Genomic DNA, 115,343 nt, shown 5'->3' on the forward strand with positions numbered 1-115,343 from the left:
GTTCAACTAGTTCATCATTAGACCGTTCATTTTTATTTAAAGAAAATCCTAGGTCTGGGTACAACTGTGACTCCACACCAATGTTTGAAAGCATTTCTTGCGATATACTTTCCCGCACAGTAACTAATTCGCAACGATTTAATACTTTTCGCACCAACCATTCTACTCTAAACCCCTTAAATGGGCCAAAGGAGTTCGGCATCACGTAGATCGGTTTTCTGAATGATTGAGCCAGTAGGATATGAAAAAGTAAATAATAAATAGTATAAGAATCAGTTAGCTTCCCACTGGAATGAATAAATCCACCGCCTTTTACGAAACAAGCCTCACTTTCCTTAATCGTATTTAGTGTCTGTTTGCTTTTTTTAGATAAAAATGGGTATAAAATAGCTCTTGTGATTTTTGGGAATATTAATAGACTTCTTATCAGATCAAATAGAGCCACAGAACCCCACTTTAAAAGTAGGTTAAAATTGTAATTATTATTTTTATTAGTCTTAAATTTTCTACCAGGATGTTTCAAAATTGGGTTGAGCACTTTAATCCCTATTGATTGGGATTGTTCAGTTAAAGATTCTTTCTCAGCTAACATATAAAATTCTCCATCTAACCCGGACCTCTTAGCTACTTCTATAGTTTGCCAAATAAGTGCTTGATCACCTCGGTTCAAGTCATTATTTGCTGGAAGAATTACGATTTTATTCATCTATTTAGACCCCGCCTTATTAATTTTGGTTATGATGCCGCTATATATCTTTAATACATTTTCAATATAGAAATTTTTTATTCTATTTTTATTTTCCATTGCCATTTTCTCGCTTAATTGCTGATCATTCATTATAGCTCTGATATTTTTTGAATATCCATTTACATCTTCTGGACTTACTAAGTACCCACCTTTACCATTGTCGATTAGGTCTGAATTCCCTCTTATATCGGAACCCACTACAGGTAACCCTGTGACCATAGCCTCCATTAGGGATAAAGAAAGACCTTCCCTATAAGATGGGAAAGCAAATAAATCAGAAGCCTTACAAATCTCATCTATATCATTACGATAACCCATTAGGATTAATTGTTCTTCTATACCTAATTCTTGGGCCAATTCTTTCAATTGGCTCTCCAAGGTCCCTTGTCCGCAAATTAAGTATTTAATATTGCTATTTTTTATCTTCGCTATTGCTTTAATAATTACTTCATGATTTTTGTTTTTATTTAGCTCACCGACGGAGAGTATTATATAGCTATCTTCTTCAACTCCTATTTCAGCTTTCTTTTCGTTCTTATCGACTTTTATTTCATTAAACCTTTTATTATCTAGACCAACACCTGGTATATATTCAATAATATTGGCCTTAAACTTTTTTGCTCTTTTATAATCCTCTTTATTTATTGTAAGTAGTATATCAGTATATCTTGAGAGCCATTTTTCAACAGGGTAATATATCAACCAATTCAAAAGTGGCGCCCCTTTATAAAAATGGAACCCATGTGCTGTATAAATAACATTAGTATTTTTTTTCCTAGCATCTTTTGCAGCTAGACGGGTCAAAGTTCCACCAACAGGTGTATGACAATGAATAATATCAAATTCATTAGAGTCAATAATATCTTTTAGTTTTTTATATGTTTTAAAATTATTAAATTTAATTGGAGACCTCTCAAAAGGTAGGTCATAATAATTATCGCAATAAGGTATGACACAGTCTGCTTTATTTTCATAATCGTTCTGTGCACAAACAGATGTCTCATACCCATTCTCCTTATACCATTTTAAAAAAGGAATATGGAATACCATGATATGAGCTTTTACAACAGTAGCAACAAACAATACTTTTTTCTTTTCCATTTTCATTTCTCCGTTAATCTTATAGATGTTTCAAAATCATAAATTGTATATCTATTTTTGTATTCATCTATTTGCTTGTCATATACCAAGTCACCAAATACCTTCTTTACTGTGTTAACCCTGATTAGTCTTAGGAATAAATTAAAAAGTCTAGTCATCCTCATTTTGGTCCCATGTAATTCTGCTATCATTTTGACCATTTCTGATGTACATACATAGTCAGCATTCTGAGGGAAGAACAAACCAGATTTAGAATCGTCTATTATTAGTCGTAAAAATTCACATAGATTACCAATGTAAATCATACTACGCTTATTCTCCACATTTGGAAATATTGGAAGTGTTCGGGCGAGATTTCCTAATCTTGCATAGTTGCCTTTACAACCTTTACCATAAATCATTGGTGGACGAATAATGGCTGTCTTAAATTCATTACTCCCTAAGGGGTTTATTAATTCCTCTGCTTGTAGTTTAGATTTGCCATAATTACTTTTAGGTTTAAGTGAGGAGTTTATATCAATTACACCACTTTCAATTCCATAAACACTCATGGAACTAAGGAATATAAACTGCTTAACCCCTTCCACTTTGGCCTTGTATGCAACTTCATATGCCAGATCACGATTTACTTTATAATAAATATCAGCATTTTCTTTTGTTTCCTTTATATGTGCTATCCCCGCAACATGAAACACCACATCATACTCCGAAAAGTTCTTTTTCTTCCATGAATCATCCCTTAAACTTATTAAGTCTACAGAATATTGTTCAGGATATTTTCTAAGCCATTTCTCAAGACTTTTCCCAACATAACTGTTCTTTCCCGTTATCAATATTTTTTTCATTTCGAAACGCTCTCCTTAGTCCTTGCAACTTCCTTCTTAACTCCAGTTCCACCTTCAACAACACCGTCACTTTTAACAACACTTACAATCGTTCCAAAGAAACACTTAACATCCATCCAAAAACTAATCTTCTCAACATACTCCCCATCCAACTTCGCTTTCACTTCAATAGGAAGCTCATCTCTACCATTAATCTGTGCCCAACCAGTTAATCCAGGTGGTACATCATTAGCACCATACTTATCCCGTTCAGCAATCAGATCATACTGATTCCATAGTGCTGGTCTAGGCCCTATAATACTCATCTGTCCAATAAAAATGTTCCAAATCTGAGGAAACTCATCAAGTGAGGTCTTTCTTAGAAACTTACCTACCTTTGTAATGTACTGTTCTGGATTCTCTAATAAATGAGTTGGAGTGTCCTTAGGCGTATCTATTCTCATAGTACGAAACTTTAAGATATTGAAATGTGTCTTGTTGATACCAATACGCTTTTGCTTAAATAGAACCGGGCCTTTTGATTCAAGCTTAATAGCAATAATTAGAATTAAAAAAATCGGTGATAAGACTATGAGTCCAATTAAAGATAGAATGACATCTATCAATCTCTTTACCTTCAAATACATATCTCTATACACTCCTTGATAAGTTATTTAGTAAGTTAGGACTTAATTGGAAACCATCTACCTTTCCAACCAACTACTAACCCACTAAATTTAAATCTACTTCTAATACCCACCTAGTAATACCTATTCAATCTACCAAGCAAATACGAAATAGATATTCACTCCATAATTACTCTAAACCGAGATTCTTACTATTATATATACCATTCAATCAATCTATAATTAACACTAAAACGTTTCAACCCCTTATCCCGCAAGGTTTCTAGCGTTCAATCTAACTATGATAGTCATTTCCCCTTCACCATTCAATCCTAAAAAACAAGAAGGGGTCTCCTACAATTAAGGATCCCCACCATCATCTCCCCCAATCCCTCTTCCTCTTCAACTTCCTCTCCATGCACACTACAATCAACATGCCCATCACTATATGCAATCTCCCCACCAACCGGACAAACTTCAGAACCAATCTGTGTCAAATACCGACCAAATAGAACTTCACTATGCTCAACATCTTCCAAAGTCAAATGATTCCTATACCCATTTTCAAACTCCACCCGATTAGCAGCACAAACATCTGGCTCTGTTCTCTCCTTAATACCACCTAAAGAAATCACCGCAATCGAAAAAACGATCCCCAGTATCACAATCACAGCTAATAACTCCACAAGAGTAAAACCTCTCTGGTCTCTAATAAACCTTAAGTTCTTCATTACTCTTCACTCCCAACATTGATCTATTCACCAATGCTGTTCCAACAAAGAAGTCACTCAAACCCCTGCCACGCAAAGAGCAGAAACTAGAACTCAGAACCGTTACTAATTCTCAACCTTCGCCCCATCAAGCACACCCTTCAAATATTCCATCACCTGTGGTTTTAAATCCTCTCGCTCAAGCGCAAACTCCAACGTAGCCTTTATAAACCCAAACTTATCCCCAACATCATACCGTTCTCCATCAAACTCACATCCAACAACCATTTGCAATTCATTCAACTTCTTTATCGCATCTGTCAACTGAATTTCCCCACCTGCACCAGGTGCAAGATTCTCTAATATAGAGAAAATCTCAGGTCTTAATATATAACGCCCCATAATCGCGTAATTAGATGGTGCCACTTCTAACTTAGGTTTTTCAACCAAATCATCAATACTGAAAACTCCATGATCTATCTCACCATTATTAATCGAAATTACCCCATATTTAGAAACCTCTTCGTCCGGAACTTGTTGAACTCCAATAACTGATGAATTGTATCTCTCATAAACATCTATTAGTTGCTTAAGACAAGGCTTTTCAGGAGAATGCACAATATCATCCCCAAGCAACACTGCAAACGGCTCATCCCCAATAAACCGGCTCGCACACGAAATCGCATGACCCAATCCAAGAGGTTCTTTTTGACGAATGTAATGAATGTTTGCCAGTTTAGAAATCCCTTGAACTTCTTCTAGTTGATCAAACTTACCCTTCTTAGCCAAAGTCTCTTCCAATTCATACGATTTATCAAAATGATCTTCTATTGCTCTTTTACCTCTGCCTGTAACAATAATAATATCTTCTATTCCTGAAGCTACTGCTTCTTCGATAATATATTGAATAGTAGGTTTATCTACTATCGGCAGCATTTCTTTAGGTTGGGCCTTAGTAGCTGGTAAAAATCTCGTTCCTAACCCAGCTGCTGGAATGATTGCTTTTCTTACTTTCTGCATAGTATCCACCTCTTAATTAGGATTTTTCATTAAAAGATTTTCTTGTTTATTAGCTAACTCCAAAACATATCCACATAGATACTCCTGATCGAAACTAAAATAATTCTCAATCAAGTTATAAACCTTGCTATAATCAACCTCAACCGACTTCCCAATAAAAATCTTAGGAAAAACAGCTTTCCCATGAACCTCATTCTCCCCAAGAAGTTCCTCATACATTTTCTCCCCAGGTCGAATCCCAGAAAACTTCAACCCGATTTCTTCTATTGAATATCCTGACAACTGAATAAGATTTTTGGCTAAATCAACAATCTTTACAGGCTCCCCCATATCAAGTACGAAGATTTCACCGCCACGTGCTAGTGCTCCAGCTTGCATAACCAATCTTGAAGCTTCAGGGATTGTCATAAAATATCGAGTCATATCGGGATGAGTAACTGTAACGGGCCCACCGGCTTGTATCTGCTTTTTAAATAATGGAATAACACTTCCTCGACTTCCTAAAACATTCCCGAACCTTACAGCTACAAAGTTTGTTTGACTTTCTTTATCAAGGTGCTGGATGACCATTTCAGCAATGCGCTTTGTTGAACCCATTACATTTGTTGGGTTAACTGCTTTGTCAGATGAGACTAGCACAAATGTCTTTACTCCAAACATATCCGAAGCCTCTGCAACATTCTTAGTACCAATTACATTGTTTTTTACAGCTTCTCTCGGATTGTATTCCATTAAGGGAACATGTTTATGAGCTGCAGCGTGATAAACAACATCAGGTTTATGCTGTTCCATTACTTCAATGATTCTGTAACGGTCTTGTACATCAGCAATAATTGGAACGATTTCAAACTCATTCTGATACATGTTTTTAAGTTCCATATCAATCGAATAAATGGAGTTTTCCCCGTGACCCAGAAGCAATAGTTTCTTGGGCTTGAACTTACTAACTTGTCTGCAAATCTCAGACCCTATTGATCCTCCAGCTCCTGTAACTAATACAGTATTACCTGTAATTTTCTTCGAAATCGCCTGGATATCTAATTCCACAGGTTCGCGGCCGAGGAGATCCTCAACTTTTACATCTCTAAACTCATTGACTGACACTTTACCCGTCATTAAATCCTCGATTTTAGGGATAATTTGAGTTTTAGCATTCGTTTTGCTGCACTCTTCGAAAATAACTTTTAAATCTTTTTTGTTAAGCGAGGGAATTGCAATGACAATATTCTCGATTTTATATTTCTCTACAATCGTTTTAATAGATTCTGTCTTGCCTTCAACCGGAATACCCATTATGTGAAGGTTAAATTTTTTTGGATCATCGTCTGCAAAGGCCACCGGATACAGGTCGTTATCACTGTTATTCAATAACTGGCGTGCAACCATGGTTCCAGCTGCACCCGCTCCAATAATGAGTGTTCTCTTCTTATTTAATGCCTTTCCAATTAACCGATGTCTGACCATTCGCCATGAGAAGCGTGATCCTCCAATTAAAAGCACATGCAGCATCCAAGTTATGAAATACACTCGTACATAGATATGTCCATAAACTAGTGATTGAATAAGTGCTGCTGTAACAATAGAAAGCGTGACTGCCTTAACGATTCCAACTAACTCACCAACACTTGCATACTGCCATGCTTTTTTATATAGGTGGTAGAAATGAGCAAAGATATGATGGCTGATTAATAGTGTGATTGAACTGAAGAGCAAGATTGGCATGGTGAAGATGCTTAAGTATGGATGAAGGATGAAATACCCTAGATAAATAGCCGTTAGTACAATTAACGAATCGATTCCGACTAGCATGGCGATTCTTTTTTTGTATGTCATAATGACATGTTCCTCCTTTCGGTCGTTTGTTTTTCTTCTTTTTGTAATTCTTTTAATCGATCTTCGATTGTTTCTTTTAACAGTCTTTCAATCTCTAAAATTTGCTTATCCGTAGCATGACGTTTGATATAACGAACAGTTTTCACGATGTTTTTAGGGAAAGCATCCAGTTTCACTTTGATAGCTTCCTTTCTAAAAGAGACCTAGTATCTTTTTTCGTTGGATTCGTTCTGGACTTTCTTTGTAGATTGATTGTCCTTTAACTAGCGATTCAGCATTTTCAAGGAAGTAGTATTGGCTTCCTCTCCCGTATTCTTTTTTCAAGACGTTCAGGGCTTGACTCCACTTAAAACTTCGATTTGATGTGTTATGGGCGTCAGAAGCGATGAAATGGGTGAGATTCGCTTCAATTAGCTGGTGCGAGAACTTTTTGATCTTTTTTCCAAACTCTCCTGTTAAACTTGCAGCTGTAATTTGTGAGCAGGCACCTTTTTTGATTAGGTTATAAAGAATAGTAGGATGCTCGATGATTTCTGCATTTCTCTCAGGGTGTGCAATGATTGGCGTTAAGCCTTTCATTTGTAAGTCGAACAGCATTTGTTCTGCATACCTTGGCACGTGATTGGATGGAAATTCTATTAGTATGTAGGTTGCTTGGTTGAGCGGAAGAATGAGATTTGAATCATAATCTTGAAGAATCTCTCCATACATTCTGACTTCCTGCCCTGGCAAAATAGTTAGTGGGATATTTGCTTGATCCAGTGCATCTCTTAGCACTTCGATCCCTTTAGTAACTGTAGCCTTGTTATTTTCATAGCGTCCATTCTGGTGATGGGGTGTTGCTATGATTTTTTTGATTCCCTCGTTATATGCTGCTTTGGCCATTTCAAGGCTTTCATTCAAATCGGCTGCTCCATCATCCACTCCGGGCAGTATGTGGCAGTGTATATCAATCAATTTCCCTCACTCTTTCTTTTGTTACTTTCGAATCATTTTTTGTCATGAATTTGAATAAATGTTACTGATTTCCATGGAAAAAGCACAAAGAAAAGGGGGATCCTTGTCCATGAGACTTATTTCCCGCCGTAGTAGTAGTAGTATGAACTCTCGCTAGCTTTCTTTCCGTTAAGCACGACACCTAATAACTTGCTTTTAGCTGCTTCAAGTGCTTCTTTTGCTTTCAGCGCCATTTCTCTTTCAGTTTTACCGCTTGAGACAACCAGTAATGATCCTTCCGTTTCATTTGCTAGAATCTGCGCATCTGTTACGGCCATTACTGGTGGTGAGTCAAAGATGATTAAGTCATAAATCCCGTAAGCATTTTCTAGCAGCTGCTTCATTGATTTTGAAGACAATAGCTCCGCAGGATTTGGCGGAATCGGACCGCTTGACAGCAAGTCCAAGTTTTCTACTTCAGTTAGATTAACAGCCTGTTCTAATGACATCTGTCTTAAAAGCACATTCGTTAACCCTCGGAAATTCTCCGTTTTGAACGTATAATGCATTGTAGGCTTTCTTAAATCAGCATCTATTAAAAGAACTTTTTTTCCCTGTTGGGCGAATACAACCGCAACATTTGCTGCTGTTGTTGATTTCCCTTCACCTGGTCCAGTTGATGTTACTAACAATGATCGTACTTCTTGATCAACCGATGAGAACTGGATATTGGTTCTTACTGTACGGTATTGTTCTGATATAGGTGATTTTGGTTTATTAACAGTAATTAAACTTCGATTATTCACTTTAAATAATTTGCTACCTTTACGCGCCATAGTTTTCACCTCTTGCTCTAGCGGTTTTGGATGGCTTCACTTGTTTTTCTTCTAATTCATCGTCACGGTCCATTAAAGCAATAGATCCTAAGACTGGAAGCTCAAGAAGCTTTTCAATTTCCTGCTCGTCTTTAATCGTGTTATCCAGATATTCCAGTAAAAAGGCAAGTCCGACACCTGACATTAAGCCGACAACAAATGCAATTGCCATGTTTAAAACTGGTTTTGGTTTGATTGGTGAAATCTGCTCTCCGATGTCCGCTTTTGAAAGGATGCTGACATTGTCTACTTTCATGATGTTTTTAATTTCTGATTGAAACGTTGCAGCGACCGTGTTTGCAATTAGTGCCGCTTTTTCAGCTTTTTCATCCTGTACAGTAATCAGGACAACTTGTGAATCTTTTTCGCTGCCTACTGTAATTTTTTCATTTAATGCTCCAGTGCTTTCCTTTAGATCCAATTCACTTTTCACTTTGTCCAAGATAGCTGGGCTTTTAATAATCACGTTGTATGTATTTATTAATTGCAGGTTAGTTTGGATTTGGTTTGGGTTGAATTGCTGCTGATCGGCCTGAGATTGGTTGACTAGGATTTGGGTAGAAGTTTGGTAAATAGGTGTGATAAAGAAGTAACTGACAACTCCGCTCGTCATTGTTGCGATGGCTGTGATGATAAGAATGAGACCAAGACGCTTCTTTAGCGTGGTGAACAGTTCTTTTAGACTAATGGTTTCCTCCATTGTGACCTCCATAGGTTGAATTTCTCACTAACATATATCGTTAAATTTCTTTAGAAACATATCAAAAAGATATGAAACTATATTTTTATATAAATCAATAACTCCTATTATACAAACTAAGTTGACAAAAGACACGCTTTTTACAACAAATTTACACAAAAAAAGAGCGTCAAATTTCGACACTCTTCGCGGTATTGCTGGGTTTTCTTACATCATATTCAATAAAATGGTGATTCCGGCGCCGAATGTAGCAGCTACAAACGGAATGGAAAAATAAAATGCTTTTTTGTTCCATTCTTTTTTTGCATCTATTTCTTCTGGCGTTAACCATGTTCGTTTCATTCAAAAACTCCTTCGTTTTTTAGTAACTGGCTGACTTAGTACCCAGTACCTTAGCCCCTGTAGTTTTGCGTCAATGCCTTTCAGCAGCTTTGCCTTTTTCTAAACGAGCTTTAGTAAGTGGTATGATCTTGTTGTGTTACTTAAATTATCGAACACTTATAGAATGAAATTAATAGGTCTTTATACCTAATAAACCACAAAACCCGCAATTTTCGACAAATTGCGGGTTTTGCGCGCGAATTGCGCGGATTTTATGCTGTATATAATTTTTTCATTTGAAGGATAAGGTCCTCCACCATTTCTTTTGTTGTAATCGTCGATGATTGCTCGCCTTTTTGCTGAGCATTGACTAAAAGCTTCAAAAAATCTTCATGATTGATTTGATTTTCTTTCATCGTACCTTTTACCCTTTCATTTTACATTTTTATACAATTACGATTATGAGGATATTATAATGCTAGATTAACAGAAGTTCAACAACTATTTACATCTTTCGATATAATTATTCTTTTATGTCCCCGAATTGTGACAACTCTAAACCTATCTGACGAAATTTCCCTTTCCGTTTTATCCTGTGTTCATTATCAGTTATAATGAAAGAATTGACTACTAAAAGCACAAGCGCCTGTTTAGCTCAGATACACAGATTTGTTCAGGACGATGGAGCTGAGCATAGAAGCGCAATATATATACTTTCTAATCACTTTATAAAGGAGCGGTGTGCCATGCTTCAGCATGAACTGGATAAAGAGTTGATTGTGCATGCTGGTGAAGAGCTGCAGGATCAGCTTTCGCCTGAGTTAGAAGACGATCGCAATCTTGTTAAAAAAGGGCTGATGCTGTATCGGCAGGGCAGCGTGTACAACATTAAAATAGATGGACACACAGTGAGTGCCAATGTGCAGGATGTGACACCTATTCGGGTTGTGCTTGAGCTTGATTTCTTCACAATGAGCTCATGTTCTTGTCCTGCAGCTTTTCCCTGCCGTCATGTAGTGGCATCTTTTCTCTATTTATATGCAAGCGTCGAACGAGTCGGTACATATTTGGACGCCTGGAATGCCAAGACGCAGCAGGCGATTCTTGCCCAGCTGAAGCCTGCCAGTCAGATGATCCCGCCTGTGAGCTGGAAGGATGATTCGCTTTCAAGCTGGCTGTCGTTTTTTGAGTTTGAATACAAGCGGTGGGCTCAGAATCGGCCGCGCAACATTCAGCAAATTCAGAGCTTGTACAACCATTACTATCCCGTGCTGAAGAAGAAGGCTCCCAAAGATGCGGACCTCAGACGGTTTTATATCATCCATGCAACCCTGGCGACATTGTTCTACATGCTTCGTCTACTTAATGAGACGAAACCAAATGATCATTTGTTACACCATGTTTATCATTCTTATTTTGAAGAGTGTATTGAGTCGATTACATACGAACTTCGGGAGATGCGGAAGTTCGCGTTGCCTTTCTCTCTCGATTCTCTTTTTGAGGAGAGCATCGAGGTTTTTCATCAGCTGCTTGATGTCAGCAGTTATTTGCAGTTTGAACGGATCAGTCTTTACCGTGCCATATGGATTGGTCTGCTCAATCGGAAGAAGTGGATCGAGAATGAGGTTAACTGGCTGAATGAGCAATTGAGAGAACGGGATGTTCCTGAATACCAGCTTGCTTTGATTCATATGGATTTTCTGCAGGGTGATGATGATGCATTGTTTGAAAAGATGAAAGTGTTTAATGATGGAGCGTTTCCGATTTTGTACGATTGGGTCGGCGATCTTGTTTCCCGGAAAAATTGGAAGCGGGCTTCGAAGTGGTTTACGTATCTGCTTGTGAAATCGGATGCTTTTTTAAACAGTGACATTCCATATGAAGAGAAGCGCCGTTCGGTTCGTTTTTTCCTTGATATGCTTTCTGAGTATTCTAATCAGACCAAGGATGAGCGGCTGTATGAAAATGCCTGCCGCAACCTGCTTCCTTTCAGCTATGCGGAGTATCATCATTTTCTAGTAAACAAGAAGCAATTCAAAACGTGGGCAGAGCTGCATTTGCTGCTTGGGTTTGAATTGTATGAGATTGACCGCGATTTGTTAAAGATGATAGAGAAGGAAAGTCCTGAGGCGCTGCTGACGATCTATCACCATGCGATACGCCAGGAGATCGCTTTGCGGACGAGAAGCAACTATAAGCTTGCCGTGCGATATTTGAAGAAGGCCCGCACTTTATATAAGAAGATAAAGAATGAGACACAATTTGACATCTATCTTGAAAAGCTTTCACATGAGCACCGGCGCCTGCGTGCTTTTCAAGAGGAGCTGAAGAGAGGAAAGTTGATTCATGCTGAATGATTTGAAGATCTCCGTCCATACGGAACAAATCGAGAATTTTCACTTTTACGTATGGTGCACGACGAAGGATGAGAAAACGCTCGGAACGAATCATATGCGGCGCTACTTGTTCACATGGCATGAATCCTCTTTCTTTGGATCGCTGCTTGAAGATGTGAGCTACATTGGAGTTCCATCTGTTCTTCTGTCTCCGTGGATGATGGTTGAGCTGATCGGAAAAGATACGACGAATTCGCTGGCTGATATTGAGTACAGCGGCGATGCTGTCCCGCTGATTGATGCAGCTGAGGCGATATATGACTGTATCGTGAACGGCGAGTTTATGCCTGATTTTGAGCGGTGGAAAAGTGGTTCCTTTGGATGGCGTGATACTGCCGGTGAGCTTGAAGGGTTTACGGCGGATTGGCTGTCTGCAGCTGTGGGCGATTTGATTGAGAGGAATTCGGATTTGAAGCTTGCTTGGAGTGACATTGTGGAAGCATATGCCGCTACTGAGAAGTTTGAAGGTCATTTCTTGGATGAGCGTGACTGGCTGGAGAAGATCGGCTTCTTAATTGATGATGCTCCGTTTACGATTGGGCTGCGGTTAAATGAGCCTGACTATGATGGCGACGATTGGAAGCTTGAGCTGTTTTTGCGGGACCGCAAAAATCCGGATTCGTTTCACCTTTTTCAGGGACTGAAGGATTTGCCGACTCCATGGCGCGGTTATATGGACCGGATTGAACGCGAGCAGCAGCGCTTTGAGGAAATCGTGCCGTGGCTGTCTTTTCAAAATGGCAACACGCATATTACCGAAGATGAGGCGTGGCTCTTTTTAACAAGTGCGAGTGAAACGTTCGTCAACACCGGTGTTGAGATTCTCCTGCCTTCATGGTGGCAGGTAGTCCGTGATTCCAAAGTGATGCTGAAGGCGAAGATGTCCTCGGCCCCGCGCGGACAATCCTTTGTCGGCATGAATTCGCTGATTGATTTCAACTGGCGTTTTGCGACGAATGGCGTGGAGATGAGTGAGGAAGAGTTCATGGGCATGGTCAATGATAACCGCCGTCTTGTGAATTTTAAAGGTCAATGGATTAAGTTAGATCCAGCTTTTATTAAGCATGTGCAGTCGATTTTGAAAAAAGCCGAAAAAGAAGGCCTGCACTTTTCTGATATTTTGCAACAGGAGCTGGCTGATGCACGTGATAGTGATGATGAGGTGCTTGATTCGCGTACGTTTGCGAATATTCATATTGAGCTTAGCCGTCAGATGAAGTCGATGCTCCGTCAGCTGACGGAGATCACGGATATTCCTAAGTACGATGTTCCTTCGACGTTTCACGGCGATTTGCGTCCTTATCAGCAGCAAGGGGTTGACTGGCTGCTGTTTCTGCGGAAGTTCCATTTTGGCGCTTGTTTAGCGGACGATATGGGGCTCGGCAAAACGATACAGATGATTGCTTATTTCACCTATGTAATAGCGCACGAAAAGCGTGAGACGCCGTTCCTAATTATTGCGCCAACTTCGGTTCTAGGTAACTGGCAGAAGGAAATTGAGAAGTTTGCTCCTGGTTTGAAGGTTCATCTTCATTACGGTCCAAATCGGGCTAAAGGGGAAGATTTTCATGTATCGCTGGCCGATACGGATATTGTTTTGACGTCATACGGCCTATCTCACGCGGATCATGAAGAGATTGCTTCCGTTACGTGGAGCGCGATTTGTTTGGATGAAGCTCAGAACATTAAAAATGCGCACACGAAGCAGTCCAGGGCGATACGGAAGTTGAAGGGACAGCATCATATCGCCCTGACTGGAACGCCGATGGAGAATCGATTAACGGAATTATGGTCAATTTTTGATTTTATCAATACTGGATTTCTTGGCAGTCTGCATAGTTTCCATAAGCGATTTGTGCTTCCGATTGAGAAGGATCGGGATCCCGCCATTATCGGAAACCTGCAGCAGCTGATTAAGCCGTTCCTGCTGCGCCGGACGAAGCGAGATGAACAGGTTGCGCTGAATCTGCCTGAGAAGCAGGAGCAGAAAGAGTATATCCCGCTTACTGTTGAGCAGGCTTCACTTTACGAACAGTTGGTTAAGGATACCTTTGATCAGGTTTCACAGCTTGCGGGTATGCAGCGGAAGGCCCTGATTCTGAAGATGCTAGGGAAGCTGAAGCAGATCTGTAATCACCCTGCGCTATATTTGAAAGAGGAACGTGCGGCGTCTGTGACGACGCGCTCTCATAAAATTGAGAAGCTGCTTGAGCTTGTAACGGCGATACGCGAACAGGATGAAAGCTGTCTGATTTTCACGCAGTATATCGGCATGGGTGAGATGATTCAATCCCTGCTCGAGCGTGAGTTCGGTGAGAAAGTCTTGTTCTTAAACGGCAGTGTGGCAAAAGCGGCGCGTGACAAGATGGTGGAGCAGTTCCAGAATAAAGAGTATTCGATTTTGATCTTGTCACTGAAGGCTGGTGGAACCGGATTAAACTTAACCGCTGCGAACCACGTCGTTCACTATGACCGCTGGTGGAACCCAGCTGTTGAGAACCAGGCAACAGATCGCGCATATCGCATCGGTCAAAACCGATTTGTCCATGTTCATAAGCTGATTACGACCGGTACAATCGAAGAAAAAATCGATGGCATGCTGGATAAAAAGCAATCCCTGAACGATGAAATCATCCAAAGCGAGAGCTGGATCACAGAGCTGTCCACAGACGAACTGGAAGAGCTCTTCACCCTCTCCATGAGCTAGGAGGCGCGCGACATGAGCAAGAAAAAAGAAAACGTGAAGAAAGAAACAATGAGTGCAGAGTGGAAGAAGCTGTATGAGTTGATTGGCAAGAAGGTTGGGAAATAGGTTTTTTTGATGGGGCCAGTCCAGGGTTGGGCTGGTTTTTTTATGTGCAGTTGGGTATTTAGGCGGTTGGGTATTGCTGTTGGTATGGAGATTCTGTCCGGAAGTTGGTTTACTTGCCAAAATGGGGGTTTTACTTTCCGGAATGGCTCTTTTACTAGCGAAAACCGGACAAATACTTGCCTGTTTGGAGGAAATACTTTCTTTTTTCCATGAACCTCCTAATTGGACACAAAAAAATCAACCATATTTAAGGCTGATTCCTCTCATGTAATTTGAAAATCTTGATTTCGTGCTCAGCTGATTTTTGCTTCAAGAATTTGAGTTCCATGCGCTGGTATGACATTTCTTGAGAAGCGCCACATCTCTAGTCTCGCTTTTTGCTTCGTTATCATCGACCTTGCCTTCTAATATGGCCAGTTCTTTAAGGAGCGTGTTATCTCTGCTCTCACTTTTTACTTATACAATCTCAAGAAAAAACCAGCCGGAGAATTCCGGCCAGTTAAGTGAGGAAGTGGGGAGTTCCTTGATTCTTTTTCTGTGAGGGGTTTCTGAGGATTTTGTTATTTTTCCGTTACTGCGAGTTCACGGGTTTTTCCGCCCATGAAGCGAACGGAGTCTGCGACGACTTCTGTGACGTAGACGCGTCTGCCTTCTGAGTTTTCGTAGTTGCGGGTCTGGATGCGGCCGGATACGCCTACGATTGAACCTTTGCGGCAATAGTTGGCTGTGTTTTCTGCCGTTTTTCTCCACAAGGTGCAGTTGACGAAGTCTGTGTCCATATCACCCGCTGCGTTTTTAAAAGAGCGGCTCACTGCCAGTGTGATGTTGGCGACAGGCGCTCCTTCAGCTGTATAGCGCATTTCAGGATCCTTTGTTAACCGTCCGACCAGCGTAACCGAATTTATCACCTAATTCCTCCTCTCTTTAGCTTACAAGGCTATTGTAGCGGGTATTTGGAATTAGGGAAAATCTTGAAAATGGGATTTTCATGCTGTAAAAAGTGATTTTCCCAACAGGATTTTTGTTTTTTCTAAGAGAATTTAGCAGGATTCACTCTGTATGCTGCTATTTTCTATGTAGGTGAAATAAATAGGATTGCTGTTCATGGCCAGAAAAAGTGATGCTTTGGAGAATAGCTTGAAATGCTTGTGATGCGATGAGTTCATTTTGAATGGGTGCTTCTTCATACCGCTTGGTTTCGTCCGTCCATAGGAATGATTGAATGGACATTTCATTTTTCTGTAAATCAAAAAGAATTCGTACGATTTGCAGCTTGTCTTTTGTTTCATATAATATTTCTACTGATGCTTCCCTGTGCACGTGGAAGTGGTAATACTTCGTTTTGCCCGCAACAATCTCCCCTACTTTTAATAATAATGGCTTGTCTTCTAAACTTTCTCTTACCATATCGCCTGTTGTCTGCAGATCTTTAACCGAAATTGTTTTTAACTTAATCGTCTCCATTGATCAGCCTCATTTCTTAAAGTTTGCTATTTTACCATAGCAAATTTACGACTTTGTGAAAAACAGCATATATAGGCATCTTTACTTATTTTTTGTCATATTTTGTATTAATCCTTCTCTTTCCTCTTTTTCCCTCTTATTTTCAATGATTTAATTGATTCCTTCTGCTCATCCCTCGATTTGGTCCCCCGCTCTTCCTGTATGGTATAATGTAACAATAACTACACAGGAACGATAAACTGGACCAAGGAGGGTATTTATGAAAACGTTTAGACTCGTAGGGCTGACTATTGAAGTGCAGGGTGAAAATGGTGCTCGTTTAGAAGAAATCCCCTTATCGGGCGGACTGATCATCAACAAAGAAGACGGGGAAAATCACTGGATGATTGAGGCTCTTTTAACAGAGGAGCACCGCTCATACTTTGAATCGCTCTCTCAGCAGAAACAAGAACTGCCTCTTTATGTGACGATTTCCAAGAAAACCAACAAACCCGCCGAGATCAAGGCGAAGATTAAATCCATCATGGTCCTGGAAGAACATATATCTGTCTTATTTGAAGGACGCATGCTTGCGCGAAAAGCAAAGCACGAGCCTGAAAAATTGCTTGAGGACCTGCTGACAAAAGGTCTGGAGGGTGATGACTTAAAGCAGGCCTTCACACAAAAACTAAATGAACAAAGAGAATTAAACGTGAAAAAGTCCGCTCAAACGTGAGCGGACTTTTTTCTTTACTTGTTTTCGTCTTCCATTTCTTTTTCCATGTCATGTTCCATTTCGTTCTCATCTTCCATGTTGTTCTCATCATCCTGCATGTCTTCTTCCATATCCTGCTCCATATCCTTTTCGGTTTCGTCCTCTGCAGGAGGTGTCTCATCGTTCGGCACTTCTTCTTCCATATTGTTATCTTCCGGCGGTGCAGGATCCTGATCATCCGCACAGCCCGCAATCAGCATAGCTGCCAGTAATGTACCTGAAATTTTAAGTAACCATTTCGTGTTCATGATTTTGCCCCTTTCTGGATTGGACCTTGGATCTGTTTGGTCGTGGTTAGGGTGTCCAGAAATTGTGGGTTTATACTTAGTAAAGTTTTTTGGAGGAAAAGTTATATTTTATAGTACAAAAAAGGTATCTGCTCATTTCATTGTCAGTGCGAAATAGTGGCTTTTTCTAATTGCACTTGGCTATTTAGTCTTTTCTTTTTCCCGGGATTACTTGTCAGAATACCTCTATTTCTAGCGAGAACCGATAAATACTTTCCGGCTAGCCGCAATACTTACTTTTTACAATATACCTCTTAGAAACCAGCAACAAAAAAACGACCCCAAAAAGGATCGCCTCCAAAACCTATTCTTTCTTCTCACCCAAAGCAAACATCAATTCTGTTTCACACACAACTTCACCATTTACTGTAGCAACGCCTTTGCCCTTGCCAAGTGAGCCGCGCAGACGGATGATTTCAACTTCTAGGCGGAGCTGGTCGCCTGGTGTTACTTGCTTTTTGAAGCGGCAGTTGTCGATGCCTGCGAAGAAGGCCAGGCGGCCGCGGTTTTCTTCTTTGATCAGCATGGCAACAGCGCCTACTTGAGCGAGGGCTTCAACGATTAGGACGCCAGGCATGACTGGGTATTCCGGGAAATGGCCGTTGAAGAATTCTTCGTTTGCCGTTACGTTTTTTAGTCCGATTGCACGCTTGCCTTCGTCTACTTCAAGGATTTTATCGATGAGCAGGAACGGATAGCGGTGCGGGATGATTTCTTTGATTTGATTGATGTCTAACATTTTAGTACCTCCTCCTAGTACAACCTATTAGTTCTATTATACACAAAAAGGAGGGCTTAGCCCTCCTTATTTTTCGGATTCTTTTTCCACCAGGTCAAAGACGTGCTGCCATGTTTGTTTATCGAAGACATCTGCCGGCTTTCCATCACCGAGTACACCGTAGCCAATCATCGCACCGCAGATTGCCGCAATGGCCATGAAAAAAAGCAATAAAACAATACGCAGCCAAATTGGAATAAGCCTGATTCTAATTTTTTGCCTGCTGGTTTCATTTGTTTTTTCTGTTTTTTCCACTTCTTCACGAGACTGTTCGTTTGTACTCACTGTAAAAACCCCTTCGTTTATCTCACACTATTGATTAGCCCGAGCATTTGATCGCCCATGGTGATTGATTTTGAGTTTAGTTGATAAGACCGCTGAGCTACCATCAGCTCGGTCATTTCTTTTGAAAGATCCACGTTTGACATTTCAAGTGCACCTGGCTGAACGCTAATTTGATCGCGATTTAAAAATGCGATGGTTCCGTTTGGTGCGTTCTCACTTAAAGCGTACCGATTTCCGCCCTGTTTTTCAAGCATAGATTGCTGATTTACTCCAACAATTCCTAATTGGACAGACTGATTGCCCGGAACTGCGGTTAATCTGCCGTCTGCGGTTACCTTCATATTTTCAAACGTATCATCAAAGAAAATCGGGTTTTGATTTTCATCAAGAACAGAATGGCCTTCAGCCGTGACAAGCTGCAGCTGCCCATTTTCGGCAGGGTTCAAGTAAAGAGCGCCATCACGTGTATACTGCACATCACCGCCTGCTTCTACTTGAAGAAATTGGCCAGGCTTTGTCAGGGCAATGTCCAGCTCCCGATCCGTTACCTTGATGCTGCCTTGGGTATAGACAGTTTGTCCTGTAAGCATCGCTCCAACTCCAGGCCGAACGCCAAGAGCCGTGGATCGTCCTGCAGGATCATCATTCAGTCCTGCATTATTGACTTGCTGATTAAGGAGCTCCGAGAATCCTGTTTGAGTACGTTTGTAGCCTTGTGTATCAATATTTGCCATGTTATTTCCGATCATATCCAGCTGTTTTTGCAGCTGACCTAAGGTATTAGTAGCCGTGATCATTGAACGAAGCATGCTCTTCCTCCTCTTATCTTACTCTGCCGATTTCATTCACGGCTTTGTCCATACTTCTATCGTAAGCCTGCAGCACTTTCTGGTTTGCTTCAAAAGCGCGGTAGGCTGTCATCATTTCTGTATAGCTTTTTGAAACGTCCACATTTGAACCTTCCACGTAGCCCTGTTTCAACTGGTACGAAATATCAGGATTGCCTACGGCAGTCTGCAATTCTTCATCCGAACGGAAAAGGCCATTTCCTTCTTTGATCAGCGTTCTTGTATCACCTGCAAAGACAATTTCAATTTGAGCCTGTACAGCTCCGTCCACTCTAACCGTTCCGTCAGGTGTGATTTCAAATTGATCAGAAGCAAGTGAAATCGGCTGGCCATTCGTTCCAAGGACAGGATTCCCTGCAAGGGTGAGCTCACCGTTTTCATTTCTTGTAAACTGCCCATTACGTGTGTAGCGCACTTCATTCGCTTGAGTCTGCACAGCAAAGAGCAAAGCCCCTTTCGCATTCGTCTCTGCGTTGTATGGAACCAGCTCTTCTACTAGGGCAACATCGCTTGAGAGACCTGTTTCACGGAGGTCACCTTGAGTAAATTGAGGAATCATTTCCTGAAGGTACACGCCGGTATTAAGAGTGCCGACAGTCGGGGAAGCAGGAGCTGGAACCTTACTGCTTTCAACTCTTTGCAGCAGCATCTCCGGAAACGCCTTAAGTGAGGCCTGATCCGATTTATATCCCGGTGTATTCGCATTGGCTATGTTATTTGACAGCATTTCTGTTCTTCGCTGCTGGGCAAGCATCCCTGCAGTCGCTGTATAAAAACCTCGTAGCATTCTTTCACCTCATAAGAGAGCACTCTCTCTTTTTTCGACAATATTTTCTATTTTCATTATATCTGACTATTGGGAACAGCACAGTTTAATTTTGTAAATTTTATTAAAAAATCGAAGGTACACTCTTAAAATCGGCTGGATTCTCGAAAGGTTTATAGAAAGAAAAAAACACCAGTCCAAAACTGATGTTTTTTCCATATTATTATCCAAACTTGCGTCTATTAAGGCGATCGACGTTATCAAGCATGATGCCTGTGCCGATTGCTACACAGTCCATTGGGTTTTCTGCGATTAAGACAGGAACCTTTAATTCTTCTGCCATTAACTGATCAAGGCCGTTCAGGAGGGCTCCGCCGCCTGTTAAGATAATGCCGCGGTCAATGATGTCCGCAGAAAGTTCAGGTGGAGTGCGCTCGAGTACGCTTTTTGCAGTTTGAACGATGAGGGCTACTGATTCACGCAGTGCGCCTTCTACTTCTTCAGAATTAACGGTAATGGTACGAGGCAGGCCTGATACCATGTCTCTGCCGCGAATGGCGATTTCTTCGTTGCGTGCGCCTGGGAACACTGTCGCTACTTGCACTTTAATATCCTCAGCCGTACGTTCACCAATTAAGAGCTTGTACTCTTTTTTGATGTAATTCAGGATCTCCATATCGAACTTGTCCCCAGCCATCTTAATAGAAGAGGCAGTGACAATATCACCCATTGAAAGGACTGCAACATCTGTCGTTCCACCGCCAATATCTACTACCATATTTCCGCTTGGCTGAAAAATGTCCATGCCGGCGCCAATTGCAGCGACCTTTGGTTCTTCTTCAAGATAAACGTGTTTTCCGCCGCTTTTTTCAGCAGCTTCTCTAATAGCTTTTTGCTCAACAGAGGTGATATTCGTCGGACAGCAGATGAGCATCCGCGGTTTCGTCAATAATCCCTTTACATTCAGTTTGTTGATGAAATGCTTGAGCATTGCTTCTGTTACTTCAAAATCAGCGATGACTCCGTCTTTTAAAGGACGAATCGCAACAATATTCCCAGGAGTACGTCCTACCATTCTTCTTGCTTCTTCTCCAACAGCAAGAACCTTGCCCGTGTTCTTATTAAGTGCAACTACAGATGGCTCGTTTAAAACGATGCCTTTACCTTTTACGTGAATTAGTACATTTGCAGTACCAAGGTCAATTCCTATATCCCTTGCAAACATTCTTTCCATATCCTCCTTGCAATCTGATCCCAGCAATTCCTACTTTGTGCCCTAATTTCATATTGTATCATAAATTACTAAAAAAAGTATGAAATTGTAAAATTTCATGTTGGGATTTGTCGAATCATAGAAAAGCGGAGCCGACTGTTCAGCCCCGACAGACAGATAAGAATCCGGCAGTGAAGGCGATTTTTGCCTTTGCTGACGGATTTGTTCTGGCCGAGGGGCTAGGAGGCGGAGCTGGACAATAGAAAAGCGGAATCGCCCGTTTACCTCCGACAGACAGATAAGGATCAGCCAGTGAAGGCGCTTTTTGCCTTTGCTGACGGATTTGTTCTGGCCGAGGGGCTAGGAGGAGGAGCTAGACACCAAGATATGCGGAACCGATCGGTCAGATCGAGGAGTCAATCCCGAATTGATGGGGTTTTCAATTTAATTGGAGGGGTTTTGGAGTTAATTCATAGGGTTTCTGAATTAATTCATGGGGTTTCCAAATTAATTGGAGGATTTCGTTATGGCCGAGGGGGCAGGAGGCGGAGCTGGACAGTTCAGCCCAGGCACAACAGATAAGGATCCGCCAGTAAAGGCGCGTTTTGCCCATACTTGCGGATCCTTATCTGGCCGCTCTGCCTGAGCGTTGGTGCTAGACAGAACATTTAATTCTTTCTTATCTCTCAAAAAAGACATTTACCTTCTTTATTTTACTGGTTCTTCTTGAAGGATATCCTCCTTCCGATACTTAAGCTTCGTCGCTTCCCCGCCTCTTAAATGGCGTATCGATTTATGATAATCAAGGATTTCTTTCACTTCATTCGCAAGCTCTGGATTGATTTCAGGCAGTCTTTCAGTCAAATCTTTATGGACAGTACTTTTAGAAACGCCAAATTCCTTCGCAATCACGCGAACAGTTTTCCTCGTCTCCACGATATACTTTCCAATCTTGATAGTACGTTCTTTGATGTAATCGTGCACACCACTCGACCTCCCTAAAATGGATGTGAGAAGTGTGAAATGAGACTCGCATACTTAGTTACAGCAGCCATTTTCCGCTTAGCTGAATGTATAATAGCACCATTGCTGCGTTTACGAAAAATATTCACGATCCCTCACCTCATACACTCTCTTTGTTAGGTTTGTAACATTTTATTAGCTTGGGTGAAGATATATGCTAAAAAGTCAAGAGGGACAAGGGATTTGTGCGAATTTTTTTATAAAATGGCGGAATCACACTTAAAAGACATGCTGTGGTAAACTAAATTTTAGGAGGTGAATCAAATATGGAACAACTTTTATTAAAATTCATGGATCAAATGAACACCCAGTTTGATAAGGTTCATCACAGATTAGATCGGCTTGACGAAAAGATGGATAAGCTGGAAAATCGCATGGATAAGCTCGAAAATCGCATGGATACCCTCGAACTCAGCATGGATAAACTCGAAAACCGTATGGACAAGCTTGAAACAAGAATGGATCGCATGGAAACAAGAACTGAGAGTCTTGAAAGCGGGCAGAAGCAACACCGGGGAGAAACGGCTTATCAGTACGAAATGCTGCAAGGCAGCATCGGAAATGTCACGATCGAGCTTAGAAGCGGATTTAAGCAGCTTTCCAAAGTTACTGCCGAAAATAGAGATGTTCTTGAACTTGTTCAAAAGCGCATCAGTTAAACATTCCCACTAGAATATATGCCGCTTGATTTTTACTCCCTCAGATATTTCCCAAGAAATTTGTCGATATTCGGTAAGAAAAGCGGAATCGCCCGTTTAGCTCCGACAGACAGATAAGCATCCGACAGAAAAGGCGCTTTTTGCCTTTACTGGCGGATTCGTTCTGGCCGAGGAGTTGGGCGATGGAGCTAGACATCGAAGCACAAAATTTTATACTTTCTTATCTCTCAAAAAAAATAGTCTATCCCTATTGGATAGACAATCTATATTGTGATGCTTATTAAGCGCTTTTTGTGCTGTCTGCAGCTTGAGATTGGTTTTCTTCAGAATTGCCTTTCTCTTTGCCTTCTTTACCAGCATCTTCTTTTTCTTTGTCTTCTTCAGCACCTTTTTCGTCTTCAGTGCCTTTTTCAGCGTCTTCTTTTTCTTCTGCAGTGCCCTTTTCTTCTTCAGCACCTTTTTCATCTTCTTTAGCTGGCTCTTCTTCTTTAGCCGGCTCTTCTTCTTTAACAGGCGCTTCTTTTTCAACATTCACGTCGTTTAATGAAGTAAGAGGTTTGTCCATGAAGTCTAATGGATTCACTGCCGTGCCGTCTTTGCGGATTTCAAAGTGAACATGTACGCCATCTTCTTCTTGGATCAGGCTTTGTCCAGCTTGTCCGATGATTTCGTTTTGCTCAACTTCGTCACCAGCTGCAACTAACATAGTTGCTAGAGATTGGTAAACAGTTGTTACACCATCTGCGTGCTCGATTTCAATGACATTTCCAAGTAATGGATCTTTTTCAGCTTTCGTAACAGTTCCGCTTAGTGAAGCTGCAACTTCGAATTCCTGACCATCTTCTCTTGCCAAGTCAATTCCTTTGCTAGGCTCGTACGTATTATTATAGGAAACGAGTGCTGCTTCTTGCTCTGCTGCTGATGCATCTTTTTCATAGAACTTGCGGATAACAGATACTGCGTCTGAATCAGCTGCAGGCATTGCGAAGTTTTCTACAGCTGAGTTCACTTCTTGCGTTGGCTCATCTTGATAAGATGTTCCTTGGTCAATCGGATCATTTGCTGAATCTCCATTGCCTAAACCCTGATACCATAACACGGCTGTCAAAATCAATGCTGCACTTACTAAGTAGATTGCTGGGAATACCCAACGCTTTCTGAAGAATTGTTGCATTTTCGAGTTTTGAGAAGTACGTTTAGTTTCTTCCTCTCTCATTCTATCATCACCTCAGCAATCATTCTGAACAAAATTCTGAAAATATATACACCTCTATCAAAAAAAGTTAAAAACTTATTTTCTGCTTCCCTTTATAAAATTATGTATGGATTCTAAAAAATTCATTTCAGTCATGGTATACTATGTTCCATCAGCAACCTGAAGGAGTACGATCATGAAGAAATCTTTCTCTAAATGGATGCTGACTCTGGCACCCATTCTTTATATGATTCTCATCTGGATTCTATCAAGCATGCCGGCAGATGCGATTATCAATACCCCTTTTTCATTTGACCGCTTAATGAAGGAATCGCTTCACTTGATTGAATTCGGCATTCTCTATTGGCTGATTGCCCTGGCGTTTGCTGCTCATCAAAGCTGGACCGTGAAAGCAAGTATTCTTGCAGCCGGGGTATCTATTTTATATGGGGCAACAGATGAAATTCATCAATACTTTGTTCCGTACCGTTCTGCTACAGTGATTGATTTAGTGAAGGATACGATTGGTGTACTTGTGTCTTTCTATATGATGAAGGTTACGTATTTCAAAAAGCGTCCTTCGTTTATTACGTCTATTTTTCAAAAGTTAAATGATGCGGAGTGATCAGCTATGAGTTTACCTATTCGAAAAGCCGTGATCGGCGACCTACCTGCCATCGTAGAGATTTACAACTCAACAATTGAAAGCAGAGCCGTAACTGCAGACTTAACTCCTGTTACCGTTGCAGAACGTGAAGGATGGTTTCATCAGCACACAGATCAGCGTCCGCTTTGGGTCATGGAGGACGGCGATCAGATTGTCGCCTGGCTGAGCTTTGAATCCTTCTACGGCAGAGCTGCCTATCAATATACAGCAGAGGTCAGCATTTACATTGATCAAAACGTACGCGGCAAAGGAATCGGCACCACGTTCATGCAGTCGGCGATTGATGCTTGCCCGCAGCTTAGGATTAAAACGCTTCTCGGCTTTGTTTTCGGCCATAATGAAGCCAGCCTGCGCCTCTTCAAACGCTTCGGCTTTGAGCAGTGGGCTAACATGCCCCGTGTTGCTGAACTTGACGGGATTGAACGTGATTTGGTGATTGTGGGGAAGAGAGTAGTAGAATAAAGAAATAACGAGCTTGGGCGACTTCAAGCTCGTTTTTGTGTTGAATTACATTTTAGTACGTCACCCGATTCTCGCTAGTAAAAAAGGCATTCCGACAAATAAAAGTCCCCTTTTAGAAAGTAAGAACGAGTGACCCGGAATCTCAAGGTTCAAATTAAAGTCAGATACCATCATGATCAAAAGATAAAACCTAATTAGCCAAGTGCAAGTAGAAAGAGCCTTTATTTAGCTCAGAAATAAAGGTTACGATTCGGAAAGAAGTTTGAGTCAGGTCTGCCGATACAATTTAGGAGGTATCTAGAAAAAAGAAAGTATTGTCTCCAAACCGGCAAGTATTTCCCCGATTCTCGCTAGTAAAAAAGGCATTCCGGCAAGTAAAAGTCCCGTTTATGAAAGTAAGAACAAATGACCTGGAATCTCAAGGTCCAAATTAAAGTCAGATGCCATCATGATTATAAGATAAAACCTAATTAGCCAAGTGCAAGTAGAAAAAGCCTTTATTCAGTGCAGAAATAAAGGTTACGAGCCGGAAAAAAGTTTGAGTCAGGTCTCTCAATACAATATAGGTGGTATCAGAAAAAAAGAAAGTATTGTTTCCAAACCAGCAAGCAATACTTTCCAAAACGTCATTCTTACTGTCGAAAATCAGGAAAATACTTTCCAATTTGAAAGAAATACTTCACTTTTTCCAAGTACCTCCTAAAAAAGGACAAAAAAAAGGACAAAAAAAAGCGCAGGCAAAAATCCCCTGCGCTCCCCTTTTAATTCCGTGCCGTAAACTGCGTAACAAACGGTTCGACATTCGCCACTTGTGCTCCCTGGTAATAGTAGCTGACGATGTCTTTGTATTTTTTTCCGTCCTGGGCCATGAAGTTGGCTCCGTATTGGCTCATGCCGACGCCGTGGCCAAAGCCTTTTGTGGTGATGAGAACTTGATCGCCTTTAAGCTGCCAGGTGAAATCGCTTGAGCGAAGGCCCAGCTTTTCACGGATTTCTCGGCCGTTCAGTTTTTTGCCGTTGATGTCAACTTGGGCTACTCGTTTGCCTGAGGTTCGTTCAATGACTTTGCCTACTTCACCGTCTGAATCGAGTGTTACTCCAAGTTTTTTCTCGAAATCGCTCACTTTTATGGCGATTCGGTCATAGTATTTTGGTGATTTTTCGTCCCATGGACTTTCAACGCTCTTTAAATAAGGCAGGGATGCTGCCCAATATTCCTCTGAGTTTTCGGTGTAGCCGTTGCTGGTGGAGAAAAAGGAGGCTTCAATTGGTTTGTTTTCATATGTTAAGATTTGACCTTGTGTAGTGGCGACTGCATTGTACACCTTTTTGATTTTCCAATCATAGTCCTTGCCCCACTGCTTTTTCAGTTCGGCATCACTTTTAAACACCTGATGAGCCGTTGTGTCACTGACGACTGCACCATTTGGGACACTTATCGTTTGTTCACTCATTAATTGTTTTACGATATAAGTCCGGGCTGCCAGTGCCTGGGCTTTCAGCGCTTCGTCTTCAAAATCTGCAGGCATCTCTGAGGCAACAACACCGATGACGTATTCTTCTAATGGAATGTTTTCGATTTTTTCTGAACCGCTGCGGTACACGGGTACATCAATGATTGATTTGGCCAGCATGACTTGTTCATCCTTTTTGGCTTGAAGGTCTTCTGATAGCTCACCCTTGGTCTGATTCATAAAAGGGGCGACTAACAGGGTTGGGATCATTAATATGATGAGAAATAATCCGGCAAGAACTAAAAGTATTGGTTTCAAAGATTTCATCTAAGAGCCTCCATATCCGATATGTCGTTTACCGTCTCTACTCAATACTATGGAGGTGGACAACCATTTATGACTGAAAAACTCTTTAATCTGAAGAATTCCCTTTTGCTTCCACTGTCTATTTCTACATTTTCTGCCGATTTCCTTCGACAATTTGCACGTGTTTTGAATAAGCTGAAAGGAGTTTAACCAGAATAATTCCTGCTAATGCTCCTGTCAGGTCATAAATCATATCAACAATCCTGCCGCTTCGCATTGTATACAGCTGGAGGAACTCTGATGATGCAGCGAGGATCAAGGAGCAAACAATCGCTGTACGCATTCTGTACATGAACGTCATGACGATCGTAAAAATAAAAAAGAAAAGGGCGTGCCCAAATTTCACTAAGAGATAAAACTTACTATATATAGCTATATCGTGATAGATGAGCAAGTCGGAAAAATCGGGCTTTTTCTGTATGCTCAAGCCAACATCGTTTCCTGCCAGCAGAGCAGGCAAGTTATCCGTAAACGAAAACAATGAAAACAAGACGATGAACAACGAGGCTGTGATGAATTTCATAAAATCCTCCTTTGCATTCATCGTTGTCATTCCCTGTTTAGTTTATGCAAAAAATATGGTTATTGGTGTATAAATCATCGCAGAAATAGCAACACTAATAAAGTATTTTTCTTTTCAAAAAACAAAAAAAGAAGCTGGAATCCGAGGACTCCAACTTCTTTAGATGTACGTATTTTATGCGTTCATGTCGCTTACAGCCTGCTCGGATTTAACAGTGCTCTCTTCAGTGATGCGTTCGATATCAGCACCGATTCCAGCAAGTTTGCCGTGGAAGTCAACGTATCCGCGGTCAACGTGCTTAAGCTCTGTTACACGAGTGTAGCCGTCTGCAACTAAACCTGCAAGAACAAGTGCTGCTCCAGCGCGCAAGTCTGTTGCTGCCACTTCTGCACCTTGCATATTAACTGGACCATTGATGATAACTGAACGGCCCTCAATTTTAATATCCCCATTCATGCGGCGGAATTCTTCCACGTGCATGAAGCGGTTTTCGAAAACAGTTTCCGTGATCATGGAAGTGCCTTCAGCTCTCAGCAGCAATGCCATCATTTGAGATTGCATGTCTGTCGGGAAGCCAGGATGTGGCATTGTTTTGATGTCGATGGATTTCAGTTTTTCTGGTCCGATGACACGAAGTCCGTCTTCTTCTTCAGAAATTTGAACGCCCATTTCTTCCATTTTTGCGATCAAAGAAGTCAAGTGTTCCGGTACAGCACCGCGAACCAATACATTTCCGCCTGTAATAGCTGCTGCAACCATAAAAGTTCCAGCTTCAATGCGGTCAGGAATGATATGATGCTTAACGCCTTTAAGTGTTTCTACACCTTCAATGCGAATTGTGCCTGTTCCGGCTCCGCGTACTTTGCCGCCCATTGCATTAATGTAATTGGCAAGGTCAACGATTTCCGGTTCTTTTGCTACGTTCTCTAAGATAGTCGTGCCTTCTGCAAGAGCTGCAGCCATGATAATATTTTCAGTTGCTCCAACGCTTGGGAAATCTAAATAGATTTTTGCCCCGCGCAGTCTTCCAGAGACTTCAGCGTCGATAAATCCGTTCCCAACTTTGATAGTAGCTCCCATTGCTTCGAAGCCTTTTAAATGTTGATCAATTGGACGTGATCCAATCGCACAGCCGCCTGGCAATGCCACTCGTGCACGGCCATTTCTGGCAAGTAATGGACCCATAACTAAAACAGAAGCACGCATTTTGCGTACATATTCGAAAGGAGCTTCCATATTTAGCTCTTTAGATGCATCTACAAACACTTGGTTATTTTCAAAGTGTACTTCTGCACCTAAATGGCGCAGCACTTCATTGATTGTATACACATCGGAGAGCGTAGGCACATCACAAATTATGCTTTTTTGTTCACTGGCTAATAAAGATGCAGCGATTACTGGTAAAACGGCATTTTTAGCACCTTCTACTTTAACAGTACCGTTTAACTTACGACCGCCGCGGACGATGATTTTTTCCAAGGTCTTCCCCTCCGCGTCCCAATTTCTATATATTAATATTCAGACGTTATGATTGGTGTTCCTACTGTAACGCTAGTATTACCGCCCAATCCTGCGCCTCTGAGCGCAATTTGAATATTCATGCTGCCTTCATCTGTTGGAATCAGCTGATCCCAATCTGACGTACGTGCGGATACTGAGATGAACGATTCTTCTTTAAGCTGTTCAACTGGCACCGCGTTAAATTGTTTAAGCAAACCATTGACTTCCAATTGCAAAACACTACTCATCTTATCATCAAGCTGTCCATTTACACAAGTGAAAATTGTAGGATTTTCATGAAAAATGTCGAAACTATGAGCTTGCGCATACTCATATAGCTGCGTCCAATTTTTCCCTGAACCTTCCCCGCTGAGCTCATACAAGATATACGATTGTTTTTGGCCGTTTGTGTCGGTTGACTGAATTTGAAGCTTTTCTGTAAATCCCGTCTTTTCGTTAAAAAAGATTCCCGATGCTTTATGTAGCTTGCCATCCGCACGTTCATTCGACCACTTATAATGACGAAATTGAGTTTGTAAAAGTTTCGTTAATTCTTCAAAAGATTGTTCCTCAGCGGAAATCATTTTTTTGGAATACATCGACCACTTTTTTACATCAATCCCCTGTGCTTCCATGCCTTCTACAATCGTTCCAATTTCAGCTTCTTTCTTGTCCGACCCAATAGCTTGGGCAACAACCGTACCTGTAAGAAATAATAAAAAGATAATAATTGCCAGACTGACTTTCTTCATCGTAACCCACGTCCTCTCCTTAGTAACATTGTTACCGTTTGAGAAGGGCGTATACGTGGAAAAAGTCGTCATTGTTAGACAAGCTCATGCTGTCCTGTGGTAATCTGTAGGTCATATTCCCCTGTTCTTTATTAGTTAAACGTACAAATAAGAAAAGCGGAAGCGCCTTGGTCAGATCCGACAAACAGATAAGGGTCCGACAGAAAAGGTGCTTTTTGCCTTTACTGGCGGAGCCGTTCTGGCCGAGGAGCTAGGCGCTGTAGCTGGACACAGATGCGCAAAACAATTTATTATTCCTTTAAAAAAGCAGATGCCTTTTGCTGACTGAAAAGTTCGTTAAAATAAAAAAGGCAGCTGGCGGGACCATATTAAATAATCAAGAAAAAAGTTGCTTACAGCGCCTGAGATGGCGATCGTCAGCAGGATCAGCAGCGCACGCGCTTGCATGACTTTTCCTTTTTTCATGGCTTTTTCAATATGCAGCGCCTGCAGTGCCCACCAAGTAACCGGAATGAATACAAGATGTGACAAAAGGCCAAGCAATGCTTGCTGATTAAAATCAAGCATAGGTTTAACAACTCCTATATGCAGCTATTCTTAGAGCAAGCATAGCACTTTTTACGACAAACAAAAAAAGAAGAGGCTTTTACACCTCTTCTATTATATAAAATTTTGCACTCACATTGATGGATTTTTTGTAAAGATTAGTGGCAAATTTATGAAATATTCAAATTCAGAAAATCAAATGCCGCTCCAGGGAAAATTCCAAGCAGAACGGTTGCAATCATGCAGATGACCGTCACGATTAAAAGCGGTGCACTCCATTTAAACGGCTCCTCGGTTTCTTTTTTCCTGAAAAAGACCTGGGTGAGGATGCCGAAGTAATAAAAGTACGAGACAACAGTTGTCGCAATCATAATTGAAGCAAGAACGATGTGCGGCGTGCTGTTTGTGAATGCATTCATGAAAATCGTGATTTTCCCGATAAAGCCTGCCGTTCCTGGAAGTCCGGCAAGCGATAAGATGAAGATAGAGACGGCGATTGCCGCAAGCGGAGAACGGTGATACAAGCCCGCAAAGGCTGTAACATCTTCTGTACCTGTTTTTCTTCCTACTGCCTGCACAATCGCAAAAGCGCCAAGATTCATGATGACGTATGATAATAAGTAGAACCAGATGGCGTCAAAGTAAAAGTAGCCGCCGAATGACACGAACCCGACAAGCACATAGCCGGCATGTGCAATGGATGAATAGGCAAGCAGACGTTTGATGTTCTTCTGCCTTAAGGCGACCGTATTCCCTACAATCATCGTGATCGCAGCTAAAATGGCAATAAAGCCTTGATAGACAACCAGTATCGACTGCATGCCATCTTCATCTGGAATGTTGCCGAAGACAGACAAGCACAACCTTAGGATGATAATAAACCCGGCTGTTTTAGAAACAGCGCTCAGAAAAGCTGTGACAGGTGTCGGCGCTCCCTCGTACACATCCGGTGCCCACATGTGAAAAGGGACCGTTGCGATTTTAAACGATAATCCGACAAAAACAAGCAGAAACGAAATTCCTGCCATGTAGAGATAGCCTGACTCTGTTAAGGCGTTCAGCTGCGGTATCATTTCTGTCAGGCTTGTCGTACCCGTCAGACCGTAAATATAGCTCATCCCGAATAGCGTAATGGCCGTTGAGATCCCGCCATTAATCACATATTTTAAAGCTGATTCGTTTGATTTTAGATTTTTTTTGCGCAAGCCCGCCAGTATATAGGAAGAAATGGACAGCAGCTCAAGGCCGACAAATAAAGTAATTAAATCCCGGCTTGATGCCATCATCATCGCTCCAAGAAGCGCAGCGAGCAGCAAGTAATAAAATTCTCCCCGCTCCTTTAATCCTTCGCGCGGTTCATAGTCTATGGACAGCAAGAAAATAAGCGCTGCTCCAAGCAGTAAAATGAATTTGAACGCTTTTGCAAAGGAATCCAGGACAAAAGTATCATAAAGTATCACTGTATCTTTTGCGCCAATCATGAAAGCAAGACTTACTATGGCGCCGGCAATGCCGGCAAAGCCAATCCATCCGAGCCATTTTCGACTGTTTCCTTCTTTCATGAAAAGATCCATAATCGACAGCAGCAGCGCCGTCCCGAGGATGATGAACTCCGGTGTCATGACACTCCATTTATAGCTGAGCAAGGTTTCCATATCCATTGTTCATCACCCCCCTATCCCTTTCATGATGGTTTCGATTGTCAGCTGCAGCGGAACGGAAAGTCCATTCGGATAGACGCCAATCAAAATAATGAAGAACAGCAATACGGTTACCGGAATAATCTCGTACCACTTCATATCAAAGTGCGTATGCTCTGATTTTTTTTCGGCTCCAAAGGTAATCGATAGGACAGCTCTCAATAGATAAGCGGCGGTCAAAATGATGCCGATTGTTCCGATTGCCCCAAGCTCCGGATGCTGATCGAAAACCCCCATGAACGCCGTCAATTCACTGATGAAACCGGACATGCCGGGCAAACCAAGCGATGCCATTGCCCCTGCCAGCAAAAATCCCGCAGCGAGCGGCATGGCTTTCGCTAAGCCTGAAAGCTGATCCAGCTGTGTTGTTTGCGTTCGTTCCAGCAGCACTCCCACTAAGAAAAACAACAGAGCAGAGATCAGTCCGTGTGAAACAACCTGGAAAATCGCCCCCTGTATACCCGCTTCGTTTAAAGCGCCAAGTCCGATGAGCACAATCCCCATATGCGAAATACTTGAGTAAGCAAGCACCATTCTCAACTCATTCTGGATGAGCGCCAGAAACGCTCCGTACAGAAGATTTACAAGCCCAAGCACGATTAAGATCGTACTTAGCTTTGAAAACTCGTTCGGGAATAAGCCAAGTCCAAATTTTATTAAACCGAATGCTCCAATTTTCAAAAGAATGCCAGAATGCAGCATCACAATTGGCGGCGGCGCCTGAACATGCACCCTCAGCATCCACGTATGCAGCGGGAAAATCGGAAGCTTCACTCCAAATGCCGCGATGAGGGCAATCAGCAATCCAAGCTTAAAATCGTCTGAGATTGGCCCGATCAGCTGAACGTCCGGAGTATTCAGCAATTGGCCAAGCAAATCGATATTTGTTGTCCCTGTTTTTGAAAAGAGCAGAATGATTACAATCAGCAGGATCGCTGACCCAAATCCGTTATACAGCAAAAATTGATACGCTGCTTTTTCGCGGGCCATGAATCCCCATTTTCCGATGAGAAAGAACATCGGAATCAGCGTGATTTCAAAGAAGATGAAGAAAAGAATGAGATTCTGGGCCATGAAGACGCCGAGCATGCCGACTTCTAGAAGGAGCAGCAGTATAAAATAGCTTTTCCAGTTCTTTTTAATGGAAACAGAGGCCGCTGCAGCTAAAGCCGCGAGAATCGATGTGAGCAGCACCATAATCAGCGAAAATCCATCAAGTGCAAGCTCATAATCTACCGTAAACACGCCTGGCTGCATGTCGCTGTATTGGCCAAACGCAATCCATTTTTGTTTTTCGGTAAATCGCGCAAGGTCGCTGCCGAGCTGATATTGCGCAAACACAATGCCTGATAAAAGGACGGCAGGCAGAGTCGCCAGGAATCCGACCAGTTTTAGCGGGGTTTCCTGATCTTTATTCATAAAAGCAAGAACGATGATGCCAAGAACAGGTGAGAAAACCAGGGCCGTAAGCAAAATAGATGTCATAAAAAGTTCCCCCCTGTCACTGCATATAGAACGAGTAAGATAGCGAGTCCGACAAAGGCCACGGTTCCATACATCTGCACTTGGCCGTTCTGCATTTTCGAACCGAAGGCGCCGGCTGAGCGGACAATACCCGCTGCACCTTTTACAGCACCCTCAACCAGGAATTTTTCGAGATACTTGCAAAAAACGCTGATTGTATTCGTAAGCCAGATCACTGTCATTCCATATAACTCATCAATGAAATATTTATTCTTAAGCACCGAATGAAGCATTGGCACCCGCGACCTTATTTTCTCAGCTGAGATCGATTGTTTGCTGTACATCATGTAAGCAAGCAAGATGCCAAGCAAAGAGACGGCGGTTGCTGCGACCATAATCCATAGCGGCCCTTCAATATGGCCGTGGCCAAGCTGCGGCGATCCTTCCGTCAGCCAATCACCAAGAAACGTACCGAACCAAGGAGTGTTGCTGTAGCCTGAGAAAATGGCGAGAACGGCAAGGATGCTCATTGGAATCAGCATATTGGACGGTGATTCTTTTACACTTGAAAGCTCTGTTTTCGGCCTCCCCGTGAATATAAGGAAGAAGAGCCTGAACATATAAAAAGCAGTGAAAAAGGCGGCGATGAGTGCCAGCCAGAAAAGGGCAGGATTTCCATGTGTCCATGCTGCTATCAGAATTTCATCTTTACTGAAAAATCCTGAGAAGAGCGGGACTCCGCTTATGGCCAGCGTGCCGATCAGAAACAGCGGACCCGTGAACTTCAGTTTTTTCCACAAGCCGCCCATCTGATCGATGTTTTGTGTATGAACAGCGTGAATCACACTGCCCGCCGCTAGAAACAGCAGGGCTTTAAAAAAGGCGTGTGTCATTAAATGAAAAACACCCGCGACATAGCCTGCGGAACCAAGTGCCAGCATCATGTAGCCAAGCTGACTGACAGTCGAATAAGCAAGCACTCGTTTGATGTCTTTTTGCACAAGGCCGATGCTTGCAGCGAAAATAGCCGTGAAGGCTCCAATAGTAGCTACTACAAGGAGGGCCGTTTCACTGGCGGCAAATAGCGGATACATGAGAGCAACTAAATAAACACCGGCCGCAACCATTGTTGCCGCATGGATGAGGGCGGAGACGGGCGTCGGACCTTCCATCGCATCCGGCAGCCAGGAATGAAGCGGAAATTGACCTGATTTTCCAATTGCCCCGATGAAAATCAAGAGGCTGATCAGGGTAATCATATCAAGCGGGACTTTGCCATCTGCCACACTCGCAAAAATCTGATCATATTCAAAGCTTCCTACCTGCCAAAAGAGGAGGAGCATCCCGATGAACAGACCGACATCCCCGATCCGTGTCATGATAAAGGCTTTTTTTGCAGCTGCCTTCGCTTCTTCTTTATAAAAATAGAAACCAATCAATAAGAAGGATCCGACTCCGACGAGTTCCCAGAAGATATAGAGCTGAAGCAGGTTTGTCGTCATGACAAGCCCGAGCATGCTGAAGGTGAATAAACCTAGATACGCATAAAAAACAGGAAAGCGCCGGTCTCCATGCATATATCCTTTTGAATAAATATGTACAGCTAAGCTTACAAGCGAAACGATCACCAGCATCAAGGCATTTAATTGATTGATTTCAAAACCCGCTGTCAGGTCAAAATCGCCAATTGTGAGCCACACGGTTTCCGCTTTATAGGTTGGCTGTGTAAACCGTTCGAACAATACAGCGAGCGAGCCCGCAAATGCAAAAAGCATAAGAGCGCTTCCGACAAAGGCACTGCCCTCCCTCAGGCGTTTGCCGAACAGAAGCAGCACGAGGAATGAGACAAGCGGGAACAGCGGGATCGTCCAGGCATATGGCATCATTGTATTCAATCCCCTTCTTGTTTAGAGGTTTTAGTGCTTCATAGTATTATAGTCATCAATATTGACGGATCTCCGGTTGCGGTACAGGGCAAACAGGATGGCAAGTCCAACGGCTGCTTCTGCTGCTGCGATCGTGATCGTAAAGAGTGAAAAAACCTGTCCGGTTATATCAGGAACGACGCCGTATTTGCTGAAGGCAACCAAATTTATGTTGGCAGCATTCAGCATCAGCTCGATTGAAATAAGCACGATGACCGTATTTCGTTTCGTCAAAGCTCCGTATAAGCCGATGCAAAAAAGGATCAGTGCGAGAACAAGAAAGGCGGATAATGGAATCGAGCTCATTTTTTGTCCTCCTCATTCTCATCTTTTTTCGCCAGAATGATCGCTCCAACGAGGGCAACAAGCAAAAGAACCGATGTGAGCTCAAACGGAATGACGAAATGCGAATAAAGGGAAATTCCGATTTGCTCTGTATTTTTTACATGCAGATTGGCAGTCGGCTCACCGAGCTTGAGATCATAGATTCCAAGATACATAACGAGCGCAAACGCAGCGATTCCAATAAACGTGATGAGCTTTCTTCCTGTGCCCGCTGCGGACTGCTCCTCGTCCTCATGACGCGTGAGCATAATCCCAAACAGCATGATGATCGTGATCGCACCCGAGTAGATTAAGATTTGGACAGCTGCGACAAATTCGGCGGAGAGAAGAACATATAATCCGGCAATACTCACGAAAGTAAACACCAGCGATACGACCATATGAACCACTTTTGCCACATTCAGCATGAGAATGCCGCCCCCGATTGCCACCATGGCGAGTCCGATAAAGGCTACATACTCTCCGGTTATACTCACACCTTATTCTCCTCCCTGATGTTCTCATCATTTTCATCCAGCCATTCGAGATTTTTAAAAAGCTGATCGCGGCTGTACTCCGCAAGCTCAAAGTTATTCGTCATCACGATGGCTTCTGTCGGGCAAACTTCCGTGCAAAGATCGCATAAGATGCAAATTTCAAAGTTAATATCATACGTATCAATGATTTTCCCTTTTTTCGCCGGATCAGGATGCTTCTTCCCTGTCAGCTCAATGCAATCTGTCGGGCAGATATTCGCACATTGATTGCAGACAATGCACTTTTCCGGATAAAACTTCTGAATGCCGCGGAACCTGTCAGGCAGCGCCAGGGCATCGTTCGGATAATCATACGTCACTTTTTTCTTCGTCAAGTTGTTCAGGGTATACGTTAAACCTTTTGCCAAGCCTCGCATGCTCTCACCCCTTTAATTTGTGAAGACTGGGCCGCTGTGCCGGGTTTTGGCCGGGCTGCGGCGGGTATTTTCCGCTTTTACTTGCCGATACTGGTTAAATACTTTCCGGAATGCCTTTCTTACTTGCGGGTATTCCGGATTTACTTTCTTTTTTCCAGCTGTCTCCTATTTAAAGAAAATCTCCTTCACAATCGCCGTGATAAAAATGTTCGCGAGTGCGACCGGAAGCAGCACTTTCCATCCGAATTCCATCAGCTGATCGGCGCGGATCCGCGGGAATGTGACGCGGAACCAGATGAGGATGAAGATCACTACACTGAATTTGAGACCGAACCAGATTGCGCCTGGGATAAAGTCAAGAAACGCAACCGGATGCCATCCGCCTAAAAAGAGAACGGTTGTTAAGGATGCCATCGCGAAGAAGTACACATATTCCGAAAGCATGAAGAATGCCCAGCGGAAGCCGGAGTACTCGACATGATAACCGGCAACGAGCTCTGACTCTGCTTCAGGCAAGTCAAACGGTGTTCTGTTCAGCTCTGCCACCGAGGCAATGAGGAAAATGAGAAATCCAATCGGTTGAAGAAAGATAAACCAGACGTCCTCTTGAGCATCTACTATCGTATTTAAATTCAGGCTTCCTGATAACAGGACAACCCCGATCACCGACATAACAAGCGGAATCTCATAGGAAATCATTTGAGCTGCAGCACGCATACCGCCAAGCAGCGAGTATTTGTTATTTGAAGCCCAGCCTCCTGTTACAATGCCTATCGTTGTTAAGCCTGATATGGCAATGTAGAACAGCAGACCGACTCCAAGATCAGCAAACTGAAAGGCATCAGTAAACGGAATCGTTGATAGTACGATGAATGCCGGAGCAAAGGCGATGACAGGAGCGAGAATAAACAGCGGCCTGTCAGCAAGCTTCGGAATCGTGTCTTCTTTTATCAGAAGCTTTAAAACGTCTGCCACCGTCTGCAGCAGCCCCCATCTGCCCCCAACCTGGTTGGGGCCGATGCGCCCCTGCATGAAACCCATGACCTTGCGCTCTGCCAGGATGCCATATGTGACGAAGCCGAGGACGACGAACAGGAATGCTGTTGCAAGCCCAAAGAAGATCGCAAAGTTGCCTATGCCCGGCGATGATTGAAGCAGGCCCTCCACCATTAGCCGTCCACCTCCCCAAGTACGATGTCAATGGCACCGAGAATGGTAATGAGATTTGACATGTTTTCTCCTTCCAAAAGCTTTGGCAGGATCTGCAGATTGTAAAAGGACGGACGCCTGAATTTCAGACGGTACGGCTCTTTTTTTCCTTCACTTGCAATATAGCAGCCGATTTCACCGCGCGGAGATTCAATCCGAACATACGCCTCTCCTTTAGGTGCTTTAATGATTTTCGGCACTTTTGCGATGATCGGTCCATCAGCCGGGAATTGTTCTACTGCCTGCTCTAAGATTTTCAAGGATTCCTCGATTTCTTCCATTCGGCATTCGTAGCGGGCAAAGGCATCCCCCTTTGTCCGGACAGGCACGTCAAAATCAAACCGGTCGTAAATCGAGTAGGGTTCATCCTTTCGAAGATCCCATTTCACGCCTGTGCAGCGCAGATTTGCCCCGCTTAAGGAGTAAGCAAGCGCCTCTTCTTTCGTGTAGATGCCTACTCCTTTTACACGGTTTAAAAAGATTTCATTTCCGGACACGAGATCATGATAGCCTTTCAGCTGTTCTCTCATATAAGGGATGAATTCGGCTACCTTTTGGGTCCAGCCCTCCGGCGCATCCCATTTCACGCCGCCGACCCTCATATAATTGAAAGTCAGCCTCGCGCCCGAAAGCTCCGTCAGCAAATTGATAATCATTTCCCGCTCGCGGAAAGCATATAAAAATGGACTGACTGCCCCAATATCAAGCAAATAGGTGCCCCACCAGACAAGGTGGCTTGCGACTCGTCCAAGCTCCATCGCAATCACCCTTAAATACTCTCCCCGCTCCGGCACCTGAATGCCTGTCATCGTTTCCACTGCATGACAGATGACATAATTGTTCGTCATCGCAGACAGATAATCCATGCGGTCTGTATAAGGAATGATTTGTGTGTATTGCAGGTTTTCCGCAAGCTTTTCGGTGCCTCTATGTAAATAGCCGATAACCGGTGTAGCTTCTTTAATGATTTCTCCGTCAATCTTGATCACAAGCCGGAACACGCCATGTGTACTCGGGTGCTGCGGTCCGACATTCAGGAGCATTTCTTCTGTCCGTATCAAAAGCTACACCTCCACATCATAGGGTTCATAATCTTTGCGAAGAGGATGGCCGACCCAGTCATCCGGCATCATAATTCTCGTTAAATTCGGGTGGCCGGAAAAGTGAATGCCAAGCAAATCAAATGCTTCGCGCTCAGGCCAGTCCGCGCCTTTCCAAAGCGGCTCAAGGGAATCAATTTCAGGCTTGTCGCGGTCAAGCTTTACTTTCAGGACAACTGTATGGCGGTGGACATAGGAAAAAAGATAAACGTACATTTCCATATGCGTTTGAAAATCGGTGCCATGAAGTTCAGAAACGTAATCAAATGCCAATTCTTCATGTTCTTTCAGAAGCTTGGCAATGGCAAGATAGGATTCTCTTTTTGCAACAAGTGTCGGGACATCTTTGGACAGCCTATTAATATAGTATTCTTCCAAAACGTCTTTACCGAGCTGCTCCCCGATCACTTTTACATACTTATTTAAAATGGGCTCATTAGGTGAAGGTTCTTCTTGTTGAGGCTGCTCATCTGGAGTAAGTTTTTTTGCTTTAGCTGCGGCAGCGGCTTTTGCTTTTGCAGCTGCGATGGCCTTTGCCTTCTCTTTAGCCAATTCATCATCGGAAAGATTTTCACGGGAAGCTTTTGCTTTTGCGGCGGCTGCCGCTTTTGCTTTGGCAACAGCGTCTGCTTTTTGCTTGGCTAAATCATCTGCAGGTGCACCTTCTGTTTTTGCTTTTTGCTTTGCGAGAGCTGCGGCCTTTGCTTTTGCTGCTGCCACTGCTTTTTGTTTCGCAAGGGCGAGGTCATCTGTAGATTCGTTTTCGGCCCCTTCTGCTTGTTTAGCTTTCTGTTTTGCGAGGGCTGCTGCTTTCGCTTTTGCTGCTGCCACTGCTTTTTGTTTCGCAAGGGCGAGATCGTCTGCTGATTCGTTTCCGGCCCCCTCTGCTTGCTTGGCTTTCTGTTTTGCGAGGGCTGCGGCTTTTGCTTTTGCGGCGGCTGCCGCTTTCTGTTTCGCGAGAGCTGCCTCATCAGCCGGTTCCGCTGTTTCCTTGGCCTTTTGCTTTGCCAGTGCAGCGGCTTTCGCTTTTGCTGCAGCTGCCGCTTTTTGCTTCGCAAGGCTTGCGTCATCGATTGTTTCATTCGCTTTCGCTTCCTGTGCTTTTTGTTTCGCTAATGCCGCTGCCTTTGCCTTTGCAGCAGCTGCCGCCTTTTGTTTTGCAAGATCGCCGCTGTCTGAAGGCAGGTTTTCTTGCTTAGCCTGCTTTTCAGCGAGCTTTTTCAGAGCTGCTTCCTTCGCTTTTTGAGCGGCTTCCCGCTTCAGCTGCTGGAGGTCTTTCTCATCGCTCATGGATTATTTCACTCCCTGTTTTCGCCTCATAACGGATTTTTTCTTTCAGCTTGTTAATTCCGTAGATGAGGGCAGCAGGATTAGGAGGACAGCCCGGGATGTACACATCAACCGGCACGATCTGGTCGACTCCTTTTACAACGGCGTATGATTTAATATAGGGACCGCCAGCTGTTGCGCAAGAGCCCATGGCAATCACCCATTTAGGTTCAGGCATTTGATCATAGAGACGCTTTAGGACCGGAGCCATTTTTTTCGTCACAGTCCCCGAAACGATCATGACATCGGACTGGCGCGGTGATGTCCGGAAAAAAGATCCGAATCGGTCCAGGTCATAGTGGGACGAGCCGACACCCATCATTTCGATTGCACAGCAGGCAAGTCCGAACGTGAGCGGCCAGAGGGAATTGCTTCTCGCCCATCCCTTCAGCTCTTCAAGCGTTGTTAAAAAGACGCTGCGCTTCAGTTCTTCCATTTCATCATGTGGAATATTCGTTACATTTAAGTCCATTTCAGCACCTTCTTCTTCCATGCGTAGACTAGCCCGATCACGAGCATGATGACAAAAATGAGCATCTCAATGAGGGCAAACACGCCTAACTTCTCATATGCGACTGCCCATGGATATAAAAACACCGTTTCTACGTCAAAAATAACAAACATGAGGCCAAACATATAATAGCGGACATTAAACTGCACGCGTGAATCATGGTATGGATCAATTCCGCTTTCGTATGTGGTTGCTTTAGCTTCGCTTGGTGCACTGGGCCTCAAAATCCGGCCGATTCCAAGCGCAACAACAGGAAGCAAAATGCCAAGGAGCAGGAAAACAACAACGATTAAGTAATTATTCAAATATACGTTTAGTGATTCCATCCATTTCCCCCGTTATGTTAAAAATAGTAGAACTTTCAAAATATTATAAATGTAACCGCTAACATTATAACATCATTATCCAATTTGTGTATAGATAACGAAATGCTGAACCGACTGGTTAGCCCCGACAGGCAGATAAGAATTCACCGGAAAAGTCCGGTTTTGACTTTTTCGGGGAATTTGTTCTGACCGAGGGGCTAGGAGGTGAAGCTGGACACCACGAAAATGCAGGACCGCTCTTTCTGCACCAGAATTGAACACCAGTACTTTTTCCAAATTCCACCTCCCTTGTAGCTTTAATGTAAGCTGCTCTATTAAAGTCTTCAGGATGATATACTTGCTAATGAACAAACGACGAGAGGTGACAGAATGCTAGAATCTTATAATCATCAAATTGAAACAGATTATGGCAGGAATTTGCCTGTCTTTGAAAATGAAGAATTGGCCAAAGTGTATTACTATGAACAACGGAAAGAGAACTTGTCTCTTTTAGAAGATATATATGCAGAACTCGGCTTAACATTAAACTATTCTTTAAAAAGTTTAATCCAGCTGGAAGAAGTGTACTTTTCATTTTTTCAGGAAAATAAGTTCCGTGACTTTCAGCTGTCCATTGCGGACTTGGAAGAATGCATGAGCATTTATTTTGGTGAAGTCGTCACGATTCACTTAGATGGGGCTTCCTGGATGGTCAAAGAGTATTCGTTTACTGAAGGCGCCTACGTGATGGGACTGCAGTGCGGACGTTCAACGACTTATTTTTCGAACCTGTTTGAAGATCATTACATGACTGCGAAGGATGCATCTGAACAGAAGATTTACAATTTGTATAAGCGTTATGAGAAAAAAAGTAAAAAATGATGGAAAAGCAGCTGGAGAGTTCTCCAGCTGTTTTCTTTTTATAATTGAATTGTAACTCTCCGCTTTTCCACATTCGACTGAATCGCCGCTTCATTCACTGCCGTCAGCAGCAAAGCATCTTCATTCGAAATATATGGTGTTTTGCCAGACTGGATGGCGTCTGCCCATTGCTCCATTGGAATTGGCAGCTCTTCTGGAAGCTGCTCGATCACATGTGTGCCTTCGCCATTTCTGAGTTCCACTTTTCCATCCTGAATCAGCAGACAGCCTTCGGTTCCGTACAATTCAAGATAAAACGGACTTCCATGTGAAACGAATGAGGTTTCGAGCACTCCAGTTACGCCGTTCTCATAAGAAACGAGGACAGAAGCCTGATCTTCGACTTCCTTTGAATAAACGTAATCAAAATGAGCGGATACTTCTTTAGGTTTTCCTGCAAGACGGTTAAGCAAGTAAATCGGATGTGCGCCTAAATCGATAAGAGCGCCTCCGCCGCATTGTTCGGCATTGTAAAAGTGCGCCGGCAGCCATCCTTCAGGGTTTTCCGCAGAAGGGACTGAACCGTTATGAGCAACACGGCATCTTGCCATTTTGAGTTCTCCGATTTTCCCCTCTTTCAGTGCTTGTTCAGCATAAAGGTAATAATCCGTGCTCAGTCTTGGCATCGAGACGACAAGGGTCACTCCCGCTTTCTGGACAGCTTCAAAGATCTCTTTGCAATCCGCTGCTGTTAATGCCAGTACTTTTTCTGTGAAAACGTGTTTTCCATGCTGTGCTGCTTTTATGATGACATCCTTGTGCATGTTAGTCGGTGTATCCACTACCACCCCTTCAATGGCAGGATTGCTCAGAACTTTCTCAAGCTCAGGCTCAAATGGAACATTCAGTTCATTGGCCCATTGCTGCCCTCTTTCTTTGTCTTCATCCCATACTTGCGTAATGTTCAACTTAGAACTGTTATGTATATCTCTTTCATAATCAACGGCATGAACGTGCCATTTGCTTAACATTGCAACTGAAATCATTTTGTTCCCTCCCGGAAGTTTTTCACACATATAGTAATTTCCTTTTCGAACACCTGATTTCCTTTTCTATTTTTGGAGAAAATTTTAATTAGAGAGGTTTTTTCTTTGGATAAAAGAGGGAATATGCTTGTTATCATCCTAAGGAGGAAAAAGAATGAAGCTGCATAACGGTTCTCTATACTGGCCTAAAACGGTTAATGACATTCAGGCATACCCTGAACTTCATGATACAATCACATGCGATGTCCTCATCGTTGGAGGCGGCATGTCAGGTGCTTTGTGCGCCCATACCCTTTCAAAATATGATTTAAATACAATAGTAGTCGAAAAAAGGACCGTCGGCAGCGGCAGTTCAAGTGCCAATACGGGGTTGCTGCAGTTTTCAAATGACATGATGCTGCATGAATTCATCAAAAGAATGGGCGAAGAGCAAGCGGTCCGTTTTTATAAAATGTGCTTAAAAGCGGTAGATGAGCTCGAACTTGCAGCTAAAAGCCTGCCCAAGGAAGTCGATTTCATCAGAAGAAAAAGCTTGTACTATGCAAGCACCTCCGGCGACAAATCAAAACTGAAAAAAGAGTTTAAAGCTCTATCTAAGCACGGTTTTCCTGCAGAGTTTTTGAAAAAAGATGAAATCAAAGAGCGATTCGGATTTGAAAAGCCGGCTGCTCTTTTGACAGATGGCGATGCTGAAGTAAATCCATATAAATTCATTCAAGCTTTAATGGAAGACGCTCATCACAAGGGTGTGCGTATTTTTGAGAACACCGAAATTGAAGAGACGGACAGAGATGATGAATACGTCTATTTTCAATCCCCGCATGGGAGAATTGCCGCTAAGAAAGTCATTTATTCGACCGGCTATGAGACCATTCCTTTTGCGAAAAAACTGGGTGCAGAAGTGAACCGAACATATGCGATTGTGACAACGCCAGTGAAGTTTCTTGATCATTGGGAAGACCGGAGCCTGATTTGGGAAACGAAACGTCCCTATTTCTATATGAGAACAACGGTTGACGGCAGAATTGTAGCCGGAGGCCTGGATGAAGAAAAAATGGAAGCTCCAAGCAGCGAGGATATCATCCGCGAATGCGGTCAGCGGCTCTTGGATAAAATCAAAGAGCATTATCCGAGCTATGAAATGGAAGTGGATTCCGTATGGGGCGCAAGCTTTGGCGAATCAGACGACGGACTGCCTTTCATCGGAAAGCATCCAAAGAAAGACAACGTCTATTACTGTCTTGGCTTTGGCGGAAATGGAACCGTCTATTCCATGCTTGGCGCTGAAATCTTGAAGGATCTGATTCTTTATGACTCTCACCCTGATGCGGAGATTGTTAAGTTGGACAGATAATGGGAGCACTCGCATTAGTGCTGCCATTTTTAACGGTTCAACTCATAAAAAGTGGCGTCACTTGCCTTAGTGCTGCCACTTTTGGCGGAGCAAGGTCGCCAAAAAAGAGCTGTTAAATTTATTAACAGCTCCTTTTTTCATGCAAAAAAAACAGCACCGCCATCAGGCAATGCTGTTCTATTTATTTCTTCTTTTCATCATAGTATTGAACGGGATACATGGAGCCTTCTGAGACCATGTTATTATCATCAATATCTTGAGGATCTGGATGACCCGCTTTGTCAACCGGGAATGAATCAATGTTTTTGCGCGCAAAATATGGAATCTTGTTCTTGGCGCTATTCACGAATCCTGTTACCTTTTGACGGTTAGACTTATCCTTTAATAGATAGGATGTCACTCCGACTCCGACTGTTGATAAGGCAATACCTGAAATTAATGTTTTCTGTCTCATACAAGTTGCTCCTTTCGTCTGGCAATTTGTTGCTTACTTTTAATTACCCGCTCTCATCATACACAAAACATAAAATTTTATTGCTTCGTGCTTTGTTGAATTTTATCCGCACTTTGAGCTGTTTCATTCATAAAGCTTGCGATTTTCTTATTGTCATCGTTAAGTGTTTCAATTGTGGCACTCATCTCTTCCATGCTTGCTGATGCTTCTTCGATGATGGCGGCAAGTTCGTTTGTAGATTTTTCGACACTGATTGTATTAGCTTCAACATCTTGTGCAATAGCTTCAAACCCGCTAAAGCTCTGGGTGATATTCTTCAATTTCTCCTTCAATTGATTGAAGCTTGCACTTACCTCTTTTGTAAACTGAACGCTGTTAGATAAGTTCGTGCTGCTTACGGTCATTTTCTCTTCGGCCTCTGCACTTGTTTGATTGACTTGCTTTAGATTCTCAGTGATTTTCTTCGTTGTGTCATTCGTCAGTTCGGCAAGCTTGCGGATTTCCTGAGCGACAACAGAAAATCCTTTTCCGGCTTCTCCCGCTCTTGCAGCTTCAATCGATGCGTTTAAGGCAAGCAAGTTTGTTTGCTCCGTGATTTGCCTGATGTTATTTGTGAATTGATTGGTTTCTTCTATTTTTAAATTAAGAAGCTTGAAGGTCTCATTTAATGCGACTACCACCTCTTGCAAGTGATCCATTTGGTCCGAAAGCTGACCGGCCTTGTCTCCGCTTTTGTCAGCTATGTCGCTTGCCTGCTTGGAATCTTGATTCAATCGTGATGATAGTTCACTCAGTTCTTTTATAGAAAGCATATTATTATGTGCGTTTTCGGCAATCTCGCTGATTTGTTCGCTTTGAATCTGGCTTCCGGCTGATACCTCATTTATGGCAATCGTCATTTCTGCTTGCGCTCTTGCATTTTGCTGCACACGGTCATTCACTTTTGAAATGTGATCCGCTATGCTGCCTACTTCCCTTTCAAGGTTTTGTTTTTGCTCTTCTTTCATTTTCGCATCGGCCTCTGCACCTGCAATGAAGTCCTGAAGCTGTTTAAATTGCTTATTGTTTAAGCGGATTAAAACACCAAGAAGCACGCCGGCCAAGACATATGTGATCATGATCGCCCCAATGCTGTCCATAATAATTGCTTGTTCCTTAGAGGGGACAAGTGCATTCACTATTAGTCCGATAAATCCAGCTATATAACCGATGGCAAACACAAACGGATGGTATTGAACCGCTGAAAAGATGGCCAAAAACAGCATAATGGCAACCAATGAAAGATTTGCCCCTGTTATAAAGATCGACACTGTAGTAGCACTATAGATCATAACAACGCTGAAATACGGAAATAAGAATTCTTTCTTTAGAATGAAGTGGAAAAGCACATAAAACAAAAGGAGTAAAATAAGTTCAGTTAAATAGACAGGACTTTGTTCGTATTGTTTTGTCATAAGGACATAAATAAAAGCCAGAAGAGCGGATGTTCCAAATGTAAAAAGCATCAGCTTGTTCTTGCTCTTCAAATCTTCATATTTCACTTTTTCTAAAGCTGTCATAATTTCTCCCCTATAATCAAGATCTTTTATTTTTTATATCGACAGCGCTTTCACTTTATTTATATCTCCAAAAAAATAAACGCTGCACCAAAGATGCAAGCGTTCAGATGTTACCTTTTCTTCTTATTGCGGCTGTAAATATCAAACCATACGGCAAGGACCAGGATGCTTCCTTTTACAATTAGCTGCCAGTACGCATCGATGTTCATGATGCTCATGCCGTTATCCAGACTTGCCATTACCAGAGCTCCGATGATTGCGCCTGGAATGGTGCCGATTCCGCCCATTAGACTCGTTCCGCCGATGACACAGGCTGCAATCGCATCTAGCTCATACATGTTCCCCGCCCCAACTGTTGCCGCATTTACGCGAGCTGTAAGAATAAGACCTGCAATGGCGGCAAGTGTATTCCCGAGAACGAAGACAAGCAGAATTCTCCTTTTCATGTTAATGCCGGACAGAACTGCTGCCTCCGGATTGCCCCCAATCGCATAGACCTGTCTGCCAAACACGGTCTTTTTTGCAATAAAGTGAAACACGACTGCCAGCAAAATCACGGTGATAAATGGAATGGGAATGCCCTGATATTGGTTCATCAAGTAAACGAACGTAAAGATCAGCAATCCAAACCCAACAGATGTAATAAGTGTCCAATTCATGGAGAGAACTTCAAATCCGTACTTAATTCTCGCATTGCGCTGTCTGATTAAAAAGAAGACGGCAAGAATAAAGGCGATGGCGCCAATCACAAGCCCAACTGCAGGAGGCACATACCCCTGACCGATAAATTTCAGCTCAGGAGAAAGCGGGGCGACTGTCATACTGCCGGTAATCCCCGTTAAAATTCCGCGGAAGATCAGCATGCCTCCAAGAGTGACGATAAAAGCAGGCACCGCCCTGTAGGCAATCCACCAGCCCTGCCATAAGCCGATCAGTGCTCCTAATAAAACCGTTGCGATGATGACCGGCACCGTATCCCAGCCAAGCCACACATTCAGGATCGCAGCAACTCCCCCTGTCAATCCGACAAGCGAGCCTACAGAGAGGTCAATTTGACCCGATACGATGATCAGGACCATGCCGATTGCTAAAATGGAGGTAACAGACATTTGCAAAAAGAGATTGGATAAGTTCCTTGGTGTTAAAAAGGTATCGTTTAATACAGAAAATAAGATCCAGATAACGATTAATGCCCCAATCATGGAATATGCGCGGATATCAATGGTAAAAAGACTGATCTTTTTTTCTTTAATCGGTGTTTGCTGTTTATTGATATTCAGGTTCGTATTCATCCTGCAAGTCCTCCTGTCGCTGCTCTCATGATCTTTTCCTGTGTCGCCTCTTCCGCCTGAAATTCCCCTGTGAACCTTCCTTCAGACATAACCAAAATCCGGTGACTCATACCCAGCACCTCAGGCAGTTCGGACGAAATCATAATGATGGCCACGCCCTCTTTCACAAGCTCGTTCATAATGTTGTAGATTTCAAGCTTTGCTCCTACATCAATTCCCCTTGTCGGTTCATCCAGTATCAGCACCTTCGGCTTTGTCATCAGCCACTTTCCGATAACCACCTTTTGCTGATTTCCTCCGCTCAGTGTGCCGACAACCGTTTCAACCGAAGGAGCTTTTATCCTTAGCTGCTTCAGATACTGATTTCCGCTGTGAATCTCTTCATTCTGATTGATCATGCCGTACGATGAGATGCGCCTCAGGCTTGGCAGAGTCACGTTATTTTGAATATCCATGTTTAAAACGAGGCCGAATTTCTTGCGGTCCTCCGAGACGAGTGCCAGGCCGTTTTCGATTGCATGCTTGACTGATTTATTTTTTGCAGCTTTGCCGTCTATCTCAATCGTCCCTTGAGATAAGCCTGCATATGCCCCGAATAAACTCATGACAAGCTCTGTTCTGCCCGATCCCATCAAACCGGCAATGCCGAGGATTTCTCCTTTTCTGACTTGGAAGGAAACAGAATCGATCACTTTTTTGCCTGGCAATTCCGGATGATAGACACTGTAATCATCCACCTTCAGCATCGTTTCTTTAGGATTCGCGATCATGCGGGGATACCGGTCTTTAATCTCACGTCCAACCATGTACGCAATCACTTTATCCTCAGTCATGTTTTCCGCTCTTTGAGAAGTTACGGTTTTTCCGTCCCGCAAAACCGTGATGGTATCTGCGATTTCAAACACCTCTCCCAGTTTGTGAGAAATATAGATGCACGTGACTCCGCGCTCTTTAAATTCTTTCAAAATAGCGAGCAGGATCTTAACCTCCTGCTCCGTAAGAGCGGCAGTCGGTTCATCCAGAATGAGTATTTTTGCATTTTTGGAGAGAGCTTTGGCGATTTCGACCAGCTGCTGCTGGCCTATGCCGAGGGTTCCGGTAATCGTATCTGGGCTGACACCCTTTAAGCCAACCTCCGCCAGCCATTTTTCACACACCTGGATCATCTTATTCTGATCAATGATGCCGAACGTTGCAGGTTCATTCCCGAGAATTAAGTTTTCAGCTACCGTCATTTGTCTGACCAGAGCAAGCTCCTGATAAATAATTGAGATGCCGGCTTTTTCTGCATCCTTGATCGTTTTAAAGGACTGCTCCACTCCTTCAACAGAGATCGAACCTGTATATGTTCCGGCTGGGTAAAGACCGCTCAGCACCTTCATTAAAGTCGATTTGCCTGCACCATTTTCACCGCAGAGTGCATGGATTTCGCCTTTTTTCACGGTAAAAGTTACGTTATCGAGAGCTTTGACGCCGGGAAATTCTTTTGTAATTCCGTTCATTTCTAATACTGATGACACCGCAGGTCCTCCTTTAGCAAATTCCATTTTTTCGGGTTCTTTCTAGAAAAAAATGCGGAATACTGTGCATTCCGCATTTTCATTCCCTTTTATTTATAAACGTCCTCTTTTTTATGGAAGCCGTCTTTAATGATGGTGGCATCGATGTTATCTTTGTTGACCGCAACCGGATCGAGCAATAAAGATGGCACGTCAATTTTTCCGTTGTTCACTTTACCGTTCGTTTCCACTTTTTCGCCGTTCGCCATTTTCACAGCTAAGTCAGCTACCGTTTCAGCAATCAATGTGATTGGTTTGTAAACCGTCATTGTCTGTGTGCCTTCTACGATACGCTGTGCTGCTGCAAGCTCTGCATCCTGGCCTGATACCGGTACCTTCCCGTCCAATCCTTGTGCAGCAAGCGCCTGAATAACACCGCCAGCCGTACCATCGTTCGCTGCCACTACAGCATCGACTTTATTGTTGTTTGCAGTTAAAGCATTTTCCATATTCGCAAGTGCGTTCGCAGGATCCCATTCTTCTGTCCACTGATCGTAAACGACTTTGATATCGCCGCTGTCAATTAACGGCTGAAGCACGTTCATTTGGCCTTTTTTGAAAAGATGGGCATTGTTATCTGTGTCTGCCCCTTCAATTAAGACATAGTTTCCTTTAGGAACAAGCTCTGTGATAGCTGTTGCCTGCATTTCCCCGACGCGCTCATTATCGAAAGAAACGTATAAATCCACATCTGAATTTTTGATTAAGCGGTCGTATGAAATCACCTTTACATCCTCTTGATGAGCCATTTCTACAATCGAAGCCGCTACCTCTGCGTTATGAGGAACTACTACTAAAATATCAACGCCCTGGCTGATTAAGTTTTCAGCCTGTGCAATTTGCTTTGCATCGTCGCCATTTGCTGCCTGTACATTTACCTTCGCGCCATGTGATTCCGCTTTTTCTACGAACAAATCACGGTCGCGCTGCCAGCGTTCTTCCTCAAGAGTATCCATCGAGAACCCAATCACTAATTCATCATCATCTTTAGAACCGCCGCCGTCCCCTTTAGTCGGCTCAGATCCTGAGTTATTGCATGCAGCTAGACCAAACACAAAAACCATCAGCATAAACAGCATAAAAAACTTTTTCATTTTCCCATCCCCCTTTGGACATTCCATCTTACAAGACTAACTTTATCATCTATGTAAGCGTTTTATTTAAAGTGATTCCTGTACTTTTTTAAGATATATAGCATTATTTTCAGAATAATAGCAACCGCTTTCATTCTTCTAAAAAAAGACTGTACCGCTAACTGTTTATCAGCGATACAGCCTTTTTATGCCGCATGTCAATGAGAATGAGCACCTTCTTCTTTTTCCTCGTGGACATAGGGCTGTGCAGGAGGTTTTATTTTTGAGATTTTCTTAATTTGCAGATAAGGTACCTCAGTGGATGAATACGCAGTTGTACTTAACTCCCCTGAGACGCTCACCCACTGATTATCTTGAAAATCTTGTGCCTTTTCCATCGCGGAAAGAAGACCATATAACCCGTCATGCTCATCCACACAGCACGGATCACCGCTTCTTGCAACCACAAATTGCGTATCCGTAAAATCTTTTTCGCGGTGGACAATCCCAGTCAGTTCAACCTGTTTTCCCGCGAACTCCTTTGGAAAACGGTCTAGAACATCCAAAATGGAGATGTAATTTTCATTTGAAAGAATGATTGTATCCATCTGCAATAAATCATTCTTTTGATCTTCATAATATGCATCAGGCTTATCTTCCTCATGATGATCATCTTCTAGCTCAGGTTTATATTTTTCATCCAGCTTTTCCATATAGCCGTCAGGATCTTCTAAATACTCTTTAGCATTTGCCAACGGTTCTTCTTTTTTCTGAGAATCTTCTTGTTTTTCCGGCTCTCTCTCAACTTTTTCCGGCTGCATACTCATGACAAAAACAAATACAATACTTCCTATAATCAAAAGACCTAAAGCGGCCGTTAAAAAATTTTTCATCTTTGTTAACTCCTACTTGATTTCTGGGAACTGCCCTCTCTCATTTTAACAAAAAAGAAGGAAGTTTCGGTAAGAAGAAACTTCCATTCTCTAAATTACTTATTTTTTTGAACAATGTTTACTAGTGAATCCTTATACTGACTAGGAGACTTCTTGCACACTTTTTTAAACACACGGCTGAAGTAGTTCGGATCGTTATAGCCGACTTCAAAGGCAATTTCTTTTAAGCTGTGGGAGCCTTTTTCCATCATCTTTTTGGCTTTTTCGATTCGGCATTTTGTTAAATAATCGATGTAGCTGATGCCGAGCTCTTCTTTGAAAATTTTGCTGACATACTGCGGGGAGAGGTTGAACTCCTTTGCCATTGCCTCAAGCGACAGATCGGTATGGCAGTTTTTCTTGATGTGCTGCTTCATCCTATTCGGGATATCGTCCTGAAGGTTTTCAGTCGCCTGTTTGTATTGGCTGATCACATCTTCCAGAATAAAATTCACTTCTGTTTTCATTTGCAAATATGATTTTGCACTGAAAGAAAAGACTGGTTTTCTGATCACAAAGCCCATTTCATCCAAGTAGCGGATCATTAATGTCATTGTGTCATAGACTTTTTGCTCTGCTTCAGCAAGCGGGTGCTGAAATTTCTCAAAGTACCCCGTCATCGTCTGAAAATGACTGCGGACTCCTTCCCACTTGCCGATCCGCAATTCTTCCAGGATGAGCTCTTCAATGTGATGCATTTCTCTGTCTTTCATTTCTTCGTTTGAAATCATATCGCTGTAAAAGCTGTACCTTGCTCCAGAACCTGCTGTTATAGAGGCACGGAGCGCTTCGTAATAGGATTGTCTGATTTGCTCGAGCGCCGGGTATGCCTTGCCGATTCCGATCGCTGCAGATGCTGAGAATAAGCATTTGAGATTATTTAAGATTTTTTGAACGAGGACTATGGCGTTTCTGCGGTAATGGTGCAGCTCTCCTTCTGAGAAAACAATAATCGGAACCTGCAGTCCTGACATCGGTCCGACCCACCCTTTTGATTGAAGCTGAATGGTTTTTTTAAGCTCTCCGTACATTTGCTCAATTGGACCTGTCAGTGAATCCTGGGAAAAGTGAACCAAGAGGACAAAGGATGGCTGCGTTTGGTCGACGTCGAGCAGATTCATGCATTCATGAAGATGAACATCATGAACGTGATCAAAAAGAAGCTGTGTGACAAGATCAGCTTCCACAATCGGAATCATTTTTTGAATGCGTTCCTCTGTTTTTTGCTTTTTTTCTGATTCCAATAAATCAAGCTCGATATCATTGATCACCTTTTGAATGGTTGATAGAATGACTTCCCGCTTGCTCGGCTTTAATAAATAATCCTTCACACCCAGCCTTAGTGCCTGCTGGGCATAATCGAAAGTATCATAAGAGGAGACAATTAAAATTTTTGCATTCGGGACGATTTTCTGAATTTCTTTAATGGCTTCAAGCCCGTTAATTCCGGGCATCTTGATATCCATCAAAATAATATCCGGCTTATGCTCTGAGGCCAGCTCAATCGCCATTCTCCCGTTCTCAGCCAGGCCTGCAATTGAAATATTTTTAAAATCGGTTTCAATCATTTTTTTAAGCGCCAGTCTTTCAATTTCTTCATCTTCTGTAATGAGCAGCTTCATGATCTTCGCTCCTTTCTATTGCAGGAAATTTTATTGAAACAACTGTCCCTTTGTTTCCTGCCGCACGAATTTCCATCACATCATGCTTATTAGTAAATAAACGCAAGCGCTGAACAACATTTCGCAGGCCAATGCCTGTCGACTTGCTTTTGATCGAATCCGCTTTTAAATCTGAGAGAACTTGCTCTTTTACCTCATCAGCCATCCCGCAGCCTTCATCCTGCACACTGACATGTATTTCATTATCCTGACTGAATACACGAACCACGATGGACCCGCCCTCTTCAAATGGCTCGACACCATATTTAAACGCATTTTCCACAATCGGCTGAAGAAAAAATGCAGGAACCTGAGTCTCCAGACAAGCTTCCTCAATTTCAAAACGATAAGAAATGCGAGATGAAAACCTCGCTTTTAAAATCGTCAGGTATTCCTTCACTAAATCAAGTTCGTCACGGATCGTCACGTTCTCATCCACACTTCTGAGATTGTATCTTAGAAGATTGGCAACGGTCGATATCAGATCGCTCGTCTCAAATGCATCCTCTAAATAAGCTTTTTTTGAGAGGGTATTTAAGGTGTTAAAGAGAAAATGCGGATTGATTTGATTATGAAGCCTCTTTAGTTCACTCTCTTTTAAAAGCAGCTGATATTCTTTAATCTCTTTTTCGAGCTTCGCTTTCTCCTTTATTTCTGCAACAAGCTCTTTAATATTTTCCCTCATCCGGTCGAAGGTTTTGGCAAGAAACGAGATTTCATCATTGCTGCTGACCTTGATCGGATGGTCAAAATTACCGGCTGCCACCTCTTTCGCTCCTTGAGTAAGGAGGTAGATAGAACGGGTAATTCCTTTTGAAAACCAATAGGAAAAGGCAATCGATATGATCAGGACAATGCCGAGTATCCATAGACCGAGGGAGCGAAGATGGTTCGTTACTTCAATCATTGATTCATAAAACTGCTTTTGATTGGTCAGCTCTTTTTTAAAGAGCAGGAGCGTGGTTTCATCGATGAATTTTGATATCTGAAGGGCTTCATCATAGGCATCTGACGAATTTTGACGCTTGTCCAGCTTGTGCATCATGACGGTTAAATCCATCGCTTCAACCTGGCTGTCCAGCATATAAATATAGTCGGTTAACGCAATGGCATTGGCCTGATTTTTCAGCTGATCTAGTTTCTTCTTTGAAGCGTTCAGCTGATCCCTGTAGGTTTCATAGCTCGTCTGATTTTCAGGAGACGGCGTGCTGATATACGCGCTTAGCTTTGCCAGGGCTGTCCCGCTTGTTGTAGAAACATGATTTAAAAGCAAGTAGCGCTCAAGGATATTGTTATACTCATAAATAGATTTTTGGTTGATATAGCTGATCGCTGTCCAAAATGCCCCCATAATCAGAATGATCATGAGCGACATGGTCAGGATTTTTCTCTGAATCCGTGTCACGGCCTGCTCCCCTCCGTTATCACGTTTGTTTCCGTATAAGCGGAGACAGGCAGCGGCAAATCTTCCTTTTCAAGCCATTTCACAATCGTTTCAACGCTTTTCACTCCCATTAAAGAATGACTGTGATGGATCGTCCCGGCAATCTTGCCGCTTCTTAAAAGATTCATCGTTTCCTGGGTATCATCAAACGTATAAATTTCAAATCCCGACAGAGCCGATCTTGATTCAATCGTTCTTACAATTAAATCGCCATCATCTATACCCGTTCCAATCAGCATCTTCATTGATGGATACTGATTTAGAAGGTCATTTGTCTGTTCCTCTGCATGCTGTCTGTCTGTTTCAACGAGTTTAATAGAGGATGCCTTCAAACTGTCCTTTAACCCTTTTATTCTCTGTGTTTCAATTGAAGTGACATGGTTCCCCTTGATAATTCCAATGGTTTCATTGTTTTTTACTGTCTTTTTTAGATAGTTCCCGAGTTCTAGACCTGTTTCATAATGATTGGAGCCGATAAAAGATTTCCGGAGACTTCCTGGCAGATCCGCCATAATCGTAACAACTGGAATTCCCTTCATCGTTGACTTCTGAATCATTTCAGAAAACGAAGGATCGTCAATGCCAAGGAGCATGATTCCATCCACTTGTGAGGAAATCGCCATATTCACTGCTTTTTGCAGCTCTTCATTATCAGGAAGATTGGTCCCTTTAATATCAAGGCTTACTTGGAGTTTCCGAGCCGCTTCCTCCACCCCATAAATCACCTGATTCCAATACGCATCACCAAGATAGGGAGAAATTAAGACAAGCCGGTACCGGTACTCCTCTGCATCTGCCTGAGCTGAAAAGGATTGACTGGATTGATAGATCTGAAAAAGCTGATAGAGAGGAAAAATAGAGATCAGCAAAAAAACAAACAGAGCCAGCTTTAGTCGCTGCTTCATAGAATCACCATTTCATAGGACTTTTTAATTAATTATAAGGGTTTGCGGAGGTTTGTAAACGCTTATATTTTGTGTGGTTTGTATCGAAGGTATCTTCTTGCGGTTCATTTTGATGGAGAGGAGGACTTTACTAGAAAAAGAGGAATTATGGTTTTAATATGATTGGGTTGGTGCATTTTTGAGTGTCCGGCGCTTTTTGTTGCTCCCTCAATCCGATTCAAAAGCAAAAAACCCCCAGGATCCAATATCCCGGGGGTTTCATAGTTTAGATTTTATTCTGTGATACGTTAATTCGATTCATTGCTCGGCGCAAGGCAAGTTCAGCACGCTTGAAATCGATATCGTCTGTACTTTTGTTCAGACGCTGTTCAGCGCGTTCTTTCGCAGATTGTGCACGAGTTAAATCAATATCTTCTACAGTCTCAGCAGCTTGTGCCAAGATTGTGACTTTGTCAGGCCGTACTTCTAAAAAGCCGCCGCTAACAGCCACGAGTTCCGTGGATTTTCCTGTTTTTAACCGAACTGCTCCGATTTGAAGAGGAGCCACCAACGGAATATGACCTGGTAAGATTCCGAGCTCACCGCTTTGAGCCTTTACGCTTACCATTTCGACGTCTGCATCGTAAACTGGGCCATCGGGAGTAACGACATTGACTTGTACTGTCTTCATACTCTATACCCTCCTGCGTCCCAAAATTATACTTCTACACCCATGTTCTTCGCACTTGCGATAACATCTTCAATGCGTCCAACCAGACGGAAAGCATCTTCTGGAAGATGATCGTATTTGCCTTCAAGGATTTCCTTGAAGCCGCGAACTGTTTCTTTAACAGGAACGTAAGAACCTGCTTGACCAGTAAACTGCTCAGCTACGTGGAAGTTTTGGGATAAGAAGAATTGAATACGACGTGCACGGTGCACGACTAATTTATCTTCGTCATTAAGCTCATCCATACCAAGGATCGCAATGATATCTTGTAATTCTTTGTAGCGCTGAAGTGTTTGCTGTACTTGACGTGCAATATTGTAATGCTCTTCTCCAACAATTTCAGGAGATAATGCACGAGATGTAGAAGCAAGCGGATCCACAGCCGGGTAAATACCCATCTCAGAAAGCTTACGCTCAAGGTTAGTTGTTGCATCTAAGTGAGCGAAAGTTGTTGCAGGAGCCGGATCCGTATAGTCATCGGCAGGTACATAGATCGCTTGGATCGATGTAACAGAACCAACGTTTGTAGACGTGATGCGCTCTTGCAGCTGACCCATTTCAGTAGCAAGTGTCGGCTGGTAACCAACGGCAGATGGCATACGGCCAAGAAGGGCTGATACCTCTGAACCTGCTTGAGTGAAACGGAAGATGTTATCCATGAAGAAAAGAACGTCCTGTCCTTGGTCATCACGGAAGTATTCAGCCATTGTAAGACCTGTAAGTGCAACACGCATACGTGCGCCAGGCGGCTCATTCATTTGTCCGAATACCATCGCTGTTTTCTTGATAACGCCAGAATCAGTCATCTCATGGTAAAGGTCATTTCCTTCACGAGTACGCTCTCCAACACCGGCGAATACAGAGATACCGCCATGCTCTTGAGCGATGTTGTTGATAAGCTCCTGGATAAGTACAGTTTTACCTACTCCAGCACCACCGAAAAGACCGATTTTTCCGCCTTTGATGTATGGTGCAAGAAGGTCTACTACTTTAATTCCAGTTTCAAGAATTTCTACCTCAGTAGAAAGCTGATCGAATTTAGGTGCTAATCTGTGGATTGGGTCACGACGGGATTCAGCAGGAATTGCCGCATCCAAATCGATATTATCACCTAATACGTTAAATACACGTCCAAGTGTAACATCACCAACTGGTACAGAGATTGGTGCACCTGTATCTAATACTTCACTTCCGCGAACAAGGCCATCTGTAGATGCCATCGCAACGGTACGAACTGTGTCGTCACCTAGGTGAAGGGCAACTTCCAATGTTAATTCTGACGCTGCTTCGTTTTCGCTGCGTCCTTTGAATGTAACTTTAAGGGCGTTATAGATTTCAGGAAGCTGACCGCTTTGGAACTTTACGTCAACAACCGGACCCATAACTTGAGTAACGCGTCCTTTATTCATCGTTTTCCCTCCTAACTTGCTAGTGCAGAACATTTCTGTCTATGAAACCCATCTATTGGGCAAGTATGTCTATTCGAGTGCCGCAGCTCCGCCGACGATTTCAGTGATTTCCTGTGTAATCGCAGCCTGACGTGCACGGTTATAAGAAAGTGTAAGACTGTTAATAAGTTCTTTCGCATTATCTGTCGCATTTTTCATCGCTGACATACGCGCAGCATGCTCAGAAGCTTTACTGTCTAAAAGTGCTCCGTAGATGAGACTTTCAGCATATTGTGGTAATAACACTTCTAAAATCTCTTCCTCAGAAGGTTCAAATTCGTAAGATGTTTTCTTTGAAGAGACGGCTAGATCAGAAAGAGGAAGAAGCTTCGTTTCTGTCACGTCCTGCTGAATCACACTTACGAAATGGTTGTAATACACATAGATTTCGTCAAACATTCCATCATTGAACATATTGACTGTGTTTGTTGCAATATCTTTAATCTCAGCAAATGATGTGTCATCTGCAATACCTGTCACTTCAAGAGCGATTTGAACACCGCGTTTCTTAAAGAATTCACGTCCGATTTTACCGATTGCAATTACAGCGTACTCATCTTTCGACGTGTGGCGCTTTTGGATTGCCTGGTGTACGGCACGCAAAACGTTACTGTTAAGGGCACCAGCTAATCCGCGGTCAGATGTGATCACAAGATAGGCTGTTTTCTTAACGGGACGGCTGACAAGCATTGGATGGGACGCACCCGTGCTTCCTAAAGCTATGTTTGCAACCACCTCTTGTATCTTATCCATATAAGGCACAAACGCTTTTGCGTTGTTTTCGGCGCGGTTCAGCTTTGCGGCTGAAACCATCTCCATTGCCTTAGTAATCTGGCTTGTTTTCTTCGTTGAGGTGATTCTTGATTTAATGTCGCGTAATGATGCCAAAGGTTCTCACCACCTTTTTATAAAAATCAACCTGATTCATTATCTTAAGATAAAGTATGAAGGCCGGCCTTCATACTTCACCTCATTATTCAGTAATCGCGAATGTTTTTTTGAATGCAGCAATAGCAGCCTGGAAGTCGTTGTCTTCCGGAAGTCCGCCAGTTGTGCGGATATGATCAAGCAATGCTTTATGGTTTTGCTCCAAGAATACATAGTACTCTTCTTCAAAGCGTTTAATATCTTCAACCGGGATATCATCTAAGAATCCTTTAGTTAAAGCGTAAAGAATCGCAACTTGCTTTTCAACGCCAAGAGGTTTGTTCAAGCCTTGCTTCAAGACTTCAACTGTACGCGCTCCGCGGTTTAATTTCGCTTGAGTTGCTTTATCAAGGTCAGATCCGAACTGGGCGAATGCTTCTAGCTCACGGTAAGAAGCAAGGTCAAGACGCAGTGTACCTGATACTTTTTTCATTGCTTTGATCTGTGCAGATCCTCCAACACGTGATACAGATAGACCGGCGTTAACCGCTGGACGTACACCTGAGAAGAATAAGTCAGACTGCAAGAAGATTTGTCCATCAGTGATGGAAATTACGTTTGTTGGAATGTATGCTGATACATCGCCAGCTTGCGTCTCAATGAATGGAAGAGCTGTTAATGAACCAGCGCCTTTTGCATCACTAAGTTTTGCAGCACGCTCAAGAAGGCGTGAATGCAAGTAGAATACGTCACCAGGATATGCCTCACGGCCTGGAGGACGGCGTAATAATAATGAAAGTTCACGGTAAGCAGATGCTTGTTTTGTTAAATCATCATAAACAACCAATACGTGCTTGCCGTTGTACATGAAATGCTCACCCATTGTTACACCAGCATAAGGAGCTAAGAATAATAGCGGTGCAGGCTGTGAAGCAGATGCAGTAACAACGATTGTGTACTCTAACGCGCCATTTTTGCGCAGTGTTTCAACTACGCCGCGGACAGTTGATTCTTTTTGTCCGATTGCAACGTAGATACAGATCATATCTTCGTTCTTTTGGTTTAGGATTGTATCGATGGCAACAGATGTTTTACCTGTTTGACGGTCACCGATGATTAACTCACGCTGTCCGCGTCCAATTGGAATCAGAGAGTCAATCGCTTTGATTCCTGTTTGCAGCGGTTCATGAACAGATTTACGATCCATAACGCCTGGAGCCGGGCTCTCAATTGGGCGTGTATGTGTTGTTTCGATTGGACCAAGGCCATCAACAGGCTGTCCTAGAGAGTTTACGACGCGTCCGATTAATGCTTCACCAACCGGTACCTCCATGATGCGTCCAGTACGGCGAACTTCGTCACCTTCACGGATATCAGAGTAAGGTCCAAGGATAATGATACCTACGTTGTTTGACTCAAGGTTTTGAGCCATACCCATTACGCCGTTTGAAAATTCAACAAGCTCTCCAGCCATGACATTGTCGAGGCCATGAGCACGGGCGATACCGTCACCAATCTGGATAACTGTACCTACATCACTAACTTTGATATCAGACTGATAGCTTTCAATTTGCTTTTTAATCAGTGCACTAATTTCTTCTGCTTTGATGCTCATGAGTTTCACCCCTATCTACGATCTTTTTGCAACAAGTTGTCGCTCTATACGTTCAAGCTTTCCGCTTATACTTCCATCATAAATGCGATTGCCGATACGAAGCTTCACTCCGCCGATCAGGTTTTGATCGATAACATTTCTTAAACGAAGAGATTTTTTGCCGATTTTTTTGGCAAACGTATCAGACAGCGCTGTTAATTCATCTTGATCTAATAATCTGACAGAGTAGACAATCGCGTCTTCTGTGCCGCGCTCATCATTTGCAAGCTTCACAAAATGCTCAGCAAGCTCAGGAATCACACTGATTCGCTGACGTTCAATCAAGAGGAGAATTGTACTTAAAACAGGTTGAGATAAAGAAGCAAACGCTTCACTCATCATGGATTTTTTCTTTTCTAGAAGCACTTTTGGATGTGTAAGCACGTTTAATAATTCAGGATTATCTTTTGTGACCTTTTCGATCACAAGCAATTCCTCTTCGAACTTGTCAATCGTGCGGTTTTCCTTGGCGATTTGAAAAAGAGCCAATGCATAGCGAGCTGCAACTATTTCTTTACTCATCGGCCTTCGCCTACCTCTTTAATATAATCTTGGATAAGCTTTTCTTGTTCTTTTTCGTTTAATTCTTTTTCAATAACCTTTGTAGCAATTAAAATTGATAATGAAGCTACTTGCTCACGAAGAGCGGCAACAGCTTGCTCTTTTTCCTGAGCAATTTCTTTAAGTGCAGACTGCTTCAGGCGATCTGCTTCTGAACGAGCTACAAGGACGATTTCTTCCTTTTGCTTTTCACCAAGCTTCTTCGCACTTTCCACTAAACCTTGCGCTTCAAGTCTGGCCTGCTTTAATAGTTCACGCTGTTCTTCAGCAAGCTTCTTAGCTTCTTCGTGCTTCGCTTCAGACGCGCCAATTTCAGATGCAATGTACTCTTCACGCTGTTTCATGATGCCCATTACAGGTCCAAGAGCATATTTTCTCAGCAATGCAAGTAGGATTAAGAAAATAACCAGCTGGAATACAATGTCTCCAGTATTTAAAGATAAACCTGCACCAACTACTAGATTTGACGTTAACATTGCCCGGTTTCACTCCCTTCAAGAGTTCCATGATGGGTTACTATCAAAAAAAGCACGAGATTGTTCTGTTTGATTCTCGGCCGCATATTTTAAATAGAAACATAAAGCAATGGCGAAGAAGGGTAAAAAACGATCTTCGCCATTTATGTAGAGAACCTGTCTCTTTATTAACTTCCTAATACGATAAACGCGATAACTACGCCGATGATCGGAAGTGCCTCAACTAACGCGATACCGATGAACATGATTGTTTGAAGCTTACCTTGCAGTTCAGGCTGACGAGCAACACCTTCTACTGTACGTGAAACGATAAGACCATTACCAATACCGGCACCAAGTGCCGCTAAGCCGATTGCAATTGCAGCTGCGATTAAATTCATTATATAAATCCCCTCTCAAAATATTAAAAAGTTTTTTGATTCTGATGAAACGGTTGAAACATATTAATTAATGGTCGCTGCTCACTTTGTGAGACATATAAACCATTGTTAACATTACAAAGATAAATGCTTGGATGGAACCTACAAAAATACTGAATGCCTGCCATAACATCATTGGCACTGCGGCAGATAAAGCGCCGATTGGACCAGTTACTGCAAGTCCTGCGAGAAGTCCCAAAAGGATTTCACCAGCATAGATGTTACCGTAAAGACGCAAGCCAAGAGTCAATGTGTTAGCAAACTCTTCTATGATCTTAATCGGGAAAAGGAACGCCATAGGTCGGAAGAAATCCTTCCCATACTCAGCTGTGCCTTTCATTTTCACACCATAGTAGTGTGTCAATGCCACGATCATAACAGCAAGAGTCAAAGTAATCGTTGGATCTGCTGTCGGTGATTTCCACCATAGTTCATGGTTTACAGCAATTGAAAACGGCAGCCCGAGCATATTTGAAACAAATATGTACATTAGGAGCGTAACGCCAAGCGTAAGGAATTTCCCGCCTGTATGCCAGTCCATGGAGCTGTTGATGATTCCTTTGACGAAATCCATGATCCATTCAAAGAAATTCTGCATCCCTGTCGGCTTCATTGCCAATTTGCGAGTGGCCAGTACCGCTATTAAGAAAACGATAACACTTGCAACAGTGATCATTAAAACGTTGGATAAGTTAAAAGTAAGGCCTAAAAACTCTACTATAGGAGCTCCGTGATGCAATAGATTCACCTCTCTTCCGGCTAAGCGCGTGAGTGTTGAAAAACATAATCTATCATAATGACAATGTAAACTGTCATTAATCCAATAATGACACTAACCATATTCAGATATTCGGGAAACTTGATCGCGAGCAGGGCAGCTAAACCAGCTGACGCCAATCGTGATGCAGTGCCGAGTGACCTGACCTTCCTGTTCTGCTGAATCGCTTCACCGAACTGAACTTGCTTGCGCACCATTGACCATAAGTTGAACAAACTGAGAGCTGTTCCAAGCGCCAGTCCCAAAAAGACAGACTGATACCCGGTAAATCCCCAGCCTATGGCATAAAAGGACAATAGGTAGAACATATACTTGCGATATCTGTGGTACATCTGGTGCAAATCAAACATGAATGGTTCAGTCTCCTGAAAAAAAGTGGTGGACTAGCTTGATCATCGCGGAAATACCGATTCCGAGCCCAATGAACAGTCCTATGATCATAAAAAGCGGTTCAGTCTGGAAATATCGGTCGAGCCATCTTCCTGAAAAGATGCCAATTAGTGTTGAACCGACTAGCTGAGACAGAATGCCTGTCATTAGTGCCATGGCCTGCATTGGATGACGCTCTTTTTTGCGCATTCACAAGTCCTCGCTAATAGATTAATAAAGGGTTTTTCTGGGGATAAAAACTGGAAATGAAAGGCTTATGAAAACCTTATCATTTACCCTCGTCTAGCATACAATAGGCACTAGTCAATGTCAATTGCTTTAAAACCAAAAACTTGGCAATCACAAAAGCCTATCACAAAAAGTTCACAATTGAACTTTAGTGCCTTTTCTCCCCAGGATTTTCAAGGATAAGATCTGTTTCAATCGTATCCTCCCTGCTGCCTTTTTTCGCAAAGATGACCGCTTTATAGAGACCGTCTTTCAGCTTTAGATCATCCTTTTTGAATGTTTTCCTGACAACCCCTCTTTCGAGATTCCTGCCCCAGTCAAGAAACCCCTCAAATCTGAGTGTATCCGGGTCATAAAGGGCAATTCCCATTTCATCTGCACCGCCCGGCAGATAAAACTCGTATTTATACGTCCCTGCTGTATCACCGAATCCAAATTCAAATCCCATTACACGAGGATAATCCGGTTCATCCACTACATATAGATAAGGAAGCATTTCAAGTCTCCCGCCCGCTTCCACCTCAATCCAGCCATGATGCAGCCCGGCTTCCATCCCGTTTGAATAAATATCCAAAGTAATGAATACATCCTTTTGCTGTTTTGGTTCCACCTCCGCTTTTTGCGGAATCTTCCATTGAAGACCTTTTGTGTAGGAAGGATAATTGAAAGTGTATGTCTTTTTTGCATCCGACTGGTTATCAAGAGTCAGCTTCACTTTTTTCTGGATCCGGTCTCCGTGCAGAGGAACTTGTCCGAATGACAATGAACCGGGATACAGGAGAAAGTCCGTTTCCAGCGCACGGGTCAAATCGATTCTTCCTGCTCCCTGCTCGATGGGTTCATAGTAGGTTCCGTTTTTGTTTTTCAGAGGCTCTGCAGAATTCATTAAGGCCGCTTTGATTTGCTCCGGGTTCCAATCAGGATGCGCCTGTTTTAAAAGAGCGCTTGCTCCAGCTACATGCGGCGCCGACATGCTTGTTCCCTGCAGGCTTAAATACCCCTCAGGAACGGTGCTGTCGATTGCTACACCCGGTGCTACCACATCCGGTTTGATTTCCCACGAATAGGTGACAGGACCTCTTGAACTGAAATCTGCCAGCTGATCGGATTCATGCTGATAGACTGTTCGGACGAGCGCGCTGTTGTTCAATTGCTTTTTAAGCCATAATCCATCCTCTTTTGAAATGGAAACCACAGGGATGCCTACTTCTAATTCAAGGTTACCTGCGAAATTGCCTTTCATGTTGTTGTAGATAATAATTGCCTTAGCTCCGACTTTTTCAGCATACAGCGCTTTTTCAGTAAAAGTGATTTTGCCTCTCTCTACAAGTACAACCTTCCCTTTCATATCTGCTTTAAATTGGTGCTCTTCACCAATCCCCGCAAACACGATTTCTTCCCCTTGACTCAGCTTCCATTCTTTTGACCCGGCAAGGGCTGTAATCGGAACCATTTTCCCCGCTCCGCTCAGCTTTAAATATGGTATTTTCTGCGGAGGCGTGGATGCCCCGACAGAGATGGATTTGCTTGATGTGCCCGGTGAGCCGATTGTCCATACTCCGGGACCTGAATTTCCGCTTGATGTCACTGCCACGATTCCATGCTCAACCGCACGATCCAGAGCGAGACTTGTAGGCCAGTCAGGTCCATTAACTGTATTCCCGAGCGACAAATTCAACACATCCACTTTGTCTTCAATCGCTCTTTCGATAGCCGCTATCACTTGTTCGCTTGTTCCGTATCCTCCAGGACCAAGCGCCCGGTAAGCAATGATTTCCGCTTCCGGTGCTACGCCCTGAAGTTTTCCATTCGCTGCAATGATTCCGGCCACATGTGTCCCGTGCAGTGTTTCCGTTCCATCTGTCGCTTTTGTTTCCATCGGATCGCTGTCTCCGTCTATGAGATCGGCTCCCCCGTGATAGCTTCTGGACAAATCAGGATGCGTATAATCAATGCCGGTATCAATAATGCCCACCTTTACCCCCTTGCCTGTCAGCCTTTGATGTTCAGCATCGAATTTTCCGCGTACTTCATCCCCGCCGATAAACGGGACACTCTCTTCAAGATCCACATGATAGGCTGTAACCGGGCTCGCGTGCACAACATGAGGTTCTTTTTGGATAGCTTCAAGATCTTTATGCTTCCCAGCCAGTGTGAAGCCGCTGAATACCTTTTTAAATGTGCGGCGAATGCGAACGTTTGGATACGTTCGCTTTATTTTTTGCGAGAACGCAGCTGCATGTTCTTTTTCAACAACAATCATGATTGTTTCTGCCTTATCTGGTGATTCTTCAGGAATAGGAGGGATCGCCGGAAACGTTTCTGCCTGAGCTGAAAAAGAAATCAGTGTGAAAAATAAGAAAGAAAGTGTGCATGTTCGGACCATTTTTTGTCACCTCTCTCTTATTCTTTTCTAAGGGAGGTTTTTTCATGAAAAAAATCCCCCTTTTCATAAAGGAGGATTTCATTTCAATTTATTTCGTTCCGAACATGCGGTCTCCGGCATCACCTAGGCCAGGGACAATATATCCATGATCATTTAATTTTTCATCAAGTGCTGCAATGTAAATATCAACATCAGGATGTGCTTCCTTCACAATCTCCACACCTTCTGGAGCTGCGATTAAACACATGAATTTGATATTTTTAGCGCCGCGTTTTTTCACACTGTTGATTGCTTCAACAGCAGATCCGCCTGTTGCAAGCATTGGATCAACAACGATAAATTCGCGCTCTTCCACGTCAGAAGGGAGTTTCACATAATACTCGATCGGCTTTAACGTCTCTGGATCGCGGTATAAACCAACATGTCCGACTTTTGCAGCCGGAATCAGTTTAATGATACCGTCTACCATTCCAAGACCAGCTCGGAGAATAGGGACAATCGCAAGCTTTTTGCCAGCCAAAACCTTTGATTTTGCTACTTGCACCGGTGTTTCAACTTCCACTTCTTCAAGCGGCATGTCTCTTGTAATTTCAAACATCATCAAGCTCGCAACTTCATCAACAAGCTCACGAAACTCTTTCGTACCTGTCTTTACATCACGGATATATGTTAGCTTATGCTGAATAAGTGGATGATCAAAAACGTATACTTTGCCCATCGGCTCATCTCCTTTTCTATGACACTTCAATAGATTTTACAGAAAAAGCAGAGCCGTTTCAAGAAGGATGGGAGATTTATTTGCAGGATTTTTACTCAAGGCCGGATGGACAGCAGTTTTTGACCGGATTTTAAAAATGATGAGCATCTTTCCAGCCATCTATCAGTGTGATTTAGAGTTGTATCAGTCTAAATCATGAATTGATCCGTTTAACGAGAAAACAGCTCACCCATCCAACAGGTGAGCTGATTTTTTTAGTTCTGGAAGATTGAAATAGAGGTTCCAGGACCGCTCGATGGAGTCGTGTAAACATGGTTCGCTCCGCTTTCCCAAACAACATTTCCGCTTGCATCCTTTTTAATAAACTTAAATTCAATATTGCGTCCTGCCGGTACACTGACGTCATAATACCAGGCCGGATACTTTGTGATCACCTGATTATACATCGGTCCCGCTGCCTTCGATGCATCCCAGTTTCCAAGCTCACTTACATTTCCTACTATATAAATGGACTGGCCAGGACTTGTTGATGCGTTGTTCGCAATAAACCGGACAGATGACTGTTTTCCGGATAAAACCTCAACAGGACCGTACGTATTGCTGGCAGTCCCGCCTGATGATGCGACAGACACTTGATAATCTCCTCCTTTTAAAACAGGAACCTGTGCTTTAATTTCTGTATTCGACCATGATAATACGGAGGCATTTACTGTTCCGAACTTAACTGTACCAGCAGAACCGCCAAAGGATTCTCCGCTGATTGTAATCGTGCTTCCCGGCACTGCCATAACCGGCCCGATTTGTCCAATTGCAGGCGCTGCTGAGGTCCCATTGGAGGAATAGACACCTGCTTCACCCGGTGAAAGGTCAAAAGCAGTGACAGCACCGCCGCTTCTAACTGATAAGCTGTTTCCATTCAGAAGGGAAGTCAGCTGATCCGAATAATTCCCTGCAGGAAGAGCCGTTGAGAGATTTGATATGTTGTAAGCTGCTGTTTTGCTTTTATTTACTGCTACCAACACTGTATCTTTGCCAAATGTTCTTTCATAGATATAGACATCATTATTGATCCATCTCTCTTTTGTTTTACCGTAGCCTAAAGCCCGGTTCGATTTGCGCAGACCTGCAAGCTTGCTGATGATCTGATAAGCCTTCGTTGTTTTATTGAAAGAAGTTTGCTTTTTCCGGTTGTTCGGGTCTCCATTGCCTGTCATATATTGCTCTGTTCCATAATAAACGTTCGGAACCCCTCTTGAAGTGAGCATGACTGCTAAAGCAAGATCCGTATTTTTTACATCCGCCCCGTCAAAGTGAAAGCGGTCCATATCGTGATTATCGAGGAAGGTGACCTGATCGGCAGCCTGTTCGTATTTCGCTTCCGACTCAGCAATCATCGAGTTGAAGCCATACCAGTTATCAGAACCGCTTCTTAATACCTGCCTCAGTTTTTGGCCAAACCGGAAGTCAAGCAAGGACATTCCTGTGGAATTGGCGAAGTTATAATAGTTTTGGTCCACTTCATTTTCCCCAAGGAACCATTCTCCGAACGTAAACACCGGCTTATAGCTGTAGATCGATTCCATGAACGTCTTTTGCCAGCCGAAAGGCATATGCTTCACTGCATCTACCCTGATTCCGTCAATTCCCATATCGAGCCAGAGCTTCACAGAATCTTTTAAGTATTTGTCTACTGCCGGGTTCTGATGATTGAAATCTGCCAGATCATAAAGGTTTCTGTAAATCCCATCTTCAATAGAAGAAAAATTCGTTCCCCCATTATGATGGAATAAACCTTTCGTATCGTTTGTATAACCGCCCACAAGGGTTCCGTTATCATACAGCTTTCCGTTTTCCATATAAGACGGAGTATCTTCAGATGCCGGAGAAGTGTGATTTGGCGCAAAATCGATAATGACCTTTATCCCCTTCTGATGTGCTGTATTGATAAGGGTCTGAAACTCTTGCACCGTGCCGTAAAAGCGGTTTGTCTTTTTAAAATCCCTTGCCCAATATCCGTGATAAGATGTCGTGCCTGCCGCATCATTTAACACAGAGAAGACATTTTCAACAGGCTGGGAAATCCATAAGGCCGTAATCCCCATATCCGTGAAATATCCGTCATTCAATTTATTAATAATCCCCTGCCAGTCACCGCCGCAGTACTTTCTTAAATTCGAGCAGTCAGCGCTGAACAAGCTGCCTGTCGGATTGTTATTAGTGTTCCCATCACTAAACCGATCCGTCATAATTTGATAGATAACATCGTTCGAATAATTTACTTTATTATCAGTGGAAGCGTTTGCATAATTATCTGCAAACGGTCCATACAAACTAAAAATAAGAACAAAGGCAACTGTTAAACTCATTGCTTTTTTTAACATCCAGCCATCTCTCCCTTGATCATGTTTTTCTGCCGCTTCCTTTAACCGCTTCCTCCTTTCCATAATAAAACCCCGTTATTCATAAAGAATAACGGGGTTGTTGTCCATATTTGGACAATGCATAGCCCTCAGGTTAAGTTGCTAGTACGGGTTGTAGTTATCTAAGAATGATAATAAATAGATTTAACATTTAACACAATATTCAAAATGCTCATTTTCCACTTTCTAACATTAAGTATTTTGACCTATTACCCTCCAAACCCACTTTACACAGATTACCAATTCCATGAAATTCATAGACTTCTATCTATGAAACGTTTAAAATCATCAAAGAGCGTTTTTTAAATGAACTAGTTAAAGAGGTGGATATAAACTTGAATTTATGGGAGATTTTTGTTGCTGTTGTATTAGGAATTGTGGAAGGATTAACCGAATTTGCTCCAGTGTCCTCTACTGGACATATGATTATTTTTGATGATTTGCTGTTTCAGTCTAAAGAGCTTTTTGGGGCACCTGTTGCAAATACGTTTAAGATCGTGATTCAGCTTGGATCGATTCTTGCGGTCGTCATTATTTTCAGAGAGCGTTTTATCAGCTTGCTCGGTCTGAAAAAAGAAACAGCTGAGGAAAAACGGACGAAGTTAAAATTAACACAAGTCATCGTAGGCTTGCTGCCTGCTGCTGTACTTGGACTTTTATTTGAAGATTACATCGATGAACACTTGTTTTCTATTCATACGGTTTTAATCGGCTTGGTAATTGGAGCTTTCTTAATGTTAGCTGCTGATTTCATCCAGCGCAAAAGAACCATTACAACAGAAACTGTGGATAAAATCACGTATAAACAGGCTTTGCTTATAGGACTGATTCAATGTTTAGCGTTATGGCCCGGATTTTCGCGTTCTGGATCGACGATTTCCGGAGGCGTTATTCTTGGCATGAATCATAGAACTGCATCTGATTTTACCTTCATTATGGCTGTTCCGATTATGGCCGGGGCAAGCGGACTTTCTCTTCTTAAAAATTGGGAGTACTTCACGATGGACGCACTGCCATTCTTTATTGCAGGATTTATCAGCGCATTCGTTGTTGCTTTAATTTCAATTCGCTTCTTCCTGGCCCTAATTAACAAAATTAAACTTGTGCCATTTGCCATTTATCGCATTATTTTAGCTGCAGTGATTTATTTTGTTTTTCTATAAGAGAAAAGAGCAAATCCGATTCAGCTGGATTTGCTCTTTTTTTGATCAAAAAAAGGCTGAACAAGTCAGCCCAATCTTATTTATAGTTGCTCATACATAGAAAATTTAGAAGTTAATGCTTCTACTCTTTTCTCTGCTTCTTGTAATTTTGCTTCATCTTCAGGGTTGCTGAGTGCAAGACCCATGATTGCAGCAATTTCATCCATATCTTCAAGACCGAAGCCTCTGCTTGTTACAGCAGCTGTACCGATGCGGATACCGCTTGTTACGAATGGACTTTCAGGATCAAATGGGATCGTGTTTTTGTTCGCTGTAATTCCGATATCATCCAATACTTTTTCTGCCACTTTACCAGTCAGGTTAAGAGAACGCACATCAATTAAAATCAAGTGATTGTCTGTTCCGTCTGATACAAGTGTTAATCCTTGTTTCTTCAAGCCTTCAGCAAGACGGTTTGCATTCGCAATGATGTTAGATGCATATGTCTTGAAGTCGTCTTGAAGAACTTCTCCAAATGAAACAGCTTTTGCAGCGATTACGTGCATAAGCGGTCCGCCTTGGATTCCAGGGAAAATAGACTTATCAATCTTTTTCGCAAATTCTTCTTTGCAGAGAATCATTCCACCGCGAGGTCCGCGCAATGTTTTATGTGTTGTTGTTGTAACAAAATCAGCATAAGGAACAGGGTTTTCATGAAGGCCTGCCGCTACAAGTCCAGCGATATGAGCCATGTCTACCATGAAATATGCTCCGACTTCATCCGCGATTTCACGGAATTTCTTGAAATCAATTGCACGAGGATATGCACTTGCGCCTGCAACAATCAGCTTTGGCTTATGTAAACGGGCTTTCTCTAATACATCTTCATAATTGATGCGGTGTGTATCTTTATCCACGCCATATTCAACGAAATTGTACTGCACGCCGCTGAAGTTAACAGGGCTTCCGTGTGTTAAGTGACCGCCATGAGATAAGTTCATGCCAAGTACTGTATCGCCATGTTCAAGGATTGTGAAGTAAACAGCCATGTTCGCCTGTGCACCTGAGTGAGGCTGCACGTTAACATGCTCTGCACCAAAAATTTCTTTTGCACGGTCTCTTGCGATATTTTCCACAACATCCACGTGCTCACAGCCTCCGTAATAACGGCGGCCAGGGTAGCCTTCTGCATATTTGTTCGTAAGGACTGAGCCTTGCGCTTCCATAACGGCTTCTGTTACAAAGTTTTCGGAAGCAATCAATTCGATTTTCGTGCGCTGACGCTGTAATTCGTCCTGAATTGCTTCAAATACGCCAGTATCCTGCTTACTTAGATGTTTCATGCTTTAAAATCCCCCTATCCAAATTCACTTGATTTTGCAGACAATTTTCACATTCAATTCAATTTCATTGTACACGTTCATGTTCAAGATTGTAATAGATTTCTGTGTATTTTTTATCAAGAACAGTGATTTTTGAAAAAAACGCCCAAAATCACGAATGATAATCAATCTCTATTTTATATCGTTCGTATTTATCACGTGCACTTTTTGTTTTCTTCTTTGGCTGCATACACAGCTCTTTCGCCGCCGATCAGTTTCGGACGCGTCTTTGCCATTGTAACCCGGGCATGTCCAAGCTGCTTCACAGAGCTTCTGACCGGAACTGCTACATGCTTAAGGTGCATGCCAATAAAGGTATCGCCGATATCAATGCCGCCGTCAGCTTTGATGAATTCAACCACAACAGGCTTTTTGAAAGCTGAGTAAGCATATGCAGCCATCGCTCCTCCAGCCGTACGGACCGGAGTCACCGTAACTGCTTCAAGATTATAAGAAGCAGCTGTATCACTCTCGACCACAAGGGCTCTGTTCAAATGCTCGCAGCATTGGAAAGCGAGATGCATGCCGGTTCTTTCTTGATATGCTTTTAATTCCTCAAAAATCATTTCGGCCGCTTCACTCGTACCGGCCGTCCCTATTTTTTCTCCAATCACTTCACTCGTGCTGCAGCCAACCACAAAGATGTTCCCCGCGCGAAAAGAAGATTGCTCTTCTAAATCAGCAAGCATAGTGCGAAGCTGACTCTTCCACTCTCCAATCAATGTCATTTCGTTCACCCTTGGATTTTATTTTCAAAAGCAGTGATTTTACTGACGCGGTTTTCATGTCTGCCGCCTTCAAATTCTGTTGTGAGCCAGATTCTTGCGATTTCACGGGCCAGACCAGGTCCGATCACACGCTCGCCCATTGCAAGCATATTGCTGTTATTGTGCTCTCTTGTTGCTTTTGCACTGAATGTATCATGTACAAGCGCGCAGCGAATCCCTTTTACTTTATTGGCAGAAATGCTCATGCCGATTCCCGTGCCGCAAATCAGAATGCCGCGGTCAAATTCTCCGCTTGCCACTTTTTCTGCTACCGGCAATGCATAATCAGGATAATCGACCGATGTTTCGCACTCGCAGCCAAAATCTTCATACTGTATGTTCATTTCATCCATCAGCTGCTTGATTTCCTCGCGGAGATTCAGCCCGCCATGGTCAGAAGCAATCGCAATCTTCATTTTGAACCCTCCAAACGCTTAATTTTCTAACTTTTTAACTAAGAGCTTTATCATCTTTTCCAAATCTTCACGGGTCATTCTGTATATCTCAAGTGAACCGCCGAACGGATCTATGACATCGCGCCGATCCTGCCCATCCTCCACCACAAATTCAGAAAGAGTAAAGGTTTTTTCTATCGCCTGCGGATATCGTTCAAAAATCAGTTCTTTATGGCTTTCAGTCATTGTTAAAATGTAAGTTGCCCAGCGGATGTGCTCTTCATTCAATTGAGCCGACTGGTGATTGCATATGATCCCTTTCTCATCAAGCGCCTGCTTTGCATGAAGAGAAGCATCGCCGCCGTCGCTTGCATACACACCTGCAGATTTGACCGACAGGAGATCATTTTCTTTCATATGATTCAATAACGCTTCAGCCATGGGGCTTCTGCATGTATTTCCGGTACAAACAAAAAGGACATTAATCATTCATCTACCTCCTTTGTTTTATTATAATCCAAATGGAGTCCTGAAAGTAGTCATTGCGCTTTTTGGGAATGAGAAAAGCGCAAGCTCGCTTTTCGCCAATACTTGCGGATCCATTCCGGCCGAGGGGCCTGAGCGATTTGCCAGCCATTGAAGCTCAAAATACTTTTTAAAACCAAACAAAAAACAGGCCTTAATCGGACCTGTTATCCTCTTTTTATATAGGGAAAATCAGCTTCAGGCCAAATCCTAAAAGAATGCTTCCTCCAAGAGCTTCACCGTATGTACCGAGCCAGTTCTGAACTCTTCTGCCAATTAGAAGACCAATCCATGTCAGGACCATGCTGACTAAGCCGAACATCGCGATCGTCAGGAACGTTCTTGCACCATAAATGCCAAGACTCAAACCGACTGAAAAGCTGTCCAGGCTTACGCTGAGAGCAAAAAAAAGGAGCCCAAAGCCAACTGGTGTAATCATTGGTTCATTATCTTTTTTAAAGGAAGCGAAAATCATCTGCACTCCAAGAATGATCAGCAGGGCGCCGCCAGCAATTGAAGCGATATTCCCAAACGTACTGGAGAGCACTTTTCCGATCCACATTCCTGCAAGCGGCATCCATATATGAAACAGTCCAATTGTCAGGCCAATATAAAAAATCTGCCTTAACCGGAGTTTGATCAGCCCCATCCCAAGTCCGACTGAAAAAGCATCCATTCCAAGTGCAAATGCCATCATAAATAAGGTTATGAGTTCCCCAATTAATGCCTCTACATTCATTCTAAAGCCTCCTCGGACACGCCTCATTCAAATTTATGCACGTCCGAGTTTGCTTAGAACATCTTCTAATGCGATCTTATTCCTTCACAATCCGGTGTCCTGCAGCCTTCAGCAGACGGTTCATCACCGCTTGACCGACACCTTCATTTGAAAAGCTTTCGCTGTAAATGCAGTCAACTCCCGCCGCGTCAAATTCACGAAGCACGCCGTAGAGTCCGGCCGCAACTGTCTGCATATTCTCTCTGCTTCCGCACACTAAAACAGCATCGGCATGATAGCTGTCTGCGTTTTCTTTTGCTGCAAGCACACCTACTTTTTTCCCCTCACGTCTTGCGGCATCAATTGTTTTTTGAAAAAAAGACAAAGAGCCTTCAACAATGGTCAAGGGTGCAATAGGCGCATAGTGAGTATATTTCATTCCAGGCGACTTTGGAGTATGCCCTTCTTCTATTAAAGCCTGATCCATCTCCACTTTTCCAATCAGACTTTCCAGCTGTTCCTGCGTTACTCCGCCCGGTCTTAAAATAACCGGAATCCGCTGTGTGCAATCCAGGACAGTTGATTCCACACCAACACCCGTTGCGCCTCCGTCCATAATGCCTGAGATTCTGCCATTTAAATCATCAAATACATGTGCAGCGCGTGTAGGGCTTGGCTTTCCGGAAAGATTCGCACTAGGTGCAGCAATCGGCAAGTTTGCTTCTTCTATTAGTGCAAGTGCAAGCGGATGATCAGGCATCCTTACAGCTACCGTATCAAGACCTGCTGTTACACGATCAGAGAGGCCTGGTTTCTTCGGCAAGACAAATGTAATCGGACCAGGCCACAATACATCGATTAACTTTTCCACATAATCAGGTACGTCTGCTGCAATTTCATGCAGCTGTTCTTTTGTCGCTATGTGGACAATCAGTGGATTATCGCTCGGTCTGCCCTTCGCTTCATAAATCTTACCCACAGCAAGATCCGATCTGGCGTTGGCGCCAAGGCCATATACAGTCTCTGTTGGGAACGCAACAACCTCATTCTCTCTTAATTTGGCTGCTGCCTGTGCAATTTGTGGATAACTTAAGGATAAATCCTTCAAATTATCCACAATCCAAACTTTTGTATCCATTCTTATAACTCTCCTGTCTAACATGTGAATAACTTTGTATTTCCCGACCTTTTCTTCCATTCCTCATGAAAGTATAAAAGATGACCCCAAATAAAACAAGCTTTATCCACAAAATGTGGATAAAGCTTGCGAATCAGTGGATAACTATGTGGATATATCCACATCAGGAGGTTTTTACCATTACAACTGCATGTTCCTTTTCCAATGATTCTTTAAAATGCGCCGAATGTACTAAATGCTCAGGAATCTCGTTCTGTTCAACTGATTGAAAACCTATTAGCTTAAGAAATTCAATTGAATTTTTCTTGTTGGTGACGAGATAGCTCCCGAGAAGCCCCTTTTCTCTCCCTAATGCATGGATGCTTTCAAACAAAGATAGGAGATGAGCCTGATTGATCGCTTCTGAAACAACAAGGGAGCGAAGTAAACCGTCTCCATTTACCGGCTCGATTCCAAGGCTTGCAACGATCGTATTTTCATCACTTTCCATTATGACAAAGTAGTCGGCGATCTCCTCTATTCCTTCAGAGCTCAATCCCGCTTTTTCAATAAACGATTTTATAGCTTGTACATCTTTTTTCTCCGCAATCCGCAATTGATAGTACATTCCATCACCCCGTTTTTCTTTTCTACTTCAAATCTATGACGGGGGATAGCTTTTATGCACGGTTTAGTAGAAAAAAAGAAAGACTCTCGGATCTCTCCATAAGCCATCATGAAAACAAGCTCGAAAACCAGTCAACCAGGAAGAATTTGACCTCTGCTTCTTCCTTTTCTTCCTCTTCATCTACAATTAGAGCACTAAGCTCGTCAGATGTTTTTTGAGCTTCTGAACTTTTGTCCTCTTCTTCTAACTCCGCTGCCTGCACTGCCTGTCCGTTAGAAAAATCAAGGAAGCAAAGCGGCGGGAACAGTACACACCACCAGTTGGCGCCATTTCCTTCTCCAAGCGTAATCAAGATTGCCTCATAATCACCTGCAGGGTAAATGTAGCTGCCGTACATCTTTGTCGGAAAGCTGACATTATCAAAATCAACGCTGAATTCCTGTTCCTTGTTCTCTTTCACTAAAACGGACTGTACAATGTTCTCAATCTCAGGAAGTCTTGATTGAATCAATTCCCGTGCTGCCTCTATAGAAGTGAGCTTTTCCACCCACACCGTAATCTCTTTGTTCACTTCGTCGCGAATCTTGCGTTTCAAGGCTTGATCCTCATCAGAATCGCTGTTGGCCAAAATACGGAGACGAATTGCCTCTTCCGGAATCACGACCGGTTCTGACCCCTGCTGCTGTGCTCCGGCCGAAAGCGGTTCTTTATATACGTTCATGATTGCACCAAGTAATAATAATAAAATATAGATAAATGCGATATGCTGCTTTCTCATTTCCATCACCATCCCCTTCTAGGAAACAGTATGGACAGGGTTTTAGATTCTTAAACTAGTTTTATTGAATCTAGGAATCTATTTTTTTGTGTTTTGTGGGAACATAATCCGCGATCGTTAAGGTTTTCCCCATCTCCCTCACAAAACAAAAACGCCTCATCACTGAGACGTTCCATTCACTACAGCAAATACCATGCGATCTTTGCCGTTTATGTCGTATTTTACTTCTGCTTCTGCATGAGGCAGTTTGTCCAGCAGCAGCGCTTTTACATCTTCGCCTTGTCCGGCCCCAACTTCGAATGCAATCAGGGCGCGTTCGCTTATGACAAGCGGAATTTCTGCTGCGAGTCTGCGGTAGAAATCGAGTCCGTCTGCACCGCCTGCAAGTGCGCGGATAGGTTCATGGTCCTTCACAACTGGAGACAGCTCCAGAATGTCTGCATCCGGGATATACGGGGGGTTCGATACGACCACATCAAGCTTCTTGCCGCTATTTAAAATCGGGGATAACAAGTCTCCATGTAAAAACTGGACTTCTGCTCCCAGCGTTTTTGCATTCAGCTGCGCGACTTCAAGTGATTCTTGGGCAATATCGACCGCACTCATCTTGAAGAGCGGATTTTCCAAAGCAAGGGAAATGGCGATGGCACCGCTGCCTGTCCCGATATCCGCTGCTTCCACTAAAGAGTAACCATTAAATAAGGATTTTGCTTTCAGCAAGATTCCTTCAACCAGCTCCTCGGTTTCCGGGCGCGGTATGAGAACTTCTTTGTTGACGATAAACGATCGGCCGTAAAATTCTTCTGATCCGATCATGTGCTGAACCGGTATTCCTTCAGCATGATGGTTTACATCTGTTTTAAACCTTTCCCAAATTCCCTCAGGAAGATCGGTTCTAAAGTTAGCCAGCATTTCTGCACGGCTCATGTTTAAGTGGTGGCGCAATAGGAGTTCTCCCGCATTGTGATCCCGTTCTGCTTCTGCCAAAAAAGAAGAAGCCCACTTCAGGGCTTCGTATACCTTAATCATGCTTACTGGTCTGCCTGATCGAGTCTGCTCGATTGATCTTCAACGATAAGAGCATTCACAAACTCATCAAGTTTTCCTTGCAGAATCTGGTCAAGCTTTTGGATCGTCAGGCCAATGCGGTGGTCTGTTACACGGTTTTGCGGGAAGTTGTACGTGCGGATCCGCTCTGATCGGTCACCTGTACCGACAGCAAGCTTTCGGTTTTGATCGTATTCAGCCTGTGCTTCGCGCTGGAATTTGTCATATACACGCGCGCGGAGTACTTTCATGGCTTTTTCTTTGTTTTTGATCTGGGATTTTTCATCCTGGCAGGATACGACGGTTCCTGTCGGCAAATGCGTTAAACGTACGGCTGACATCGTCGTGTTAACACTCTGTCCGCCTGGTCCGCTTGAAGCAAATGTGTCGACGCGGATATCCTTGTCATGAATCTCAACTTCTACTTCTTCTGTTTCAGGCAAGCAGACAACAGTCGCTGTAGATGTATGAATCCTTCCGCCTGATTCGGTTTCAGGTACACGCTGCACTCGGTGTGCACCGTTTTCATATTTCAGCTTTGAGAATGCGCCGCGTCCGTTGATCATGAAAATGATCTCTTTGTAGCCGCCGACTCCTGTTGTGTTTGCTTCCATTACTTCTGTCTTCCAGCCTTGCGCTTCAGCAAAACGGCTGTACATGCGGTAAAGATCGCCTGCAAATAAGGCAGCCTCGTCTCCGCCTGCTGCACCGCGGATCTCCATGATTACGTTTTTGTCATCGTTCGGGTCTTTTGGAACAAGAAGGATTTTCAAACGTTCAGAGAGCCCTTTTTCCTGAGAAAGAAGCTCAGAAAGCTCTTCTTTTACCATATCGCGCATTTCTGAGTCAAGCTTGTCGTCAAGCATCATTTTTGCGTCATCGATCTGCTCTTTCACAGATTTATATTCACGGTATACTTCAACAGTTTCCTGCAAGTCAGATTGTTCTTTTGAATATTCACGAAGCTTCTTAGAATCGTTGATAATATCAGGATCCATCAGCAGCCCATTTAATTTTTCATAGCGGTCTTCTACTGATTGTAAGCGATCTAACACGTTATTCACCTCAATTTTCGTCCATAACGTTATAATTATAGTATAGGTTAATCAAAGCGTCAAAAGCAAATTGGCCTCTAAAAGCGGAATCAGCCGTTTAGCTCCGAAAGACAGAAAAGAAATCGACCGGAAAGGCCGGGTTTGCCTTTTTGGGCGATTTAGTTCTGGCCGAGGAGTTGGACGATGGAGCTGGACACCAAGAAAAGCGGAATCGCCTCGGTCAGCTCCGATAGACAGAAAAGAAATCGACCAGAAAGAAAGGGAAGAAAAATGAAAATAAGAAAAGTGCATCATGTTGCCGTTATTTGTACCGATTATGACGTGTCGAAGGACTTTTATGTCAATAAGCTCGGGTTTGAAGTAATCCATGAGTTTTACCGTGCAGAAAGGGATTCTTATAAGCTGGATTTAGCTGTAGGAAATCACACTCAAATTGAGCTGTTTTCTTTCCCGTCTCCCCCTGACCGCCCCTCAAATCCAGAAGCAGCAGGCCTTAGACATCTGGCTTTTTCCATTGAAAATATCCACGCGGCAGTGCATCATTTAAATGAAATGGGAATTGAAACGGAGCCGATCCGGGTCGATCCTTTTACAAATAGACTCTTCACTTTTTTCAAAGATCCAGATGGTCTGCCTCTGGAATTGTATGAGGATCCCGTCGAATCAGAAAGTCACAATTCGTAAAATCAGCACTTTCTTTGACGAATCCATTCTTCTTTTGTCTGTATAGAAGGGATGATCCTCCATCTTATCGAACTTGTTGATTATCGTGTTTTGGATCGATTAAGATAGGGGGAAAACAAATGAATACAAGCCAGGTCGCGAAGCTTCTGGGTGTGTCGCCGAAAACCGTTCAGCGCTGGGTAAAGCAGCTGAATTTGAAGATGGAACGGAATGAGCTCGGGCATTATTTGTTTACAGATGAAGATATTAATACCTTAAGAGATATTAAAGATCAATTAAATCAGGGAATCCTTTTTCATGAAGTAAGAGTTACGGAAAAGAAACCTCCAAGAAAAGGGATTGTGAAAACAGAAGCAGCTGAAGCTAACCCCGATTTCGATGAGATATTACAGAAGATTGCAGCGCTTGATCAAAAAGTAAACAGCAAAGCAGACAGCGTGGTGTCTTATCAGCTTCTCCAGCATCGCAGGGAGATTGAGGAATTAAACGGCCGCATCGCTGACCTGGAAGCTAAGATTGAAAGTCTGGAAAAGCAAAAAGACAAGCATCCTACCCCGCATTCACTTGTTTTTGACCATATTCAATCACCCAAAAAGCAAAAGCGCAGAAAGCTGATCAGCTCTATCTTCAGTTTCTAGCATAAAAAAACTCGTTTATTCAGAAACGAGTTTTTTATTTTGTGTCTAGATTTACTTTAATGTCATACCGCGGAATGATATTCTGCATTTTTGACTGAAGCTCTGCCTGCTTCTTTTGTTTTTCATCGTCTGTGAGCTCTTGATCAGAGTTGACATCAACCCAGATTGTGTTTCCATTCATCGTGACATTGTCGATTTTAAGAGTCTTGTCATTCCGGACTGCTTCGTGAAGCTTATCCATTTCATCTTCATTTTGCTCACGGTTTTTTGACAGATTTAAAAAGTTGGGGTTCTGTTCAGTCGTACCGCGTTCGTTTGATACACCTTCACCTGTTTGTTTCAGCTCACTGCCCTTATGCGACTCAGGCTGAATTTCAGATTGCTTGCTTGGATTTGCACACGCTCCCAGGAATAGCAGTAAAATTAACATCCATAAAACTCTCATTATGAACACCTCCATTTTTTAAGGTGCCCAAATTCTCCATAAAAAAAGCTGCCTGATAAAAATTATCGGCAGCTTTGTTATTGTATCAAAATTTATATGTTTTACGCTTTGATGGCGAGCGGAATCGCCCAACTCCTCGGCCAGAACGGATCCGAAAGTATTGGCAAAAAGCGCCTTTACTGGCGGATCCTTATCTGTCATGCCTGGGCTGAACGGGCGATTCCGCTTTTCTTGAATTATAAGTTCTGAGTTTCCTGCTCACTTTGAAGTGTTTTAGCAGGCTTTTCAGGCACTTCATGATGGTGGCGGCATCTTGGCTCGTATGATTCAGATGCACCGACCAGGATAATTGGATCATTGTATGATGCCGGACTGCCATTAATCAGTCTTTGTGTCCGGCTTGCAGGAGAACCGCAGACAGAGCAGACAGCCTGAAGCTTTGTCACGAGCTCAGCGACAGCCATCAATGCAGGAACCGTGCTGAATGGCTCTCCTCTGAAGTCCTGATCAAGGCCCGCAACAATGACACGGTATCCTTGATTCGCAAGCGTTGTGACTGCATCCACGATATCTTCATCAAAAAACTGAACTTCATCAACAGCGATGACGTCTGTTTCAGGTGAAATATATTTAAATAGGTCACTTGAAGAGGCAACGGCATGACTGATCATCGCAGTCCCATTATGTGAAACAACCTCTTCATCACTATAGCGATTGTCAATGGCAGGCTTAAACACCTTAACTTGCTGTTTGGCAAATTGCGCCCGGCGGACTCTTCTGATCAGCTCTTCAGATTTCCCCGAGAACATGCTTCCGCAGATGACCTCAAGCCATCCGCTTTGTTTCATAACATACATGAAAACGGCCTCTCCCTTCTTAATTAACCCTTGTTTCTATGGTTGAGCGCCCTTTATGACGTCAGATTTCTATTATAAAATAAACACTATCGGTTTATCAGGATTCAAGTAACCCATATGTAAAAGCGCTGATTCCACTCTTATTATGGCTGTTTTTCCCAAGAATTCGCGGGAAATGGCGTAAAAAAACAGGCAAGACAGAAATCTTGCCTGTTTCCTTCAATCTATGATTATTTAAGACCGTATTTTTTGTTGAAGCGATCAACACGACCGTCAGCAGAAGCGAATTTTTGACGTCCTGTGTAGAATGGATGGCACTCAGAACAAACCTCGATGCGCACCTCGTCTTTTACAGAACCAGTTTCAAATTCATTTCCACAAGCACATTTAACCATAACTTTTTTGTAGTTAGGATGTATAGCTGCTTTCATTCCGTTTCATCTCCTTCCGCCCTGAATCGTTTGTCGAAACAGAGTTATCAATTCCAGAAGATTGTCTTCCGGAAAAGCACATAAAAAAATTATAACAAGCTTCCAATTTATTTGCAACTAGTTCGGAATAAAATTTACAATCGTTTTCCCGAAACGCCTGCCGCTTTCCATTCAACATCTAAAATGCTGAAGAATTCTTCATTTGACTTTGAATTACGCAGCTTTTTAAGGAATTTTTCAGCAAAATCAGGTGAATCTGACATTGATTTCCTGATCGCCCAAAGCTTTTCAAGGTGATCTCTAGGGATAAGCAGTTCTTCTTTACGCGTTCCAGAACGGCGGATATCGATTGCCGGGAAGATGCGTTTTTCAGCAAGTGAACGGTCAAGATGAAGCTCCATGTTGCCCGTTCCTTTGAACTCCTCATAGATGACATCATCCATGCGTGAACCTGTATCTACCAAAGCAGTTGCAAGAATGGTCAAGCTGCCGCCTTCTTCAATGTTTCTTGCCGCACCGAAAAATCGCTTCGGACGATGAAACGCTGCAGGATCAATACCGCCGGACAGTGTACGTCCGCTTGGCGGAATCACAAGGTTATAAGCACGCGCTAGACGCGTAATGCTGTCCATGAGGATGATCACGTCTTTCTTATGCTCAACAAGCCGCATCGCACGCTCAAGCACAAGCTCTGCAACTTTGATATGGTTCTCTGGAACTTCATCAAATGTTGAACTCACGACATCGCCTGCTACAGAACGCTCGATATCCGTTACTTCCTCAGGACGCTCATCAATCAGAAGAACAATCAGTTCCGCTTCAGGATGGTTCGTTGTCACACTGTTGGCGATTTCTTTCAAGAGCATCGTTTTACCCGCTTTAGGCGGTGCCACGATAAGTCCGCGCTGACCGAATCCAACAGGAGCAATCACATCCATGATGCGAGTGGAAAGATCGTTTGGTTTTGTTTCAAGGATAATTTGTCGATTCGGATAAAGTGGTGTCAATGCAGGGAAATGAACACGCTCTTTTGCGGATTCAGGGTCATCCCCATTGACTGCCTCAACGTGCAGCAATCCGTAATAGCGTTCGTTTTCTTTTGGCGGACGTACTTTACCGGAAACCTTGTCCCCATTTCTTAAATCAAAACGGCGGATTTGCGAAGCTGAAATATAAATATCTTCAGAACTTGGTGAGTAGTTGATAGGTCTTAGGAACCCAAATCCCTCAGATTGGATAATTTCAAGAACGCCTTCCATGAACAATAAGTCCTCTTGTTCAGCGTTTGCTTTTAAAATGGCAAAGATCAATTCTTTTTTTGTCAGTTTACTGTAATATGAAATTTTATAATGACGCGCAAGTTCATATAACTCTTTTAATTTCATATGTTCGAGATTGGAAATTGAAACCTCGCTCATGTCAACACCACACTTTATAAATTATAAAAAACGTTGTTCTTCCATCTATATTCGTGAAAAAACTAGAAAATGGATCAGATATAGAGAAGAAATAGAAGATAGGCTTGAAGTAGGAAAAGCAGTGTGAAAGATAATCTTTCATTTACGCAGCACTCTTTAGTTTTACCTTATTTGATGAATTTAATCAATATATTTCACATATTGAAATGAGATTGAAATAAAGATGAAAAAGCGCAAACAGCTTAATGTTTCTACAAAAAAGAAGCGAGCAGCCGGAGCCGCTCTGCTTTATCCTTTATTGTTTTTTATTTCATAACTAGATTTGGTTTTTTGCTTAAGCTGTGTGTGCCGTCGATGAAACGGACAGTTCCTGATTTGGCACGCATAACAAGTGATTGAGTTGTACCGATTGAGGCTTTGAACTGGACGCCTTTAAGGAGTTCCCCGTCTGTTACACCTGTTGCTGCGAAGATGGCGTCTTCGCCTTTCACTAAGTCTTCCATGCGGAGTACCTTGTTGACGTCGAGGCCCATCTTCTCACATCTTTCACGTTCTTCATCATTTTGAGGAAGGAGTTTGCCCTGAATCTCTCCTCCAAGGCATTTTAGCGCTACTGCAGCCAGAACGCCCTCAGGTGCACCGCCTGATCCAAAAAGGATATCGACACCTGTATGGTCAAATGCTGTATTGATCGCACCAGCAACATCACCATCATTGATCAGCTTAATGCGGGCGCCCGCCTCGCGCAGCTCTTTAATAATATGCTCGTGTCTTTCGCGATTTAGGATTGTCGCCACGACATCTTCAATGTTCTTGTTCTTGGCTTTTGCTACCGCCTTTAAGTTATCGATGATAGGCGCGTTAATATCAATGCAGCCAACTGCTTCTGGACCAACCGCAATTTTATCCATATACATATCCGGTGCATTCAGAAGATTGCCGTGATCTGCAATGGCAATGACAGCAAGTGCATTCCATCCTCCTGATGCAACGATGTTTGTGCCTTCTAGCGGATCAACAGCAACGTCTACACGCTGGCCATAGCCTGTCCCAAGCTTTTCGCCGATGTAGAGCATTGGCGCTTCGTCCATCTCGCCTTCTCCGATTACGACTGTGCCTTTCATCGGAATCGTATCAAACACGTCTCTCATTGCCGATGTTGCTGCATCATCCGCTTCATCTTTTTTGCCTCTTCCCATCCAGCGTGCAGAAGCAAGTGCTGCTGCCTCCGTTACGCGAACTAATTCCATCGATAAACTTCTTTCCATTGTTCGTTCCTCCCCATGTATCCCCTGTTGTGATTTTTATTTATATATTATGAACTTTGAAGCTGTTCAATTTCCTGCTCTGTCAGCTTTTCACGCCAGATTGTTGCTCCGAGGCTTGTCAGCTTTTCTTCAAGCTGGCTGTAGCCGCGGTCAATGTGCTCAAGTCCTGTAACCTCTGTTACTCCTTCTGCAATCAAACCGGCTGCCACCAATGCGGCTCCTGCACGAAGATCGCTCGCCTTTACTTTGGCGCCCTGGAGCTTTGTAGGTCCTGACACAATCGCTGATCTGCCTTCCACCTTAATCTTTGCACCCATGCGGCGCAATTCATCAATATGCTTAAAGCGCGCTGAATAGATGGTATCTGTCACAACGCTCGTTCCTGTGGACTTCGTCAGCAAGGACGTGAACGGCTGCTGCAGATCTGTCGGAAAACCTGGATAAACAAGCGTTTTGATATCTACTGCTTTTAGTTCCTTCTGACCGCCGACAATCCAGATTTGATCATTATTTGTTTCAACATGGATGCCCATTTCTCTGAATTTTGCAATGAGAGATTCAAGATGAAGCGGAATCACATTATCGATCAGCACTTCCTGACCCATTGCTGCCCCGATAATCATATACGTTCCTGCTTCAATTCTGTCCGGAATAATTGAGTGTCTGCAGCCATGAAGACTTTCAACACCATCAATACGGATGACATCTGTACCGGCACCTTTAATTCTTGCACCCATGCTCGATAAAAGGGTAGCAACATCAATAATCTCCGGCTCTTTCGCCGCATTCTCAATAATCGTCTGTCCTTTAGCGAGCACGGCAGCAAGCATAATATTAATGGTTGCCCCTACACTTACAACGTCCAGGTAGATTCGCGCACCCCTTAATTCCTCAGCACGCAAATAGATGGCACCCTGTTCATTTGTTACTTGTGCTCCTAATGCTTCGAATCCTTTAATATGCTGATCGATCGGACGCGGACCCAGATGGCATCCTCCAGGCAAGCCTATTACCGCCTTTTTAAAACGTCCAAGCATGGCACCCATCAGATAATAGGAAGCGCGCAGCTTTTTGACTTTGCCGCTCGGAAGAGGCATGGAGATCATCTCTGCCGGATTTACATACATTTCATTATTTTTAAACTCAGCGGTCCCTCCAATTTCTTCAAGAAGCCCTTTCAAGATATGTACATCTGAAATATCGGGTAAACCTTCAATCGTCACGGGTGATTGAGCGAGGATTGTTGCGGGTATTAACGCAACCGCGCTGTTTTTGGCACCGCTAATATTAACCGTTCCTTTTAAGGGATATCCGCCTGCTATTTTTAACTTTTCCATGATAGTCTCCTTTCTCAGAGAAGTTGACTTTTGGATTGTGCTAAAAGCCATCGTGTTATGAGAATAAAATGGTGGTTCTTTGCGAGAAGCGCAAGCGCCCATTTAGCTTAGGCATGACAGATAAGGATCCGACAGAAAAGGCGCTTTTTGCCAATGCTTGCGGAGCCGTTCTGGCCGAGGCGCCTGAGCGATGGAGCTAGACAACGAAGCTAAAACTTATATTTTCTAAAAAACTTTAAAAAGAACTAGCCTGCACGACCAGAAAATGAATGAGAAACAGGAAAAGATCTCTTTTCAACAAATATTTTCCATTAATGCGGCAAAGAATACAAGTTCAAGTTTTTTTTCTTTTATTTATTATGACATATGAAATTTTTTTAGATACCCATTAATTTGATGAAGAGGTCATTTGACAGGGGCAGATCATAAGCGAATGGAAGGTTCATAATTTAAGAGACAAATGGCAAGCGCTATGCTTGCCATTCATTTAATCTATAGTCATTGCAATCTTATTGTTTCCGATTATTCCAGTCTGCTAAAAACTTTTCGATGCCTTGGTCTGTTAAAGGATGCTTGCAAAGCTGATTAATGACATTGAATGGAATCGTGGCAATATGTGCACCGCGCAGAGCTGCTTCTGTCACGTGCATTGGATGTCTGATGGATGCTGCAATGATTTGAGATTCAATTCCATGAATATCAAACATTTGCGCAATTGTAGAAATCAGCTCCATGCCATTTTGTCCGATGTCATCTAAACGTCCTACAAATGGTGATACATATGTAGCACCTGCTCTTGCAGCAAGCAATGCCTGATTTGCATTAAAAATGAGCGTAACATTTGTTTTAATGCCAAGATCTGTTAATGCTTTCACAGCCTTTAAGCCGTCTGGCGTCATTGGAACTTTTACTGTGATATTCGGTGCGATCTCAGCAAGCTCCTTGCCCTCTTCAATCATTTCCTCTGCCTTCAAGGAAATCACTTCCGCACTGACTGAAGAACCTGGGACGATAGCTGTAATCTCTCTCAGGCGATCATGAAAGGATACATTTTCTTTTGCTACTAAACTCGGATTGGTTGTAACACCTGATAAAATCCCGAGAGACTGTGCTTCTTTTATTTCTTCGACATTTGCCGTATCAATGAAAAATAACATTCTGCCATCCTCCTAAGATATCAGAAAAATAGAACTTGTTTACGCTTACTTCTAATTGAAAGAGAAACCGCCTTGTCGTTTCTGATCCGTATCAAAGGCGGTTTGATCTTTGAAAAATTATGCTCTGCCTGCAGAACCGAATTCTTTCATTTTGCCTGCAACTGTAGCTTTAATTGCATCGCGAGCTGGTCCTAAGTATTTACGTGGATCGTATTCGTTAGGCTTAGCTGCCAATGTTTCGCGCACTGCTTTAGCAGAAGCGATTTGGTTTTCAGTGTTAACGTTGATTTTAGCTGTACCGAAAGAGATCGCTTTTTTGATATCGTGAGTTGGGATACCAGTTCCGCCGTGAAGAACTAAAGGCATGCCAGTAGCATTCCCGATTTCTTCCATCTCTTTGAATCCTAAGTTTGGCTCGCCTTTGTAAGGACCATGTACAGAACCTAATGCAGGTGCTATGCAGTCAATACCTGTGCGTTTTACCATTTCTTCGCACTCTTTAGGATCAGCGTAAATAACGCCTTCAGCAATGATGTCGTCTTCTTGTCCGCCAACTGTTCCAAGCTCAGCTTCAACAGAAACGCCTTTTGAATGAGCATAGTCCACAACTTTAGCAGTTGTTTCGATGTTCTCTTCAAACGGGTGGTGAGAAGCGTCAATCATAACTGAAGTGAATCCAGCGTCGATTGCTTCTTTACATTTTTCAAAGCTTGAACCATGGTCAAGGTGAATCGCAACTGGAACAGTTACTTTCAAGTCTTCCATAAGTCCTTCTACCATTTTAACAACAGTTTTGAAGCCGCTCATGTAACGTGCAGCGCCCTCAGATACACCAAGGATTACTGGTGATTTTTCTTCTTCAGCAGCTTGAAGAATTGCTTGAGTGAACTCAAGGTTGTTCAGGTTAAATTGACCTACAGCGTAACCTTCGCTTTTTGCTTTATTCAACATTTCTGTCATTGATACTAAAGGCATGTCGAAATATCCTCCCTATGCAGCTAATTTGCTAAACCGAAAAGCTTACGTAACATTTAGCATGACCAGAACGATTGCAATGTATGTAATCTGATGAAATGATATACGGGCTTTTCTCATTCACTAGCATACCAACTTATGAGAAAAACGGCAACTTTTCGACATAAATCTGAATTTTCTGTCATTATTTAATTTGATCGGATTGGAAGATACTTTCTTACAGCGTCGCGAATCTCATCTATATCAAACGGTTTTGCGAAATGCGTAAGCGCGCCAAGGTCTTTCGCTTCCTGAATCATATCCAGCTCACCATATGCAGTCATAATAATAACGCGAATGTCAGGCTCAACGACTCTCATGCGTTTTAGGATTTCAATTCCATCCATTCCAGGAATTTTCATATCTAAAAGCACTAAATCCGGTTTATGCTTGTCTACAATCTCCAGCGCCTGAAAACCATTTGCCGCCTGGAAAGTCTGATATCCCGCTTTTTGAAAAACCTCATTCAGCAAAATTCGGATTCCGTACTGATCGTCCACGATTAATATTTTTTCATTCATGTGCCTGCACCTCTTCATATTAGGATTATATAGCAAAAACTGCCGATCATTTTTATTGAAGCTCTTTTCTGGAACGATGCTGCTTAAATGACAGATAAGGTGCCCCGGTCTATAGCTTTAGAACACGAAAACTCATTATATACGGAAGGCAATCTTACTGCGAAACAACAACCGGTGCGAAAATAGCTATGTTTACTGAAAGCTGCGGAAAGCTTTCCTTCTAGTATAAGGCAGTCCGCTCAAACATACGATATTTATTCGGTTCTGCGCATTCTTATTCCTGCCTGAATCAGAAGAACTTTATCGACAAATTCTGAACGGTGCTGTTAGGAGATCTCCTTATTATTCGTTATAATGATGATTGTAAAGGAGTGTATTTTTACTATGATGAAAATTTTCATGACACAATTGAATGGCCACTTCAACCGGATTCACGAGCAGGAAGAGCCTGCAATTGAAGACGGCGCAAGACTGCTCGCTCAAGCTGCAGTCGGAAGCGGCACCATTTATATACATGGGTTTGATGAGCTTAGCGGCATTATTGGAGAAGCCGTCTTAAGTTCTGAGCCTCTTCCAAGTGCAAAACCTTTGTTTCAGGCTGACGGCACAATGAACAAACTGACAGATGCAGACCGTGTGCTGCTCTTTACCCATCGGTCGAATGATCCGAAGGCGATCGAGCTTGCTGAGATGCTGCGTGAAATCGGTGCCGGAACAGTTGGCGTATCATGCTTTATAAAGGATGAAGAAGCTGGACTTGATGAAATTGTTGACGTTCATATTGATTCAAAGCTTAAAAAGGGCCTGATACCGGATGAGGACGGCAGCCGCTACGGCTATCCTGCTTTAATGACTTCCCTGTTTGCTTATTATGCCCTGAGTTTTACATTGAAAGAGATAATTAGTGAGTATGAATAGAAAAGCGGAGCCGAATGTTAAGCTCCGACAGACAGATAAGGCGCTTTTGCCTTTACTGACGGGGCCGTTCTGGCCGAGGAGTTTGGCGCCGCAGCCAGACAATAGAAAAGCGGAGCCGACTATTTAGCTTCGGCAGACAAAGAAAAGCCGATTCCACTATTTGCTCAAATAAAAAACCTGACAGCAAGCTGTCAGGTTTTTTCATATTATTTTTTAGAAGCCATCAATGATGCATTCACGAATTCGCGGAATAATGGCTGCGGTCTTGTTGGTCTTGATGTGAATTCCGGGTGGAACTGGGAAGCCACAAACCAAGGATGATCTTTAAGTTCAATGATTTCAACAAGTCTGCCGTCAGGGCTTGTCCCTGAGAAGATGAATCCTGCGTCTTCCATTGCTTGACGGTATTCATTGTTGAACTCATAGCGGTGACGGTGACGCTCATAGATTACTTCATCCTGATATGCCTCGAATGCACGAGACGAAGGATCAAGCTTAGCCGGGTAAAGGCCAAGACGAAGTGTGCCGCCAAGGTCTTCGATATCTTTTTGCTCAGGAAGCAAGTCGATAACCGGGTATGGTGTTGCAAAATCAAGCTCAGATGAATGTGCACCCTGCAGTCCAACCACATTGCGTGCATATTCAATTGAAGCTACTTGCATGCCAAGACAGATTCCGAAGAATGGAACTTTGTTTTCACGCGCATATTGAGTTGCAAGAATTTTGCCTTCTACGCCGCGATCTCCGAATCCGCCTGGAACGAGGATTCCGTCCACGTCTGAAAGCAGTTCATTCGTGTTTAATGCTGTTACTTCTTCAGCATTGATCCATTTGATGCTGATGTCTGCATCAAATGCATAGCCTGCATGACGCAATGCTTCAACAACAGAGATATAAGCATCCTGAAGCTCTACGTATTTACCGACGATTCCGATGCGGACAGATTTAGAAAGGTTCGTTACTTTTTGAACAAGCTCAATCCACTCAGACATTTCAGGTTCGCGTGAATCAAGTTTTAAGTGATCGCAAGTGATTTGATCAAGATGCTGTTCTTGAAGCGCCAATGGGATGGAGTAAAGAGTATCTGCATCACGGCATTCAATAACTGCGTTTGTATCAATATCACAGAATAAGGCAATTTTGTCCTTCATGTCCTGTGAAATTGGCATTTCTGTACGAAGAACGATTACGTTTGGCTGAATACCCAAGCTTCTTAGTTCTTTTACACTGTGCTGTGTCGGCTTTGTTTTCATTTCGCCAGCAGCTTTGATGTAAGGAACAAGTGTACAGTGGATGTACATAACATTGTCACGGCCAATGTCGCTCTTCATTTGACGGATAGCTTCAAGGAATGGAAGTGACTCGATATCCCCTACAGTTCCCCCGATTTCAGTAATAACAACATCCGCATTTGTTTCTTTTCCTGCACGGAATACACGGTCTTTGATCTCATTTGTAATATGAGGAATAACCTGCACTGTTCCGCCCAGGTAATCGCCGCGGCGTTCTTTCTTTAATACAGACGAGTAAATTTTACCAGTTGTTACGTTGCTGTATTTATTTAAATTTATATCAATGAAACGCTCATAGTGTCCTAAGTCCAAGTCTGTTTCAGCACCATCGTCCGTTACGAAGACCTCTCCATGCTGATAAGGACTCATCGTTCCCGGGTCCACGTTGATGTATGGATCAAACTTTTGGATTGTCACCTTTAATCCGCGGTTTTTTAGCAAACGTCCAAGAGATGCAGCTGTAATCCCTTTTCCTAATGAGGATACAACTCCTCCTGTAACAAAAATATACTTTGTCATGTGTTCTTCTCCCTTCAAGTGATGTATAAGATTAATGTGCACAAAAGAAAACATTCCCAATCAATGGGAACGGTTTTACTTTATAAGATTTGTCCGGGGGGATATAAATATAGTGAAATCGCCTTGCCCAGCAGGACATGTGCGAACTTCCGGATGCTTATATATGAAGCCTTAAATCATCCGCGCTTCGTAAAAATAAGAAAGCTCCCTTTCCGCCTTACGAAAGGGAGCATGGTATATAGAATCCATAGGTATTGCTTTTAAAGAGCCCAAATAAGATTCTACCTAGTTGATACCTGAAAGTCAAGATGATTATAAATCTTCTTCCTCGTCTTCTTCAAGGTCCTCATCCAGGTCTTCATCTAACTCTTCTTCTTCGAGAACGAAGTCTTCTTCTTCAATGACTTCATCGATTTCCTCTGCATCGTCATCCAGATCGTCGTCATCATCATCAAGATCATCGTCTGTATCGTCTTCGTACTCTTCAATGTCATCATATTCTAATTCTTCTTCATCAACCTCATCGAAATCTTCAAGCTCAAGCTCTTCAACAACCGCTTTTTTCGCTTTTTTCTTCTTAGGCTTAGCGACCGGCACGACCTCTTCTTCGATTTGCTCGTATGGGTACCAGCTGCGGAGTCCCCAAGTATTTTCCCCAACACAAATATAACGTCCGTCGATATTCAAATCTGTGTAGAATTGAGAAATTTTATCTTCAACCTGGCTTTGTGTCAGGCCGATAATTTGGCTGATCTCTTTTACTAAATCTTTGAAAAGATATGGCTGTTTCTTGTCTGTCATCAGGTCGTATGCAACTTCAACCATTGATAATTCTTTAAGCTGGTCCTTGGAATATTGTGAAATACTCAAAGTGAGGCACTCCCTTTCTTGTCGTTCATCTATTGAAGGTGATTTTTTCACCCTATAAGAAATTCGGAAGTGAGATTGATAGCACCGTCCGAATCCTATGTATTCAAGTCATACCATTCATTATAAACAAATTCTAACACTTTATGCTACCTTAATCTTCTTCCTTGTAATAAATCAGAATAATTTTTATCATTTCTATTAAAATTTAGAACTTCATAGAAAAACCCGGAAGAATTTCCGAGTTTCAGCGGCTGTTTTTGATTTGTTTAAAATTATTCTGAAGCTCCTGGAGCCGGACACGGCCTTGTTCGCGAAGCTGTTTGTTCTCATCTTCAATGGCTTTTGTTTCCTGCATCCCTTTCAGGATAATGCTCCAGGTTTCTTCGATTGTTTCCATTTTTATGCTGGGACTTCCTGAGAGTCTCGCAATATCAACACTTTGCTTTGATATATTTTGAGCGTTGCGGACAAGCATCTCATTTGTGCGTTTTTCAAGCTCGTTCATTGAATCAGCCACAAGCTTTTGTCTTTTTGCAGCGATGGCGTTGATCAGACCTGTTTTAAAGATCGGAATAGTTGTGACGAAAGCTGAGTTGATTTTTCCAATCAGCTTTGTATTTCCTCTCTGCAGGAGACGAATTTGCGGCGCTGACTGATAAGCCACTTGTTTAGCAAGCTCCAGGTCATACACTCTTTGTTCAAGTACTTCTACCGCATTACGCATCGTATCAAGCTCCATTTGTGCAAGCTGATCTCCTGATGCCGCTTTTGTTTCTAAAGCAGGAAGCTGCTGCTTCAGCTCAGCTGCTTTCATATCTCCGGCCACGATATATTTTTCAAGCTCCATGTAATATTGGAAATTTTGTTCATACAGCTGTTCAAGTGTATTCGTTGAACGTTTCATTTCATCTTCATATTTAACGATTTCCATGTACACTTTATCAATTTCCCCGCCCATTGTCTGGTACTTGGACATGATTTTCTCTACCATCTTCTGGCCGCGGTTAAAGATTTTTTTCATAAACCCTTTTTGCTCCGCAAAATCCTTTGGATCAAAGCGGTCCATGATCTTGCCGAGGTGTTTAAGCAGAGCGCTCGACTCTTCCATGCTGCTTGACTGCATTGTATTTAATATTTTCCCTGAAAAAGCGGAAATTTCATCTGCCGGCGCTTTTCCATATTCAAGCATGCCGACTTGATTTCGGTGGTCGATCATTTGCGCAAGCTTTTGAACTTCAGGTTCTTTTTGCAGCTGCACCTTCATACTGTTAGGTCCTTCCTGCAGAACCTCTTCCATTTGATCCACTTTACTGAGTCCTGGTACTTGAGACATATTGGTCTCCTCCCTTGTTCATAAAATCAGAACATTTTCCGGATGAATTTTTTCAGGCGCGAAGGCTCTTGGAATTCTTCTCCAAAGCTCATCTCATCCAGCCAATGACTGTCAAAATATCGTTCATCAACAAAGTTTTCAATGTCGTTATGGCCCGGTGGATTGTATAGGACGATATCCAGTCCGAATTCATTCATTAACAGCAGTACAGCTGCATCAGCACGGGTCATGAATCCGTTATTCTCATTATTGTAAAGCACAATCCGCGGCACATATTGAGAGTAATCGAAATTCTGCATCAGCTTGATCATGCTGTTTGGAATATTCATAGCCTGATTAAACAAATACAGCTGCAGATCATATAAACTTTCCTGATCTAGTTTTTTTAATTTAGGGTGCGCACAATATCTCGAGATCGCTTCTGCGATTCCCTTTTGCAGGCCAGTCGGAAGATTGCTGTATCTCCACCAATGGCTGTTCATCATTTTTTCAGCCTGCAGCTCCTGGTTTTCCCCTAGTGCATTTTGATAATGAAAGTGAGGGTTTCCTTTCGCTTCCCAAGTAAAAGGAAACTGCTTAATAACCTCTGAATATTCATAATCGGTCAAGTCCTGAATTTTGCTCCAGTAAGCCCGGCGGTTTTTGGTCATGCCGAAAATTTTTGAAAAGATGGCCGGGATATTTACTGTATTGTTTCGGACTTCAAAATTCGGCCTTAAAAAGGCCCTTTCTTTTATAAGAATAAAAAGTTCATCATAGGTTGTTTTCAGCGTAATGGCATTCGGAGAATAATTTCTGAATTGCCACGGCTTATAAAGCATGGAATCATCGGAATGAAGAACCTGGTCGATTTCTTTCGATGCTTTATAGGCAATGGTAGAAGTCCGCTCCGGCCTTGTTTTTGGAAACGCTGTCAGTTGATGAGTCCCCGGATAGCGAATGATCTTACTGATCGCTTCAAACGGATCTGCATCCGCCAGTATATCCGTCCCTTCAGGATGCGCAACGATGACATCGCAGCCGAAAAGAATGAGGAACTTAAGGAAGTGCTGCTCGCTTGGCGTCGCATTTCCATACCAGAAAAACGCCGGTATTCTATCTTCTTGATTGGCTGTTTTTTCAAGCTCTTTATATAAGTGATTCCATGTCCATTTGACAAGATCCACAATGACTCTTCTGAAATCCCCTGTTTCATCCTTGCGATTTTCGAAAAAGGGAGTCAGCACCTTGATGACACAAGCTCTCAAATGGCGGTTCAATTCAGGATTTTCAAGCATTGGAAGCAGCTGATCACGGTCCATAAAAGCAACAAACCGGTTCACTGATAGCTTTTCTTTTCCATGCAGAATCAATAAGTTCTGAATCGCCTGGAATTTCTCTTGAGGAATGGTTTTATCGAGATTTTCACTGATAAAGTGAATCTCAAGCTCGTCATTGTGAACGAGATCGTAAAGCGTTTGAAAATACTCATCTTCCACTAAAGGTGTTCCGAGCATGCGAATGGCTATTTGAGGGATTTTCATTTCAGAGGGAGTATTCACAAATCCCGAGCGCTCAGATAACGGCTGAAAAAGAAGCACTTGCCAATCTGTTTCAAGATTAGCCGCTGCTACTGGCTGATATGTTCGAATCATCTCTCTTCCCTCCCCCAAAAAGTCACTTCAGCAGTCTATGTTTAAGGCTGTTTTCTCATTGATTGTTGTTTTACATGATAAATGTTGTCCGTTCCTTTTCGCTCCACTTAACATTTAGTCTGACAACAACAATATTTACGAAAAAAGAGCCATGTTTAAAGATTCGTTTGAGCAGAAATGAAAATAAGTTCCCAAAAAGAGCTATCTGCCTGTTCTCTTTTCGCCAAATACGTGCTGCATTCCTTCACTTGTTACAACCCAAGTTTTACCAAATTTCCGAATGGTGCCTCTTGGGAACTGATTGATTCGTTTCCGCAGGGTTGAATCGTCAATTCCCCATACCCGGCAGGCCTGTGAAGAACTCATAATATTTTTATCACATAAATTTGTATGGTTCTTTTCTAATGTAACCAATACGTTCACTCCAATAATATCTAAAGAAAATCAAATCGTTCAGCCATTTGACAACGGAAACACCTTATTAATATTGTACCAGCACAAGGTAAATATTTCTATTTTATAACTCAGCTGGTGCCGGGCTTACTTTTGCCAATACGTTCTCCAAAATTTCTTCGGATGCAAAAATCCCGTTTTTGTTCGTTCTTTTAATCGTTTCTACTAGTCGTGTATTTGATTCGCCCAATTCTCCGTGCAGCGGTGAAAAAGCATGATCTGCCCCTTCAAGCATGCATAGGTCAAGTAATGAATCTCCTGCAGTAATCACGGTTTTTGCGCCAATCGCTTCTTTGACATAAGCAACGGCGTCCCATTTGTTGATCGGCTTCGGTACAAAGTAGAGCTTTCTTCCCTGCAGAGAGTGCTTCCAGCCGTGGCGGTCGAGCCAGAGGATAAATTCCTGCAGACGCACCTCAGGAATGAGAGCGCGGTCGATAATATTATATAGAAAAAGATTTTCAGCATTTTTTTGTTTTAACACCCAATCGTCTGCTGCAATCTCCTGAAACTTGCGGGAAACCTCTTCTAAACTTGTGCACTCAGTTTTCATCAAGTTTTCTAAATGCTGTTTCCATTCCTCGTCCAGCTTTCCGTTCTTGAACACATGTCCTCCATTGCTCGTGACCGCGTATCCCGGGATAATTTCCTCCTGGAAAACAGTGATGCGCTCGTATTGTGAGGGTGTTCTTGTCGTAACGGGAACAAAGGTCATTTGCTCTGAAATTTCCTTAAGCATGGAAATCGCTTTTTTCGTCATAAATGAGATTTCCTGACCATCCAGCATTTCGATCAGGCGAATATCAGAATCGCTCACCGGCTCACGGAAGGACCTTCTTGAATAAATGAGTGTTTGATCCAGATCACTTGCAAAAATCACAGATTGTTCCTCCTAGTTTAGGGGCTTTATTATGCCGCAGCATGAATATGACATGTTCTTGTATTCAATCACGGGTACATTTCGTTCTTTTGCCAGCATGAAAATGTGTTCGAGATCCTTATTGTTCAAATCCTTAACAAGAATTTTCCAAGGGATTCTGCGTAAAAGAACGCGCGTTGTTTCGCCTACTCCCGGTTTTACATGATGAATGTTTTCTATGCTGAAATCATCCTGAATTTGTTTAATATCCTGGATGCCTTTCCAAGTCGGCTCTTTGTCTTCAGCCTCAAGTTTTACCAGCTGTTCGCTGATTTCTTCAGCAACATGTGCAAATTCTGAGACGACCACATCAATAAAATGGTTCGACACATCTTCAGGAATCAGTTCCGAATAATATTTCGCTCCGTGAAAATCATCAGGCCCAATGAACTGGTCATTTAATACGGTTCTGCTTACCAATCCTGAAACGGTAGAATTCAGGCAGGCACTTGGAATTAAGAAGTCTTCACGAGTTCCGTAAATCTCCGTGCAATAGCCAGGATCCGCCAAGACAGCAAGCGAATCATCGATGTGCATGTCGTATTTGCTGTTGAAGTCGGCCATCGCCTCTGTCAATTCTCTTGTAATAGCCCCTTTTCCAGTCCACCCGTCCACAAATTGAACATGGTCATTTGGATGATTTTGAGCAATATACCTCATTGCATTTTCATCGATGCCGCGTCCTCTTACGATGGAAACACTGTAATGCGGAACATCGAGTTGATAAGTTTGCATAAAGTATCTTTTCATTAAAATGCCGATTGGCGTACCTGCTCTTGCAAGGGATACAAGAACGATGCTGCGTCCTTTCACTTGCAGGATGCGCTCAGCCACTGTTCCTACTGCAATCGCCAATTTTCGTTTGTACATATCTAAAGAATGATGAAAAAGCTGTAAATATTCGTCTGTCGGCTTATATTCAATCGGAAGCATTTCTGAATAATGAGTTCCGCTTTGTACAGCCTGCTCTCTTTCTAATGTTGATTTTTCAAGGGTAACGTCACTCAGGTCCTTTAATAAGAAAATAACGTCCTGCTTCGAATAGCTTCCCATTGCTTGTGGCTTTGGCAATTGCTGCTCCACCTTATTCATCTGCTGCACTTCCTTTTTTGTTTGTACTGAAAAAAACGAGATTGATAATCGGAAAAACGCTTTTCAGCTGTTTCATCATAGATTGCATGTGGTCACCTAAAACAGTCCGTTCAAAAAAGACGAAAACTTCGTCGTATTGATCCTGCTCTGCATTATAAAAGTAATTAGCCGTCTCTCCGTCTTCCGGGTTTGTATAGGGATAAGCGCTTTTCACCGCGTAATCTTCCCGGTTAACCGGATGAATCGGACTTCTGGTAGTAGATTGATAGAAGATCCCATCACCCATAAAGGATGCTGTTTTCATCGGCACATACATAAATTCCCCAGTGCCAAGGCATAAAGTCTTCTTTCCCTTACGGAACTCAAGCAGCTTAGCCGCTGCTTGTTTACAATACTCATCCACACTAAGCTGTTCCTGATCTGAAAGGCCGAATCTGCCAGTGTGTAATAAATAAGGCGCAGATAGAAGTTCGGAAGAATAAGGAGTTACGCCATCTTCACTAGATAAATAGATTTCGTTAATCTCTGTTTCTGACAAGGATGATTCTTCTTTTTCACCCTGATTCTCTGCTACCGGGTTCCCTGTTGTTGTAATAAGGCCTGTTATTAAAGAAACTGTATGGATTTTAACCCCAAGTCTTTCTTCTGTTTCTCTGAATCTCTGCTGGTCTTCTTCTGAGCGCCAGTCCAGAATCGACACGACTGTATATTCGCGGCGCGGATATTTCGCCTGGATCGATTCTATGATATTCAGCGCTGTTTTTCCTGTAGTTACTTCATCATCAACTAAAACAATGGGGCTTGCATTTTCAAATAGACTCTCGTCCACATAACAGCGGTGAGAGGTCGCATGAGAGTGCTCTTCTTCAAAATTGATGATGGAATCCATTCCAGATACCATTTCCCTTGTTGTATGAAAAAAAGAGGCATGTTCAAAGTTTTCAAAGACTGCATGTCCAAGGGCAGTTGCCGTTTCAGCAAACCCTATGAAAAGAGCCGGTTCACACAAAGCATGGCGGTACTCGCTCTTTTGAATCGCTTCCCCGTTTAAGCCTGCGAGAATCTGATCTCTTTCAGGATGTGTTTCACCATGCACAACTTCCATATATCTTGCTGCAAGAGCTTGTCCAGTAAGAAGAGCAAGCGTTGGATTTACAGGAATATGTTTGCCGAGGACTTTGCTCACAAATAAGAAGCCGCGTTTTTTATTAATCCGTGCTGCCATAGAAAACAGGTTTTCCAAAGGAAGAAGATACGGATTGCTTGTCAGTTCAATTTCTACAGAAAGCTTCCCTAATAAATCAAATGTATAATTGCTCGTTTGTTGTTTCGCTGATAAGGTCAATAAATGATTGCTGCTCATGGAACACCCCGTATATTTTTGATTTCAAGATGATTTTCCGCGCCCAATTGTAATGGGGTTTGATTTCGTTCATTTTATTTGAAAACTCACTTCGGATGACACCATTGTAAGATTGCGCCTGATCAAGAATGGCCGACGCATCCAGGTATTCTTCTTTTGTCACCGCATTCAGTGCATTGACGATTTTAATATGCAGCGGATGTATGATGGTCTTGCCTACAAGGCCATTCGTATTATCAAGGACGATTTCATGGATCAATCCGTCGTCATAACGGTCGATCAGGTTCGCTCTGAATTCAAGACCTTCGGTGCCATATGCCTGCTGAAAAGGCGTTTGTCTGATTTGAGGCTTTAAGATCCGCTGTCCGCCGCCAAAATACTCCCAAACGGGACCTGAAATGACATATTCTTTTTCACATCTGCCGAACACATTAATGATATCTGTAATGCAGTCGCGAATAACGGAAATATCATAAATCGTTGTATCCCGGCTTCTTCTGATTCCGAACAGCCCTGATAAATCGGTTCCTCCAAGGCGGACATTGAGGACGAGTTCATAGTAATCATCAAGAATCTCTTTAATGCCAAGTAATTCAGCCATCCTGGATTCTTTGTAAATAATTTCTTTCGTCTCTAAAATAGGCATCCCATACAGCGTGACAGAATAAAGAACGGCGATTTCCTGCAGGGCTGCATAAAAGCCTCTTCCATTTTCAGATGTGAATTTAGGGAAGACAAACCCGCTTAACAGCTGGATATGATGCTTGAGCTTTGAAGCAAGGCGTTTCATTTGATCTTCATTTCGGATCCGCACAAAAATAAGCGGCAGATTTCTTTGATCAAACTTGCCTTTTAAGATGCTGTTTGAGATGGCTTCGATTTGTCTGACTGTATTCTCTTCTGCTGATTCTACTTCTGTATCACCGATTGAATCCTCAAGACAAATCACCATTGAAGTTAATCCTTCGTGTTTTCCATTAAGAAATTTACCAGATAGTACATCGTTTGAAATAACTGTCCGATTACCAGGCATGTAGAGAGTCGCGCCTAACGTATAGGCCAGGGTTTCCCGTTCTGTTTCTTTAGAAAAATGGATTGGTTCGTATAAAAAGATTTCATTTCTTTTTTCCTTAGATAAATATTGAAAATGCTTCAAGCTTGTTCCTCCATTCAGACCCTCTGCGTGATGTACTAGATGGTAAATTTCTTACAAGAAAAGCGGAGGCGCCTTGGTCAGCTCCGACAGACAGATAAGGATCCGGCAGAAAAGGCGCTTTTTGCCAATACTTTCGGAGCCGTTCTGGCCGAGGAGTTAGGCGCCGCAGCTAGACAATTTGAAAAGCGGAACCGCCCCAGTTAGACTCGGGCAGACAGATAAGGATCCGGCAGAAAAGGCGCTTTTTGCCAATACTTTCGGAGCCGTTCTGACCGAGGGGCTGGGCGGTGCAGCTAGACAATAAAAAAGCAGAACCGCCCGGGGAAACCCAGGCAGTCCCTTCAACCTTTTCATTTTTTAAAAAGGCGCGTTGTTTATGAAAACAACGCACCTCTCATCATTTTTCAGTCCGGTTCTTAAACGTCTAAACCGTAGTCTTTTACTAGTGAAGTTAAGCCGCCTTGGTAGCCGCTTCCGATTGCATTAAATTTCCATTCAGCGCCGTGACGGTATAATTCGCCAACTACAACCGCTGTTTCAATAGAGAAATCTTCTCCTAAGTCGTAGCGGATTAATTCCTGATTGCTCTCTTCGTTTAAAATGCGTACATATGCATTTGAAACTTGTCCGAAGTTTTGGCTGCGTGATTCAGCATCATGAATTGTGATTGTGAACGCAATTTTATCGATTGTTGATGGAACTTGAGAAAGGTTTACTTTGATGACTTCATCATCGCCTGAGCCTTCGCCTGTACGGTTGTCGCCAGTGTGCTCAACAGAACCGTTGCCGCCTACAAGATTGTTGTAGAAAATGAAATCTGCTTCACTTGAAGCTTTTCCATTAGCGTCTAATAAGAAAACAGACGTGTCTAAATCAAAGTCATTTCCGCCGTCATATTTGTTTGTGTCCCAGCCAAGACCTACTAATACTTTAGATAAACCAGGATTTGATTTTGTTAAATCGATTTTTTGACCTTTAGATAAACTGATTGCCATTTCGATTCGACTCCTTTTATGTATAAGTTTTATTTTTAAAATTTACGCGTGACGATTTGCTATTTCAGTAATTGATGCATCTGTTGTGCCTGATCCGACTGCTGCGAATTTCCACTCGCTGCCGTGACGGTAAATTTCTCCCGGAATAAGAGAAGTTAAGCCGGAATAGTCTTCAGACAGGTTGTAATGAACAAGCTCTGTTCTGCTTGCTGAATCTACTACACGGATAAATGCATTCTGAATCATGCCGAAATGCTGTTTTCTTTGAACTGCTTGATAGATGTTTACAACGAACACAAGCTTATGGACGTTTGCCGGCACTTTGCTCAAGTCGATTAAAACCTGCTCATCATCTCCATCGCCCTCACCTGTTAAATTGTCGCCTGTATGTTTGACAGAACCGCATTTGCTTGTAAGGTTGCCGAAATAAATCACACTTTTCTTATCAAGCAGACGGCCGTTTTCATCAAGCATCATGACAGATGCGTCACAATCTACATTGCTTCCGCCTCCGCCGCCGAATAAACTGCCAAGCAGCCCGCCGCTTTTTTGCTGTACAGGGTCCCAGCCAAGGCCGACCATTAAATTCTTCAGGCCTGCATTGCCTTTAGTCAAATCAATCTTCTGACCCTTTTGTAATGTAATTGCCATTTCTTCACTCTCCCTCTTGGGTAATGTGGAAACTTGCAAGTCTGAAACCGCGGCCAACGTCATTTTATTTAAAAATAGATCGTTTGGCCTGACATCACGATAACGTGACCACAAGTTTAATACTACCAATATTTCAACAAAATTCAAACTAAAAACCTTATTAAAAGGTGTTAATCTTTCATACGATTCACAAGAAAAAAAGTTTCAGTTAAATGCTTACAAAATGATTTCTTTTTCGAGGAAAGTCGCTTTAATATCAAGTGTCACTTCCTGCTTTTCCACTTTTTCGCCGAGAAGCAATTTGACAGCAAGATATGGGAAATTCACCCCTGATAAACAGCTGAAATAGAGTCCGCCTGACATTCTCGGGTTGATCTCCAGCAATTTAGGCAGGCCTTGACCAAATTTCACTTGAATGTTAAAGATATAGTCCAATTTAAATTCCTTAGTGAACTCCTCGGCAAGACGGATAAGCTCTTTGTTATTCTCAAGGATCCGGATTCTGCCCCCGCCTTTTTTCCGCGGAACCGCAGCCAGCAATTCCCCATCAAAAGCGAGGCAGTCAATGCTGTATTCTTCCCCTTCCAAAAACTCCATCACCATAAGCTCAGGAAATTCCGGGACGGCACTCAGGCCATCATATGCTCTCTGAAATGGAATCCGGTAGCTCGGCGCCATCACTTCTTTCAGAGGATCGAGCTCATCATCGATAATCCGGAAACCGTAGCCGCCTTCTCCTACTACCGGCTTATAGCAAACGCCAAGACCTTCATTTTTCAGTTTTTCATAGGTTTCTTTAAATTCATCAGCTGTGCTTGCCGTATAAAAAGAGGGAATCTCAAAGATGCCTTTTTCTTTGCATCTATCATAAAATTCATCTTTGTTTTCGATTGTTTCTAATAGATTGGCATCTCTATTTACTAATACCTTTGTGCCGATTGCTTCAAACTCATTTATGGCTTTGGCGATCGGAAGCATTTTATATCTTGGAACAAACAGCTGAATTCCATGTTTTTTACAAAAATTCAGACAATAAAGAACATACTCATCGTCCGTTTCAAGCTTTGGCTCAACTTCAGAATAATCGCAGTTGGCAAGCATCACGTGGTCAGGGTCAGGGTGCGTTCCGTACACTTCGAACTTTATGCCGTCTTCATTGGCCCGGATCATGTCGATGTAATGATAGGCAACTGAGAACCAGCGGTTAAACCAGATTTTATATGTACTCATTTTTATGAAAACCCCTCTCTTCAGCGTGTGCCGAAGTTTTCTATGTTCTTTCATTTTATACTAAATTTGGCATGAACTAAATGAAAAATTCAGGAAGTAGATTTGTGCTGTCCTAAAGAGATTCGGATTTGTGTTATTCGAAGCATGCCACTCGCAAAAAGTGTCTGCCAAGTTCAACTCGCAAGCCCTTGTTCTACATAAAAAAATCCTCCCCGGATATCCGGAGAGGCTCTTTCACTTACATATTCCGGCGATACTGCCCGCCGACTTCATATAAAGCCTGAGTGATTTGACCTAAGCTTGCATATTTTACCGTCTCCATCAATTCAGCGAAAATATTCTGATTGTGGATGGCTTCCTGCTTTAAGCGGTCGATTGCTTCGGCTGCGTATGCTTCGTTGCGTTCCTGAAACGCTCTTAAGTTTTGAATCTGAGTTTCTTTTTCTTCTTTGGATGCGCGTGCGATTTCCATGTTATCGACTGATTCCTCGGACGGCTTGTTTGGATTGATGTACGTATTTACACCAATGATCGGCAGCTGTCCTGAATGTTTTTGCATTTCATAATGCATGGACTCATCCTGGATTTTTCCGCGCTGATACTGTGTTTCCATAGCGCCTAAAACACCGCCGCGCTCATTGATGGAATCGAACTCCTTCAGAACAGCTTCCTCTACTAAATCTGTTAACTCTTCAATAATAAAGGAGCCCTGCAGAGGATTTTCATTCTTGGTTAAACCATGCTCTTTTGTAATAATCAGCTGAATCGCCATCGCTCTGCGCACGGATTCTTCTGTCGGTGTTGTGATTGCTTCATCGTAAGCGTTCGTATGAAGCGAGTTGCAGTTATCCTGCAGAGCCATTAATGCCTGCAGTGTCGTGCGGATATCGTTGAAGTCGATTTCCTGTGCATGCAGGGAGCGGCCTGATGTCTGGACATGATATTTCAGCTTTTGGCTGCGGTCGTTTGCGCCGTATTTTTCTCTCATCACGGTTGACCAGATGCGGCGTGCGACGCGTCCGATCACCGTATACTCCGGATCTAATCCATTGCTGAAGAAGAAAGAGAGATTTGGTGCGAAATCATCTATTTTCATGCCGCGGCTTAAATAATATTCAACGTAAGTGAATCCGTTCGCAAGCGTAAAGGCCAGCTGGGAAATCGGGTTAGCCCCGGCTTCTGCGATATGATAGCCCGAAATCGAAACAGAATAGTAGTTTCTTACTTTTTCATTGATAAAGTATTCTTGAATGTCACCCATCATTTTCAGAGCGAATTCCGTAGAGAAGATGCATGTGTTTTGACCTTGATCTTCTTTTAAGATATCTGCCTGTACCGTACCGCGGACGGTTTGCAGGGTTTTTTCCTTCACTGCTTTCAGCTCATCTGCAGTGAGCTCTCGGCCAAGCTCCATTTCCTGTTTTTGAATCTGCTGTTCAATCGCCGTATTCATGAACATTGCAAGAATAATAGGTGCAGGGCCGTTAATAGTCATTGAAACGGAAGTTGCCGGTGCGCACAGATCAAATCCGGCATACAGCTTTTTCATATCATCTAATGTACAGATGCTCACACCGCTTTCGCCGATCTTTCCGTAAATATCAGGACGGTAAGCAGGGTCTTCCCCGTAAAGCGTAACAGAGTCAAATGCTGTGCTCAGCCGCTTAGCCGGATCATCCTTTGACAAATAGTGAAAACGGCGATTTGTCCGTTCAGGTGTTCCTTCTCCTGCGAACTGGCGCTTCGGATCTTCTTCTGCGCGTTTGAATGGAAAAACGCCTGCCGTATACGGAAATGATCCCGGAACATTTTCTTTGTATACCCATTTTAAAATTTCACCGTAATCTTTGTATTTCGGCAAAGATACTTTAGGAATGGATAATCCTGAAAGAGAAACGGTTTTTAATTTTGTTGCGATTTCTTTATCGCGGATTTTGGTCACAAATTGATCGGCTTCATATTTCTCTCTCAAATCAGCCCATGAATCTAATATCCGTTTTGATTCTTGCGACAGCTCTTCTTCAACACTCTTTTTAATAGCTTCCAATGATTCCAGCACTTCCGGTGCAGCGCCTCTCTCTTTTACACTTTCAATTGCGCCCTGAAGCTGAAATAATCTTCTCGCAACGTCAGCCTGGTATTCAGCTTTTTGATGGTAGCTGCGGACAGATTCGCTGATTTCCCTTAAATAGTAGCGGCGGTCTGTCGGGATAATGACGTTTTGCTTTTCTACATCCTTCACGACTGGAAGGGTTGAGGACCAGCTTTTCCCAGCCTTTTCATTGATCAGATCTAAAAGCGCTACAAACAATGTGTTTGTGCCCGGATCGTTGAACTGGCTAGCAATTGTTCCATACACCGGCAAGTCTTCAAATGGACTTTCAAACAGCATGTGGCTGCGCTGATATTGCTTTTGCACCTGGCGCTTTGCATCCTGCGATCCTTTTCTCTCAAACTTGTTGATTACAATCAGATCTGCGTAATCGATCATATCTATTTTTTCAAGCTGGGACGGGGCGCCAAACTCGCTTGTCATAACATATAAAGAGAGATCACAAATTTCTGTAATTGCTGCATCACCCTGGCCGATTCCGCTTGTTTCAACAATGATCAGGTCATATCCTGCACCTTTGACAACAGCAATCGCATCATTGACCGCAAGAGACAATTCTGATCTTGATTGTCTTGTCGCAAGACTTCTCATATATACCCTTGGCGAAAAGATGGCATTCATGCGGATGCGGTCACCGAGCAGGGCTCCGCCAGTTTTTTGTTTTGTCGGGTCAATGGAGATAACCGCAATTTTGATTTCAGGAACTTCATTTAGAAATCTGCGGATCAGTTCATCTGTAAGCGAACTTTTTCCAGCTCCGCCAGTACCTGTTATCCCGATCACAGGAGCGTCTGAAGACAATTGCTTCACTTCTGAAATCACCTTTTCAGCTGTTGCCGCTGCTTCGTTTTTGCTGCTTAGCTGCGATTCTGCAACCGTAATCAGTTTTGCGATCGCCCCAACATCACCCGTTTTCAGCTTTTCGATTTCGTCCTCAATTTTCGCAACGGTTTGAAAATCGCACTCTTTCATCATGAGCTCAATCATTCCCTGAAGTCCGAGCTCTCTGCCGTCTTCAGGAGAAAAAATCCGCGCGATCCCGTATTCATGCAGTTCTTTTATTTCACGCGGAATGATGACACCGCCGCCTCCGCCGTACAGACGAATATGCGAGGCTCCTCTTTCTTTTAAAAGGTCGTACATGTATTTGAAGAATTCAACATGTCCGCCTTGATAAGAAGAGATGGCAATTCCCTGTGCATCCTCCTGAATGGCTGCATTTACGATTTCTTCAACCGAACGATTGTGTCCGAGGTGGATAACCTCTGCTCCGCTCGCCTGCAGAATTCTCCGCATAATGTTAATCGAAGCATCGTGTCCGTCAAACAAACTTGAAGCCGTTACAAAACGAACGGCATGTTTCGGTTTATAGGTCTCCTGTGTATGCATACGTCCCGCATCCCCTTTGCTCTCGTTATTTCGTTAGATTCCCGTTTTTTTCTACCCCTTGAAGAATCAGCTTCGTCTGAACTTCTATATACTCCTCTAACGTGTAGTTTCTTTGCAGAGCCCATCTTCTAAAGCCCCACATTTGCCCCTGAACGAATATATTGTGCGCCAATAATTCCCGCTCCCTGGAAGTAAGCGAGATTTCCCCTTTATCCACGCAGCCTGCAATCACTTTTTCAAACATCCCGACCATTTCGATTTCTTTTTGCAGGACGTACGGGAGAGCGTCACGCGACAATGACTTTGCCTCCTGGTACATGACAAGCACCTCATCCTGCATTTCATCGACCACTTTGAAATAGTTGGCAATGGCGACCTTTAAGCTTTCAATCGTTCCCTGCTTAATATCAATGTCTTTCTCCAGCCTGTCGCGAACCTGGTCATAGATCGTGTCACAGACAAGATACAGCACATCTTCTTTTTGTCTGATGTATTCATACAGCGTGCCGATGCTGAAGCCGGCCGCCTTGGCAATTTCCCTGGTGGTGGTGCGGTGGAATCCTTTTTGCTTAAAGAGATTTACCGCACCTTTAATCATTTGGTCACGCCGTTTTTGAACAAGCCGCTCGTCTTTGACAGAAGCATGCACTTCACGTTTCGTCATTTTCCACCGCCTCCCTGTTTTTTCTCTCTTATTTTGTAATCATTCTTGAGATAACCAGTCTTTGAATCTCCTGTGTGCCCTCATAGATTTGAGTGATTTTTGCATCTCTCATATACCGTTCTACAGGGTAATCTTTCGTGTAGCCGTAGCCGCCGAAGACCTGTACAGCTTCTGTTGTCACCTTCATTGCCGTATCTCCCGCAAAAAGCTTGGACATGGCTGATTCTTTTCCATAAGGAAGTCCTTCTGATTCAAGCCATGCAGCCTGATAGGTTAAGAGACGGGATGCTTCAACCGTTGTAGCCATATCAGCTAATTTGAAGCCGATACCCTGCTGCATTGCAATCGGTTTTCCGAACTGCTGGCGTTCTTTCGCATAAGCAACAGAAGCGTCAAGAGCACCTTGGGCGATTCCGACTGCTTGTGCGGCAATCCCGTTACGGCCGCCATCAAGGGTCATCATGGCAATTTTAAAGCCTTCTCCTTCTTGGCCAAGAAGGTTTTCTTTTGGCACGATGCAATCTTCAAAGATGATTTCTGTTGTCGGCGAGGAACGAATGCCGAGCTTGCTTTCTTTTTTGCCAACAGAGAAGCCCTTGAAGTCTTTTTCAACGATAAATGCGCTAGTGCCCTTATGTTTGCTCTCAGGGTCTGTCACCGCAAAAACAATATACGTATCGGCAATTCCGCCGTTTGTAATAAAAATTTTAGAACCATTAAGAATGTAATGGTCGCCGTCTAATTTAGCAGTTGTTCTCATGCCGCCTGCGTCAGACCCTGATCCTGGCTCAGTTAATCCGTAAGCGCCAATTTTTTCACCCTGTGCCATTGGCTTCAAATACTTCTGCTTTTGCTCTTCTGTCCCGAATTTGTAGACAGGCCAGCCTGCAAGTGATGTATGGGCTGATAAGGTAACCCCGATTGATGCACACACTCTTGAAAGCTCTTCAACCGCAATGACATACGCCAGGTAGTCGCTGCCGATGCCGCCGTATTCTTCTGGCCATGGAATGCCTGTTAAGCCGAGTTCCGCCATTTTGTCGAAAAGTTCGCGGTCAAAACGTTCTTCTTCATCGCGTTCTGCAGCTGTCGGCTCTACTTCATTTTTAGCGAAGTCTCTTACCATTTTCCGGATCATTTCATGCTCATCTGATAGTTTAAAAAACATTTATTTCATCCCCCGTTGTTTTATTTTTGGCTGTTTTCGCATAAATTGTTGTTTTCCATGATAAATGTTGTCCGTTCCTTTCCGCTCCAGGAACTTAAGGTTTTTAACATTTAATCCAAAAGGCAACAATATTTAGGAAAAGAGCCTTAATTTAAGACGTGTTTACTAATAACGATTCTTTGAATTTCGCTTGTTCCTTCGTAAATCTCGCATACTTTTGCATCCCTGAAGTAGCGTTCAACCGGATAATCTTTTGTATATCCATAGCCGCCATATACTTGAATCGCTTCTGTAGCAACCTCCATGGCTGTTTTTGAAGCAAACAGCTTAGCCATGGATGCTTCTTTTCCGCAAGGAAGTCCATTCTGCCTCAAGAAAGCGGCTCTGTATGTCAGGAGTTCAGAGGATTCAACACTTGTTGCCATGTCTGCGAGTTTAAAGCCGATGCCCTGCTGAGCAGAGATTGGCTTGCCGAATTGAACACGGTCTTTTGCATAGTTGATGGAATTCTCAAGTGCCGCCTGCGCAATGCCTAGTGACTGTGCCGCAATGCCGATTCTCCCCACATCCAGATTAGCCATGGCAATTTTAAACCCGTCTCCTTCTTCCCCAAGAAGGTTTTCACATGGAACTTCTGCATCTTCAAAGGAAAGCTGGACAGTCCGTGACCCATAAAGCCCCATTTTGTGCTCATCTTTCCCCACCACAAGACCATTCGTATTCTTTTCAACCACAAATGCTGAAATCCCCCTTATGCCTGCGCCTGGATTTGTTGACGTAAACACAATATATGTGTCTGCCTCTCCGCCATTTGTGATAAAAACCTTTGATCCATTCAAAATGTATTTGCCGTCTTTTTTTACAGCTTTTGTTTTTAAGCTGCCTGCATCAGACCCTGATCCCGGCTCTGTTAAGCAGAAGGCCCCTAAGTATTCGCCGCTTGCAAGCTTTGGAATATACTTCTTTTTCTGCTCTTCTGTTCCAAAATAAAGAATCGGATTTGTGCCGACTGAAGTATGAACGCTTAATATTACCCCTACTGTCGCGCTTACTTTTGAAAGCTCATGGATGGCGATGATGTATGAGGTAAAATCCATACCTGCTCCCCCGTATTGCTCAGGAATTGGAATCCCCATTAAACCAAGTGAGCCCATTTTACGGAGAATCTCTCTTGGAAATTCCCCCTTCTCCATTTTTGCAACATACGGCTCAATTTCTGTTTGAGCAAAATCCCGAACCATCTTCCTCATCATTTCCTGCTCTTCTGTGAAGCGAATATTCATGTTCTGTCCCCCTGTGATGTCTGATTATCCCTCGTATGAATAAAAACCTCTGCCTGTTTTACGGCCAAGCCATCCTGCTTTCACATATTTTCTGAGAAGCGGGCATGGGCGGTATTTATCATCGCCAAAGCCTTCGTGCAGCGTTTCCATAATATAGAGGCACGTATCAAGACCGATAAAGTCTGCAAGCGTGAGCGGTCCCATCGGATGATTCATCCCGAGCTTCATCACTTCATCAATCGCTTCTTTCTCTGCAACCCCTTCGTACAGAGTGTAGATGGCTTCATTGATCATCGGCATGAGGATACGATTTGAAACAAAACCAGGAAAATCATTGACTTCAACCGGAACCTTCTTCAATGTTTTCGTCATATCTTCAATCGCCTGATACACTTCATCGCTTGTTGCAAGACCGCGGATAATTTCAACCAGCTTCATCACAGGCACCGGGTTCATAAAGTGCATGCCGATTACCTTTTCAGGACGCTTTGTTGCTGCTGCGATTTCTGTAATTGGCAAAGAAGAAGTATTTGTCGCAAGAATGGTTTGCTCTGGTGTAATCTCATCAAGCTTCGCAAAAATGTCTGATTTAATTTTCATATTTTCAACAGCTGCCTCAATAACCAAATCCGTTTGTGCTGCATCTTGAAGATCTGTTGAAGCAGTCAGTCTGCTTAAGATTTCCTGCTTTTGTTCAGCTGTCATTTTTTCTTTCTCTACTTGTCTTTGAAGGTTTTTATTAATCGAAGCGAATCCCTTTTGAACGAATTCTTCTTTTAAATCATTCAAGTAAACCTTGTAGCCTGCCATTGCACAAACCTGCGCAATGCCTGATCCCATTTGACCTGCCCCGATAACCATTACGTTTTGAATACTCATGTCCATCCCCCTTGATCGTTTGAAAGCTTATACTTCAACCATGATGGCGTCGCCCTGGCCTCCGCCGCTGCAGATAGCCGCAATGCCGATTCCGCCCCCGCGTCTTTTCAGCTCATGAATCAGTGTAATAATGATTCTTGCCCCGCTTGCTCCAATCGGATGTCCGAGTGCAACGGCTCCGCCGTTTACATTTACTTTTTCAGGATGGAGTCCTGCCAGCTGATTGCTTGCTAAAGCGACCGCTGAAAATGCCTCATTAATTTCAAACAGATCGATTTCTTCAAGCTTCTTACCCGTTTTTTTCAGAAGCTCAAGAATGACAAGTCCCGGTGTTTTCGGAAAGTCCTTTGCCTCAAGCGCAATGGATGTATGGCCGATGATCGCCGCAATCGGCTGCTTTCCTTCTTGTTTAGCACGCTCTTCGCTCATCAGAACAAGAGCTCCTGCACCGTCATTGACACCTGGTGCATTTCCTGCCGTAATAGTGCCTGCTTGATTAAAAACAGGTTTTAATTTAGACAGTCTTTCAATCGATGTGTCTTTTCTAGGTGCTTCATCTTGCTCTATTTTAAGCGGATCGCCTTTACGCTGCGGAATCTCCACACTGACGATTTCTTCGCCTAATTTCCCTGATTCGATCGCTTCAACTGTACGCTTGTGACTTCTTAGCGCCCACGCGTCTTGTGCTTCTCTTGAAATGTCTAAATCTGATGCTGTTTCATTCCCGTACGTGCCCATGTGAACCCCTGTAAAGCTGCATGTAAGCCCATCATGAACCATTAAATCCTGAACCTTGGCATCCCCCATGCGAAGTCCCCATCTTGCTTTAGGCATGATGTACGGTGCATTGCTCATTGATTCCATTCCGCCTGCTACTATGACCTCTTCGTCACCTGCACGGATGATTTGATCAGCAAGTGTGACGCTTCTCATTCCTGATGCACATACTTTGTTAATCGTTTCTGTTTTTACGCTCCAGGGAATGTCAGCATGTCTTGCAGCCTGACGGGAAGGAATTTGCCCCTGACCGCCTTGCAGAACAGAACCCATAATCACTTCATCCACCTCTTCTGCGTTTACATTTGCACGCTTTAAGGCTTCTTTGATAGCGATTCCTCCGAGCTCTGACGCTGTTAGAGAGCTGAGTCCGCCCCCGAATTTTCCAAATGGTGTTCTAACACCGCTTACGATTACAGTTCGATTCATCATTCGTCATCCCCTCAAATCATTTATAAGAAAACGGTTACAAAATTCCGATTGAACGCTCGCTCAGGTTGCTTCCAGGGAAGAAGGTGAAACGAAATCCGCTTCACCCTCCTATATGTCTATCTCTTTCATTCTTCATTTATGCTGAAATTCCTTTTAAGCAACGCTCTCTTTTTTATCCCCCAGCACCGCTTTTTCAAGCAGCTCTGCTACGTCATACGTGCTGACGGTTTCTTCAACCTCTTTTGCTTTCGTTCCGTCACTCAGCATCGTTAAGCAGTACGGACAGCCTGAACTGATGACTGTCGGGTTCACTTCAAGCGCCTGGTTTGTTCTTGCCACGTTTACCCGTGAACCGGCATCTTCTTCCATCCACATGAGTCCTCCGCCTGCTCCGCAGCACATTCCCGTCTCACGGTTGCGGTTCATTTCTACAAGCTTAACTCCAGGAATGGCCTTCAGAATTTCGCGCGGCGGCTCATATACTTCGTTGTAGCGTCCCAAGTAGCAGGAGTCATGGAAGGTAATGGTCTCGTTCACTTCAAATTTAGGAATAAGTCTTCCCTCTTCTACAAGCTTGGCGAGCAGTTCTGTATGATGGTACACTTCTGCCTCGAGTCCAAAATCAGGATACTCATTTTTGAAAATGTTGTACGCATGAGGATCAATCGTGACGATTTTCTTAATCTCATTTTTCTGGAATTCATCAATATTTTTCGTTGCAAGCTCCTGGAATAAAAATTCATTTCCAAGGCGGCGAGGCGTGTCTCCCGAGTTCTTTTCCTTGTTTCCAAGGATTGCGAATTTCACTCCGGCTTCGTTTAAAAGCTTCGCAAAAGACAACGCGATTTTTTGGCTGCGGTTATCGTACGATCCCATTGAGCCTACCCAGAACAGGTACTCAAACTCTTCGCCTGCTTTACTCATTTCTTTTACAGTTGGAACATGAACGTCGTCGCGCGCCTCGCGCCAGTCTTCACGCTCTTTTCTGTTAAGGCCCCATGGATTTCCCTGGCGCTCAATGTTTGTCATCGCACGCTGTGCATCCGGATCCATCTTACCTTCTGTCAAAACAAGATAACGCCGCATATCAATGATTTTGTCTACGTGCTCGTTCATAACCGGACACTGGTCTTCACAGTTGCGGCATGTCGTACACGCCCAAATTTCTTCTTCTGTGATGATTTCGCCGATCAGGCTTGGATTATATTCAAGCGCGGCAGCTGCTTCCCTGGAACCCTGACCTGATGCCATGGCTGCAAGCTGATTGCCCTTAGTGCCGGCAAAAGCGTACGTCGGCACCCATGGAGACATGGACGTTACAGCTGCCCCTTTTTCCGTTAAATGATCGCGAAGTCTTAAAATTAAATCCATTGGAGAAAGCATTTTGCCTGTTCCGGTTGCAGGACACATATTCGTACAGCGTCCGCATTCGACACATGCATATAAATCAATCAGCTGTGTTTGTTTGAAATCTTCAATTTTTCCAACACCGAATGTTTCCTGTGATTCGTCCTCAAAATCAATCTTCTCAAGTTTTCCAGGGTTTGAAAGACGGCCGAAGTAAACATTCGCCGGACCTGCAAGCAAGTGAGCATGCTTTGATTGAGGCACATAAACCAAGAACGTTAAAAGAATAAGCAAATGCACCCACCATGAAACGTAGAAGATAACGGCCGCACCAGTTTCGCCGACAAAGCTCAGCAGATAGGCAAAGCTTGAGGCAATCGGTTCTGTCCAAGTCAGTTCATGATTGTGCCAGATTAAGTTCATTCCGTTGCCAAGCAGAACGGACAGCATCAGGCCGCCGATAAAGATTAACACAAGCCCGGCTTTAAAGTTTTTCTTTAACCGCACAAGCTTCTCAATGTACCTGCGGTAAAAAGCCCATACAACCGCAACCAGGATCATCAAAGTGACGATTTCCTGAAAGAAAGTGAAGCCCGGATAAAGCGGTCCAAGCGGAAGATGCTTGTCTGGCAATAAACCTTTAATAATAAAATCAAGTGCTCCAAACTGCACCAGGATAAACCCGTAAAAGAACATCACATGCATGATGCCGCTCTTTTTATCCTTTAGGAGCTTCTTTTGACCGAAAACATTGACCATAATGTTCTTCAGTCTTTCATTTAATTGCTGATCAAACTCTGTTTTCTTCCCGAGCTTGATGTATGCCATTCTTGAACGGATCAAGTAAATAAACAAACTTGCACCGTAAGCGGTTACAAGGATAAATGCAGCAAAATTGATCCATAACAGTGCTTCCATTTTGTCTCCCCCGTTTCTGTGATGAATTCTCCCATTGCCCCATCATTCAAAAAACTTAAAATCCATATAATTTTCTGAATCTTGCCCTATATTTACATGATAATAATGAATGAGCATTCAGTCAATGATTTTATGCTGATAATTTTTCATCCTGACGTAAAACATAATAGTTAGATGATTGGAGCAATAAGGAGGGCTTACGTTGAACAGCATGTTACTAATAGGAGCAATTGCACTGATATTTGTTGTTTGGCTGCGGCTCGACTATTCTTTTGGCAGGAAAAAACACCTCAGCAAATTAAATGAACTGAAGTACCCTCTGAGAAAAAGTAATTTTGAACTATATATTGTGGGTGAACGCTTTTATGAAAGGTTGTTTGAGGACATTGAAAATAGCACACACTCGATCCATGTGTTATTTTATATAGTAAAAAATGATCCTGACAGCGATGAATTTCTTGCCCTTCTCATGAAAAAAGCAGAACAGGGCATTGAAGTCCGGCTTCTTCTGGATTACGTCGGAAGCAAATCACTTAAAAAAGCGAAAATAGCAGAGTTAAAAAAGAGCGGAGTTTCTTTTTCGTATACACATAATCCTTCACCGCCTTACTTTTTTTACACTCTTCAGGCACGCAATCACCGAAAGATTACGGTGATTGACGGGAAGATCGGTTATTCTGGAGGATTCAATATTGGAAAAGAATATTTAGGGAAGGATCCGAAGCTTGGCTTCTGGCGGGATTATCATCTGCGCGTAACAAGTGAAGGTGTGCAGGATCTCCAAACACAATTTTTACGTGATTGGCATGAAGCGGCAAATGAAGACCTTAAAACTGTTCAAGCTTACTTCCCACCCCTCTCGCAAGGGACGATTGAACATCAATTCCTTTCTACCTACGGGCAAAGCTTAGAAGGACATTTTTTATCCTTCATCAAGCAGGCAAAAAAAGAGCTGATGATTTGCTCGCCTTATTTTATACCAGGCAAACAAATACAGGACGAGCTTATAAAAGCTCGCAGGCGCGGTGTAGATATTAAAGTTCTCGTCCCAATGAGAGCAGACCATCCTTTAGTCAAGGAAGCCTCTTTTCCATACTTCGGCCCCCTGATTCTTTCGGGCTGTGAAATCTATCAATATTATTATGGTTTTTATCATGCAAAAGTCATTGTAGTCGATGATACGCTCTGCGACATTGGAACCGCTAATTTTGACAAGCGCAGCCTTTACTTAAACGATGAAATGAATTGTCTTATTTATGATAAGGATTTTATTAAGTACGTGAAGACTACCGTTAATGAAGACATAAGAGGGTCCGTGAAGCTGACCTATGAAAAATACACTGAAAGATCAATCAAACAAAGAGGATTAGAAGCAGTCGCCACACTAGTTTCTCATTTTTTGTAAAAATTTCATAAGGAAAAGGAGCGTCATATGTTTATTCGTTTTGGCTACGTTTCAAATGCATTAAACCTGTGGGACTGCTCACCTGCAAAAACATTGACGTATGCCCGTTATTCAAAGCTTGATGGAGAGGCTCGATCTGAAGCGCTCATGTCAGTTACAGAACAGAATTTAGAGCATACTCTGCGGATGATTCATTACAATATTGCACATCAAATTGAGCTCTACCGGTTTTCATCATCCCTTGTGCCGCTTGCCACTCATCCAGATGTGAAATGGGATTTTATCACTCCTTTTTGCGATCTTTTAAAAGAAATCGGAGATTTGGTCCGGAAAAACGGTTTGAGAACGAGCTTCCATCCGAATCAATTCACATTGTTTACAAGCGATAAGCCGCATATTACGGAAAACGCAGTGATCGATATGCAGTACCATTATGACCTGCTAAAAGGGATGGGACTTGAAAAAGAAGGGTTCATCAACATTCACGTCGGCGGAGCTTATGGAAATAAAGAAACAGCGACAGAGCGTTTTTACAGCAATATAAAAGCACTTCCTGAGGGCATCAAGCAGCGAATGACACTTGAAAATGATGACAAAACATACACAACTTCTGAAACGCTTGCCATCTGTGAAAATGAAGGCATTCCGCTTATGTTTGACTATCATCACTACTGTGCAAACAAATCGGATGAAGATGATTTGGAGGAACTGCTTGTGCGTTTTGCAAAAACGTGGGAAGGAAAAGGGGCTAAGCCTAAAATCCATATTTCCTCTCCTAAATCTGAAAAAGAATTTAGAAGC

At 43.0% G+C, this 115,343-nt stretch carries 116 protein-coding genes and 1 riboswitch (2 of these 117 cut by a window edge); of the genes, 15 read left to right on the forward strand and 101 right to left on the reverse strand.

Going from position 1 to position 115,343, the window contains the following annotated elements; genetic code table 11:
- The 13 genes from E2R53_RS16270 to E2R53_RS23350 all read right to left on the reverse strand — a co-directional run.
- Positions 1-706: the 5' portion of a polysaccharide pyruvyl transferase family protein gene (locus tag E2R53_RS16270; protein ID WP_133312776.1), read on the reverse strand. 596 nt of this gene lie to the left of the window's left edge; only the first 706 of its 1,302 coding nucleotides appear in the window; its start codon is at positions 704-706; the stop codon falls past the left edge of the window.
- Positions 707-1,849, reverse strand: a complete 1,143-nt coding sequence (locus E2R53_RS16275; RefSeq protein WP_133312777.1) for a glycosyltransferase family 4 protein — start codon at positions 1,847-1,849, stop codon at positions 707-709.
- 2 nt (positions 1,850-1,851) lie between these two features.
- Positions 1,852-2,694, reverse strand: coding sequence for an NAD-dependent epimerase/dehydratase family protein (locus tag E2R53_RS16280; protein ID WP_133312778.1), 843 nt, complete (start codon positions 2,692-2,694; stop codon positions 1,852-1,854).
- A complete protein-coding gene (locus tag E2R53_RS16285; protein WP_133312779.1) occupies positions 2,691-3,320 on the reverse strand; it encodes a sugar transferase in 630 nt (209 codons plus the stop codon). The genes E2R53_RS16280 and E2R53_RS16285 overlap by 4 nt, the downstream gene beginning before the upstream one ends.
- Positions 3,321-3,631: 311 nt before the next feature.
- Positions 3,632-4,030, reverse strand: a complete 399-nt coding sequence (locus tag E2R53_RS16290; protein WP_133312780.1) for a type II secretion system protein — start codon at positions 4,028-4,030, stop codon at positions 3,632-3,634.
- Positions 4,031-4,135: 105 nt separating this feature from the next.
- On the reverse strand, positions 4,136-5,029 hold the full coding sequence (galU, locus tag E2R53_RS16295) for a UTP--glucose-1-phosphate uridylyltransferase GalU (protein WP_133312781.1): 894 nt from the start codon (positions 5,027-5,029) through the stop codon (positions 4,136-4,138).
- A gap of 12 nt (positions 5,030-5,041) precedes the next feature.
- Positions 5,042-6,862, reverse strand: a complete 1,821-nt coding sequence (locus E2R53_RS16300) for a polysaccharide biosynthesis protein (protein WP_133312782.1) — start codon at positions 6,860-6,862, stop codon at positions 5,042-5,044.
- A complete protein-coding gene (locus E2R53_RS16305) occupies positions 6,859-7,038 on the reverse strand; it encodes a hypothetical protein (RefSeq protein ID WP_133312783.1) in 180 nt (59 codons plus the stop codon). The genes E2R53_RS16300 and E2R53_RS16305 overlap by 4 nt, the downstream gene beginning before the upstream one ends.
- A 16-nt stretch (positions 7,039-7,054) precedes the next feature.
- Entirely contained in the window at positions 7,055-7,819 is a 765-nt protein-coding gene (locus E2R53_RS16310; RefSeq protein WP_133312784.1) for a tyrosine-protein phosphatase, read from the reverse strand.
- Between the two features lie 116 nt (positions 7,820-7,935).
- Positions 7,936-8,634 (reverse strand): CpsD/CapB family tyrosine-protein kinase, encoded by a 699-nt coding sequence (locus E2R53_RS16315; protein WP_133312785.1) that lies wholly within the window; start codon positions 8,632-8,634, stop codon positions 7,936-7,938.
- On the reverse strand, positions 8,624-9,373 hold the full coding sequence (locus E2R53_RS16320) for a YveK family protein (RefSeq protein ID WP_133312786.1): 750 nt from the start codon (positions 9,371-9,373) through the stop codon (positions 8,624-8,626). The genes E2R53_RS16315 and E2R53_RS16320 overlap by 11 nt, the downstream gene beginning before the upstream one ends.
- A 207-nt stretch (positions 9,374-9,580) precedes the next feature.
- A complete protein-coding gene (locus E2R53_RS23625) occupies positions 9,581-9,715 on the reverse strand; it encodes a hypothetical protein (RefSeq protein WP_286166244.1) in 135 nt (44 codons plus the stop codon).
- 18 nt (positions 9,716-9,733) lie between these two features.
- A riboswitch (cyclic di-GMP riboswitch) is annotated at positions 9,734-9,819 on the reverse strand.
- A gap of 147 nt (positions 9,820-9,966) precedes the next feature.
- The gene (locus E2R53_RS23350) at positions 9,967-10,110 is read right to left on the reverse strand and encodes a hypothetical protein (RefSeq protein ID WP_165971016.1); all 144 of its coding nucleotides are present in this window, start codon (positions 10,108-10,110) and stop codon (positions 9,967-9,969) included.
- A 330-nt stretch (positions 10,111-10,440) separates the two neighbouring features.
- Between E2R53_RS23350 and E2R53_RS16325 the strand changes: the two genes are divergently transcribed.
- The 3 genes from E2R53_RS16325 to E2R53_RS16335 all read left to right on the forward strand — a co-directional run bounded on the left by E2R53_RS16325 (position 10,441) and on the right by E2R53_RS16335 (position 15,173).
- A complete protein-coding gene (locus tag E2R53_RS16325) occupies positions 10,441-12,051 on the forward strand; it encodes an SWIM zinc finger family protein (RefSeq protein ID WP_165971017.1) in 1,611 nt (536 codons plus the stop codon).
- Positions 12,041-14,797 carry a DEAD/DEAH box helicase gene (locus tag E2R53_RS16330; protein ID WP_133312788.1) on the forward strand — a complete coding sequence of 919 codons (2,757 nt, stop codon included), beginning with the start codon at positions 12,041-12,043 and terminating at the stop codon, positions 14,795-14,797. Before E2R53_RS16325 ends, E2R53_RS16330 begins: the two co-directional genes overlap by 11 nt.
- 178 nt (positions 14,798-14,975) lie before the next feature.
- Positions 14,976-15,173 carry a hypothetical protein gene (locus E2R53_RS16335; protein ID WP_133312789.1) on the forward strand — a complete coding sequence of 66 codons (198 nt, stop codon included), beginning with the start codon at positions 14,976-14,978 and terminating at the stop codon, positions 15,171-15,173.
- Between the two features lie 289 nt (positions 15,174-15,462).
- Here the strand turns inward: E2R53_RS16335 and ssb are convergent, their stop codons facing one another.
- Together ssb and E2R53_RS16345 are read right to left on the reverse strand one after the other, a co-directional pair.
- Positions 15,463-15,810, reverse strand: a complete 348-nt coding sequence (gene ssb / locus E2R53_RS16340; protein ID WP_133312790.1) for a single-stranded DNA-binding protein — start codon at positions 15,808-15,810, stop codon at positions 15,463-15,465.
- A 157-nt stretch (positions 15,811-15,967) separates the two neighbouring features.
- Positions 15,968-16,366: a hypothetical protein gene (locus E2R53_RS16345; RefSeq protein ID WP_133312791.1), complete on the reverse strand. Its 399-nt coding sequence runs from the start codon at positions 16,364-16,366 to the stop codon at positions 15,968-15,970.
- Positions 16,367-16,625: 259 nt separating this feature from the next.
- Here E2R53_RS16345 and E2R53_RS16350 point away from each other — a divergent pair, with 259 nt between their 5' ends.
- Complete coding sequence (locus E2R53_RS16350) at positions 16,626-17,081, forward strand: YwpF-like family protein (RefSeq protein WP_133312792.1); 456 nt, start codon at positions 16,626-16,628, stop codon at positions 17,079-17,081.
- Positions 17,082-17,095: 14 nt separating this feature from the next.
- Here E2R53_RS16350 and E2R53_RS16355 read toward each other — a convergent pair whose 3' ends face one another.
- The 7 genes from E2R53_RS16355 to spoIIID form a co-directional block, all read right to left on the reverse strand.
- Complete coding sequence (locus E2R53_RS16355; RefSeq protein WP_133312793.1) at positions 17,096-17,368, reverse strand: hypothetical protein; 273 nt, start codon at positions 17,366-17,368, stop codon at positions 17,096-17,098.
- 343 nt (positions 17,369-17,711) lie between these two features.
- Complete coding sequence (fabZ, locus tag E2R53_RS16360) at positions 17,712-18,146, reverse strand: 3-hydroxyacyl-ACP dehydratase FabZ (protein WP_070875364.1); 435 nt, start codon at positions 18,144-18,146, stop codon at positions 17,712-17,714.
- Between the two features lie 66 nt (positions 18,147-18,212).
- Positions 18,213-18,470, reverse strand: a complete 258-nt coding sequence (locus tag E2R53_RS16365; RefSeq protein ID WP_133312794.1) for a DNA-directed RNA polymerase subunit beta — start codon at positions 18,468-18,470, stop codon at positions 18,213-18,215.
- A gap of 17 nt (positions 18,471-18,487) precedes the next feature.
- Positions 18,488-19,279 (reverse strand): flagellar hook-basal body protein, encoded by a 792-nt coding sequence (locus E2R53_RS16370; RefSeq protein WP_133312795.1) that lies wholly within the window; start codon positions 19,277-19,279, stop codon positions 18,488-18,490.
- Between the two features lie 13 nt (positions 19,280-19,292).
- Positions 19,293-20,105, reverse strand: coding sequence for a flagellar hook-basal body protein (locus E2R53_RS16375; protein ID WP_133312796.1), 813 nt, complete (start codon positions 20,103-20,105; stop codon positions 19,293-19,295).
- 202 nt (positions 20,106-20,307) lie between these two features.
- Positions 20,308-21,309, reverse strand: a complete 1,002-nt coding sequence (locus tag E2R53_RS16380; protein ID WP_133313090.1) for a rod shape-determining protein — start codon at positions 21,307-21,309, stop codon at positions 20,308-20,310.
- A gap of 696 nt (positions 21,310-22,005) precedes the next feature.
- On the reverse strand, positions 22,006-22,281 hold the full coding sequence (gene spoIIID, locus E2R53_RS16385; RefSeq protein ID WP_070875369.1) for a sporulation transcriptional regulator SpoIIID: 276 nt from the start codon (positions 22,279-22,281) through the stop codon (positions 22,006-22,008).
- Positions 22,282-22,586: 305 nt separating this feature from the next.
- On the opposite strand from spoIIID, the gene E2R53_RS16390 reads away from it, so the two are divergent.
- The gene (locus tag E2R53_RS16390) at positions 22,587-22,979 is read left to right on the forward strand and encodes a coiled-coil domain-containing protein (protein ID WP_133312797.1); all 393 of its coding nucleotides are present in this window, start codon (positions 22,587-22,589) and stop codon (positions 22,977-22,979) included.
- A 280-nt stretch (positions 22,980-23,259) separates the two neighbouring features.
- Here E2R53_RS16390 and E2R53_RS16395 read toward each other — a convergent pair whose 3' ends face one another.
- The gene (locus E2R53_RS16395; protein ID WP_133312798.1) at positions 23,260-24,195 is read right to left on the reverse strand and encodes a peptidoglycan DD-metalloendopeptidase family protein; all 936 of its coding nucleotides are present in this window, start codon (positions 24,193-24,195) and stop codon (positions 23,260-23,262) included.
- A gap of 175 nt (positions 24,196-24,370) precedes the next feature.
- On the opposite strand from E2R53_RS16395, the gene E2R53_RS16400 reads away from it, so the two are divergent.
- Positions 24,371-24,799: a VanZ family protein gene (locus tag E2R53_RS16400; protein WP_133312799.1), complete on the forward strand. Its 429-nt coding sequence runs from the start codon at positions 24,371-24,373 to the stop codon at positions 24,797-24,799.
- A gap of 6 nt (positions 24,800-24,805) precedes the next feature.
- Complete coding sequence (locus E2R53_RS16405; protein WP_133312800.1) at positions 24,806-25,303, forward strand: GNAT family N-acetyltransferase; 498 nt, start codon at positions 24,806-24,808, stop codon at positions 25,301-25,303.
- Positions 25,304-26,064: 761 nt separating this feature from the next.
- On the opposite strand, the gene spoIID is transcribed toward E2R53_RS16405, so the two are convergent.
- From spoIID to E2R53_RS16490, 17 genes are all read right to left on the reverse strand, one after another.
- A complete protein-coding gene (spoIID, locus tag E2R53_RS16410; RefSeq protein ID WP_133312801.1) occupies positions 26,065-27,084 on the reverse strand; it encodes a stage II sporulation protein D in 1,020 nt (339 codons plus the stop codon).
- A 124-nt stretch (positions 27,085-27,208) separates the two neighbouring features.
- Positions 27,209-27,646, reverse strand: a complete 438-nt coding sequence (locus tag E2R53_RS16415; protein WP_165971018.1) for a VanZ family protein — start codon at positions 27,644-27,646, stop codon at positions 27,209-27,211.
- A gap of 174 nt (positions 27,647-27,820) precedes the next feature.
- On the reverse strand, positions 27,821-29,125 hold the full coding sequence (gene murA / locus E2R53_RS16420; protein ID WP_070875388.1) for a UDP-N-acetylglucosamine 1-carboxyvinyltransferase: 1,305 nt from the start codon (positions 29,123-29,125) through the stop codon (positions 27,821-27,823).
- Positions 29,126-29,157: 32 nt separating this feature from the next.
- Positions 29,158-29,898, reverse strand: coding sequence for a YwmB family TATA-box binding protein (locus E2R53_RS16425; RefSeq protein WP_165971019.1), 741 nt, complete (start codon positions 29,896-29,898; stop codon positions 29,158-29,160).
- A gap of 336 nt (positions 29,899-30,234) precedes the next feature.
- Positions 30,235-30,465, reverse strand: coding sequence for a DUF1146 family protein (locus E2R53_RS16430; RefSeq protein WP_070875390.1), 231 nt, complete (start codon positions 30,463-30,465; stop codon positions 30,235-30,237).
- Between the two features lie 149 nt (positions 30,466-30,614).
- On the reverse strand, positions 30,615-32,105 hold the full coding sequence (nuoN, locus tag E2R53_RS16435; RefSeq protein ID WP_133312804.1) for an NADH-quinone oxidoreductase subunit NuoN: 1,491 nt from the start codon (positions 32,103-32,105) through the stop codon (positions 30,615-30,617).
- 6 nt (positions 32,106-32,111) lie between these two features.
- Positions 32,112-33,629 (reverse strand): complex I subunit 4 family protein, encoded by a 1,518-nt coding sequence (locus E2R53_RS16440; RefSeq protein ID WP_133312805.1) that lies wholly within the window; start codon positions 33,627-33,629, stop codon positions 32,112-32,114.
- Positions 33,626-35,494 carry an NADH-quinone oxidoreductase subunit L gene (gene nuoL / locus E2R53_RS16445; protein WP_133312806.1) on the reverse strand — a complete coding sequence of 623 codons (1,869 nt, stop codon included), beginning with the start codon at positions 35,492-35,494 and terminating at the stop codon, positions 33,626-33,628. Before nuoL ends, E2R53_RS16440 begins: the two co-directional genes overlap by 4 nt.
- Before the next feature lie 30 nt (positions 35,495-35,524).
- Positions 35,525-35,839, reverse strand: coding sequence for an NADH-quinone oxidoreductase subunit NuoK (gene nuoK / locus E2R53_RS16450; RefSeq protein WP_133312807.1), 315 nt, complete (start codon positions 35,837-35,839; stop codon positions 35,525-35,527).
- On the reverse strand, positions 35,836-36,348 hold the full coding sequence (locus E2R53_RS16455) for an NADH-quinone oxidoreductase subunit J (protein WP_133313091.1): 513 nt from the start codon (positions 36,346-36,348) through the stop codon (positions 35,836-35,838). Before E2R53_RS16455 ends, nuoK begins: the two co-directional genes overlap by 4 nt.
- A 2-nt stretch (positions 36,349-36,350) precedes the next feature.
- The gene (gene nuoI, locus E2R53_RS16460; RefSeq protein ID WP_070875395.1) at positions 36,351-36,770 is read right to left on the reverse strand and encodes an NADH-quinone oxidoreductase subunit NuoI; all 420 of its coding nucleotides are present in this window, start codon (positions 36,768-36,770) and stop codon (positions 36,351-36,353) included.
- Between the two features lie 165 nt (positions 36,771-36,935).
- Positions 36,936-37,940 carry an NADH-quinone oxidoreductase subunit NuoH gene (gene nuoH, locus E2R53_RS16465; protein ID WP_070875397.1) on the reverse strand — a complete coding sequence of 335 codons (1,005 nt, stop codon included), beginning with the start codon at positions 37,938-37,940 and terminating at the stop codon, positions 36,936-36,938.
- Entirely contained in the window at positions 37,940-39,040 is a 1,101-nt protein-coding gene (locus E2R53_RS16470; RefSeq protein ID WP_133312808.1) for an NADH-quinone oxidoreductase subunit D, read from the reverse strand. The genes nuoH and E2R53_RS16470 overlap by 1 nt, the downstream gene beginning before the upstream one ends.
- A gap of 3 nt (positions 39,041-39,043) precedes the next feature.
- On the reverse strand, positions 39,044-40,369 hold the full coding sequence (locus tag E2R53_RS16475; RefSeq protein ID WP_133312809.1) for an NADH-quinone oxidoreductase subunit C: 1,326 nt from the start codon (positions 40,367-40,369) through the stop codon (positions 39,044-39,046).
- The gene (locus tag E2R53_RS16480) at positions 40,359-40,880 is read right to left on the reverse strand and encodes a NuoB/complex I 20 kDa subunit family protein (RefSeq protein ID WP_070875399.1); all 522 of its coding nucleotides are present in this window, start codon (positions 40,878-40,880) and stop codon (positions 40,359-40,361) included. Before E2R53_RS16480 ends, E2R53_RS16475 begins: the two co-directional genes overlap by 11 nt.
- Positions 40,871-41,245 carry an NADH-quinone oxidoreductase subunit A gene (locus tag E2R53_RS16485; RefSeq protein ID WP_070875400.1) on the reverse strand — a complete coding sequence of 125 codons (375 nt, stop codon included), beginning with the start codon at positions 41,243-41,245 and terminating at the stop codon, positions 40,871-40,873. Before E2R53_RS16485 ends, E2R53_RS16480 begins: the two co-directional genes overlap by 10 nt.
- A gap of 75 nt (positions 41,246-41,320) precedes the next feature.
- Positions 41,321-41,521, reverse strand: coding sequence for a hypothetical protein (locus E2R53_RS16490; RefSeq protein ID WP_133312810.1), 201 nt, complete (start codon positions 41,519-41,521; stop codon positions 41,321-41,323).
- Positions 41,522-41,614: 93 nt separating this feature from the next.
- Here E2R53_RS16490 and E2R53_RS16495 point away from each other — a divergent pair, with 93 nt between their 5' ends.
- Entirely contained in the window at positions 41,615-42,106 is a 492-nt protein-coding gene (locus E2R53_RS16495; protein WP_133312811.1) for a hypothetical protein, read from the forward strand.
- Between the two features lie 38 nt (positions 42,107-42,144).
- On the opposite strand, the gene E2R53_RS16500 is transcribed toward E2R53_RS16495, so the two are convergent.
- On the reverse strand, positions 42,145-43,131 hold the full coding sequence (locus tag E2R53_RS16500; protein WP_133312812.1) for a Gfo/Idh/MocA family protein: 987 nt from the start codon (positions 43,129-43,131) through the stop codon (positions 42,145-42,147).
- A gap of 154 nt (positions 43,132-43,285) precedes the next feature.
- On the opposite strand from E2R53_RS16500, the gene E2R53_RS16505 reads away from it, so the two are divergent.
- Positions 43,286-44,485, forward strand: a complete 1,200-nt coding sequence (locus E2R53_RS16505) for an NAD(P)/FAD-dependent oxidoreductase (RefSeq protein ID WP_133312813.1) — start codon at positions 43,286-43,288, stop codon at positions 44,483-44,485.
- Positions 44,486-44,666: 181 nt separating this feature from the next.
- On the opposite strand, the gene E2R53_RS16510 is transcribed toward E2R53_RS16505, so the two are convergent.
- The 22 genes from E2R53_RS16510 to E2R53_RS16615 form a co-directional block, all read right to left on the reverse strand.
- On the reverse strand, positions 44,667-44,939 hold the full coding sequence (locus tag E2R53_RS16510) for a hypothetical protein (protein WP_133312814.1): 273 nt from the start codon (positions 44,937-44,939) through the stop codon (positions 44,667-44,669).
- Positions 44,940-45,016: 77 nt separating this feature from the next.
- Positions 45,017-46,498 (reverse strand): methyl-accepting chemotaxis protein, encoded by a 1,482-nt coding sequence (locus tag E2R53_RS16515; protein WP_133312815.1) that lies wholly within the window; start codon positions 46,496-46,498, stop codon positions 45,017-45,019.
- Positions 46,499-46,608: 110 nt separating this feature from the next.
- Positions 46,609-47,790, reverse strand: coding sequence for a sugar ABC transporter permease (locus E2R53_RS16520; protein WP_133312816.1), 1,182 nt, complete (start codon positions 47,788-47,790; stop codon positions 46,609-46,611).
- On the reverse strand, positions 47,787-49,292 hold the full coding sequence (locus tag E2R53_RS16525) for a xylose ABC transporter ATP-binding protein (protein WP_286166276.1): 1,506 nt from the start codon (positions 49,290-49,292) through the stop codon (positions 47,787-47,789). The genes E2R53_RS16520 and E2R53_RS16525 overlap by 4 nt, the downstream gene beginning before the upstream one ends.
- 107 nt (positions 49,293-49,399) lie before the next feature.
- Positions 49,400-50,443, reverse strand: coding sequence for a D-xylose ABC transporter substrate-binding protein (gene xylF, locus E2R53_RS16530; protein WP_133312818.1), 1,044 nt, complete (start codon positions 50,441-50,443; stop codon positions 49,400-49,402).
- 197 nt (positions 50,444-50,640) lie between these two features.
- Complete coding sequence (locus E2R53_RS16535) at positions 50,641-51,315, reverse strand: TIGR03943 family putative permease subunit (protein ID WP_133312819.1); 675 nt, start codon at positions 51,313-51,315, stop codon at positions 50,641-50,643.
- Positions 51,316-51,410: 95 nt separating this feature from the next.
- On the reverse strand, positions 51,411-52,976 hold the full coding sequence (locus E2R53_RS16540; RefSeq protein ID WP_133312820.1) for a response regulator transcription factor: 1,566 nt from the start codon (positions 52,974-52,976) through the stop codon (positions 51,411-51,413).
- On the reverse strand, positions 52,951-54,420 hold the full coding sequence (locus tag E2R53_RS16545) for a sensor histidine kinase (protein ID WP_133312821.1): 1,470 nt from the start codon (positions 54,418-54,420) through the stop codon (positions 52,951-52,953). The genes E2R53_RS16540 and E2R53_RS16545 overlap by 26 nt, the downstream gene beginning before the upstream one ends.
- Positions 54,417-55,364 (reverse strand): sugar ABC transporter substrate-binding protein, encoded by a 948-nt coding sequence (locus E2R53_RS16550; RefSeq protein ID WP_133312822.1) that lies wholly within the window; start codon positions 55,362-55,364, stop codon positions 54,417-54,419. Before E2R53_RS16550 ends, E2R53_RS16545 begins: the two co-directional genes overlap by 4 nt.
- A 265-nt stretch (positions 55,365-55,629) precedes the next feature.
- A complete protein-coding gene (locus E2R53_RS16555; RefSeq protein WP_070877088.1) occupies positions 55,630-56,034 on the reverse strand; it encodes a F0F1 ATP synthase subunit epsilon in 405 nt (134 codons plus the stop codon).
- A gap of 26 nt (positions 56,035-56,060) precedes the next feature.
- On the reverse strand, positions 56,061-57,482 hold the full coding sequence (atpD, locus tag E2R53_RS16560; RefSeq protein ID WP_070877087.1) for a F0F1 ATP synthase subunit beta: 1,422 nt from the start codon (positions 57,480-57,482) through the stop codon (positions 56,061-56,063).
- Between the two features lie 69 nt (positions 57,483-57,551).
- The gene (gene atpG, locus E2R53_RS16565; RefSeq protein ID WP_133312823.1) at positions 57,552-58,409 is read right to left on the reverse strand and encodes an ATP synthase F1 subunit gamma; all 858 of its coding nucleotides are present in this window, start codon (positions 58,407-58,409) and stop codon (positions 57,552-57,554) included.
- A gap of 85 nt (positions 58,410-58,494) precedes the next feature.
- Positions 58,495-60,003 carry a F0F1 ATP synthase subunit alpha gene (gene atpA, locus E2R53_RS16570; RefSeq protein ID WP_070877085.1) on the reverse strand — a complete coding sequence of 503 codons (1,509 nt, stop codon included), beginning with the start codon at positions 60,001-60,003 and terminating at the stop codon, positions 58,495-58,497.
- A gap of 15 nt (positions 60,004-60,018) precedes the next feature.
- A complete protein-coding gene (locus E2R53_RS16575) occupies positions 60,019-60,564 on the reverse strand; it encodes a F0F1 ATP synthase subunit delta (protein ID WP_133312824.1) in 546 nt (181 codons plus the stop codon).
- Positions 60,561-61,079, reverse strand: a complete 519-nt coding sequence (gene atpF / locus E2R53_RS16580; protein WP_133312825.1) for a F0F1 ATP synthase subunit B — start codon at positions 61,077-61,079, stop codon at positions 60,561-60,563. The genes E2R53_RS16575 and atpF overlap by 4 nt, the downstream gene beginning before the upstream one ends.
- Positions 61,080-61,246: 167 nt before the next feature.
- A complete protein-coding gene (atpE, locus tag E2R53_RS16585) occupies positions 61,247-61,459 on the reverse strand; it encodes a F0F1 ATP synthase subunit C (RefSeq protein ID WP_029283354.1) in 213 nt (70 codons plus the stop codon).
- A gap of 67 nt (positions 61,460-61,526) precedes the next feature.
- Positions 61,527-62,237 (reverse strand): F0F1 ATP synthase subunit A, encoded by a 711-nt coding sequence (atpB, locus tag E2R53_RS16590; RefSeq protein ID WP_133313092.1) that lies wholly within the window; start codon positions 62,235-62,237, stop codon positions 61,527-61,529.
- A 20-nt stretch (positions 62,238-62,257) separates the two neighbouring features.
- The gene (locus E2R53_RS16595; RefSeq protein ID WP_070877081.1) at positions 62,258-62,626 is read right to left on the reverse strand and encodes an ATP synthase subunit I; all 369 of its coding nucleotides are present in this window, start codon (positions 62,624-62,626) and stop codon (positions 62,258-62,260) included.
- A gap of 7 nt (positions 62,627-62,633) precedes the next feature.
- Positions 62,634-62,855, reverse strand: coding sequence for an AtpZ/AtpI family protein (locus tag E2R53_RS16600; protein ID WP_070877080.1), 222 nt, complete (start codon positions 62,853-62,855; stop codon positions 62,634-62,636).
- A gap of 187 nt (positions 62,856-63,042) precedes the next feature.
- Positions 63,043-65,280: a S8 family serine peptidase gene (locus tag E2R53_RS16605; RefSeq protein ID WP_286166251.1), complete on the reverse strand. Its 2,238-nt coding sequence runs from the start codon at positions 65,278-65,280 to the stop codon at positions 63,043-63,045.
- Positions 65,281-65,368: 88 nt separating this feature from the next.
- The gene (gene upp / locus E2R53_RS16610; protein ID WP_070877078.1) at positions 65,369-65,998 is read right to left on the reverse strand and encodes a uracil phosphoribosyltransferase; all 630 of its coding nucleotides are present in this window, start codon (positions 65,996-65,998) and stop codon (positions 65,369-65,371) included.
- A gap of 254 nt (positions 65,999-66,252) precedes the next feature.
- A complete protein-coding gene (locus E2R53_RS16615; RefSeq protein ID WP_286166277.1) occupies positions 66,253-68,379 on the reverse strand; it encodes an alpha-amylase family glycosyl hydrolase in 2,127 nt (708 codons plus the stop codon).
- Positions 68,380-68,753: 374 nt separating this feature from the next.
- On the opposite strand from E2R53_RS16615, the gene E2R53_RS16620 reads away from it, so the two are divergent.
- Positions 68,754-69,581, forward strand: a complete 828-nt coding sequence (locus E2R53_RS16620) for an undecaprenyl-diphosphate phosphatase (RefSeq protein ID WP_133312826.1) — start codon at positions 68,754-68,756, stop codon at positions 69,579-69,581.
- Between the two features lie 80 nt (positions 69,582-69,661).
- Here E2R53_RS16620 and glyA read toward each other — a convergent pair whose 3' ends face one another.
- The 10 genes from glyA to prfA form a co-directional block, all read right to left on the reverse strand.
- Positions 69,662-70,903 carry a serine hydroxymethyltransferase gene (gene glyA / locus E2R53_RS16625; RefSeq protein WP_133312827.1) on the reverse strand — a complete coding sequence of 414 codons (1,242 nt, stop codon included), beginning with the start codon at positions 70,901-70,903 and terminating at the stop codon, positions 69,662-69,664.
- Between the two features lie 194 nt (positions 70,904-71,097).
- The gene (locus E2R53_RS16630; RefSeq protein ID WP_133312828.1) at positions 71,098-71,670 is read right to left on the reverse strand and encodes a TIGR01440 family protein; all 573 of its coding nucleotides are present in this window, start codon (positions 71,668-71,670) and stop codon (positions 71,098-71,100) included.
- 5 nt (positions 71,671-71,675) lie between these two features.
- Positions 71,676-72,125 (reverse strand): ribose 5-phosphate isomerase B, encoded by a 450-nt coding sequence (gene rpiB, locus E2R53_RS16635; protein ID WP_133312829.1) that lies wholly within the window; start codon positions 72,123-72,125, stop codon positions 71,676-71,678.
- A gap of 18 nt (positions 72,126-72,143) precedes the next feature.
- A complete protein-coding gene (locus E2R53_RS16640) occupies positions 72,144-72,593 on the reverse strand; it encodes a low molecular weight protein arginine phosphatase (RefSeq protein ID WP_133312830.1) in 450 nt (149 codons plus the stop codon).
- A 214-nt stretch (positions 72,594-72,807) separates the two neighbouring features.
- Positions 72,808-73,368 carry a manganese efflux pump MntP gene (locus E2R53_RS16645; RefSeq protein WP_133312831.1) on the reverse strand — a complete coding sequence of 187 codons (561 nt, stop codon included), beginning with the start codon at positions 73,366-73,368 and terminating at the stop codon, positions 72,808-72,810.
- Positions 73,369-73,444: 76 nt separating this feature from the next.
- Positions 73,445-74,485 carry an L-threonylcarbamoyladenylate synthase gene (locus E2R53_RS16650; protein WP_133312832.1) on the reverse strand — a complete coding sequence of 347 codons (1,041 nt, stop codon included), beginning with the start codon at positions 74,483-74,485 and terminating at the stop codon, positions 73,445-73,447.
- A gap of 163 nt (positions 74,486-74,648) precedes the next feature.
- Positions 74,649-75,092, reverse strand: coding sequence for a hypothetical protein (locus tag E2R53_RS16655; protein ID WP_133312833.1), 444 nt, complete (start codon positions 75,090-75,092; stop codon positions 74,649-74,651).
- A 106-nt stretch (positions 75,093-75,198) separates the two neighbouring features.
- Complete coding sequence (spoIIR, locus tag E2R53_RS16660; RefSeq protein WP_133313095.1) at positions 75,199-75,870, reverse strand: stage II sporulation protein R; 672 nt, start codon at positions 75,868-75,870, stop codon at positions 75,199-75,201.
- 159 nt (positions 75,871-76,029) lie between these two features.
- A complete protein-coding gene (prmC, locus tag E2R53_RS16665) occupies positions 76,030-76,896 on the reverse strand; it encodes a peptide chain release factor N(5)-glutamine methyltransferase (protein ID WP_133313096.1) in 867 nt (288 codons plus the stop codon).
- A 5-nt stretch (positions 76,897-76,901) separates the two neighbouring features.
- Positions 76,902-77,972, reverse strand: coding sequence for a peptide chain release factor 1 (gene prfA, locus E2R53_RS16670; RefSeq protein WP_133312834.1), 1,071 nt, complete (start codon positions 77,970-77,972; stop codon positions 76,902-76,904).
- Positions 77,973-78,242: 270 nt separating this feature from the next.
- Between prfA and gloA2 the strand changes: the two genes are divergently transcribed.
- Both gloA2 and E2R53_RS16680 read left to right on the forward strand, forming a co-directional pair.
- Positions 78,243-78,656 (forward strand): SMU1112c/YaeR family gloxylase I-like metalloprotein, encoded by a 414-nt coding sequence (gene gloA2, locus E2R53_RS16675; RefSeq protein ID WP_133312835.1) that lies wholly within the window; start codon positions 78,243-78,245, stop codon positions 78,654-78,656.
- A gap of 119 nt (positions 78,657-78,775) precedes the next feature.
- Positions 78,776-79,294, forward strand: coding sequence for a MerR family transcriptional regulator (locus E2R53_RS16680; protein WP_133312836.1), 519 nt, complete (start codon positions 78,776-78,778; stop codon positions 79,292-79,294).
- A gap of 34 nt (positions 79,295-79,328) precedes the next feature.
- Here E2R53_RS16680 and E2R53_RS16685 read toward each other — a convergent pair whose 3' ends face one another.
- The 9 genes from E2R53_RS16685 to E2R53_RS16725 form a co-directional block, all read right to left on the reverse strand.
- Complete coding sequence (locus E2R53_RS16685; RefSeq protein WP_133312837.1) at positions 79,329-79,739, reverse strand: hypothetical protein; 411 nt, start codon at positions 79,737-79,739, stop codon at positions 79,329-79,331.
- Positions 79,740-79,975: 236 nt separating this feature from the next.
- A complete protein-coding gene (locus tag E2R53_RS16690; protein ID WP_133312838.1) occupies positions 79,976-80,596 on the reverse strand; it encodes a thymidine kinase in 621 nt (206 codons plus the stop codon).
- 230 nt (positions 80,597-80,826) lie between these two features.
- Complete coding sequence (gene rpmE, locus E2R53_RS16695) at positions 80,827-81,027, reverse strand: 50S ribosomal protein L31 (RefSeq protein ID WP_029283312.1); 201 nt, start codon at positions 81,025-81,027, stop codon at positions 80,827-80,829.
- A 134-nt stretch (positions 81,028-81,161) separates the two neighbouring features.
- Positions 81,162-82,445: a transcription termination factor Rho gene (rho, locus tag E2R53_RS16700; RefSeq protein ID WP_070877997.1), complete on the reverse strand. Its 1,284-nt coding sequence runs from the start codon at positions 82,443-82,445 to the stop codon at positions 81,162-81,164.
- A gap of 305 nt (positions 82,446-82,750) precedes the next feature.
- Positions 82,751-83,713, reverse strand: a complete 963-nt coding sequence (gene glpX / locus E2R53_RS16705) for a class II fructose-bisphosphatase (RefSeq protein WP_070877995.1) — start codon at positions 83,711-83,713, stop codon at positions 82,751-82,753.
- A gap of 47 nt (positions 83,714-83,760) precedes the next feature.
- Complete coding sequence (locus tag E2R53_RS16710) at positions 83,761-85,050, reverse strand: UDP-N-acetylglucosamine 1-carboxyvinyltransferase (protein WP_133312839.1); 1,290 nt, start codon at positions 85,048-85,050, stop codon at positions 83,761-83,763.
- A 509-nt stretch (positions 85,051-85,559) separates the two neighbouring features.
- Positions 85,560-86,207: a fructose-6-phosphate aldolase gene (fsa, locus tag E2R53_RS16715; RefSeq protein WP_133312840.1), complete on the reverse strand. Its 648-nt coding sequence runs from the start codon at positions 86,205-86,207 to the stop codon at positions 85,560-85,562.
- Positions 86,208-86,324: 117 nt separating this feature from the next.
- Positions 86,325-87,182, reverse strand: coding sequence for a class II fructose-bisphosphate aldolase (locus tag E2R53_RS16720; protein WP_070877989.1), 858 nt, complete (start codon positions 87,180-87,182; stop codon positions 86,325-86,327).
- Between the two features lie 188 nt (positions 87,183-87,370).
- Positions 87,371-87,742 (reverse strand): response regulator, encoded by a 372-nt coding sequence (locus E2R53_RS16725; RefSeq protein ID WP_029283300.1) that lies wholly within the window; start codon positions 87,740-87,742, stop codon positions 87,371-87,373.
- A gap of 384 nt (positions 87,743-88,126) precedes the next feature.
- Here E2R53_RS16725 and E2R53_RS16730 point away from each other — a divergent pair, with 384 nt between their 5' ends.
- The gene (locus tag E2R53_RS16730) at positions 88,127-88,660 is read left to right on the forward strand and encodes a DUF2529 domain-containing protein (RefSeq protein ID WP_133312841.1); all 534 of its coding nucleotides are present in this window, start codon (positions 88,127-88,129) and stop codon (positions 88,658-88,660) included.
- 206 nt (positions 88,661-88,866) lie between these two features.
- Here the strand turns inward: E2R53_RS16730 and E2R53_RS16735 are convergent, their stop codons facing one another.
- The 19 genes from E2R53_RS16735 to E2R53_RS16825 form a co-directional block, all read right to left on the reverse strand.
- Positions 88,867-90,471 (reverse strand): CTP synthase, encoded by a 1,605-nt coding sequence (locus E2R53_RS16735; RefSeq protein WP_133312842.1) that lies wholly within the window; start codon positions 90,469-90,471, stop codon positions 88,867-88,869.
- A 312-nt stretch (positions 90,472-90,783) separates the two neighbouring features.
- Positions 90,784-91,341: a DNA-directed RNA polymerase subunit delta gene (gene rpoE, locus E2R53_RS16740; protein ID WP_133312843.1), complete on the reverse strand. Its 558-nt coding sequence runs from the start codon at positions 91,339-91,341 to the stop codon at positions 90,784-90,786.
- Positions 91,342-91,585: 244 nt separating this feature from the next.
- A complete protein-coding gene (locus tag E2R53_RS16745) occupies positions 91,586-92,674 on the reverse strand; it encodes a toxic anion resistance protein (RefSeq protein ID WP_133312844.1) in 1,089 nt (362 codons plus the stop codon).
- 26 nt (positions 92,675-92,700) lie between these two features.
- Complete coding sequence (locus tag E2R53_RS16750; RefSeq protein ID WP_133312845.1) at positions 92,701-94,308, reverse strand: YceG family protein; 1,608 nt, start codon at positions 94,306-94,308, stop codon at positions 92,701-92,703.
- 201 nt (positions 94,309-94,509) lie between these two features.
- Positions 94,510-94,722, reverse strand: coding sequence for a helix-turn-helix domain-containing protein (locus E2R53_RS16755; RefSeq protein WP_133312846.1), 213 nt, complete (start codon positions 94,720-94,722; stop codon positions 94,510-94,512).
- A 103-nt stretch (positions 94,723-94,825) separates the two neighbouring features.
- The gene (locus E2R53_RS16760) at positions 94,826-95,641 is read right to left on the reverse strand and encodes an HAD family hydrolase (RefSeq protein ID WP_133312847.1); all 816 of its coding nucleotides are present in this window, start codon (positions 95,639-95,641) and stop codon (positions 94,826-94,828) included.
- Between the two features lie 12 nt (positions 95,642-95,653).
- On the reverse strand, positions 95,654-96,772 hold the full coding sequence (locus E2R53_RS16765) for a cysteine protease StiP family protein (RefSeq protein WP_286166255.1): 1,119 nt from the start codon (positions 96,770-96,772) through the stop codon (positions 95,654-95,656).
- Positions 96,765-98,135: a phosphoribosyltransferase family protein gene (locus E2R53_RS16770; RefSeq protein ID WP_133312848.1), complete on the reverse strand. Its 1,371-nt coding sequence runs from the start codon at positions 98,133-98,135 to the stop codon at positions 96,765-96,767. Before E2R53_RS16770 ends, E2R53_RS16765 begins: the two co-directional genes overlap by 8 nt.
- A complete protein-coding gene (locus E2R53_RS16775; RefSeq protein WP_133312849.1) occupies positions 98,074-99,291 on the reverse strand; it encodes an HpcH/HpaI aldolase/citrate lyase family protein in 1,218 nt (405 codons plus the stop codon). The genes E2R53_RS16770 and E2R53_RS16775 overlap by 62 nt, the downstream gene beginning before the upstream one ends.
- Positions 99,292-99,707: 416 nt before the next feature.
- Positions 99,708-100,286: a TerD family protein gene (locus E2R53_RS16780; RefSeq protein ID WP_133312850.1), complete on the reverse strand. Its 579-nt coding sequence runs from the start codon at positions 100,284-100,286 to the stop codon at positions 99,708-99,710.
- 42 nt (positions 100,287-100,328) lie between these two features.
- A complete protein-coding gene (locus E2R53_RS16785; RefSeq protein ID WP_133312851.1) occupies positions 100,329-100,937 on the reverse strand; it encodes a TerD family protein in 609 nt (202 codons plus the stop codon).
- A 216-nt stretch (positions 100,938-101,153) separates the two neighbouring features.
- Positions 101,154-102,167, reverse strand: coding sequence for an ATP-grasp domain-containing protein (locus E2R53_RS16790; RefSeq protein WP_133312852.1), 1,014 nt, complete (start codon positions 102,165-102,167; stop codon positions 101,154-101,156).
- A 238-nt stretch (positions 102,168-102,405) separates the two neighbouring features.
- On the reverse strand, positions 102,406-105,669 hold the full coding sequence (icmF, locus tag E2R53_RS16795) for a fused isobutyryl-CoA mutase/GTPase IcmF (RefSeq protein ID WP_133312853.1): 3,264 nt from the start codon (positions 105,667-105,669) through the stop codon (positions 102,406-102,408).
- A gap of 25 nt (positions 105,670-105,694) precedes the next feature.
- Positions 105,695-106,333 (reverse strand): TetR/AcrR family transcriptional regulator, encoded by a 639-nt coding sequence (locus tag E2R53_RS16800; RefSeq protein ID WP_133312854.1) that lies wholly within the window; start codon positions 106,331-106,333, stop codon positions 105,695-105,697.
- Between the two features lie 28 nt (positions 106,334-106,361).
- Positions 106,362-107,501 carry an acyl-CoA dehydrogenase gene (locus E2R53_RS16805; RefSeq protein WP_133312855.1) on the reverse strand — a complete coding sequence of 380 codons (1,140 nt, stop codon included), beginning with the start codon at positions 107,499-107,501 and terminating at the stop codon, positions 106,362-106,364.
- A 146-nt stretch (positions 107,502-107,647) separates the two neighbouring features.
- On the reverse strand, positions 107,648-108,784 hold the full coding sequence (locus E2R53_RS16810; RefSeq protein WP_133312856.1) for an acyl-CoA dehydrogenase: 1,137 nt from the start codon (positions 108,782-108,784) through the stop codon (positions 107,648-107,650).
- A gap of 24 nt (positions 108,785-108,808) precedes the next feature.
- Positions 108,809-109,663 carry a 3-hydroxybutyryl-CoA dehydrogenase gene (locus E2R53_RS16815; protein WP_133312857.1) on the reverse strand — a complete coding sequence of 285 codons (855 nt, stop codon included), beginning with the start codon at positions 109,661-109,663 and terminating at the stop codon, positions 108,809-108,811.
- A 27-nt stretch (positions 109,664-109,690) separates the two neighbouring features.
- Complete coding sequence (locus E2R53_RS16820; protein WP_133313098.1) at positions 109,691-110,869, reverse strand: acetyl-CoA C-acetyltransferase; 1,179 nt, start codon at positions 110,867-110,869, stop codon at positions 109,691-109,693.
- Positions 110,870-111,025: 156 nt separating this feature from the next.
- Positions 111,026-113,137, reverse strand: a complete 2,112-nt coding sequence (locus tag E2R53_RS16825) for a (Fe-S)-binding protein (RefSeq protein WP_133312858.1) — start codon at positions 113,135-113,137, stop codon at positions 111,026-111,028.
- A 211-nt stretch (positions 113,138-113,348) separates the two neighbouring features.
- Here E2R53_RS16825 and cls point away from each other — a divergent pair, with 211 nt between their 5' ends.
- Positions 113,349-114,542 carry a cardiolipin synthase gene (gene cls / locus E2R53_RS16830; RefSeq protein WP_133313099.1) on the forward strand — a complete coding sequence of 398 codons (1,194 nt, stop codon included), beginning with the start codon at positions 113,349-113,351 and terminating at the stop codon, positions 114,540-114,542.
- Positions 114,543-114,569: 27 nt separating this feature from the next.
- Positions 114,570-115,343 carry the 5' portion of a UV DNA damage repair endonuclease UvsE gene (gene uvsE, locus E2R53_RS16835; protein ID WP_133312859.1) on the forward strand. 183 nt of this gene lie beyond the right edge of the window, so the window shows 774 of its 957 coding nt (coding positions 1-774); its start codon is at positions 114,570-114,572; the stop codon falls past the right edge of the window.

This window comes from Peribacillus frigoritolerans (assembly GCF_004358755.1).
In the GTDB taxonomy this organism is placed as follows: domain Bacteria; phylum Bacillota; class Bacilli; order Bacillales; family Bacillaceae; genus Bacillus_P.

Bases quoted from the DNA above. Each gene is read 5' to 3' on its own strand.
- E2R53_RS16275 (WP_133312777.1), bottom strand. From the start codon at position 1,849: ATGGAAAAGAAAAAAGTATTGTTTGTTGCTACTGTTGTAAAAGCTCAT.
- E2R53_RS16280 (WP_133312778.1), bottom strand. From the start codon at position 2,694: ATGAAAAAAATATTGATAACGGGAAAGAACAGTTATGTTGGGAAAAGT.
- E2R53_RS16285 (WP_133312779.1), bottom strand. From the start codon at position 3,320: ATGTATTTGAAGGTAAAGAGATTGATAGATGTCATTCTATCTTTAATT.
- E2R53_RS16290 (WP_133312780.1), bottom strand. From the start codon at position 4,030: ATGAAGAACTTAAGGTTTATTAGAGACCAGAGAGGTTTTACTCTTGTG.
- galU (WP_133312781.1), bottom strand. From the start codon at position 5,029: ATGCAGAAAGTAAGAAAAGCAATCATTCCAGCAGCTGGGTTAGGAACG.
- E2R53_RS16300 (WP_133312782.1), bottom strand. From the start codon at position 6,862: ATGACATACAAAAAAAGAATCGCCATGCTAGTCGGAATCGATTCGTTA.
- E2R53_RS16315 (WP_133312785.1), bottom strand. From the start codon at position 8,634: ATGGCGCGTAAAGGTAGCAAATTATTTAAAGTGAATAATCGAAGTTTA.
- E2R53_RS16320 (WP_133312786.1), bottom strand. From the start codon at position 9,373: ATGGAGGAAACCATTAGTCTAAAAGAACTGTTCACCACGCTAAAGAAG.
- E2R53_RS23625 (WP_286166244.1), bottom strand. From the start codon at position 9,715: ATGAAACGAACATGGTTAACGCCAGAAGAAATAGATGCAAAAAAAGAA.
- E2R53_RS23350 (WP_165971016.1), bottom strand. From the start codon at position 10,110: ATGAAAGAAAATCAAATCAATCATGAAGATTTTTTGAAGCTTTTAGTC.
- E2R53_RS16325 (WP_165971017.1), top strand. From the start codon at position 10,441: ATGCTTCAGCATGAACTGGATAAAGAGTTGATTGTGCATGCTGGTGAA.
- E2R53_RS16330 (WP_133312788.1), top strand. From the start codon at position 12,041: ATGCTGAATGATTTGAAGATCTCCGTCCATACGGAACAAATCGAGAAT.
- E2R53_RS16345 (WP_133312791.1), bottom strand. From the start codon at position 16,366: ATGGAGACGATTAAGTTAAAAACAATTTCGGTTAAAGATCTGCAGACA.
- E2R53_RS16350 (WP_133312792.1), top strand. From the start codon at position 16,626: ATGAAAACGTTTAGACTCGTAGGGCTGACTATTGAAGTGCAGGGTGAA.
- E2R53_RS16355 (WP_133312793.1), bottom strand. From the start codon at position 17,368: ATGAACACGAAATGGTTACTTAAAATTTCAGGTACATTACTGGCAGCT.
- fabZ (WP_070875364.1), bottom strand. From the start codon at position 18,146: ATGTTAGACATCAATCAAATCAAAGAAATCATCCCGCACCGCTATCCG.
- E2R53_RS16370 (WP_133312795.1), bottom strand. From the start codon at position 19,279: ATGCTTCGTTCAATGATCACGGCTACTAATACCTTAGGTCAGCTGCAA.
- E2R53_RS16375 (WP_133312796.1), bottom strand. From the start codon at position 20,105: ATGCTACGAGGTTTTTATACAGCGACTGCAGGGATGCTTGCCCAGCAG.
- E2R53_RS16380 (WP_133313090.1), bottom strand. From the start codon at position 21,309: ATGTTTGCAAGGGATATAGGAATTGACCTTGGTACTGCAAATGTACTA.
- E2R53_RS16390 (WP_133312797.1), top strand. From the start codon at position 22,587: ATGGAACAACTTTTATTAAAATTCATGGATCAAATGAACACCCAGTTT.
- E2R53_RS16395 (WP_133312798.1), bottom strand. From the start codon at position 24,195: ATGAGAGAGGAAGAAACTAAACGTACTTCTCAAAACTCGAAAATGCAA.
- E2R53_RS16400 (WP_133312799.1), top strand. From the start codon at position 24,371: ATGAAGAAATCTTTCTCTAAATGGATGCTGACTCTGGCACCCATTCTT.
- E2R53_RS16405 (WP_133312800.1), top strand. From the start codon at position 24,806: ATGAGTTTACCTATTCGAAAAGCCGTGATCGGCGACCTACCTGCCATC.
- spoIID (WP_133312801.1), bottom strand. From the start codon at position 27,084: ATGAAATCTTTGAAACCAATACTTTTAGTTCTTGCCGGATTATTTCTC.
- E2R53_RS16415 (WP_165971018.1), bottom strand. From the start codon at position 27,646: ATGAAATTCATCACAGCCTCGTTGTTCATCGTCTTGTTTTCATTGTTT.
- E2R53_RS16425 (WP_165971019.1), bottom strand. From the start codon at position 29,898: ATGAAGAAAGTCAGTCTGGCAATTATTATCTTTTTATTATTTCTTACA.
- E2R53_RS16430 (WP_070875390.1), bottom strand. From the start codon at position 30,465: ATGCTTGATTTTAATCAGCAAGCATTGCTTGGCCTTTTGTCACATCTT.
- nuoN (WP_133312804.1), bottom strand. From the start codon at position 32,105: ATGGATATGGAAACCTTGCTCAGCTATAAATGGAGTGTCATGACACCG.
- E2R53_RS16440 (WP_133312805.1), bottom strand. From the start codon at position 33,629: ATGACATCTATTTTGCTTACGGCCCTGGTTTTCTCACCTGTTCTTGGC.
- nuoL (WP_133312806.1), bottom strand. From the start codon at position 35,494: ATGATGCCATATGCCTGGACGATCCCGCTGTTCCCGCTTGTCTCATTC.
- nuoK (WP_133312807.1), bottom strand. From the start codon at position 35,839: ATGAGCTCGATTCCATTATCCGCCTTTCTTGTTCTCGCACTGATCCTT.
- nuoI (WP_070875395.1), bottom strand. From the start codon at position 36,770: ATGCGAGGCTTGGCAAAAGGTTTAACGTATACCCTGAACAACTTGACG.
- nuoH (WP_070875397.1), bottom strand. From the start codon at position 37,940: ATGGTGGAGGGCCTGCTTCAATCATCGCCGGGCATAGGCAACTTTGCG.
- E2R53_RS16475 (WP_133312809.1), bottom strand. From the start codon at position 40,369: ATGAGCGATGAGAAAGACCTCCAGCAGCTGAAGCGGGAAGCCGCTCAA.
- E2R53_RS16480 (WP_070875399.1), bottom strand. From the start codon at position 40,880: ATGGACTTAAATGTAACGAATATTCCACATGATGAAATGGAAGAACTG.
- E2R53_RS16485 (WP_070875400.1), bottom strand. From the start codon at position 41,245: ATGGAATCACTAAACGTATATTTGAATAATTACTTAATCGTTGTTGTT.
- E2R53_RS16495 (WP_133312811.1), top strand. From the start codon at position 41,615: ATGCTAGAATCTTATAATCATCAAATTGAAACAGATTATGGCAGGAAT.
- E2R53_RS16500 (WP_133312812.1), bottom strand. From the start codon at position 43,131: ATGATTTCAGTTGCAATGTTAAGCAAATGGCACGTTCATGCCGTTGAT.
- E2R53_RS16505 (WP_133312813.1), top strand. From the start codon at position 43,286: ATGAAGCTGCATAACGGTTCTCTATACTGGCCTAAAACGGTTAATGAC.
- E2R53_RS16510 (WP_133312814.1), bottom strand. From the start codon at position 44,939: ATGAGACAGAAAACATTAATTTCAGGTATTGCCTTATCAACAGTCGGA.
- E2R53_RS16515 (WP_133312815.1), bottom strand. From the start codon at position 46,498: ATGACAGCTTTAGAAAAAGTGAAATATGAAGATTTGAAGAGCAAGAAC.
- E2R53_RS16520 (WP_133312816.1), bottom strand. From the start codon at position 47,790: ATGAATACGAACCTGAATATCAATAAACAGCAAACACCGATTAAAGAA.
- E2R53_RS16525 (WP_286166276.1), bottom strand. From the start codon at position 49,292: ATGAACGGAATTACAAAAGAATTTCCCGGCGTCAAAGCTCTCGATAAC.
- xylF (WP_133312818.1), bottom strand. From the start codon at position 50,443: ATGAAAAAGTTTTTTATGCTGTTTATGCTGATGGTTTTTGTGTTTGGT.
- E2R53_RS16535 (WP_133312819.1), bottom strand. From the start codon at position 51,315: ATGAAAAATTTTTTAACGGCCGCTTTAGGTCTTTTGATTATAGGAAGT.
- E2R53_RS16540 (WP_133312820.1), bottom strand. From the start codon at position 52,976: ATGAAGCTGCTCATTACAGAAGATGAAGAAATTGAAAGACTGGCGCTT.
- E2R53_RS16550 (WP_133312822.1), bottom strand. From the start codon at position 55,364: ATGAAGCAGCGACTAAAGCTGGCTCTGTTTGTTTTTTTGCTGATCTCT.
- E2R53_RS16555 (WP_070877088.1), bottom strand. From the start codon at position 56,034: ATGAAGACAGTACAAGTCAATGTCGTTACTCCCGATGGCCCAGTTTAC.
- atpD (WP_070877087.1), bottom strand. From the start codon at position 57,482: ATGAATAAAGGACGCGTTACTCAAGTTATGGGTCCGGTTGTTGACGTA.
- atpA (WP_070877085.1), bottom strand. From the start codon at position 60,003: ATGAGCATCAAAGCAGAAGAAATTAGTGCACTGATTAAAAAGCAAATT.
- E2R53_RS16575 (WP_133312824.1), bottom strand. From the start codon at position 60,564: ATGAGTAAAGAAATAGTTGCAGCTCGCTATGCATTGGCTCTTTTTCAA.
- atpF (WP_133312825.1), bottom strand. From the start codon at position 61,079: ATGTTAACGTCAAATCTAGTAGTTGGTGCAGGTTTATCTTTAAATACT.
- atpE (WP_029283354.1), bottom strand. From the start codon at position 61,459: ATGAATTTAATCGCAGCTGCAATTGCAATCGGCTTAGCGGCACTTGGT.
- E2R53_RS16595 (WP_070877081.1), bottom strand. From the start codon at position 62,626: ATGTTTGATTTGCACCAGATGTACCACAGATATCGCAAGTATATGTTC.
- E2R53_RS16600 (WP_070877080.1), bottom strand. From the start codon at position 62,855: ATGCGCAAAAAAGAGCGTCATCCAATGCAGGCCATGGCACTAATGACA.
- E2R53_RS16605 (WP_286166251.1), bottom strand. From the start codon at position 65,280: ATGGTCCGAACATGCACACTTTCTTTCTTATTTTTCACACTGATTTCT.
- upp (WP_070877078.1), bottom strand. From the start codon at position 65,998: ATGGGCAAAGTATACGTTTTTGATCATCCACTTATTCAGCATAAGCTA.
- E2R53_RS16615 (WP_286166277.1), bottom strand. From the start codon at position 68,379: ATGTTAAAAAAAGCAATGAGTTTAACAGTTGCCTTTGTTCTTATTTTT.
- glyA (WP_133312827.1), bottom strand. From the start codon at position 70,903: ATGAAACATCTAAGTAAGCAGGATACTGGCGTATTTGAAGCAATTCAG.
- E2R53_RS16630 (WP_133312828.1), bottom strand. From the start codon at position 71,670: ATGACATTGATTGGAGAGTGGAAGAGTCAGCTTCGCACTATGCTTGCT.
- rpiB (WP_133312829.1), bottom strand. From the start codon at position 72,125: ATGAAGATTGCGATTGCTTCTGACCATGGCGGGCTGAATCTCCGCGAG.
- E2R53_RS16640 (WP_133312830.1), bottom strand. From the start codon at position 72,593: ATGATTAATGTCCTTTTTGTTTGTACCGGAAATACATGCAGAAGCCCC.
- E2R53_RS16645 (WP_133312831.1), bottom strand. From the start codon at position 73,368: ATGAATGTAGAGGCATTAATTGGGGAACTCATAACCTTATTTATGATG.
- E2R53_RS16650 (WP_133312832.1), bottom strand. From the start codon at position 74,485: ATGGATACAAAAGTTTGGATTGTGGATAATTTGAAGGATTTATCCTTA.
- E2R53_RS16655 (WP_133312833.1), bottom strand. From the start codon at position 75,092: ATGTACTATCAATTGCGGATTGCGGAGAAAAAAGATGTACAAGCTATA.
- spoIIR (WP_133313095.1), bottom strand. From the start codon at position 75,870: ATGAGAAAGCAGCATATCGCATTTATCTATATTTTATTATTATTACTT.
- gloA2 (WP_133312835.1), top strand. From the start codon at position 78,243: ATGAAAATAAGAAAAGTGCATCATGTTGCCGTTATTTGTACCGATTAT.
- E2R53_RS16680 (WP_133312836.1), top strand. From the start codon at position 78,776: ATGAATACAAGCCAGGTCGCGAAGCTTCTGGGTGTGTCGCCGAAAACC.
- E2R53_RS16685 (WP_133312837.1), bottom strand. From the start codon at position 79,739: ATGAGAGTTTTATGGATGTTAATTTTACTGCTATTCCTGGGAGCGTGT.
- E2R53_RS16690 (WP_133312838.1), bottom strand. From the start codon at position 80,596: ATGTATGTTATGAAACAAAGCGGATGGCTTGAGGTCATCTGCGGAAGC.
- rpmE (WP_029283312.1), bottom strand. From the start codon at position 81,027: ATGAAAGCAGCTATACATCCTAACTACAAAAAAGTTATGGTTAAATGT.
- rho (WP_070877997.1), bottom strand. From the start codon at position 82,445: ATGAGCGAGGTTTCAATTTCCAATCTCGAACATATGAAATTAAAAGAG.
- glpX (WP_070877995.1), bottom strand. From the start codon at position 83,713: ATGGAAAGAAGTTTATCGATGGAATTAGTTCGCGTAACGGAGGCAGCA.
- E2R53_RS16710 (WP_133312839.1), bottom strand. From the start codon at position 85,050: ATGGAAAAGTTAAAAATAGCAGGCGGATATCCCTTAAAAGGAACGGTT.
- fsa (WP_133312840.1), bottom strand. From the start codon at position 86,207: ATGTTATTTTTCATTGATACGGCAAATGTCGAAGAAATAAAAGAAGCA.
- E2R53_RS16720 (WP_070877989.1), bottom strand. From the start codon at position 87,182: ATGCCTTTAGTATCAATGACAGAAATGTTGAATAAAGCAAAAAGCGAA.
- E2R53_RS16725 (WP_029283300.1), bottom strand. From the start codon at position 87,742: ATGAATGAAAAAATATTAATCGTGGACGATCAGTACGGAATCCGAATT.
- E2R53_RS16730 (WP_133312841.1), top strand. From the start codon at position 88,127: ATGATGAAAATTTTCATGACACAATTGAATGGCCACTTCAACCGGATT.
- E2R53_RS16735 (WP_133312842.1), bottom strand. From the start codon at position 90,471: ATGACAAAGTATATTTTTGTTACAGGAGGAGTTGTATCCTCATTAGGA.
- E2R53_RS16745 (WP_133312844.1), bottom strand. From the start codon at position 92,674: ATGTCTCAAGTACCAGGACTCAGTAAAGTGGATCAAATGGAAGAGGTT.
- E2R53_RS16750 (WP_133312845.1), bottom strand. From the start codon at position 94,308: ATGATTCGAACATATCAGCCAGTAGCAGCGGCTAATCTTGAAACAGAT.
- E2R53_RS16765 (WP_286166255.1), bottom strand. From the start codon at position 96,772: ATGAATAAGGTGGAGCAGCAATTGCCAAAGCCACAAGCAATGGGAAGC.
- E2R53_RS16770 (WP_133312848.1), bottom strand. From the start codon at position 98,135: ATGAGCAGCAATCATTTATTGACCTTATCAGCGAAACAACAAACGAGC.
- E2R53_RS16780 (WP_133312850.1), bottom strand. From the start codon at position 100,286: ATGGCAATCAGTTTATCTAAAGGTCAAAAAATCGATTTAACAAAATCA.
- E2R53_RS16785 (WP_133312851.1), bottom strand. From the start codon at position 100,937: ATGGCAATTACATTACAAAAGGGTCAGAAGATTGATTTGACTAAAGGC.
- E2R53_RS16790 (WP_133312852.1), bottom strand. From the start codon at position 102,167: ATGAGTACATATAAAATCTGGTTTAACCGCTGGTTCTCAGTTGCCTAT.
- icmF (WP_133312853.1), bottom strand. From the start codon at position 105,669: ATGCATACACAGGAGACCTATAAACCGAAACATGCCGTTCGTTTTGTA.
- E2R53_RS16800 (WP_133312854.1), bottom strand. From the start codon at position 106,333: ATGACGAAACGTGAAGTGCATGCTTCTGTCAAAGACGAGCGGCTTGTT.
- E2R53_RS16805 (WP_133312855.1), bottom strand. From the start codon at position 107,501: ATGTTTTTTAAACTATCAGATGAGCATGAAATGATCCGGAAAATGGTA.
- E2R53_RS16810 (WP_133312856.1), bottom strand. From the start codon at position 108,784: ATGAATATTCGCTTCACAGAAGAGCAGGAAATGATGAGGAAGATGGTT.
- E2R53_RS16815 (WP_133312857.1), bottom strand. From the start codon at position 109,663: ATGAGTATTCAAAACGTAATGGTTATCGGGGCAGGTCAAATGGGATCA.
- E2R53_RS16820 (WP_133313098.1), bottom strand. From the start codon at position 110,869: ATGAATCGAACTGTAATCGTAAGCGGTGTTAGAACACCATTTGGAAAA.
- E2R53_RS16825 (WP_133312858.1), bottom strand. From the start codon at position 113,137: ATGGAAGCACTGTTATGGATCAATTTTGCTGCATTTATCCTTGTAACC.
- cls (WP_133313099.1), top strand. From the start codon at position 113,349: ATGTTACTAATAGGAGCAATTGCACTGATATTTGTTGTTTGGCTGCGG.